Annotated in this window: 100 protein-coding genes and 3 tRNA genes (1 of these 103 cut by a window edge); 21 read left to right on the forward strand and 82 right to left on the reverse strand. The window is 69.6% G+C overall.

Annotation, left to right across the window (positions count from 1 at the left end):
• Positions 1–694, forward strand: the 3' portion of a protein-coding gene (gene serB, locus RUR49_RS21595) for a phosphoserine phosphatase SerB (RefSeq protein ID WP_409148513.1). Its footprint begins 233 nt before the window's first position; only the last 694 of its 927 coding nucleotides appear in the window; its start codon lies off the left edge, out of view; it ends in the stop codon at positions 692–694.
• 323 nt (positions 695–1,017) lie between these two features.
• Here the strand turns inward: serB and RUR49_RS21600 are convergent, their stop codons facing one another.
• Positions 1,018–2,238, reverse strand: coding sequence for an NADP-dependent isocitrate dehydrogenase (locus tag RUR49_RS21600; protein WP_409148514.1), 1,221 nt, complete (start codon positions 2,236–2,238; stop codon positions 1,018–1,020).
• A 206-nt stretch (positions 2,239–2,444) separates the two neighbouring features.
• On the opposite strand from RUR49_RS21600, the gene RUR49_RS21605 reads away from it, so the two are divergent.
• The gene (locus RUR49_RS21605) at positions 2,445–2,678 is read left to right on the forward strand and encodes a hypothetical protein (protein ID WP_409148515.1); all 234 of its coding nucleotides are present in this window, start codon (positions 2,445–2,447) and stop codon (positions 2,676–2,678) included.
• Between the two features lie 39 nt (positions 2,679–2,717).
• Here RUR49_RS21605 and RUR49_RS21610 read toward each other — a convergent pair whose 3' ends face one another.
• The 3 genes from RUR49_RS21610 to RUR49_RS21620 all read right to left on the reverse strand — a co-directional run bounded on the left by RUR49_RS21610 (position 2,718) and on the right by RUR49_RS21620 (position 5,065).
• Positions 2,718–3,611, reverse strand: a complete 894-nt coding sequence (locus RUR49_RS21610; RefSeq protein WP_409148516.1) for a 2-keto-4-pentenoate hydratase — start codon at positions 3,609–3,611, stop codon at positions 2,718–2,720.
• Positions 3,612–3,770: 159 nt separating this feature from the next.
• Positions 3,771–4,313, reverse strand: coding sequence for an OmpA family protein (locus tag RUR49_RS21615; protein ID WP_409148517.1), 543 nt, complete (start codon positions 4,311–4,313; stop codon positions 3,771–3,773).
• A gap of 86 nt (positions 4,314–4,399) precedes the next feature.
• Positions 4,400–5,065, reverse strand: coding sequence for a L,D-transpeptidase (locus RUR49_RS21620; protein ID WP_409148750.1), 666 nt, complete (start codon positions 5,063–5,065; stop codon positions 4,400–4,402).
• 469 nt (positions 5,066–5,534) lie between these two features.
• Between RUR49_RS21620 and RUR49_RS21625 the strand changes: the two genes are divergently transcribed.
• The 3 genes from RUR49_RS21625 to RUR49_RS21635 all read left to right on the forward strand — a co-directional run bounded on the left by RUR49_RS21625 (position 5,535) and on the right by RUR49_RS21635 (position 10,015).
• Positions 5,535–7,724, forward strand: a complete 2,190-nt coding sequence (locus RUR49_RS21625) for an anthranilate synthase (protein ID WP_409148518.1) — start codon at positions 5,535–5,537, stop codon at positions 7,722–7,724.
• Between the two features lie 163 nt (positions 7,725–7,887).
• Positions 7,888–9,252: a DUF6600 domain-containing protein gene (locus RUR49_RS21630; protein ID WP_409148519.1), complete on the forward strand. Its 1,365-nt coding sequence runs from the start codon at positions 7,888–7,890 to the stop codon at positions 9,250–9,252.
• 271 nt (positions 9,253–9,523) lie between these two features.
• Positions 9,524–10,015, forward strand: a complete 492-nt coding sequence (locus tag RUR49_RS21635; protein ID WP_409148520.1) for a pyridoxamine 5'-phosphate oxidase family protein — start codon at positions 9,524–9,526, stop codon at positions 10,013–10,015.
• 99 nt (positions 10,016–10,114) lie between these two features.
• On the opposite strand, the gene RUR49_RS21640 is transcribed toward RUR49_RS21635, so the two are convergent.
• Together RUR49_RS21640 and RUR49_RS21645 are read right to left on the reverse strand one after the other, a co-directional pair.
• The gene (locus RUR49_RS21640; protein ID WP_409148521.1) at positions 10,115–11,008 is read right to left on the reverse strand and encodes a prephenate dehydratase; all 894 of its coding nucleotides are present in this window, start codon (positions 11,006–11,008) and stop codon (positions 10,115–10,117) included.
• 42 nt (positions 11,009–11,050) lie between these two features.
• The gene (locus RUR49_RS21645; protein ID WP_409148522.1) at positions 11,051–11,779 is read right to left on the reverse strand and encodes a 3-deoxy-manno-octulosonate cytidylyltransferase; all 729 of its coding nucleotides are present in this window, start codon (positions 11,777–11,779) and stop codon (positions 11,051–11,053) included.
• Positions 11,780–12,151: 372 nt separating this feature from the next.
• Between RUR49_RS21645 and RUR49_RS21650 the strand changes: the two genes are divergently transcribed.
• The 8 genes from RUR49_RS21650 (at position 12,152) to RUR49_RS21685 (ending at position 21,721) form a co-directional block, all read left to right on the forward strand.
• The gene (locus RUR49_RS21650) at positions 12,152–12,964 is read left to right on the forward strand and encodes a c-type cytochrome (protein ID WP_409148523.1); all 813 of its coding nucleotides are present in this window, start codon (positions 12,152–12,154) and stop codon (positions 12,962–12,964) included.
• A gap of 198 nt (positions 12,965–13,162) precedes the next feature.
• Positions 13,163–15,115: an extracellular solute-binding protein gene (locus RUR49_RS21655; RefSeq protein WP_409148524.1), complete on the forward strand. Its 1,953-nt coding sequence runs from the start codon at positions 13,163–13,165 to the stop codon at positions 15,113–15,115.
• An 8-nt stretch (positions 15,116–15,123) separates the two neighbouring features.
• Positions 15,124–17,061 (forward strand): extracellular solute-binding protein, encoded by a 1,938-nt coding sequence (locus RUR49_RS21660; RefSeq protein WP_409148525.1) that lies wholly within the window; start codon positions 15,124–15,126, stop codon positions 17,059–17,061.
• A 9-nt stretch (positions 17,062–17,070) separates the two neighbouring features.
• Complete coding sequence (locus RUR49_RS21665; RefSeq protein ID WP_409148526.1) at positions 17,071–18,177, forward strand: microcin C ABC transporter permease YejB; 1,107 nt, start codon at positions 17,071–17,073, stop codon at positions 18,175–18,177.
• A 70-nt stretch (positions 18,178–18,247) separates the two neighbouring features.
• Positions 18,248–19,336 (forward strand): ABC transporter permease, encoded by a 1,089-nt coding sequence (locus RUR49_RS21670; protein WP_409148751.1) that lies wholly within the window; start codon positions 18,248–18,250, stop codon positions 19,334–19,336.
• A gap of 56 nt (positions 19,337–19,392) precedes the next feature.
• Entirely contained in the window at positions 19,393–19,626 is a 234-nt protein-coding gene (locus RUR49_RS21675) for a hypothetical protein (protein WP_409148527.1), read from the forward strand.
• A gap of 9 nt (positions 19,627–19,635) precedes the next feature.
• Positions 19,636–20,085 (forward strand): type II toxin-antitoxin system VapC family toxin, encoded by a 450-nt coding sequence (locus RUR49_RS21680; RefSeq protein ID WP_409148528.1) that lies wholly within the window; start codon positions 19,636–19,638, stop codon positions 20,083–20,085.
• A 13-nt stretch (positions 20,086–20,098) separates the two neighbouring features.
• On the forward strand, positions 20,099–21,721 hold the full coding sequence (locus RUR49_RS21685) for an ABC transporter ATP-binding protein (RefSeq protein WP_409148529.1): 1,623 nt from the start codon (positions 20,099–20,101) through the stop codon (positions 21,719–21,721).
• Positions 21,722–21,795: 74 nt separating this feature from the next.
• Here RUR49_RS21685 and lpdA read toward each other — a convergent pair whose 3' ends face one another.
• From lpdA to zapE, 9 genes are all read right to left on the reverse strand, one after another.
• Entirely contained in the window at positions 21,796–23,196 is a 1,401-nt protein-coding gene (gene lpdA / locus RUR49_RS21690; RefSeq protein WP_409148530.1) for a dihydrolipoyl dehydrogenase, read from the reverse strand.
• Positions 23,197–23,404: 208 nt separating this feature from the next.
• Entirely contained in the window at positions 23,405–23,689 is a 285-nt protein-coding gene (locus tag RUR49_RS21695; protein ID WP_409148531.1) for a hypothetical protein, read from the reverse strand.
• 157 nt (positions 23,690–23,846) lie between these two features.
• A complete protein-coding gene (locus tag RUR49_RS21700) occupies positions 23,847–24,182 on the reverse strand; it encodes a hypothetical protein (RefSeq protein WP_409148532.1) in 336 nt (111 codons plus the stop codon).
• 28 nt (positions 24,183–24,210) lie between these two features.
• Positions 24,211–25,482 carry a 2-oxoglutarate dehydrogenase complex dihydrolipoyllysine-residue succinyltransferase gene (gene odhB, locus RUR49_RS21705; protein ID WP_409148533.1) on the reverse strand — a complete coding sequence of 424 codons (1,272 nt, stop codon included), beginning with the start codon at positions 25,480–25,482 and terminating at the stop codon, positions 24,211–24,213.
• A 70-nt stretch (positions 25,483–25,552) separates the two neighbouring features.
• Positions 25,553–28,510: a 2-oxoglutarate dehydrogenase E1 component gene (locus RUR49_RS21710; RefSeq protein WP_409148534.1), complete on the reverse strand. Its 2,958-nt coding sequence runs from the start codon at positions 28,508–28,510 to the stop codon at positions 25,553–25,555.
• 163 nt (positions 28,511–28,673) lie between these two features.
• Positions 28,674–29,558, reverse strand: a complete 885-nt coding sequence (gene sucD / locus RUR49_RS21715) for a succinate--CoA ligase subunit alpha (protein WP_409148535.1) — start codon at positions 29,556–29,558, stop codon at positions 28,674–28,676.
• 60 nt (positions 29,559–29,618) lie between these two features.
• Entirely contained in the window at positions 29,619–30,812 is a 1,194-nt protein-coding gene (gene sucC, locus RUR49_RS21720; protein WP_409148536.1) for an ADP-forming succinate--CoA ligase subunit beta, read from the reverse strand.
• A gap of 43 nt (positions 30,813–30,855) precedes the next feature.
• A complete protein-coding gene (gene mdh, locus RUR49_RS21725; RefSeq protein WP_409148537.1) occupies positions 30,856–31,818 on the reverse strand; it encodes a malate dehydrogenase in 963 nt (320 codons plus the stop codon).
• A 136-nt stretch (positions 31,819–31,954) separates the two neighbouring features.
• The gene (zapE, locus tag RUR49_RS21730; RefSeq protein ID WP_409148538.1) at positions 31,955–33,130 is read right to left on the reverse strand and encodes a cell division protein ZapE; all 1,176 of its coding nucleotides are present in this window, start codon (positions 33,128–33,130) and stop codon (positions 31,955–31,957) included.
• A 228-nt stretch (positions 33,131–33,358) separates the two neighbouring features.
• Here zapE and RUR49_RS21735 point away from each other — a divergent pair, with 228 nt between their 5' ends.
• The gene (locus tag RUR49_RS21735; protein WP_409148539.1) at positions 33,359–34,132 is read left to right on the forward strand and encodes an enoyl-CoA hydratase; all 774 of its coding nucleotides are present in this window, start codon (positions 33,359–33,361) and stop codon (positions 34,130–34,132) included.
• A gap of 57 nt (positions 34,133–34,189) precedes the next feature.
• Here RUR49_RS21735 and RUR49_RS21740 read toward each other — a convergent pair whose 3' ends face one another.
• From RUR49_RS21740 to ffh, 5 genes are all read right to left on the reverse strand, one after another.
• The gene (locus tag RUR49_RS21740) at positions 34,190–35,794 is read right to left on the reverse strand and encodes an FAD-dependent monooxygenase (RefSeq protein WP_409148540.1); all 1,605 of its coding nucleotides are present in this window, start codon (positions 35,792–35,794) and stop codon (positions 34,190–34,192) included.
• 52 nt (positions 35,795–35,846) lie between these two features.
• Positions 35,847–36,506 (reverse strand): tRNA (guanosine(37)-N1)-methyltransferase TrmD, encoded by a 660-nt coding sequence (gene trmD / locus RUR49_RS21745; protein WP_409148752.1) that lies wholly within the window; start codon positions 36,504–36,506, stop codon positions 35,847–35,849.
• A gap of 35 nt (positions 36,507–36,541) precedes the next feature.
• On the reverse strand, positions 36,542–37,168 hold the full coding sequence (gene rimM / locus RUR49_RS21750; protein ID WP_409148541.1) for a ribosome maturation factor RimM: 627 nt from the start codon (positions 37,166–37,168) through the stop codon (positions 36,542–36,544).
• Positions 37,165–37,518 carry a 30S ribosomal protein S16 gene (gene rpsP / locus RUR49_RS21755; RefSeq protein ID WP_409148542.1) on the reverse strand — a complete coding sequence of 118 codons (354 nt, stop codon included), beginning with the start codon at positions 37,516–37,518 and terminating at the stop codon, positions 37,165–37,167. Before rpsP ends, rimM begins: the two co-directional genes overlap by 4 nt.
• A gap of 75 nt (positions 37,519–37,593) precedes the next feature.
• Positions 37,594–39,129 carry a signal recognition particle protein gene (ffh, locus tag RUR49_RS21760; protein WP_409148543.1) on the reverse strand — a complete coding sequence of 512 codons (1,536 nt, stop codon included), beginning with the start codon at positions 39,127–39,129 and terminating at the stop codon, positions 37,594–37,596.
• A 302-nt stretch (positions 39,130–39,431) separates the two neighbouring features.
• Here ffh and RUR49_RS21765 point away from each other — a divergent pair, with 302 nt between their 5' ends.
• Positions 39,432–40,742 (forward strand): class I SAM-dependent methyltransferase, encoded by a 1,311-nt coding sequence (locus tag RUR49_RS21765; protein WP_409148544.1) that lies wholly within the window; start codon positions 39,432–39,434, stop codon positions 40,740–40,742.
• Positions 40,743–40,752: 10 nt separating this feature from the next.
• Here RUR49_RS21765 and RUR49_RS21770 read toward each other — a convergent pair whose 3' ends face one another.
• The 3 genes from RUR49_RS21770 to RUR49_RS21780 form a co-directional block, all read right to left on the reverse strand.
• Positions 40,753–41,172 (reverse strand): nuclear transport factor 2 family protein, encoded by a 420-nt coding sequence (locus RUR49_RS21770; protein ID WP_409148545.1) that lies wholly within the window; start codon positions 41,170–41,172, stop codon positions 40,753–40,755.
• A 116-nt stretch (positions 41,173–41,288) separates the two neighbouring features.
• A complete protein-coding gene (locus RUR49_RS21775; protein ID WP_409148546.1) occupies positions 41,289–42,599 on the reverse strand; it encodes a replication-associated recombination protein A in 1,311 nt (436 codons plus the stop codon).
• Positions 42,600–42,626: 27 nt separating this feature from the next.
• The gene (locus tag RUR49_RS21780; protein ID WP_409148547.1) at positions 42,627–44,105 is read right to left on the reverse strand and encodes a Do family serine endopeptidase; all 1,479 of its coding nucleotides are present in this window, start codon (positions 44,103–44,105) and stop codon (positions 42,627–42,629) included.
• 140 nt (positions 44,106–44,245) lie between these two features.
• On the opposite strand from RUR49_RS21780, the gene RUR49_RS21785 reads away from it, so the two are divergent.
• The gene (locus tag RUR49_RS21785) at positions 44,246–45,334 is read left to right on the forward strand and encodes a TRAP transporter substrate-binding protein (protein ID WP_409148548.1); all 1,089 of its coding nucleotides are present in this window, start codon (positions 44,246–44,248) and stop codon (positions 45,332–45,334) included.
• 22 nt (positions 45,335–45,356) lie between these two features.
• A complete protein-coding gene (locus RUR49_RS21790; protein WP_409148549.1) occupies positions 45,357–46,097 on the forward strand; it encodes a class I SAM-dependent methyltransferase in 741 nt (246 codons plus the stop codon).
• 12 nt (positions 46,098–46,109) lie between these two features.
• Here the strand turns inward: RUR49_RS21790 and RUR49_RS21795 are convergent, their stop codons facing one another.
• The 32 genes from RUR49_RS21795 to rpsL all read right to left on the reverse strand — a co-directional run bounded on the left by RUR49_RS21795 (position 46,110) and on the right by rpsL (position 65,885).
• A complete protein-coding gene (locus RUR49_RS21795; protein WP_409148550.1) occupies positions 46,110–47,243 on the reverse strand; it encodes a hypothetical protein in 1,134 nt (377 codons plus the stop codon).
• A gap of 131 nt (positions 47,244–47,374) precedes the next feature.
• The gene (gene rplQ / locus RUR49_RS21800) at positions 47,375–47,794 is read right to left on the reverse strand and encodes a 50S ribosomal protein L17 (RefSeq protein ID WP_409148551.1); all 420 of its coding nucleotides are present in this window, start codon (positions 47,792–47,794) and stop codon (positions 47,375–47,377) included.
• 58 nt (positions 47,795–47,852) lie between these two features.
• Positions 47,853–48,875 (reverse strand): DNA-directed RNA polymerase subunit alpha, encoded by a 1,023-nt coding sequence (locus tag RUR49_RS21805; protein ID WP_409148552.1) that lies wholly within the window; start codon positions 48,873–48,875, stop codon positions 47,853–47,855.
• Positions 48,876–48,993: 118 nt separating this feature from the next.
• Entirely contained in the window at positions 48,994–49,383 is a 390-nt protein-coding gene (rpsK, locus tag RUR49_RS21810) for a 30S ribosomal protein S11 (RefSeq protein ID WP_409148553.1), read from the reverse strand.
• Positions 49,384–49,488: 105 nt separating this feature from the next.
• Positions 49,489–49,857: a 30S ribosomal protein S13 gene (rpsM, locus tag RUR49_RS21815; protein WP_409148554.1), complete on the reverse strand. Its 369-nt coding sequence runs from the start codon at positions 49,855–49,857 to the stop codon at positions 49,489–49,491.
• A 179-nt stretch (positions 49,858–50,036) separates the two neighbouring features.
• A complete protein-coding gene (locus RUR49_RS21820; protein ID WP_409148555.1) occupies positions 50,037–50,630 on the reverse strand; it encodes an adenylate kinase in 594 nt (197 codons plus the stop codon).
• Positions 50,627–51,961: a preprotein translocase subunit SecY gene (gene secY / locus RUR49_RS21825; RefSeq protein ID WP_409148556.1), complete on the reverse strand. Its 1,335-nt coding sequence runs from the start codon at positions 51,959–51,961 to the stop codon at positions 50,627–50,629. Before secY ends, RUR49_RS21820 begins: the two co-directional genes overlap by 4 nt.
• Before the next feature lie 55 nt (positions 51,962–52,016).
• Positions 52,017–52,493, reverse strand: a complete 477-nt coding sequence (gene rplO, locus RUR49_RS21830) for a 50S ribosomal protein L15 (protein ID WP_409148557.1) — start codon at positions 52,491–52,493, stop codon at positions 52,017–52,019.
• A 31-nt stretch (positions 52,494–52,524) separates the two neighbouring features.
• Complete coding sequence (gene rpmD, locus RUR49_RS21835; protein WP_409148558.1) at positions 52,525–52,713, reverse strand: 50S ribosomal protein L30; 189 nt, start codon at positions 52,711–52,713, stop codon at positions 52,525–52,527.
• A gap of 29 nt (positions 52,714–52,742) precedes the next feature.
• Positions 52,743–53,294 carry a 30S ribosomal protein S5 gene (gene rpsE / locus RUR49_RS21840; protein ID WP_409148559.1) on the reverse strand — a complete coding sequence of 184 codons (552 nt, stop codon included), beginning with the start codon at positions 53,292–53,294 and terminating at the stop codon, positions 52,743–52,745.
• 70 nt (positions 53,295–53,364) lie between these two features.
• A complete protein-coding gene (gene rplR / locus RUR49_RS21845) occupies positions 53,365–53,727 on the reverse strand; it encodes a 50S ribosomal protein L18 (RefSeq protein WP_409148753.1) in 363 nt (120 codons plus the stop codon).
• An 11-nt stretch (positions 53,728–53,738) separates the two neighbouring features.
• Entirely contained in the window at positions 53,739–54,272 is a 534-nt protein-coding gene (gene rplF / locus RUR49_RS21850) for a 50S ribosomal protein L6 (RefSeq protein ID WP_409148560.1), read from the reverse strand.
• A 44-nt stretch (positions 54,273–54,316) separates the two neighbouring features.
• The gene (gene rpsH, locus RUR49_RS21855; protein ID WP_409148561.1) at positions 54,317–54,715 is read right to left on the reverse strand and encodes a 30S ribosomal protein S8; all 399 of its coding nucleotides are present in this window, start codon (positions 54,713–54,715) and stop codon (positions 54,317–54,319) included.
• A 13-nt stretch (positions 54,716–54,728) separates the two neighbouring features.
• Positions 54,729–55,034 (reverse strand): 30S ribosomal protein S14, encoded by a 306-nt coding sequence (rpsN, locus tag RUR49_RS21860; RefSeq protein ID WP_409148562.1) that lies wholly within the window; start codon positions 55,032–55,034, stop codon positions 54,729–54,731.
• Between the two features lie 30 nt (positions 55,035–55,064).
• Positions 55,065–55,622, reverse strand: coding sequence for a 50S ribosomal protein L5 (rplE, locus tag RUR49_RS21865; protein WP_409148563.1), 558 nt, complete (start codon positions 55,620–55,622; stop codon positions 55,065–55,067).
• Positions 55,615–55,932, reverse strand: a complete 318-nt coding sequence (rplX, locus tag RUR49_RS21870; RefSeq protein WP_409148564.1) for a 50S ribosomal protein L24 — start codon at positions 55,930–55,932, stop codon at positions 55,615–55,617. The genes rplE and rplX overlap by 8 nt, the downstream gene beginning before the upstream one ends.
• Positions 55,932–56,300, reverse strand: coding sequence for a 50S ribosomal protein L14 (rplN, locus tag RUR49_RS21875; protein WP_409148565.1), 369 nt, complete (start codon positions 56,298–56,300; stop codon positions 55,932–55,934). Before rplN ends, rplX begins: the two co-directional genes overlap by 1 nt.
• A gap of 41 nt (positions 56,301–56,341) precedes the next feature.
• Positions 56,342–56,602 (reverse strand): 30S ribosomal protein S17, encoded by a 261-nt coding sequence (gene rpsQ, locus RUR49_RS21880; RefSeq protein ID WP_409148566.1) that lies wholly within the window; start codon positions 56,600–56,602, stop codon positions 56,342–56,344.
• Between the two features lie 10 nt (positions 56,603–56,612).
• The gene (gene rpmC / locus RUR49_RS21885; RefSeq protein WP_409148567.1) at positions 56,613–56,813 is read right to left on the reverse strand and encodes a 50S ribosomal protein L29; all 201 of its coding nucleotides are present in this window, start codon (positions 56,811–56,813) and stop codon (positions 56,613–56,615) included.
• Between the two features lie 25 nt (positions 56,814–56,838).
• Positions 56,839–57,252, reverse strand: coding sequence for a 50S ribosomal protein L16 (gene rplP / locus RUR49_RS21890; RefSeq protein ID WP_409148568.1), 414 nt, complete (start codon positions 57,250–57,252; stop codon positions 56,839–56,841).
• A gap of 49 nt (positions 57,253–57,301) precedes the next feature.
• Positions 57,302–58,060, reverse strand: a complete 759-nt coding sequence (gene rpsC, locus RUR49_RS21895) for a 30S ribosomal protein S3 (RefSeq protein WP_409148569.1) — start codon at positions 58,058–58,060, stop codon at positions 57,302–57,304.
• Complete coding sequence (gene rplV, locus RUR49_RS21900) at positions 58,060–58,440, reverse strand: 50S ribosomal protein L22 (protein ID WP_409148570.1); 381 nt, start codon at positions 58,438–58,440, stop codon at positions 58,060–58,062. The genes rpsC and rplV overlap by 1 nt, the downstream gene beginning before the upstream one ends.
• Positions 58,441–58,443: 3 nt before the next feature.
• Complete coding sequence (gene rpsS, locus RUR49_RS21905) at positions 58,444–58,722, reverse strand: 30S ribosomal protein S19 (protein WP_409148571.1); 279 nt, start codon at positions 58,720–58,722, stop codon at positions 58,444–58,446.
• A gap of 10 nt (positions 58,723–58,732) precedes the next feature.
• Complete coding sequence (gene rplB, locus RUR49_RS21910; RefSeq protein ID WP_409148572.1) at positions 58,733–59,566, reverse strand: 50S ribosomal protein L2; 834 nt, start codon at positions 59,564–59,566, stop codon at positions 58,733–58,735.
• Between the two features lie 16 nt (positions 59,567–59,582).
• The gene (locus tag RUR49_RS21915) at positions 59,583–59,876 is read right to left on the reverse strand and encodes a 50S ribosomal protein L23 (protein WP_409148573.1); all 294 of its coding nucleotides are present in this window, start codon (positions 59,874–59,876) and stop codon (positions 59,583–59,585) included.
• A complete protein-coding gene (gene rplD, locus RUR49_RS21920) occupies positions 59,873–60,493 on the reverse strand; it encodes a 50S ribosomal protein L4 (protein ID WP_409148574.1) in 621 nt (206 codons plus the stop codon). Before rplD ends, RUR49_RS21915 begins: the two co-directional genes overlap by 4 nt.
• Positions 60,493–61,236, reverse strand: coding sequence for a 50S ribosomal protein L3 (rplC, locus tag RUR49_RS21925; RefSeq protein WP_409148575.1), 744 nt, complete (start codon positions 61,234–61,236; stop codon positions 60,493–60,495). Before rplC ends, rplD begins: the two co-directional genes overlap by 1 nt.
• 32 nt (positions 61,237–61,268) lie before the next feature.
• Complete coding sequence (rpsJ, locus tag RUR49_RS21930) at positions 61,269–61,577, reverse strand: 30S ribosomal protein S10 (RefSeq protein WP_153482939.1); 309 nt, start codon at positions 61,575–61,577, stop codon at positions 61,269–61,271.
• 94 nt (positions 61,578–61,671) lie between these two features.
• Positions 61,672–62,862, reverse strand: a complete 1,191-nt coding sequence (gene tuf / locus RUR49_RS21935; RefSeq protein WP_409148576.1) for an elongation factor Tu — start codon at positions 62,860–62,862, stop codon at positions 61,672–61,674.
• A gap of 58 nt (positions 62,863–62,920) precedes the next feature.
• Positions 62,921–64,996 carry an elongation factor G gene (gene fusA, locus RUR49_RS21940; protein WP_409148577.1) on the reverse strand — a complete coding sequence of 692 codons (2,076 nt, stop codon included), beginning with the start codon at positions 64,994–64,996 and terminating at the stop codon, positions 62,921–62,923.
• A 32-nt stretch (positions 64,997–65,028) separates the two neighbouring features.
• Positions 65,029–65,499, reverse strand: a complete 471-nt coding sequence (gene rpsG / locus RUR49_RS21945) for a 30S ribosomal protein S7 (RefSeq protein ID WP_409148578.1) — start codon at positions 65,497–65,499, stop codon at positions 65,029–65,031.
• A 14-nt stretch (positions 65,500–65,513) separates the two neighbouring features.
• Entirely contained in the window at positions 65,514–65,885 is a 372-nt protein-coding gene (gene rpsL, locus RUR49_RS21950; protein ID WP_409148579.1) for a 30S ribosomal protein S12, read from the reverse strand.
• A gap of 570 nt (positions 65,886–66,455) precedes the next feature.
• Here rpsL and RUR49_RS21955 point away from each other — a divergent pair.
• On the forward strand, positions 66,456–67,433 hold the full coding sequence (locus tag RUR49_RS21955; protein ID WP_409148580.1) for a hypothetical protein: 978 nt from the start codon (positions 66,456–66,458) through the stop codon (positions 67,431–67,433).
• 166 nt (positions 67,434–67,599) lie between these two features.
• Here the strand turns inward: RUR49_RS21955 and rpoC are convergent, their stop codons facing one another.
• The 14 genes from rpoC to cpdR form a co-directional block, all read right to left on the reverse strand.
• Positions 67,600–71,793, reverse strand: coding sequence for a DNA-directed RNA polymerase subunit beta' (rpoC, locus tag RUR49_RS21960; RefSeq protein WP_409148581.1), 4,194 nt, complete (start codon positions 71,791–71,793; stop codon positions 67,600–67,602).
• Positions 71,794–71,896: 103 nt separating this feature from the next.
• Positions 71,897–76,045 carry a DNA-directed RNA polymerase subunit beta gene (gene rpoB / locus RUR49_RS21965; RefSeq protein ID WP_409148754.1) on the reverse strand — a complete coding sequence of 1,383 codons (4,149 nt, stop codon included), beginning with the start codon at positions 76,043–76,045 and terminating at the stop codon, positions 71,897–71,899.
• A gap of 341 nt (positions 76,046–76,386) precedes the next feature.
• The gene (rplL, locus tag RUR49_RS21970) at positions 76,387–76,764 is read right to left on the reverse strand and encodes a 50S ribosomal protein L7/L12 (protein WP_409148582.1); all 378 of its coding nucleotides are present in this window, start codon (positions 76,762–76,764) and stop codon (positions 76,387–76,389) included.
• Positions 76,765–76,823: 59 nt separating this feature from the next.
• The gene (gene rplJ / locus RUR49_RS21975; protein ID WP_409148583.1) at positions 76,824–77,342 is read right to left on the reverse strand and encodes a 50S ribosomal protein L10; all 519 of its coding nucleotides are present in this window, start codon (positions 77,340–77,342) and stop codon (positions 76,824–76,826) included.
• 419 nt (positions 77,343–77,761) lie between these two features.
• The gene (gene rplA / locus RUR49_RS21980) at positions 77,762–78,466 is read right to left on the reverse strand and encodes a 50S ribosomal protein L1 (protein ID WP_409148584.1); all 705 of its coding nucleotides are present in this window, start codon (positions 78,464–78,466) and stop codon (positions 77,762–77,764) included.
• 5 nt (positions 78,467–78,471) lie between these two features.
• A complete protein-coding gene (rplK, locus tag RUR49_RS21985) occupies positions 78,472–78,903 on the reverse strand; it encodes a 50S ribosomal protein L11 (protein ID WP_409148585.1) in 432 nt (143 codons plus the stop codon).
• A 187-nt stretch (positions 78,904–79,090) separates the two neighbouring features.
• On the reverse strand, positions 79,091–79,621 hold the full coding sequence (nusG, locus tag RUR49_RS21990; protein ID WP_409148586.1) for a transcription termination/antitermination protein NusG: 531 nt from the start codon (positions 79,619–79,621) through the stop codon (positions 79,091–79,093).
• A 29-nt stretch (positions 79,622–79,650) separates the two neighbouring features.
• Positions 79,651–79,848, reverse strand: a complete 198-nt coding sequence (gene secE / locus RUR49_RS21995; RefSeq protein WP_409148587.1) for a preprotein translocase subunit SecE — start codon at positions 79,846–79,848, stop codon at positions 79,651–79,653.
• A 321-nt stretch (positions 79,849–80,169) separates the two neighbouring features.
• Positions 80,170–80,245 (reverse strand) — tRNA-Trp (locus RUR49_RS22000).
• 108 nt (positions 80,246–80,353) lie between these two features.
• Positions 80,354–80,965: a DUF1131 family protein gene (locus RUR49_RS22005; RefSeq protein ID WP_409148588.1), complete on the reverse strand. Its 612-nt coding sequence runs from the start codon at positions 80,963–80,965 to the stop codon at positions 80,354–80,356.
• A 114-nt stretch (positions 80,966–81,079) separates the two neighbouring features.
• The gene (tuf, locus tag RUR49_RS22010; RefSeq protein ID WP_409148576.1) at positions 81,080–82,270 is read right to left on the reverse strand and encodes an elongation factor Tu; all 1,191 of its coding nucleotides are present in this window, start codon (positions 82,268–82,270) and stop codon (positions 81,080–81,082) included.
• 206 nt (positions 82,271–82,476) lie between these two features.
• Positions 82,477–82,550, reverse strand: a tRNA-Gly gene (locus RUR49_RS22015).
• A gap of 36 nt (positions 82,551–82,586) precedes the next feature.
• Positions 82,587–82,671: transfer RNA gene (locus RUR49_RS22020), tRNA-Tyr, on the reverse strand.
• Between the two features lie 203 nt (positions 82,672–82,874).
• Positions 82,875–83,234, reverse strand: a complete 360-nt coding sequence (cpdR, locus tag RUR49_RS22025) for a cell cycle two-component system response regulator CpdR (RefSeq protein WP_409148589.1) — start codon at positions 83,232–83,234, stop codon at positions 82,875–82,877.
• Between the two features lie 288 nt (positions 83,235–83,522).
• Here cpdR and RUR49_RS22030 point away from each other — a divergent pair, with 288 nt between their 5' ends.
• Positions 83,523–84,410, forward strand: coding sequence for an N-formylglutamate amidohydrolase (locus tag RUR49_RS22030; protein ID WP_409148590.1), 888 nt, complete (start codon positions 83,523–83,525; stop codon positions 84,408–84,410).
• A 950-nt stretch (positions 84,411–85,360) separates the two neighbouring features.
• On the opposite strand, the gene RUR49_RS22035 is transcribed toward RUR49_RS22030, so the two are convergent.
• The 4 genes from RUR49_RS22035 to RUR49_RS22050 all read right to left on the reverse strand — a co-directional run bounded on the left by RUR49_RS22035 (position 85,361) and on the right by RUR49_RS22050 (position 90,155).
• Positions 85,361–86,053 carry a hypothetical protein gene (locus RUR49_RS22035; protein WP_409148591.1) on the reverse strand — a complete coding sequence of 231 codons (693 nt, stop codon included), beginning with the start codon at positions 86,051–86,053 and terminating at the stop codon, positions 85,361–85,363.
• 158 nt (positions 86,054–86,211) lie between these two features.
• Positions 86,212–88,416 (reverse strand): 3-hydroxyacyl-CoA dehydrogenase NAD-binding domain-containing protein, encoded by a 2,205-nt coding sequence (locus tag RUR49_RS22040; RefSeq protein WP_409148592.1) that lies wholly within the window; start codon positions 88,414–88,416, stop codon positions 86,212–86,214.
• 10 nt (positions 88,417–88,426) lie between these two features.
• Positions 88,427–89,635: an acetyl-CoA C-acetyltransferase gene (locus RUR49_RS22045; RefSeq protein ID WP_409148755.1), complete on the reverse strand. Its 1,209-nt coding sequence runs from the start codon at positions 89,633–89,635 to the stop codon at positions 88,427–88,429.
• A gap of 88 nt (positions 89,636–89,723) precedes the next feature.
• On the reverse strand, positions 89,724–90,155 hold the full coding sequence (locus RUR49_RS22050) for a MerR family transcriptional regulator (protein WP_409148756.1): 432 nt from the start codon (positions 90,153–90,155) through the stop codon (positions 89,724–89,726).
• Positions 90,156–90,367: 212 nt separating this feature from the next.
• Here RUR49_RS22050 and RUR49_RS22055 point away from each other — a divergent pair, with 212 nt between their 5' ends.
• Positions 90,368–93,328: a hypothetical protein gene (locus tag RUR49_RS22055; protein WP_409148593.1), complete on the forward strand. Its 2,961-nt coding sequence runs from the start codon at positions 90,368–90,370 to the stop codon at positions 93,326–93,328.
• A gap of 3 nt (positions 93,329–93,331) precedes the next feature.
• Here RUR49_RS22055 and RUR49_RS22060 read toward each other — a convergent pair whose 3' ends face one another.
• The 9 genes from RUR49_RS22060 to RUR49_RS22100 form a co-directional block, all read right to left on the reverse strand.
• Positions 93,332–95,122 carry a putative bifunctional diguanylate cyclase/phosphodiesterase gene (locus RUR49_RS22060; RefSeq protein ID WP_409148594.1) on the reverse strand — a complete coding sequence of 597 codons (1,791 nt, stop codon included), beginning with the start codon at positions 95,120–95,122 and terminating at the stop codon, positions 93,332–93,334.
• 78 nt (positions 95,123–95,200) lie between these two features.
• Positions 95,201–97,441: a tetratricopeptide repeat protein gene (locus tag RUR49_RS22065; RefSeq protein WP_409148595.1), complete on the reverse strand. Its 2,241-nt coding sequence runs from the start codon at positions 97,439–97,441 to the stop codon at positions 95,201–95,203.
• Positions 97,432–98,517 carry a glycosyl hydrolase family 8 gene (locus RUR49_RS22070; RefSeq protein WP_409148596.1) on the reverse strand — a complete coding sequence of 362 codons (1,086 nt, stop codon included), beginning with the start codon at positions 98,515–98,517 and terminating at the stop codon, positions 97,432–97,434. The genes RUR49_RS22065 and RUR49_RS22070 overlap by 10 nt, the downstream gene beginning before the upstream one ends.
• Positions 98,514–101,603 carry a cellulose biosynthesis cyclic di-GMP-binding regulatory protein BcsB gene (locus RUR49_RS22075; protein WP_409148597.1) on the reverse strand — a complete coding sequence of 1,030 codons (3,090 nt, stop codon included), beginning with the start codon at positions 101,601–101,603 and terminating at the stop codon, positions 98,514–98,516. Before RUR49_RS22075 ends, RUR49_RS22070 begins: the two co-directional genes overlap by 4 nt.
• Positions 101,600–103,789 (reverse strand): UDP-forming cellulose synthase catalytic subunit, encoded by a 2,190-nt coding sequence (gene bcsA / locus RUR49_RS22080; protein ID WP_409148598.1) that lies wholly within the window; start codon positions 103,787–103,789, stop codon positions 101,600–101,602. The genes RUR49_RS22075 and bcsA overlap by 4 nt, the downstream gene beginning before the upstream one ends.
• A gap of 155 nt (positions 103,790–103,944) precedes the next feature.
• Entirely contained in the window at positions 103,945–105,174 is a 1,230-nt protein-coding gene (gene bcsN, locus RUR49_RS22085; protein ID WP_409148599.1) for a cellulose biosynthesis protein BcsN, read from the reverse strand.
• A 119-nt stretch (positions 105,175–105,293) separates the two neighbouring features.
• Entirely contained in the window at positions 105,294–106,226 is a 933-nt protein-coding gene (locus RUR49_RS22090) for a transglutaminase N-terminal domain-containing protein (RefSeq protein WP_409148600.1), read from the reverse strand.
• Positions 106,227–106,233: 7 nt separating this feature from the next.
• The gene (locus RUR49_RS22095; protein WP_409148601.1) at positions 106,234–108,735 is read right to left on the reverse strand and encodes a circularly permuted type 2 ATP-grasp protein; all 2,502 of its coding nucleotides are present in this window, start codon (positions 108,733–108,735) and stop codon (positions 106,234–106,236) included.
• 28 nt (positions 108,736–108,763) lie between these two features.
• Complete coding sequence (locus tag RUR49_RS22100) at positions 108,764–112,060, reverse strand: DUF2126 domain-containing protein (RefSeq protein ID WP_409148602.1); 3,297 nt, start codon at positions 112,058–112,060, stop codon at positions 108,764–108,766.
• Positions 112,061–112,543: 483 nt separating this feature from the next.
• Here RUR49_RS22100 and xylF point away from each other — a divergent pair, with 483 nt between their 5' ends.
• Positions 112,544–113,587 carry a D-xylose ABC transporter substrate-binding protein gene (gene xylF / locus RUR49_RS22105; protein ID WP_409148603.1) on the forward strand — a complete coding sequence of 348 codons (1,044 nt, stop codon included), beginning with the start codon at positions 112,544–112,546 and terminating at the stop codon, positions 113,585–113,587.
• Positions 113,588–113,643 lie beyond the last annotated feature (56 nt).

Here is a 113,643-nt window from a genome sequence, read left to right on the forward strand (position 1 = left end):
TCCGATCGACGTCTTCGTGCAGCGGGCCGCCGGCCGCCGCAAGCGGCTTCTCGTCGCCGACATGGATTCGACCCTGATCGGCCAGGAGTGCATCGACGAGCTCGCCGCCGAGCTCGGGCTGAAGCCGAAGATCGCGGCGATCACCGAGCGGGCGATGCGCGGCGAGATCGCCTTCGAGCCGGCCTTGCGCGAGCGCGTCGCGCTGCTCGCAGGGCTCGATGCCGGCGTCGTCGAGACGGTCTGGCGCGAGCGCATCCGCGAGATGCCGGGGGCGGCGACGCTCGCGGCGACGATGCGGGCCAACGGCGGCTACGCGGCGATCGTCTCGGGCGGCTTCACGGTCTTCACCGAGCGCGTGGCGGCCGCGCTTGGCTTCGACGAGCACAATGCCAACGAGCTCATCATCGAGGCGGGACGGCTGGCCGGCCGCGTCACCGAGCCGATCCTCGGCCAGGACGCCAAGCGCGAGCGCCTGCACGCGCTCGCCGCCCGCTTTGGCCTGTCTTTGTCGGAGACGCTCGCCGTCGGCGACGGCGCCAACGACCTCGCGATGATCCGCGATGCGGGCCTCGGCGTCGCGTATCGCGCGAAGCCCGCCGTCGCGGCTGAGGCGGATGCCCGCGTCGACCACGGGGATCTGACGGCGCTGTTGTACTTCCAGGGGTATCGGGCGGCGGAGTTCGCGGGGGGCTGAGGCTGCCTCCCCTCCCCCCTCGTGGGGGAGGTGGCGGGCGAAGCCCGCCGGAGGGGGCCGCCGCGCACAAGCGCGGCGGTACGGCGTCAGAGACAATCGCACCGCGCTTCCGCCACCCTCCCCTCGAGGGGGAGGGTCGTCGCGCCGAAGGCGCGGCGGGGTGGGGTGACCGCGGGCGGCAGCCCGCACACGACTTGCGACGCAGCCGAAGTCGCTGACTTTTCTCGCCGCCTCCCGGCGGCGTCACCCCGCCCCGGCGACCGAAGGTCGCCGACCCGCCCCCTCAAGGGGCGGGTGGGTGCCTACCGGCCAACCGCCGCTGCTTACTTCCAGCTCGCCATCTTCGCTTCGAGATTCGAGGCGATCTTCTCGAGGAAGCCGGTGGTCGACAGCCAGCTCTGGGTGTCGCCGACGAGGAGCGCCAGGTCCTTCGTCATGTAGCCGGCCTCGACCGTCTCGATGCAGACCTTCTCCAGCGTCTCGGCGAAGCGCTGCAGGTCGGCGTTGCCGTCGAGCTTGGCGCGGTGCATCAGGCCCCGCGTCCAGGCGAAGATCGAGGCCATCGAGTTGGTCGAGGTCTCCTCGCCACGCTGGTGCTGGCGATAGTGGCGCGTCACCGTGCCGTGCGCGGCCTCGGACTCGACCACCTTGCCGTCCGGCGTCATCAGCACCGAGGTCATCAGGCCGAGCGAGCCGAAGCCCTGGGCGACGATGTCGGACTGCACGTCGCCGTCGTAGTTCTTGCACGCCCAGACATAGCCGCCCGACCACTTCAGCGCCGAGGCGACCATGTCGTCAATCAGCCGGTGCTCGTAGTGGATGCCGTGCTTGACGAACTCGGTCTTGAACTCGGCGTCGTAGATCTCCTGGAAGATGTCCTTGAAGCGGCCGTCATAGACCTTCAGGATGGTGTTCTTCGTCGAGAGGTAGACTGGGTACTTGCGGATCAGGCCGTAGTTGAACGAGGCGCGGGCGAAATCCTTGATGGATTCATCGAGATTGTACATCGCCATAGCGACGCCGGCGCCGGGGAAGGTGTAGACGTCCTTCTCGATCTTGGTGCCGTCGTCACCGACGAAGGAGATCGTCAGCTTGCCCTTGCCGGGCACCTTGAAGTCGGTGGCGCGGTACTGGTCGCCGAAGGCGTGGCGGCCGACGACGATCGGCTGCGTCCAGCCCGGCACCAGGCGCGGCACGTTTTTGCAGATGATCGGCTCGCGGAAGATCACGCCGCCGAGGATGTTGCGGATGGTGCCGTTCGGCGACCGCCACATGTCCTTCAGGCCGAACTCCTTCACGCGGTCCTCGTCCGGCGTGATGGTGGCGCACTTCACGCCGACGCCGACCTTCTTGATCGCCTCGGCCGCGTCGACCGTCACCTTGTCGCTGGTGGCGTCGCGATGCTCGACGCCAAGGTCGAAATACTGGAGGTCGATGTCGAGATAGGGGTGGATCAGCTTGTCCTTGATGAACTGCCAGATGATCCGGGTCATCTCGTCACCGTCGAGCTCGACGACCGGATTCGCCACCTTGATCTTCGCCATGAGGTCCTCGCGTGCGTGCGGAAATTGGGTTCGGCGGAAGGATGCGCCGGGGCCTGGAGGACGGCCGTCACGGCGGTGAAGCGGGGGCGCTATAGCATTCGTCTCGCCCGACGGCCAGAGCGGCTGACTGACAGCCGCGGGAACCATCGCAGGCGCCTCCGGTTGTCGCTGCGAGGCGAGTGGGGCGGCGAAAGGGAGTTTCAGCGATGGCGCGGTGCGACCAGTGCGGCAATGACTATGACAAGGCCTTCCGGATCGAGATCGGCGGTCGACGGCTGACGTTCGATTCCTTCGAGTGCGCGATCGAGATGGCGGCGCCGCGGTGCGAGCACTGCGACTGCCGCATCATCGGTCACGGCGTCGAGGCGGACGGCCGCATGTTCTGCTGCGCCCACTGCGCCTCCCATGCGGGCGCCGAAGGCCTGCGCGACCGGGCCTGAACGGCCGGCCGGATGGCCTCCGGCGCAGCGGCCTCCGGCTCAGTCGAGATTGAACTCGACGCTGGTGGAAGGCTCGCCCTGCAGTCCCTTGTAGGTGACGGTGATGATCTGGCCGGGCTTCGGCGGCGTGAGCGGTGAGAACGAGCCGACCGAGACGAGGTCGCCGGCCTTCAGCGCCTTGCCCTCGGCGGCGAGCTCCTGGGCGACCCAGATGACGGCGTTCAGCGGGTTGCCGAGCACGGCGGAGCCCGGGGCCGTCGACAGCACCGCGCCGTCGCCGTCGGTCATCACGACTTCAGCGTTGGCGAGAGCCGATACGCCTGCGGGCGAGGTATCGATCGGCGCGAGTTCGCCGAGCACGCCGAGACGGGCGCCGACGTTGGAGGCCGCCAGTACCGAGGCAGTGAGTTGCTTCGGATCGGCGAGCATCAGGTCGGCGAGCTCGATGAACGGCCGCACGCCGGCGATGTGCTGGATCGCCTCTTCCGGCGTGCCGGCGGCGTTGATGCCCTCGTCGGCGACGACCAGCACCATGTCGGCCTCGTAGACAGGCTTGATGCCGAAGTTCGGCGAGAGCTGCGCCCCGGCGCCGAGGATCATGTCCTGCAGCAGCACGCCGAGCACCGGCGCCGTGGCGCCGAAGCGCTCCTGCACCGCCTTGTTGGTGAGGCCGGCCTTGTAGCCGACGACGGGGCCGAGGGTCTTGCCGAGATCGGCGACGAGCTTGTTGCGGGCGCAGGCGGCATCCGCCGCATCGAGCCCGGTGCCGAACGCCTCGACCGGCTGCTTGGCGAGATAGGCCTTGGCGAAGGCCGCGACCGTCGCGTCGTCCGGGCACGCGGCCATGGCTGCGCCCGGCAGCGACAGCGCGAGGGCGGCGGCGACGGCGAGCGGGGCGAGCGTCAGGCGGAGAGTCGACGGGCGGAACGGCATTTCAGATCCCCACGAACTCAAGGCGGCGCGTCCGCCGAGCGCAGACTTTAGCGAGCCGGCTGCGGCGTGCCCAGCCGTCGACGCACGCTCCGCGGCCCAGTGCCGACGGCGGACACCGTCGGCCGACCAGGCCTCGAAGCACGTTCGGCTGGCGGATCGTCAGGTCGACAGGTCGTCGTCGTCGAGATTGGTGATGACGCGCCGGTTCTGCGACTTGCACTCGATCTCCGGGCAGTCGCGGACGAGGCGGTCGCGTCCGTAGCCCTTGGCGCGCAGGCGGTCGGCAGCGACGCCGCGCGAGACGAGGAAGGCCTTCACGGCCTCGGCACGGCGCAGCGACAGCGCCATCTGCGCCTCGGGCGTGCCGCTGTCGTCGGCGAAGCCCTGCACGCGCGCCCGCCAGGTCGGGTACTGGTTGAGCCAGACGGCCTGCTTGTCGAGGGTGACGATGGCGGTCTGGTCGATCTCGTCGGAGCCGGCCTTGAAGAAGACCCGGCGGCCGACGTTGACCATGAAGTCCTCCTCGCTGCCCGGCGCCATCGCGAGGCCGGCCATCGCCGGGGCGTCGGTCGCGACCGGCGTGAGGTTCGTGCTGCCGGCGTCGAACGAGCCGCCGGAGCAGCCGGCGACGATGAGCGCGAGGCCCAGCGCCAGGGCACCGCCGAGGTGCCTCGCGGACGCGAGGAAAGTGTTGGTCGACACGCGGCAGCCCCTCCATTTGAGCCGTCGCATGGCGACGGCCCTCAGTCCCCTATGCTCCCCACGGCATCCGAAGCCGGTGGCGCGCCTCAGGTCGCCTTCTCGGCGATGTGCGGCAGCACCAGCACCTTGGTGCCGATCGGCACGCGCTGGTAGAGGTCGATGACGTCCTCGTTGAACATGCGGATGCAGCCGGAGGAGACGTCCGAGCCGATGCTCCACGGCTCGGTGGTGCCGTGCACGCGGTAGCCGAGGTCGGCGCCGTTTCGATAGAGATACAGGGCACGGGGGCCGAGCGGGTTGTCGGCGCCGCCTTCCATGAAGCGCGGCAGGTCCGGCCGGCGCTGCAGCATCTCGGGCGGCGGCGTCCAGGTCGGCCAGATCGCCTTGCGGTCGACCTGCGCCGTGCCGTACCACTTGAAGCCTTCCTTGCCGACACCGACGCCGTAGCGTAGCGCGGTGTTGTTCTCGAAGATCACGTAGAGGAAGTGGTGCCGCGTATCGATGACGACGGTGCCCTGCGGCTCGGTGCTGTAGTACTGCACGATCTGCCGCTTCCACTGCGGCTTGATCACCTGGAACTTGGTCGCCCGGAAGACGACGCCGTTGTCCTCGGTGGTGCCGTTGAACCACTTCGAGGCGTTGCTCTGGGCGAAGGCCGGCGCCAGCCCGGTGGCAAACGCCGCCGTCAGCGCCAGGCCGCCGGCGACGAGTTCGCGCCGCGTCAGTCCGCGGCCTGCCGCCGCCTCATCCATCGACCCGTCGGGTGCCTTATCGCGCTCGAAAGCCATGAACGGTCGTCCTCCTCCGTCGGCCATCCGCCCCGTCCTGGATGCGCCGGACGATCGATCCACCGGTTGTCCCGCGCCCCCGCGGAAGTGCCGACGCGAAGCGGTTCGGCCAAGTCGCAGAGATAGCGGCGAAAACGCGGCGCGGTCAACGCCGCGAGCGCCAGATTGCCACACCCGGCGCTTGTCGGCGAGACGCGGATGCGTTACGAACGCGTCATGTCGACGAACCTGCACAACGGCGCGTGGTGGTGGCCTGCCTTCTGAGGCGGCCCGCGCGCGATGTTTTTCAGGACGCGATGAAGAGGGGCCGCCGGGGTGACCGGGCGGCCTTTTTCGTGTCGACACCGTTCTCCCCCTCAGCCCAAGTCTGGTAGACGGTCGCTCGCGAAGGGCGCCGCCCGGCACGAGCGTGCCGGCACGAAAGGGTCGATCGATGTCCCACACCGGGGAAGTCACCTACGTCACCGACGGCGGCGTCGCGGTGACGCGCAGCCACCGCGAGGTTCCCTACGCCGGCGCCATCGCGCCCTGGGTCGACCGGCTCGATGCCGAGCGCGGCGCCGTGTTCTCCTCGAGCTACGAGTTCCCCGGCCGCTACACCCGCTGGGACTTCGCGCTGGTCAACCCGCCGGTGGCGGTGGAGACGCGCGGCCGGCAGGTGACGGTGACGGCGCTGAACGATCGCGGCCGGGTGCTCGTGCCCGCGATCGAGACGGTGCTGCGCGCCTCGCCGGACGTCGCCGCGGTCTCCGGCGACGCCGGCCTGCTGTCGGTGACGGTGAAGGAGCCGGCCGGGCCGTTCACGGAGGAGGAGCGGTCGCGCCAGCCGTCGGTGTTCTCGGTGGTGCGGGCGATCGTGGCGTTGTTCCGCTCCGACGAGGACCCGCACCTCGGGCTCGCCGGCGCCTTCGGCTACGACCTCGCCTACCAGTTCGAGCCGATGCCCTTGAAGCTCGAGCGGCCCGACGACCAGCGCGACCTCGTGCTGTTCGTGATGGACGAGTTCCTCGTCGTCGACCACTACGGCCGCAAGGCCTCGGTTCATTCCTACGACTTTGCCATCGGCGGCGCCTCGACGAAGGGACTGCCGCGCGACGGCGAGAAGGTCCCGTTCGAGGCGGCCGACCGGGTCGTCGGGCGCGGCGACCATGCGCCGGGCGAGTATGCCAAGACGGTCGAGAAGGCGATCGACTACTTCCGCCGCGGCGACCTCTTCGAGGTGGTGCCGGGGCAGGTGTTCACCGAGCGCTGCCCGGCGCCGCCCTCGGCGGTGAGCCGGCGGCTGTCGGCGATCAACCCGGCGCCCTACGGCTTCTTCATGAACCTCGGGCGCGGCGAGTGGCTGGTCGGCGCCTCGCCGGAGATGTTCGTGCGCGTCACCGGCGGCAAGCGCGTCGAGACCTGCCCGATCTCCGGCACCATCGCCCGCGGCCGCGACGCCATCGAGGACGAGGCGCAGATCCGCAAGCTCTTGAACTCCAAGAAGGACGAGGCGGAGCTGACGATGTGCTCCGACGTCGACCGCAACGACAAGGCGCGCGTCTGCGTGCCCGGCTCGGTGCGCGTGCTCGGCCGCCGGCAGATCGAGATGTACTCGCGCCTCATCCACACCGTCGACCACATCGAGGGGATGCTGCGCGAGGGCATGGACGCGCTCGACGCCTTCCTGTCGCACGCCTGGGCGGTGACGGTGACGGGCGCGCCGAAGCGCTGGGCGATGCGCTTCATCGAGGAGAACGAGCGCACACCACGGGCCTGGTACGGCGGCGCCATCGGCATGGTGCTGTTCAACGGCGACCTCAACACCGGCCTGACGCTGCGCACGGTCCGCATCAAGGACGGTGTCGCCGAGGTGCGGGCCGGGGCGACCGTCTTGTTCGATTCCGATCCGATGGAGGAGGAGCGCGAGACGGAGCTGAAGGCCTCGGCCATGCGCGCCGCGATCCGCGAGGCGGCCAACCCGCCGGTGGCAGCGATGGCGGCTGCGGCAGCGCACGCCGGCGAGCCGGTGCGGGTGCTCCTCGTCGATCACGAGGATTCGTTCGTGCACATGCTCGCCGACTATCTCCGCCAGACCGGCGCGGTGGTGACGACGCTGCGCACGCCGCTCGCCGAGGCGGCCTTCGACACGGTGCGGCCCGATCTCGTGGTGCTGTCCCCCGGCCCCGGCCGGCCGACCGACTTCGACTGCGCCACGACGATCGCCCGGGCGCGGGCGCGCGGCATCCCGATCTTCGGCGTCTGCCTCGGGCTGCAGGCGATCGTCGAGGCGTTCGGCGGACGGCTCGGCCAGCTCGAGCTGCCGATGCACGGCAAGCCGTCCGAGGTGACGGTAAAGGAGCCGGGGCGGCTGTTCGCCGGCATGCCCGACCACTTCGCCGTCGGCCGCTACCACTCGCTCTACGCCGATCTCGCGGTGCTGCCAAAGGAGCTCGTCGTCACCGCCGAGACCGCCGATGGCGTGGCGATGGCGATCGAGCACGTCAGCGAACCGATCGCGGCGGTGCAGTTCCACCCCGAATCGATCATGACGCTGTCGGGCGAGACGGGCATGGCGATCGTGCGCAACGCCATCGGCCGCCTGGTTGCCGACAAGACCGCGCGGCGCGCCGTACCGGGCTGAAAAGTCTAAACAAACCGTGAAGACGACAGCTCGGCGGAGCGCCACCGTTTCGCCGTGCTGATCGTTCACGTCAGGTTCAGCAGGCGAACGTCAAAGTTCGTCCCAACAAGGCGGAGGTGGGCGCAGAAGGCTGCGCGGGCACTCCGGCCGGGAGAACCTAGAAATGACGTCGAACGGTATGAGTGGACGCTGGTCCGACCGGGTGGGCAAGAGCCTCATCGGTAAGGGCATCCTGGCTCTGACCTGCGCCGCGGTGGCGGTGACGGCCCTGCCCGCCTTGAACGCCGGCGGTGGCATCTCGCTGGTTCCGGAGGCGAGCGCCCAGGAAGCCAGGGACATCGATTCCTTCTATGAGGACCTCGCTCCCCATGGCGACTGGGTCGAGCACCCCGACAACGGCTACGTCTTCATTCCGGCCGGAGTCTCCCCCGACTGGCGTCCCTATACCGTCGGGCAATGGATCTGGACCGAGGACTATGGCTGGTACTGGGAATCCGAGGAGCCGTTCGGCTGGGCGACCTTCCACTACGGCCGCTGGGGCTATGACGACGACTATGGCTGGTACTGGGTGCCGGGCGACGAATGGGCGCCGGCCTGGGTAAACTGGCGCGACAGCGAGGACGACAGCGTCACCGGCTGGGCGCCGATCGCGCCGCCGCGGCAGGGCTATGCGGTCGGCTATGTCGGCAACCCGGAGCCGGCGATCGAGCAGTCGTGGGTATTCGTGCCGACGGCGCGGATGGTCTCGCCGCGCGTCTATCAGTACGCCTATCCGGTCCGCGAGACGGTGGTCTACGTCAACCGCACGCCGCGCCGCTGGTACCTGCCGCGCGACCGCTTCTACGTGAACCGGCCGTTCGCCCGCGAGCGGGTGGTGAAGTATGTCGGCGTCGGCAACGTGCCCGTCCGCAAGGTGACGATCGTCACCCGCCGGCCGGCCTGGGGCGTGCGCAACAACGATGCGATCTTCGTCTACCGGCCGCGCTACGACAGTCGCGTCGTCGTTCGCAACCCGCCGCGGGTGGTGAAGAAGGTCGAGGTCGTCAAGAAGGTCAAGGTCGAGAAGACGGTCATCAAGAAGGACGTCAACGTCAAGAAGGAGACGGACGTCAAGAAGGTGAACGTCCGCGAGGAGACCAAGAAGCAGGAGAACCGGGACGTCCGCAAGGAGGAGGCCCGGAAGGAAGAACAGAACAAGCAGCGCCGCGAGGAGCAGGCGAAGCAGGAGCGCTTGGAGCAGAAGGCGCGCCAGGAGCAGAAGCAGCGCCAGGAGACCAAGCAGGAGCAGAAGCAGCGGCAGGACGCCAAGCAGGAGCAGAAGGCCCGGCAGGAGCAGAAAGCCGAAAAGCAGCAGAAGCAGGAGCAGAAGGCGCAGCGCCAGGAGCAGAACCAGAAGCAGCAGCGTCAGGAAGCCAAGGCCGAGAAGCAGCAGCGCCAGGAGCAGAAGGCTCAGAAGCAGGAAAAGCAGCAGCAGAAGGCCGAGAAGCAGAAGGCGAAGTGCGAGAATAATCCGAACAAGTGCAACTAGGTTCGGACGAGGCTCGCTGCGCACTGAGGCATTGACGGATGAATGTGCGGCCGGCGATCATCGCCGGCCGCTTTTGTTTTCGGGGGGAAGAGTCGACGCTTGGGACGCTCACCCCTTCGTCGTCATTCCAGGCCTTGTGCCGGGAATCATCCCCTCGAGAAACGACGTCGCGGGAAGCGCGACAGCCCGCAGATCCGGCGCCCTGCTTCTGCTCCTGGGAACGTCCCGGTGGTTCGCCCGTTGAGGGGCGACACTCTGGAGGACGGCAGCCATGACCACCGACGCGGATCTCGAACGCAAATTCTGGAAGGCGCTTGCCTCCGACATGACGATGATGGTCGGCATCGACGGCGTCGAGGACGGGCACGCCCGGCCGATGACGGCTCAGCTCGACGGCGACGAGGACGGCGGCCCGATCTGGTTCTTCACCTCGAAGGACAACGGGCTCGTGCAGGCGCTGCCCTCGGGAAATCGCGCCATCGCGACGTTCACCTCCAAGGGCCACGACCTCTTCGCCAGCGTGCACGGCAAGCTCGCGATCGAGCAGGACCGGGCGATGGTCGACCGGCTCTGGAACAGCAACGTCGCCGCGTGGTTCGAGGGCGGCAAGGATGACCCGAAGCTCGTCCTGCTGCGGCTCGATGCCGAGACCGCCGAAATCTGGGCCGATGCGTCGAGCCTGGTCGCCGGCATCAAGGCCCTGTTCGGCGCCGATCCCAAGGAAGACTACAAGGACAAGGTCGCCAAGGTCGCCCTGCGCTGACGCGGCGATCGCCACCATGACGCCGCGGACCGCGTCCGCGGCGTTTGCGTGTCCGCCGCCAACGCCGACTGCCTTGGCACTGGGCGGTTGTAGCGCCGCCTACTCGGCGGCGGGGGTCGGCCGCAAGGCGCGGTTCGACTCCGGCTCGCGGATCTTCTCGCGGAAGGGTGCGGCCGGGTAGGTGCCGAGGATCTTCAACTCGGCCGAAAAGAACGCGAGTTCCTCGAGTGCCAGCGCGAGCGACGGGTCGTCCGGATGGCCCTCGACGTCGGCATAGAACTGCGAGGCGAAGAACTGCCCGGCGAGCTGGTAGGACTCGAGCTTCGTCATGTTAACGCCGTTGGTGGCGAAGCCGCCGAGCGCCTTGTAGAGGGCAGCCGGCACGTTGCGCACCCGGAAGACGAACGTCGTCACCTTCAGGCCGCCGTCACGGGTGGTCACCGCCGGTGTGCGCGACAGGATGACGAAGCGCGTCGTGTTGTGCGCCTCGTCCTCGATATCCTCTGCGAGCACGTCGAGACCGTAGATCTCGGCGGCGAGGCGCGACGCGATGGCGGCCTGCGTTGGGTCGCCGATCTCGGCGATCTGGCGGGCGGAGCCGGCCGTGTCGGCTCCGACGACGGGGATGATGCCGAGCTTGCGGATGGTGCGGCGGCACTGGCCGAGGGCCTGTACGTGGCTCTGCACCGTCTTCAGCGAGGCGAGCGTCGCGCCGCGCACGGCCATCAGCTGGTGGCGGATCGGCAGGAAGTGCTCGCCGATGATGTGGACGTCCGCGTCGGGCAAAAGATGGTGGATGTCGGCGACGCGGCCGGCGACCGAGTTCTCGATCGGGATCATCGCGAGGTCGACGGTCCGCTGTTCCAGCGCCGCGAAGCAGTCCTCGAAGGTCGCGCACGGCACCGGCTCGCCGTCGGGATAGATCTCCAGACTGGCGATGTGGGAGTTGGCGCCGGGTTCGCCCTGATAGGCGATGCGCGTGCGCTCGGTCATGGGATGCGTCCTCGTCAGGTCTCGAAAGGTATGGGGCCGGCCTCACCCGAGCTCGGCGCGGGCGCGGGCGAGGTCTTCGGGCGTGTCGACGCCGAAAGGCACGCCGTCGACCAGCCCGATGTCGATGCGCATGCCGGCTTCCAGCGCCCGCAGCTGCTCGAGTTTCTCGCGCTGCTCAAGCGGCGACGGTGGCAGGGCGACGAAGCGGGCGAGCGCCTCCCGGCGATAGGCATAGAGGCCGATGTGGTGGAACAGCGGCCCCTCCCCCCACGGCGCGGTGGCGCGGGTGAAATAAAGGGCACGCAGCCGGCGGGGGCCAATCGGCGTGCCGACCGCCTTCACCACCTGCGACAGCGTCCGCTCCTCCTCCCGCACGATCTCCGAGGCGAGCGTCGCGATCGCAACCTCGGGATCGTCGAGCAGGGCAGCGGCCCCGGTCAGCAGCGCTGGATCGATGGTCGGCAGGTCGCCCTGCAGGTTGACGACGACGTCGTGGCGACGATCGGGGTCGATCGTCTCGAGCGCCTCGAAAATGCGGTCGGAGCCGGACTCGTGGTCGGGGCGGGTGAGTACCGCGGTGCCGCCGGCCGCTTCCACGGCGGCCGCGATGGCGGCATCGTCGCAGGCGACCACCACGGGACCGATGCCGGCGGCGAGGCCGCGCTCGAGCACGTGGACGATCATCGGCTTGCCGGCGATGTCGGCGAGGGGTTTGCCGGGCAGGCGGGTCGACGACATGCGGGCGGGGACGACGACGATCGGGCGGGCCATGGAGGTCTCGGGCTGTATCGGAGAGGTGGGTGGAGCGGAGGCCACGGTGACCGGGAACCGGGGGCCGCGGTCGCGGACCCGAGGATCGCGGGGGCGCCGAGACATGGCGGTCATGGGCGGCGGCGCCGGCTTGGTGTCGAATTGTCTCACGCCGCGGCGGACTTATAGGCATGGACACAGCGGAGTTGAAGCGGCTAGTTTCCGCGCCGTCGGGCTATGCGGCCGCCGGTCGGCGCCGCGACCCGTATGATATGACCGGAACCGCCGGCCACTTCGCCACCGCTCGACGCGGGCGAGGCTGCCGAACGACCCGTGACTGCCGCCGTAGCGGCCGCGCTGCGCGGCTTTGGGCGCCTCCGAGAGTGGGACGCGATGGACTCTTTCGAGCTGAACAAGGTTGTCGGTGCCGTGCTCGGCGCCGGCGTCTTCGCGATGGGCCTGGGCTTCGTCTCGGACCTGCTCTTCACGTCGCACCCGCCGGCGACCCCCGGCTACCTGATCGAGGTAGCCGAGGCGGCCCCGACCGAGGAGGGTGCCGAGGCCCCGGCCGCGACGCCGCTGCCCGTGCTGCTCGCCCAGGCCGACGTCGCCAAGGGTGAGTCCGCCGCCAAGAAGTGCATCGCCTGCCACAGCTTCGAGAAGGGCGGACCGAACAAGGTCGGCCCGGACCTGTGGGGTGTCGTCGACCGCGAGATCGCCCATCACCCGGGCTTCGGCTATTCGGCCGGCATGCAGGCCTTCGCGGAGCAGGAGAAGACCTGGACCTACGCGCACCTCGACGCCTTCCTCGCCAACCCGCGCGCCGTCGTGAACGGCACGGCGATGAGCTTCGCCGGCATCCGCAACGACCAGGAGCGCGCCGACCTCGTCGCCTACCTGCGCACGCTCGCCGACAGCCCGGTGCCGCTGCCGCCGGTCGAGGAGGCCACGGCGACGACGGAGACCGCACCGGCCGCCGAGACCCCGCTTCCGGCAGCGTCCACGGCGACGTCGCCCGACCCCGCTCCGGCCCCGGCCGAGACGCCGGCTCCGGCGGAGTCGCCTGCTCCGGCAGCGCCTGCCGAGGCTCCCGCACCCGCCGAAGCGCCTGCGCCGACCGAGGCTCCGGCACCGGCCGAGGCACCGGCACCGACGGAAGCCCCGGCTCCGACCGAGACGCCCGCCCCCGCCGCACCGGCGCAGTGAGGGGGGCGGCGTCCGCCGGCCGGCGGGCGCACGGCTGAATGACGAGACAGGGGGCGGTGACGCCCCCTTTTTCATGCCCGGACATCCCTCCGGCGGGGCGAAGGCGAATTAAATTTTCTCCACGCGGCGCCTCTGCGGTGTCCCTCCCCGGCCCGCGACCCTAATATCCCGGGATCGATCCACCGACCCGGACGCAGCATGATCCGTTTCCTCGCCGCCTTCGGCCTCTCCGCCCTCCTCGCCCTGCCGGGCCTGTCCGTCGCGTCGGCGCAGGACGCGGCGACAGAGAACGGTGGCGCTCCGGCGGCCGGCGCCGCGCCGGCCTCTCCCCAGCCGGCAGCTCAGGCCGAGCCAGCCTGGCGGACGGGCACGGCGCTGATCGGCGAGCCGAAATACACGGACGGCTTCACCCACTTCGACTACGTCAACCCGCAGGCGCCCAAGGGCGGGCTGGCGCGATTTTCCGCCGACGGCACGTTCGACACCCTGAACTTCGTGGTGCCCAAGGGCACGCTGGCGGCCGGCGCCAGCAATCTCCTCTACGACACGCTGATGACCTCGTCCTATGACGAGGCGTCGTCGATGTACGGCCTCGTCGCCGAGGCGATGCGCTATCCGGACGACTTCTCGTCGGTGACGTTCCGGCTGCGGCCAGAGGCGAAATTCCACGACGGCGCGCCGATCACGCCGGAGGACGTCGTCTGGTCGTTTGAGGTGCTGACGAAGAACAATCCGCAGCAGCAGTACTACTACCGGCACGTGACGAAGGCCGAGGTGACAGGCCCCAGCGAGGTGACCTTCACCTTCGACGAGACCGGCAACCGCGAGCTGCCGCACATCGTCGGCCAGCTGACCGTGCTGCCGAAGCACTGGTGGGAGGGCACGGACGCGCAGGGCAACACCCGCGACGTGACCCGCAGCACGCTCGAATGGCCGCTCGGCTCCGGCCCCTACCGGATCAAGCGGGTGGTGCCGGGCCGGACCATCGCCTACGAGCGCGTGCCCGACTACTGGGCGAAGGACCTGCCGGTGAACGTCGGCCAGAACAACTTCGACGAGCTGCGCTGGGAGTATTTCCGCGACGACACCGCCGAGCTCGAGGCCTTCAAGGGGGACCAGTTCGACTGGCGCGTCGAGACCTCGGCGAAGAACTGGGCGACGGCCTATGACTTCCCGGCCGTCCGTGATGGGCGGGTGAAGCTCGAGAGTTTCCCGGACGAGGGTTCGGGCGTGATGGTGGGGTTCATCCCGAACCAGCGGCGCGAGATGTTCGCCGACCCGCGGGTGCGCCGGGCGCTCGACCTCGCCCTCGACTTCTCGGAGATGAATCGCGTCCTGTTCTTCGGGCAGTATTTCCGCGTCGACAGCTACTTCTACGGTACCGACCTCGCCTCGAAGGGCCTGCCGGAGGGGCCTGAGCGCGCCATCCTGGAGGAGATCGCCGCCAGCCTCACGCTGGAGGACCGCGCCCGCTCCATGCCCGAGGCGATCTTCACGACGGCCTACACCTCGCCGAACTCCGAGACGCCGCAGGGGGTTCGCGACAACCTACGTGAGGCGCTGCGCCTGCTGCAGGAGGCAGGCTGGAAGCTGCAGGGCCGCCAGCTCGTCGATGCCCAGGGCAAGCCCTTCCGCTTCGAGTTCCTGCTGAACGGGCCGACCTTCGAGCGGGTGGCGCTCCTCTACAAGCAGTCGCTCGCGAAGATCGGCATCGAGATGTCCGTCCGCACGGTCGACACGTCGCAATACATCGAGCGGATACGCAACCGCGACTTCGACATGATCTACGGCGGCTGGGGCCAGTCGCTGTCGCCCGGCAACGAGCAGTGGGCCTATTTCGGGGCTGACGCCGCCGACCACGCCGCCTCGCAGAACTATGGCGGCATCAAGAACCCGGCGGTCGAGAAGGCGATCCAGCGCGTCGTCTTCGCCAAGGACCGCGACGACCTCATCGCGGCGACGAAGGCGCTCGACCGCATCCTGCTGTGGAATCACTACATCGTTCCCGGCTGGACGCTTCCCTTCACCCGCGTCGCCGTCTGGGACCGCTTCGGCCACGCCGAGCCGCTGCCGATGCTGACGCCCGGCTTCCCGACCACCTGGTGGTGGGACGAGGCCAAGGCCGCCAAGGTCGGGCGGGCGCCGCAGTGACGAGCCCGATGGACGCCGGGAGGGGAGCGGCGCCGGGCAGGACGGCGCGGCGGGGCGAGACCCGCCGGACGGTGCTGACGATCGCAGCCGGCGCCGCACTGGCGGCCGGCTTCGGCGGACGTGCCGTGGCGCAGGAGGGCGGTGGAGCGGCTGCCGTCGCACCGAAGATGCCGGCCGGCGAGCAGCACGGCATCTCCGTGTTCGGCGACCTCAAGTACGGCCCGGACTTCGCCAACTTCGAGTGGGTGAACCCGGCGGCGCCGAAGGGCGGGCGCATCGTCTTCACCGCGCCGAACTGGGCCTACAACCAGAACCCGCAGACCTTCAACACCTTCAACACCTTCATCCTGAAGGGCGACGCGCCGCCGCGAGTCGAGACGATCTTCGACAGCCTGATGGTGCGCGCGCTCGACGAGCCGGATGCTCTCTACGGCCTCGTTGCCCGCTCCGTGGAGCGCTCCGAGGACGGCAACACCTTCACGTTCCGGCTGCGGCCGGAGGCGCGCTTCAATGACGGCTCACCGCTGACGGCCGAGGACGTGGCGTTCTCCCTGACGATCCTCAAGGAGAAGGGCCACCCGATCATCGCCCAGACGATCCGGGAGATGACCGCGGCGGAGGCGACGGCTCCGGATACCGTCGTGGTGCGCTTCTCCGGCCAGCAGTCACGCCAGCTCGTCATGGTGATCGCGACGCTGCCGATCTTCTCGAAGGCGTACTATGCGACCCGCGAGTTCGACGCCTCGACGCTCGAGCCGCCGCTCGGGTCCGGGCCCTACCGCATCGGCCGCTTCGAGCCGGGCCGCTACATCGAGTACGACCGGGTCGCCGACTGGTGGGCCGCCGACTTGTCGACCGCCCGCGGCCGCTTCAACTTCGACGTCGTGCGCCTGGAGTTCTACCGCGACCGCCAGGTGGCGTTCGAGGCCCTGAAGAAGGGCGAGGTGACATATCGGGAGGAGTTCACCTCGCGCACGTGGGCGACCGAATACAACTTTCCGGCCGTCACCGATGGCCGCGTGCGCCTGGAGACCTTTCCCGACGACAGCGCATCCGGCGCCCAGGGCTTCTTCATGAACCTGCGCCGCGAGAAGTTCGCCGACCCGCGGACGCGGGCGGCGATCGGCCTCTGCTTCGACTTCGAATGGTCGAACAAGGCACTGTTCTACGGCCTCTATCTCCGCACCGAATCGTTCTTCCAGAACTCGGCGATGATGGCGACCGGCCTTCCCTCGCCCGAGGAACTGGCCCTGCTAGAGCCATTCCGGGGCCAGATTTCGGATGCGGTGTTCGGCGAGGCGTGGCGGGCGCCGGTGAGTGACGGCAGCGGTCAGGATCGCCGGCTGCTGCGTCAGGCGAGCGACCTCCTGCAGGAGGCCGGCTGGCGGCGGGAAGGCAGCCGGCTGGTGGACGCCGCCGGCCGCCCGTTCACCATCGAGTATCTCGAGAACGACAACTCTTCGAGCCGCATCATCCAGCCGTTCTTCCGCAACCTGCAGCGGGTCGGCATCGAGGCGACGGAGCGCATCGTCGATCCCGCCCAGTACCAGGCCCGCACGGACGGCTTCGACTTCGACATGACCGGACTGCGCTTCTCCCTGCCAGAAACGCCGGGCGAGGAGCTGCGGCAGTTTTTCACCTCCGAGAGCGCCCGCACCAACGGCAGCCGCAACATGGCCGGCATCGCCAACCCGGCCGTCGACGCCCTGGTCGAGCTCATCATCGCGGCACCGACGCGACAGGACATGACGGTGGCCGCCCGCGCCCTCGACCGTGTATTGCGCGTGGAACTGCCGTGGGTGCCGAACTGGTACAAGGCCTCCCACAACGTCGCCTTCTGGGACCTGTTCGGCAGCCCGGCGACGAAGCCGCGCTACGGCTTCCCGGTCGAGACGACGTGGTGGTGGGATACCGGGCGGGCCGAGAAGCTGGGCCGGACGGGCTGAGGTCACACGATGGGCGCCTACGTCCTCCGCCGCATCCTCCTGATGATCCCGACGCTGATCGGGATCATGGCAGTGAGCTTCGTCATCATCCAGTTCGCCCCCGGCGGACCGGTGGAGCGGGTGATCGCCCAGATCACCGGCACCGACACGTCGGCGACGGCGCGCATCAGCGGCGGCGGCGGCGACTTCGCCGGCTCCGGCGTGCAGGGCCAGGGGACGGGTGGCTCGACCTCCACCTATCGCGGCGCGCAGGGGCTGGACCCGGAGTTCATCAAGCAGCTCGAGCAGCAGTTCGGCTTCGACAAGCCGCCGCTGGAACGATTCCTGAAGATGATCGGCGACTACGCCACCTTCAATTTCGGCGACAGCTACTTCCGCGACATCTCGGTCCTCGAGCTGATCCTCGAGAAGCTGCCGGTGTCGATCTCGATCGGGCTGTGGATGATGGTGCTGTCCTACGGCATCTCGATCCCGCTCGGGGTGGCGAAGGCGGTGCGCGACGGCTCGCGCTTCGACATCTGGACCTCGGCGGTGGTGATCATCGGCTACGCCATCCCGAGCTTCCTGTTCGCGGTGCTGCTCATCGTGCTGTTCGCCGGCGGCTCGTTCTGGAACATCTTCCCGCTGCGCGGGCTCGTCTCCGACGATTTCGCCACCCTGCCGTGGCACCAGCAGATCCTCGACTACCTCTGGCACATGGTGCTGCCGATCACCGCGATGACGCTCGGCGCCTTCGCCACCACGACGCTTCTGACGAAGAACTCGTTCCTCGAGGAGGTCCGCAAGCAGTACGTGATGACGGCACGCATGAAGGGCCTGACCGAGAACCGCGTCCTCTACGGCCACATTTTCCGCAACGCCATGCTGATCGTCATCGCCGGCTTCCCGGGCGCCTTCATCGGGGCGTTCTTCGGCGGGTCGCTGCTCATCGAAACGATCTTCTCGCTCGACGGGCTGGGGCTGCTCGGCTTCGAATCGGTGATCAACCGCGACTACGCGGTGGTGTTCGCGACCCTCTACATCTTCTCGCTGATGGGCCTCGTCGTCGGTCTGATCTCCGACCTCACCTACATGTGGGTCGATCCGCGCATCGACTTCGAGAGCCGTGAGGTCTGACGTGGACGCGCGCGCCGACGCTCTCCCGCCCACCGTCGCGACGGCAAACCCGCCGCGGTCGCGGTGGACGCTGTCGCCGCTGAACCAGCGGCGGTGGCAGAACTTCCGCCGCCACCGGCGCGGCTGGTGGTCGCTGTGGATATTCCTCGCGCTGTTCGGCGTGACGCTCGTCTCCGAGTTCATCGCCAACGACCGGCCGATCGTCGCCTCCTACAAGGGCGAGATCCTGTTTCCGGTGCTGGTCGATTATCCGGAGGAGAAGTTCGGCGGCTTCCTCGCCACGACCAACTACCGCGACCCGTTCATCCAGGACGAGATCCGCGCCAACGGCTGGATGGTCTGGCCGCCGGTCCGCTACTCCTACATGACGGTGAACTACGAGATCCCCGTCCCGGCGCCGGCGCCACCCTCCTGGCAGTTGAGCAAGGAAGAGCGCTGCTCGCGCATGCCGCTTGGCGTCGACGACCCGTCCTGCACGGCGTGGAACTGGAACTGGCTCGGCACCGACGACCAAGGCCGCGACGTGCTCGCCCGGCTGCTCTACGGCTTCCGCATCTCGGTCATCTTCGGGCTGATCCTCACCGTCTTCTCCTCGGTGATCGGCGTCGCCGCAGGCGCGGTGCAGGGCTATTTCGGCGGCTGGATCGACCTCCTCGCCCAGCGCCTGCTCGAGATCTGGACGTCGATCCCCTCGCTCTACCTGCTGCTGATCCTGTCGTCGGTGCTGGCGCCGAGCTTCTGGCTCCTGCTCGGCATCCTGCTCCTGTTCTCGTGGGTGGCGCTCGTCGGCGTGGTGCGGGCGGAGTTCCTGCGCGCCCGCAACTACGAGTACGTCACGGCGGCGCGCGCGCTCGGCGTCGGCAACGGCACGATCATGCTGCGCCACATGCTGCCGAACGCCATGGTGGCCTCGCTCACCTTCATGCCGTTCATCCTCAACGGCTCGATCACGACGCTGACGTCGCTCGACTTCCTCGGCTTCGGCCTGCCGCCCGGGTCACCCTCGCTCGGTGAGCTGCTCGCCCAGGGCAAGAACAACCTGCAGGCGCCCTGGCTGGGCATCTGCGGCTTCTTCGTCATCTCGCTGATGCTGTCGCTCCTGATCTTCATCGGCGAGGCGGTGCGCGACGCGTTCGACCCACGGAAGACGTTTTCGTGAGCCGGACTTGCTGGCGTGATAGACTTCTCGGGATTCCGTCAGGGAGCCATGCCAGCATGAACAGGATCGTCGTCAGGCAAGTGCCAGCAGGCGAACTGCCCGTCGACCTGCGCGGTGGCATCGACCCGTCGCACCGTGTCGAGGTGACGGTACGCGAACTGGCGCCCCATGAGACGGAGAACCGGGTCACCGGCCACTTCTCGCGCTTCTTTGGTCAGCGGCGGGCGAACTTTACCGACGTCGACGGAATCCTTGCCCACGTCCGCGCCGTTCGCGACGGCGAAGGGTGAGGATCGTCGGTGCCGAGGCTTTACCTAGACACCAACGTCTTCATCGCCGCGTTCGAGGGTGTCGACGGGCGCAGCGACGCGGCCCGCGGGCTTCTCGGCATGCTGGACGCACTGCCGTCGCTGCACGGGGTGACGAGCCTCCTGACGCTCGCGGAACTCCTCGTGCGGCCACTGCGAGACCGGGATCAAGAACTCGCGGAACTCTATCGGACGATCCTCACCGGCACTGACCGGTTCACCGTCACCAATGTCACCCGCGACGTGCTCGAGGCTGCAGCGGATCTGCGAGCGCAGTACGGCCTCCTGAAGCTGCCCGACGCCATCCACGTCGCAACAGCAAAGCTCACCGCCTGCGAAGGGGTGGTTTCAGCGGACGCTCGCCTCCGTCTGCCGCCCGGCATGGCGCTGATCGATCTCGACGCTGCGGCCATCGCCAACGCGACCCGCTCTCCGACATGACGTGCCAATTGCCATGACCCCTCCCCTCCTCTCCGTCCGCGATCTCTCCGTTGCATTCCACCAGGGTGGCACCTCGACGCTGGCGGTCGACCACGTCTCCTTCGAGGTCGGGCGGGGCGAGACGCTGGCGATCGTCGGCGAATCCGGGTCCGGCAAGTCGGTGACGGCATTGTCGATCGTCCGCCTGCTGCCCTATCCGGCCGCCAGCCATCCCTCCGGCGAGATCATCTTCGACGGCAAGGACATGCTGAAGGCCGACGAGCGGACGCTGCGGGGGGTGCGCGGCAACGACATCACCATGGTGTTCCAGGAGCCGATGAGTTCGCTCAACCCGCTGCACACCATCGAGCGGCAGATCGGCGAGATTCTCTCGGTGCATCGCGGCCTCGGCGGCGCGGCGGCGCGGGCGCGGACCATCGAGCTTCTCGAACAGGTCGGCATTCCCGACCCGGCGAGCCGCCTCGGCGCCTATCCGCACCAGCTCTCCGGCGGCCAGCGCCAGCGCGTGATGATCGCCATGGCGCTCGCCAATGAGCCGGAGCTGCTCATCGCAGACGAGCCGACGACGGCGCTCGACGTCACCGTGCAGGCGCAAATCCTGGCGCTCCTGAAGGAGCTGCAGACGCGCCTCGGCATGGCGATCCTGTTCATCACCCACGACCTCGGCATCGTCCGGCGCATCGCCGACCGCGTCTGCGTGATGACGAAGGGCAAGATCGTCGAGCACGGGCCGGTCGAAGAGGTGTTCACGCGGCCGCAGCACGCCTATACGCGCCAGTTGCTCGCGGCCGAGCCGAAGGGCGACCCGCCGAAGTCGGACCGGTCGGCGCCCGTCGTCGTCGAAGCGACGGACCTGAAGGTGTGGTTCCCGATCAAGCGCGGGCTGCTGCGCCGGACCGTCGGCTACATCAAGGCGGTGGACGGCGTCGACGTTCAGGTGCGGCGCGGCCAGACGCTGGGGGTGGTGGGCGAATCGGGATCCGGCAAGACGACGCTCGGCTTTGCACTCCTGCGCCTGATCCACTCCGAGGGCCGCATCGTCGTGCTCGGCGAGGAGGTGCAGGGCCGGTCGTGGAAGGCGATGCAGCCGCTCAGGCGCAACCTCCAGATAGTCTTCCAGGACCCCTATGGCTCGCTCAGCCCGCGCATGTCGGTCGGCGACATCATCACCGAAGGGCTGAAGGTGCACGAGCCGGGCACGAGCTTCGAGGAGCGCGATCGCCGCGCCGCCGAGGCGCTGGTCGACGTCGGGCTCGACCCAGCGGCGCGGCATCGCTATCCGCACGAGTTCTCCGGCGGGCAGCGCCAGCGCATCGCGGTGGCGCGCGCCCTCGTGCTGGCGCCGGCCTTCATCATGCTGGACGAGCCGACCTCGGCCCTCGACATGAGCGTGCAGGCGCAGATGGTCGACCTGCTCCGCGAGCTGCAGGCGAAGCGCAACCTCGCCTACCTGTTCATCTCCCACGACCTCAAGGTGGTGAAGGCGCTCGCCAACGACGTCATCGTCATGCGCAACGGCAAGGTCGTCGAGGCGGGGCCGGCGGAGGAGATATTCAGCGCACCGAAGTCCGACTACACGCGCGCGCTGATGGCGGCGGCCTTCGACCTGCGCAGCACGGCGGTCCCGGCCGCCTGAGGAGGGGCGGCCGGGAAGGTCCGTACGGGCCGTCGGAAAAGAACAGGGAAGGCCGGGCCGGCGCCCCGGCTGCGTCACATGTGGATGGCGCGACCGTCCACGGCCATCGCCGCTTCCTTCACCGCCTCCGACAGCGTCGGGTGGGCGTGGGTGGAGCGGGCGATGTCTTCGGCGCTGGCGCCGAACTCCATGGCGATCACCGCCTCGTGGATCATCTCGCCGGCGCTCGGGCCGATGATGTGGACGCCGAGCACACGGTCTGTCTTCGCATCGGCCAGCACCTTCACGAAGCCGTCGGTGGTGCGGTTCACCTTGGCGCGGCCGTTCGCCAGGAACGGGAACTTGCCGACCTTGTAGGCGACGCCGGCCTCCTTCAGCTCCTCCTCGGTCTTACCCACCGCGGCGACCTCCGGGTAGGTGTAGACCACGCCCGGAATGACGTCGTAGTTCACGTGGCCGGCCTGGCCGGCGAGGATCTCGGCGACCGCGACCCCCTCGTCCTCGGCCTTGTGGGCGAGCATCGGGCCGGCGACGACGTCGCCGATCGCGTAGATGCCGGGCACGTTGGTGGCGAAGTGCTGGTCGATGACGACGCGGCCCCGGCCATCGAGCGCGACGCCCGCCTCGGCGAGGCCGAGGCCCTCGGTGTAGGGGCGGCGGCCGATGGCGACGAGCACGACGTCGGCCTCGATCACCTGGCTCTCGCCGCCCGCGGCCGGCTCGACCGTGACCTTCACGCCGTCGCCCGTCGTCTCGACGCCGGCGACCTTGCTGGACAGCCGGAACGTCATCCCCTGCTTGGCGAGGATGCGCTGGAACTGCTTGGCGACCTCGAGGTCCATGCCGGGCAGGATGCGGTCGAGATATTCGACGACCGTCACCTTCGAGCCGAGGCGGCGCCAGACCGAACCGAGCTCGAGGCCGATGACGCCGGCGCCGACGACGACGAGATGCTTCGGCACGGTCTCGAGGTCGAGCGCGCCGGTGGAGGAGACGATACGCTTCTCGTCGATGGTGACGCCTGGCAGCGGCGTGACGTCGGAGCCGGTGGCGATGATGATCGCCTTCGCCTCGAGCGTGACGACCTTGCCGTCGTTGCCCTTCACCGCGACCTTGCCGGCGGCGAGGATGGTGCCGACGCCGAATACGACGTCGACCTTGTTCTTCTTCAGCAGGAACTCGACGCCCTTGACGTTGCCGTCGACGCCCTCGTCCTTGAAGTCGAGCATGCGCGAGAGGTCGAGCTTCGGCTCGACACCGATGCCCATGCCGGCGAAGCCGTGGCCGGCCTCCTCGAAGAGCTCGCTCGCGTGCAACAGCGCCTTCGAGGGGATGCAGCCGACGTTGAGGCAGGTGCCACCGTGGGTGGCACGCTTCTCGACGACGGCGACCTTCAGCCCGAGTTGGGCCGCCCTGATCGCGCAGACATAGCCACCCGGACCGGTTCCGATGACGACGAGGTCGTAGGTGGCCATGGTGCTTCCTCGCAGGGCTGGCTGGGCGGACGACGGGGCGAGAGGCCCCGCGCCGTCGGCAGCGCCACCCGCGCGAACGGAGGCGCCGGAGGGTTCAGCGACGGCGAGCGACGCATAACCCAAGCCGGCGCCGCCCGGAAGCCGAACCGGCCATATCGCTGCACTTTTCAGTCGGCGCCCTCGGGCGCCGCGACGCGCGACCCGCCGATCAGGCGGCGGCGTCGAAGCCGCAGCGAACCTCGGCGCGCACCCTGAGCGAGGCGGAGCCGAGCTCGATACGGTCACCGTCGCAATCCGTCCAGACGATGGACTGGGCGTCCGGCGCGACGGCGACGCGGGAGAACGTCTTGGGGTTGGTCAGTGAGGCGTAGACACCGCCACGCCCGATCAGCCCCTGCAGGTCAACCTGGCCGACGAAACCGTCGGCCCACGACACTTCGAGAACGCCGTGGCGCACGACCTTGAGCGCCGCGATCTCCTGAGAACCACTCATCTTCGGTACCAGCCCGTATTGCGTTGAAGGCCCGGCATCAGCCCGAGGGCGATGTCGGAAATGAGGCGTCGGCGCCATCGTTCGGCGCTTTCGATCAATCAATCGTAAACGCCGATCGCACGCCGTGCCTGTGATGTGGATCACTGTGGACAGAGCATCAAGCCGGCGGCTGGCGCGGGGCTTGCGCACGCTTCAGCCAGTCGCCGACGAGGATGGCGACGCCGACACCGAGACCGCCGCCGCCGACCTGACGAAGGTAGACGGACATTTCCGCCTGGACCTTCCAGCCGCCGAGGAAATCCGGCGCGATGAACATGAGACGGCCGCCCTCGAGGATGCGGTCCCAGTTCTCCATCCACAGCGACAGCGCGATGACGATGGCGCCGAGCACGAGCGCCACCGTGGCGGCGATCAGACGCGCCTTTCGGTTGCGCGGGCGCCCGGCGGTTGCCGGGCGCGACGACTGCGGGCCGAGGCGCGGGACGAAGGCCAAGGTGCGACCTCCCTCTCGGGCGCAGTCCTCAGAGGTCGAGGACGAGGCGCTGCGGGTCCTCGATCGCTTCCTTGACGCGGACGAGGAAGGTGACCGCTTCCTTGCCGTCGACGATGCGGTGGTCGTAGGAGAGCGCCAGGTACATCATCGGACGGATGACGATCTGGCCGCCCTTCACCACCGGGCGCTCGTCGATGCGGTGCATGCCGAGGATGCCGGACTGCGGCGCGTTCAGGATCGGCGTCGACATCAGCGAGCCGTAGACGCCGCCGTTCGAGATCGTGAAGGTGCCGCCCTGCATGTCCTCGATGCCGAGCTGGCCATCTCGCGCCTTCTTGCCCAGCGCGTTGATCGCCTTCTCGACACCGGCGATCGAGAGCTGGTCCGCATTGCGCACCACCGGCACGACGAGGCCCTTGTCGGTGCCGACGGCCACGCCGACGTGATAGTAGTTCTTGTAGATGATGTCGGTGCCGTCGATCTCGGCATTGACGTTCGGGATCTCGCGCAGCGCCTGGATGCAGGCCTTCACGAAGAAGCCCATGAAGCCGAGCCGGACGCCGTGCTTCTTCTCGAAGACGTCCTTGTAGTCCTTGCGCAGCTGCATGACCGCCGACATGTCGACGTCGTTGAACGTCGTCAGCATGGCGGCCGAGCTCTGCGCCTCCTTGAGGCGCCGCGCGATGGTCTGGCGCAGCTTGGACATGCGGACACGCTCTTCGCGACCGGCGTCGTCGCCGGTCGTGGGCGCGCGGGCGGCCGTCGGGGCAGGCGCCGCAGCGGGCTTGTTGACGGTCTCCAGGGCGGCGAGGACGTCGCCCTTGGTGAGCCGGCCACCGCGCCCGCTCGCCTCGATCGAGGCGGGGTCGAGACGGTTCTCGGTGACGAGCTTCTGCACCGAGGGGGCGAGCGGCGCGTCGGCCGGCGCTGGCTTGCCGGCAGGCTTGGCGGCCTCCGCCTTCGGCGCAACCTCCTCTGGGCCGGCACCGATCGCGGCCGTCTTGTCGGACTTCTTCTCGGGCGAGCCGGTCGCCGTCGCGGCCGCGGTGGCTGAACCGGCACCGGCGGCGTCGATCATGCCGAGCAGGGCGCCGACGCCGACGGTCTCGCCGTCGCGCACCAGCACGTCGGCGAGCACGCCGGAGGCGGGCGCCGGCACCTCGATCGTCACCTTGTCGGTCTCGAGCTCGACCAACGGCTCGTCGGCGGTGACGCTCTCGCCGGGCTTCTTGAACCACTGGGCGATGGTCGCTTCGCTGACCGATTCACCAAGCGTCGGGACGCGGATTTCCGTGGCCATCGCTTCGCCTTCATCCATTCTTGTCTGAGCGCGGACGACCCGTCCGCGCCTCTGGAAGTTCTTGCCGGGCTCAGCCGCCGAGCGCCTCGTCGAGGAACGCCTGCAGCTGGGCGACGTGCTTCGACATCAGGCCCGTGGCGGTCGCGGCGGAGGCCGGACGACCGACATATTTCGGCCGGTCGACCTTCAGCTTCGCCTGCGGCAGCACCCACTCGAGATAGGGCTGGACGAACGCCCACGACCCCATGTTCTTCGGCTCTTCCTGGCACCAGGCGACGTCGGCGTTCGGGAACCGCGCGAGCTCGCCGGCGAGCGCCTTGGTCGGGAACGGGTAGAGCTGCTCGACCCGCAGCAGGTAGACGTCGTCGACGCCGCGCTTCTCGCGCTCCTCGAGGAGGTCGTAATAGACCTTGCCTGAGCACAGCACGACCCGACGGATCTTGTCGTCGGCGACGAGCCGCGTCGTCGTCAGGTGCGGCGCGAACTGGGCGTCGTCCCACAGGATGCGGTGGAAGGTCGAGCCGGCCGCCATCTCGTCGAGCCGCGAGACGCAGCGCTTGTGGCGCAGCAGCGACTTCGGCGTCATCAGGATCAGCGGCTTGCGGAACTCGCGCGTCAGCTGCCGGCGCAGCACGTGGAAGTAGTTCGCCGGCGTCGAGCAGTTCGCGACCTGCATGTTGTCCTCGGCGCACATCTGCAGGAAGCGCTCGAGGCGCGCCGACGAGTGCTCCGGACCCTGTCCCTCATAGCCGTGCGGCAGAAGGCAGACGAGGCCGGACATGCGCAGCCACTTGCGTTCGCCGGACGAGATGAACTGGTCGAAGACCACCTGGGCGCCGTTGGCGAAGTCGCCGAACTGGGCTTCCCAGAGCGTCAGGCAGTTCGGCTCCGACAGCGAGTAGCCGTACTCGAAGCCGAGCACCGCCTCCTCCGAGAGCATCGAGTTGATGACCTCGTAGCGGCCCTGGTTCGGCGCGAGGTTGTTGAGCGGGATGTAGCGCTCCTCGGTGTTCTGATCGAACAGCACCGAGTGACGCTGCGAGAAGGTGCCACGCTCGACGTCCTGGCCGGAGAGGCGGACCGGGTGGCCCTCGACGAGCAGCGAGCCGAAGGCGAGCGCCTCCGCCATCGCCCAGTCGATGCCCTCGCCCGTCTCCACCATCTTGGCGCGGCCGTCGAGGAAGCGGCGGATCGTCCGATGCACCTCGAGACCCGGCGGCACGGCAACGAGCTTCTCGCCGATCTCGCGCAGCTGCTCGACCGGCATGCCGGTCTGGCCACGGCGCGGATCCTCCTCGCTGTCGGCCTGGCGCAGGCCGGTCCAGCGGCCGTCGAGCCAGTCGGCCTTGTTCGGCTTGTAGTGCTGGCCCGCCTCGAACTCCTCCTCGAGGCGCTGACGCCAGGCAGCGCGCATGCCGTCGAGCTCGCCAGCCTTGAGCAGCCCCTCGCCCTCGAGCTTCTTCGAGTAGATCTCGAGCGTCGACGGCTGGCCGCGGATCTTCTTGTACATCAGCGGCTGGGTGAACGCCGGCTCGTCGCCCTCGTTGTGGCCGTAGCGGCGGTAGCACAGCATGTCGACGACGACGGGCTTGTGGAACGCCTGGCGGAACTCGGTGGCGATCTTGGCGCAGTAGACGACGGCTTCCGGATCATCGCCGTTCACGTGGAAGATCGGCGCCTCGATCATCTTGGCGACGTCGGAGGGATAGGGCGACGAGCGCGAGTAGCGCGGGTTCGTCGTGAAGCCGATCTGGTTGTTGATGATGAAGTGGATCGAGCCGCCGGTGCGGTGACCCTTCAGGCCCGACAGGCCGAGGCACTCGGCCACGACGCCCTGCCCCGCGAAGGCGGCGTCGCCGTGCAGCAGCAGCGGCAGCACCTGGGTGCGGTCGACGTCGCCGAGCTGGTCCTGCTTGGCGCGCGCCTTGCCGAGCACGACGGGATCGACGATCTCGAGGTGCGACGGGTTCGCGGTCAGCGACAAGTGCACCTTGTTGCTGTCGAACTCGCGGTCCGACGAGGCGCCGAGGTGGTATTTGACGTCGCCGGAGCCCTCGACCTCGTCGGGAGCGTAGGAGCCGCCCTTGAACTCGTGGAAGATCGCCCGGTGCGGCTTGCCCATCACCTGAGCGAGCACGTTGAGGCGGCCACGGTGGGCCATGCCGAAGACGATGTCGCGCACACCGAGGTGGCCGCCGCGCTTGATGATCTGCTCGAGCGCGGGGATCAGCGATTCACCGCCGTCGAGACCGAAGCGCTTGGTGCCGGTGTACTTGACGTCGATGAACTTCTCGAAGCCCTCGGCCTCGACGAGCTTGTTGAGGATCGCCTTCTTGCCCTCGGGGGTGAAGGAGACGAACTTGTCCGGGCCCTCGATGCGCTCCTGGATCCAGGCCTTCTCGGCCGGATCGGAGATGTGCATGAACTCGACGCCGATGGTGGCGCAGTAGGTGCGGCGCAGGATCGCCAGCATCTCCCGGATCGTCGCGAACTCGAGCCCGAGGACGTTGTCGAGGAAGATCTTGCGATCCCAGTCGGCTTCCGTGAAGCCGTAGGACGAGGGGTGCAGCTCCTCGTGGTCGCGCGGCGGCGCGAGGCCGAGCGGATCGAGGCTCGCATAGAGGTGGCCGCGCATCCGGTAGGCGCGGATCATCATGATGGCGCGGACGGAATCGCGGGTCGAGCGCAGCACGTCGGCGTCGCTGAGCGCCACGCCGGCCGACTGCGCCTTCGCCTTCACCTTCTTCTCGACGGCGACGGCGATCGGCTCCCAGTTGCCGTCGAAGGCGGCGACGAGTTCACCGTTCATCGGCACCGGCCAGTCGGGACGGGCCCATTCGGCGGCGGAGGCGGGGCGCGCGGGAGCGGACTGATCGTCCTTCAGCGCGGCGAAGAACTCGCGCCACTCCGCGTCGACGGAAGCGGGGTCCTTTCGGAAGCGCTCGTAGAGATCCTCGATATAGGCGGCGTTGCCGCCATAGAGGAAGGAAGTCGCCTGCAAGGCGGCGTTCACGTCCTGTCGCGCCATCGTTGTCCGTCCGAACCGGGTTCGCCGGCTCCCTTTCTTGTCGCGAGGCCTTCAGCGGGCCCCGCCGTCCTCCAGCGGTCGGACCTGCCCCATCGGTCCGTTCGAATAATGCGGTGCGTCTCCCGTCGCACCGTTGTCGTCTTCCGTCACGTCGCCGTCGTCGTCAGCCCTTCAGGACTTCGACCAGCGTCTTGCCGAGCCGCGCCGGCGACGGGGAAACGGTGATGCCCGCTGCCTCCATCGCGGCGATCTTCGCCTCGGCGCCGCCAGAACCACCCGAGATGATGGCACCAGCATGACCCATGCGGCGGCCGGGAGGGGCGGTGCGGCCGGCAATGAAGCCGACCATCGGCTTCTTGCGGCCGCGCTTGGCCTCGTCGGCGATGAACTGGGCAGCGCGCTCCTCGGCGTCGCCGCCGATCTCGCCGATCATAACGATCGACTTGGTCTTCTCGTCGGCGAGGAACATCTCAAGCACGTCGATGAACTCGGTGCCCTTCACCGGGTCGCCGCCGATGCCGACGGCCGTCGTCTGGCCGAGGCCCTCGCGGGTCGTCTGGAACACCGCCTCGTAGGTGAGCGTGCCGGAGCGCGAGACGATGCCGACCGAGCCCGGGTTGAAGATCGAGCCCGGCATGATGCCGATCTTGCACTCGCCCGCCGTCATCACGCCCGGGCAGTTCGGGCCGATGAGGCGCGACTTCGAGCCGTCCAGCGCCCGCTTGACGCGCACCATGTCGAGCACCGGGATGCCCTCGGTGATGCAGACGATCAGCGGCACGCCGGCGTCGATCGCCTCGCAGATGGCGTCGGCGGCACCGGGCGGCGGCACGTAGATGACGCTCGCGTCGGCGCCGGTCGCCGCCACCGCCTCACCGACGGTGTCGAAGACCGGCAGGCCGAGATGGGAGGAACCGCCTTTGCCGGGGCTGACGCCGCCGACCATCTTCGTTCCGTAGGCGACCGCCTGCTCGGAGTGGAAGGTTCCGGTCTTGCCGGTGAAGCCCTGGCAGATGACCTTGGTGTTCGCGTCGATGAGGATGGACATTCGGGGCTCGCTAGCTTCGTGCGACGGCAGTGCGGAGCGGCAATCGGGCGGACGCGGGGCTCAGCCCCGCACCGCCTTGACGATCTGCGCGGCGGCATCGTCGAGGTCGTCGGCGGCGATGACGTTGAGGCCGGACTGCGACAGGATCTGCTTGCCGAGCTCGACGTTGGTGCCTTCGAGGCGAACCACCAGCGGCACCTTGAGGCCGACCTCCTTCACGGCGGCGATGACGCCCTCCGCGATGATGTCGCAGCGCATGATGCCGCCGAAGATGTTGACGAGGATGCCCTTCACCGCCGGATCGGCGGTGATGATCTTGAAGGCGGCCGTCACCTTCTCCTTGCTGGCGCCACCGCCGACGTCGAGGAAGTTCGCCGGCTCCTCGCCGTAGAGCTTGATGATGTCCATCGTCGCCATGGCGAGGCCGGCGCCGTTGACCATGCAGCCGATGGTGCCGTCGAGGGCGATGTAGGAGAGGTCGTACTTCGACGCCTCGATCTCCTTCTCGTCCTCCTCGGTGACGTCGCGCAGCTCCATCACCTCGGGGTGCCGGTAGAGCGCGTTCGAATCGAACGACACCTTGGCGTCGAGGCACTTCAGCTCGCCGCCCTTGGTGACGATCAGCGGATTGATCTCGAGCATCGCCATGTCCTTCTCGGTGAAGGCGGCATAGAGCTTGGAGACCAGATCCCCCGCCTGCTTGGCGAGCGGGCCGGTGAGCTTCAGGGCCTTGGCGACGGTGCGGCCGTGGTGGGGCATGACGCCGGTCGCCGGATCGACGGAGAAGGTGATGATCTTCTCGGGCGTGTCGTGAGCGACCGTCTCGATGTCCATGCCGCCCTCGGTGGAGACGACGAAGGCGACGCGGCCGGTGGCGCGGTCGACCAGCATCGACAGGTAGAATTCCTTGTCGATGTCGGAGCCGTCCTCGACGTAGAGGCGGTTGACCTGCTTGCCGGCCGGGCCGGTCTGGATGGTGACGAGCGTCGCGCCGAGCATCTCCGTGGCGAAGGCCTTCACCTCGTCGATCGACTTCGCCAGGCGAACGCCACCCTTCTCACCGGCGGAGGCCTCCTTGAACTTGCCCTTGCCGCGGCCGCCGGCGTGGATCTGCGACTTCACCACCCACAGCGGGCCGCCGAGAGCCTTCGCCGCCGCCTCCGCCTCGCCGGCGGAGAAGATCGGGACGCCCTTCGACACGGGGCAGCCGTAGTCCTTGAGGATGGCCTTGGCCTGGTACTCGTGGATGTTCATCGGGCAGCCCCGCTCGTTTCAGGTTCGCGGACGGGAGGGGCGCTCAGGCGAGCGCCGGCTGGATCTGCGCGCAGGCGTCGCAGAGCGTCTTCACCGAGGCGACCGACTTCTCGAACATCGCCTTCTCGGTGGCATCGAGCTTCACTTCCATGATGCGCTCGACGCCGCCGGCTCCGATCACCACGGGGACGCCGACATACATGTCGGAGACGCCATACTCGCCGGCGAGGAAGGCGGCGCACGGCAGGACGCGCTTCTTGTCCTTGAGGTAGCTCTCGGCCATGGCGATGCCGGACGCCGCCGGGGCGTAGAAGGCCGAGCCGGTCTTCAGCAGGTTGACGATCTCGCCGCCGCCCTTGCGGGTGCGCTCGACGATGGCGTCGACCTTCTCCTGGGTGGTCCAGCCCATCGCAACGAGGTCGGGCAGCGGCACGCCGGCGACCGTCGAGTAGCGGACGGAGGGGACCATGTCGTCGCCGTGGCCGCCGAGCACGAAGGCGGTAACGTCCTGGACGGAGACGCCGAATTCCTCGGAGAGGAAATAGCGGAAGCGGGCCGAGTCCAGCACGCCGGCCATGCCGACGACCTTGTTGGACGGCAGCCCGGAAAACTTCTGCAGCGCCCACACCATCGCGTCGAGCGGGTTGGTGATGCAGATGACGAAGGCGTCGGGGGCGTACTGCTTCAGCCCGTTGCCGACGGCTTCCATGACCTTGAGGTTGATGCCGAGCAGGTCGTCGCGGCTCATGCCCGGCTTGCGCGGCACGCCGGCGGTGACGATGACGACGTCGGAGCCGGCGATCGCCTCGTAGCTCGAGGCACCGGCGAGCTTCGCATCGAAGCCCTCGACCGGCGAGGCCTCGGCGATGTCGAGCGCCTTGCCCTGCGGAACGCCGTCGACGATGTCGAACAGCACGACGTCGCCGAGCTCCTTCAGGCCGGCCAAGAGGGCGAGCGTGCCGCCGATCTGACCTGCGCCGATCAGTGCGATCTTGTTCCGCGCCATCCGGTTTCCCTTTACGTAAAGTGTAGCGTTAGACCTCGCTTGGTCCCGTCGCTACTACTCCCTTTGGGCAAGGTGTTCAAGTTGTCGCGGCCCCGGAACGGCGCTTTCTGCGGTTGCCGCGCACGTCAAGTCAGCCTCAAGTCAGCGGCGGCGCCTCGACGCTCGAGAGATAGGAGGCCGACCGCATCTCGTAGAGGCGCGAGGCGGTGCGCTGGAACTCGAACGCCTCGGTGCCCTGATCGGCCAGATAGAGCCCGACCGGATCGGCCGCCGCGGTGACGATCAGGCGGACTCGCATGTCGTAAAGGGCATCGATCAGCGTGATGAAGCGCTTCGCCTCGTTGCGGTTGGACGCGTCGAGGATCGGCACGCCGGTGAGCACGAGCGTGTGGAACCGCTGCGCCAGGGCGATGTAGTCGTGCGGGCCGAGCGGCTGGCGGCAGAGGTCGTCGAAGGAGGCGCGGGCCACGCCGCCACTTGCCTCTGGGATAGTCACCGCCCGCCCGTCCACCGACAGCGTCGTTGGCGGCGCCGCGTCGGCACCGGTGAGAGCGCGGAACAGCCGCTTCTCGCCGGCCGTCGCGGGCGGCCCGAGCGGCGTGAAGTAGACGGGCAGGCCGGCGAGCTTGTCGAGCCGGTAGTCCTCCTGGGCGTCGAGACGGACGACGTCGACGCGGGTCTTGAGCAATTCGACGAAGCCAAGGAAGTGGCCACGGTTGATGCCGTCGCGATAGAGGTCGTCGGGCGCGACGTTTGAGGTGGCGACGAGGACGACGCCGAGTTCGAACAGGCGGGTGAACAGGCGGCCGAGCAGCATGGCGTCGGCGATGTCGGTGACGGAGAACTCGTCGAAGCAGAGGAGCCGCGCCTTGGCGGCGAGCGCCTCCGCCACCGGCGGGATCGGGTCGTCGCCGCGCAGCCGCCCGTCGGCGATGGCACGCCGCGTCTCGCCGATGCGCACGTGCACGTCCTGCATGAAGACGTGGAAATGCGCCCGCCGCTTGCGCGGCTCGGCGACGGTGGCGAAGAACATGTCCATCAGCATCGTCTTGCCGCGGCCGACGTCGCCATAGACGTAGAGGCCGCGGACGGGCTCCGGTTCGCTGCGCCCGGCGCCGAACAGCCAGCCGAGACGACGCTTCGGCGCCGGCGGCGGCGTCTCGGCGAGGCGTGCGGCGAGGTCGTCGAGGCGGCGCACGACGTCGCGCTGCGCTTCGTCCGGCACGATCTCGCCCGCCGCGACACGCCGGGCGTAGAGCGCGCTAACGCTTTCGGCCGACGCGGCGGCCTCGCCTTCTGGGCGCTCGGTCATGGGAAAGGTCGTGTCCGGTCGGCGTGGCGGAAGCCGCCCGGCGGGCGGCGTGCGCCGCCTCGTCTAGGAGAGAGCGCCCCCGCAGGCAAGCCACCGGCGCCCCCGCGGGACCGCGGCGGCAAGCCGCCGGCGCCCCCACGCACCCCCCGAGGCCGACCGGATTGCCTGTCCCGGCCGCGTCGGCTACCCCTGCCAGCACCCGAGGCGATCCGGAAAGGCTGAACAGGCATGTCCTACGACTGCATCATCGTGGAGACCCGCGGGCGCGTCGGTCTGATCACCCTGCATCGGCCGGCGGCGCTCAATGCCCTCTCCTCCCCGCTGATAGCGGAAGTGCTGCGGGCCCTCGCTGGCTTCGACGCCGATGACGGCATCGGCGCCATCGTGCTGACCGGCTCCGAAAAGGCCTTCGCCGCCGGCGCCGACATCAAGGAGATGGCCGACCTCGATTACATCTCCGCCTACAGGGGCAACTTCATCGCCCCCTGGGACCAGGTGGCGGAGACGCGCAAGCCGCTGATCGCGGCGGTCGCCGGCTATGCCCTCGGCGGCGGCTGCGAGCTCGCGATGATGTGCGACTTCATCATCGCCGCCGACAACGCCAAGTTCGGCCAGCCGGAGATCAAGCTCGGCGTGATGCCCGGCGCCGGCGGCACGCAGCGCCTGACGCGCTTCGTCGGCAAGTCGAAGGCGATGGAGATGTGCCTGACCGGCCGCACGATGGACGCCGCCGAGGCGGAGCGGTCGGGCCTCGTCTCGCGAGTCGTGCCGCTCGCGAGCCTGCTCGACGACGCCATCGCAACCGCCGCGAAGATCGCCGACCTGTCGATGCCGATCGTCATGATGGCGAAGGAGAGCGTCAACCGCGCCTACGAGACGACGCTCTCCGAAGGCCTGCGCTTCGAGCGGCGGCTGTTCCACTCGATGTTCTCGACGGAAGACCAGAAGGAAGGCATGGCCGCCTTCACCGAGAAGCGCACGCCGCAGTTCAAGAACCGCTGAGGGACGGCGGTCGACGGACACCCGCGCCTCGTCTGGCGCGGGCAGGCGCTTCCCGGCTCAAGTCGGCGTGAGCACTCCCGACAGGTAGGCCGTCACCGCCTCGACCGACCACGGCCGGCCCTGCCAGCCGATGTAGCCGTCCGGCCGCACCAGCACGGCCGTGCCGGGCGTCGGTGCGTAGGCGGCCGCGAACTGCTCGGCCGCGTCGCGGTAGACCGCCACGCCGGGGATGTCACGCACCGTGACGGCGGGTCCGGCGATCGCAACGCACCGCACCTCGCCGCCGAACGCCGTCCGCAACTGCGCGGCGCCTTCCTGCAGCGCGGCCGCGTCGGCGTCGTCGGCGAGCCAGGCCAGAAGCACGAACTCGGGCCCGCGCAAGACGTCGGCGAGGCGCACCGGGAAGCCGACGTGGGTGCGCTCGAGACCCTCGGCCGGCGGCGCGCGATCGCCCGCCCGCGGCGCAATTTCGGGAACAGCCTCCACGAGCGTCTCGGCGGCGAGCGGGCCATCGCGGTAGCTGACGAGAAGTTGCGTGTCGGCCAGACGATGCGGCTTCTCCCCGCCGGGCCGGCCGAGGTTGGTGCTGGCGGCCACCGTGCGGGCGATGACGTCCGCCCCGACCGGCCGGCGCTCGGCCTCGTAGGTGTCGAGCAGCGTGGCCGGGGCACGGCCGCGCACCACGCGGGCGAGCTTCCAGGCGAGGTTGAAGGCGTCCTGGATGCCGGTGTTCATGCCCTGGCCGCCGGTCGGCGGATGAACGTGGGCAGCGTCGCCAGCAAGGAAGACACGGCCGTCTCGGTAGCGGGCCGCGAGCCGCATCGAGATGCGGAAGAACGACGACCACGAGAGGTCCGACAGCGCCACCGGCGTCGGCACGACCCGGTCGGCGACCGCCTGCAGTTCGTCGAGCGACGGCCCCGGCCGATCGGTCTGCAGGCCGTGGCCGCTCGCCGGCGGCCCGCCCATCTCGACCGAGGCGAGCGAGGAGACGCGGTAACGGCCGGGCTCGGGCAGCGGGATGGCGATGAACATGTCCGGCGCGTCGTTCTCGCGCAGCTTCATCGCCCGGAGTGCCATGCCGCGGGGCAGGTCGGCGTCGAGCGTCACCTCGCCGAGCATGAAGCCCATCTCGAAGGCCTCGCCCTCGAAGGCGATGCCGAGCGCATGCCGCACGGCGCTGTGGGCGCCGTCGCAGCCGACGACAGTGGCGAAGCGGGCGGCCTCCTGCCGGCCGCCGGGATGATCGAGGACGACTGCGACGGCGTTCTCGTCCTGTGTCAGCGTGGCGAGCGCGGTCCCCCGCTCCACCGTGACGCCGAAGCTCGCCAGGTGCTCGGTGAGAATGCGCTCCGTCTCGCTCTGGCGGATCCCGAGCTCGCCATAGGGCAGGTCAGAGAGGTCGATGGCGATGTCGCGGGGCGGATGGCCGTCGACCATCAGCCGCAGCCCCTCGAGCCACAGCCCGGCGTCGATGAAGCGGCGGGCAATGCCCATGGCGTCGAACACCTCGAGGGTGCGCGGGGTGACGCCGATCGCCCGGCACCAGGGCAGCGGCGCGGCGAGCTTGTCGACGATGCGGGGGCGCACGCCGTGGCGCGCGAGCTCCGCCGCCATCGTCAGCCCGACCGGGCCGGCACCCACCACCAGAACCTCGGTCATGACGCCCCTCCCCCGCTTTTTGTCGTTCCGGCGGCGGACGCTCGCCGCCGGCTCAGTCCTCGCCTTTGAGCTTCCGCCACAGGTCGGGCCGCCGCGCCTGCGTCAGCGCCTCCGCCTGCTCGCGCCGCCAGCGGGCGATGCGAGCATGATCGCCCGACACCAGCACATCGGGAACGGCGCGGCCTTCCCACACCGCCGGCCGCGTGTAGTGCGGATATTCGAGCAAGCCGTGGGAGAAGCTCTCGTCCTCGCCGGACGCCTCCTTGCCCATCACGCCGGGCAGCAGGCGCACGGCCGCGTCGAGGACCACCATCGCGGCGAGCTCGCCGCCCGACAGCACATAGTCGCCGATCGACACCTCCTCGAGGCCGCGGCCGTCGATGACGCGCTGGTCGACCCCCTCGAAGCGGCCACAGACGACGAGCGCGCCAGGGCCAGCCGCAAGGGCGCGGACGCGCGCCTGGTCGAGCGGCGCGCCGCGCGGGCTCATCAGCAGGCGCGGGCGCAGATCATCGGCCGGCGCGGCGGCGTCGATCGCCGCGGCCAACACGTCCGCTTTCAGCACCATGCCGAGGCCGCCGCCGGAGGGAGTGTCGTCGACGGTGCGGTGGCGGTCGGTGGCGACCGCGCGGATGTCGCGCACGTCGAGCGACCACAGGCCCCGCTCGAGCGCCCGGCCGGCGAGGCTCGCGCCGAGCGGGCCGGGAAACATCTCCGGATAGAGCGTCAGGACGGTGGCGGCGAAGCTCACGGCCGGGCCGCCGGCGCGGCGTCGTCCTCGCCGGCGGGATCATCCTCCGGATCGTCACCCGGCTCCCCGTCCGGCCCCTGGCCCGGTGGCGGCGCCTCGTCGTCGAGGAGGCCGGCCGGCGGATCGACGACGACGCGGCCGCCGGCGATGTCGACGACCGGCACCGCGGCGCGCGTGAACGGCAAGAGCAGCGTCGGCCCGCGCGGCGGGGCGATCTCCAGGAGTTCGCCGGCGCCATAGTCGGGCACGGCGACGACGGTGCCGAGCGGCGTACCGTCGGTCGTCTCCACCGCTAGGCCGATGAGGTCGGCCTGGTAGAAGGTATCGTCGTCCTCGGGCGGCGGCAGCCGGTCACGGTCGACATAGAGATCAATGCCGGTCAGCGCCTCGGCCGCGTTGCGGTCGGCGACGCCGTCGAGGCGGCCGACGAGGCGGCCGCCCACCATCTTCAGGGACCGGATGCGGAAGCTGCGGCCGTCGGAGGTCGCGAGCGCGCCGTAGCCGATCAGCGCCTGCGGGTCGTCCCCGAAGGCGTTGACGCGGATCTCGCCCCGCACCCCATGCGCCGCACCGAGGCGCGCGACGAGCAGGCGGCGCCCCGCCGTGGCGCCGGCTCCGCTCATTCGGCGGTGGCGGACTCGGCGGCCTTGGCGCGGGCCTCGGCGCGCTCCTTGGCCTTGGCGCCCGGCTCGGCCTTCTTCGGGTTGTTGCGGGCTTCGCGCTTGGCGAGGCCGGCGGCGTCGAGGAAGCGCAGCACGCGGTCGGTCGGCTGGGCACCCTGGGAGAGCCAATGCTCGATGCGCTCGTTGACGAGCGTCACGCGCTTCGGGTCGTCCTTGCCGAGCAGCGGGTCGAAAGTGCCGACGCGCTCGATGAAGCGGCCGTCGCGCGGGCTGCGGGCATCGGCGATGACGATGCGGTAGTAGGGACGCTTCTTGGCGCCGCCGCGGGCGAGCCGGATCTTCAAGGACATCGTGTTCTCCTGGTCGTCAGTTCGTGTGGTTTGTCGGTTCGTCGGGACTGCAGAAAACGTGAGAGCGCGGGCCGGCTACTTCTTGCGGCCGATGCCGGGGAAGCCGCCGAGGCCGGGCATCTTCGCCCCGCCCATGCCGGGCAGGCCGGGAATGCCGCCGGGGAGGCCCTTCATCAGGCCGGGCGGCAGGCCGCCGGGCATGCCACCGGGAAGCCCGCCGGGCAGCTGGCCGGACTTCGCCAGCTTCTCGAGCTCGGCCGGGTCGATCTTGGGTGCGCCGCCGCCCATCAGGCCGCCGAACAGGCCGCCCTTCCGCTTGCCCATGGCCTTCATCATGTCGGCCATCTGGCGGTGCATCTTGAGGAGCTTGTTGACGTCCTCGACGCGGGTGCCGGACCCGGTGGCGATGCGGCGCTTGCGGCTCGCCTTCAGGAGGTCGGGCTTGCGGCGCTCGGCCGGGGTCATCGACGAGACGATGGCGATCTGCCGGCCGATCATCTTGTCGTCGAAGCCGGCGGCGGCGAGCTGGCCCTTCATCTTGCCGACACCCGGCATCATGCCGAGCAGGCCCGACATGCCGCCCATGTTCTTCATCTGGCGCAGCTGCTCGGCGAGATCGTCGAGGTCGAACTCGCCCTTCTGCATGCGGGCGGCGGCCTTGGCCGCCTTCTCCGCGTCGATCGTCTCGGCCGCCTTCTCGACGAGGGCGACGATGTCGCCCATGCCGAGGATGCGGCCGGCGACGCGCTGCGGGTCGAAGTCCTCGAGCGCATCGGACTTCTCGCCGACGCCGAGGAGCTTGATCGGCTTGCCGGTGACGGCGCGCATCGACAGCGCCGCGCCGCCGCGGCCGTCGCCGTCGACGCGGGTGAGCACGATGCCGGTGACGCCGACGCGCTCGTCGAAGGTGCGGGCGACGGTGACGGCGTCCTGGCCGGTGAGGCTGTCGGCGACGAGCAGGATCTCGTGCGGGCGGGCGATCCGCTTGATCTCCGCCATCTCGTGCATCAGCGGCTCGTCGACGTGGAGCCGGCCGGCGGTGTCGAGGATGACGACGTCGTAGCCGCCGAGGCGGGCGGCGTTCATCGCCCGCTCGGCGATCTGGGTCGGCGTCTGGCCGGCGACGATCGGCAGCGTGGCGACGCCGTTCTGCTCGCCGAGCACGCGCAGCTGCTCCTGCGCGGCCGGACGGCGCACGTCGAGCGAGGCCATCAGCACCTTGCGCTTGTCGCGCGTCTGCAGGCGCCGGGCGATCTTGGCGGTGGTCGTCGTCTTGCCGGAGCCCTGCAGGCCGACCATCATGATCGGCACCGGGGCGGCGGCGTGCAGGTCGATCGGCGCGGCCTCGCTGCCGAGCATCTCGACGAGCTGGTCGTGGACGATCTTGACGACCATCTGGCCGGGGGTGACGGACTTCACCACCTCCTGGCCGATGGCACGCGCACGCACCTTGTCGACGAACGAGCGCACGACATCGAGCGCCACGTCCGCCTCGATCAGCGCACGGCGCACCTCGCGCAGAGCGAGATCGACATCGGCCTCCGACAGCGCGCCGCGCCGCGTCAGCTTGTCGAATATGCCGCCGAGGCGGTCGGACAGGCTCTCGAACATGCCGTCTCCGTGGGTCGGACGGGGGACCGTCCGCTCGCGAGGTCGGGCCGGACCGCCAACGCAAAACGCACCCGCGGGCGAAAATCGCTGGCGGGTGGGGACCTCCGGGATCAAGTCCCGGTCGGTGTCTCGGCGTCGGCAGAAGCCGGATGCGCGGTTTCTCTAGGCTTCAATCGCGGCGGGGTCAAGGCTGACGGTGTCCGGCGGCAGGTTCCCTCTGGCGCGACCACCCGCTCAAAGGTTGTCATGGCGTCCCGAAAAGGGTTCATGTGCGGCATTCGCGCCTCGCACAGGGAAGCCGCATGACCGTCACCGCCGCCGAGCGCCGGCTCGATCGCGCCCGCGAGGCCCTCAAGCACCTGCACGAGGCGCTGGCGCTCGATTTCGCGGTCGAGCTCTGGGACGGCTCGCGCGTGCCGGCCGACGCGCCCGCCGACGGCCTGCGCATCACGATCGCCGACGAGGCGGCGATGCCGGCCCTGATCCGCCGGCCGTCGCTCGCCACGCTCATCGACCTCTATGTGCGCGGCGCCGTCGACATCCGCGGCGGCACGCTGTTCGAGTTCGCCGAGCGGCGGCCGAAGCTGCGCGGCTCCGACATCCGCCGGCGCGTGGACAAGCCGCTGCTCATCCGCACGCTGCTGCCGTTCGCGTTCTCCTCGGCAGTGTCGTCGCGCCCGGCCTTCGACGACGAGCTCGACGCCGGCGCCGCGGCTACCCGCGGCCGCGGCAGCGCACAGGCCGACATCGAGTTCCACTACGACGTCTCAAACCGCTTCTACGAGCTCTTCCTCGACCCGGAGATGGTCTACAGCTGCGGCTACTTCACCGACTGGGGCAACGACATCGCCACGGCGCAGCGCGACAAGCTCGACATGATCTGTCGCAAGCTGCGCCTGAAGCCCGGCGACCGCTTCCTCGACGTCGGTTGCGGCTGGGGCGCGCTCGTCTGCCACGCCGCCACCTACTATGGCGTCACCGCCCACGGCGTGACGCTGTCGCCCGAGCAGCTCTCGCGCGCCAAGGAGCGCATCGCCGAGCGCGGCATCGAGGGGCGGGTGACGGTGGAACTCAAGGACTTCCGGGCGCTCGAGGGCCGCTTCGATAAGATCGCCTCGATCGGCATGTTCGAGCACGTCGGGCTCGGCAACCACGAGGCCTATTTCCAGGCGATCCGCCGGCTGCTGAACGACCGCGGGCTCTATCTGCACCACGCCATCACCCGCCGCGGCCGCGTCTCCGACCGCGCCTTCCGCCGCAAGCGGCCGGAATATGCGGCGATGACCCGCTACATCTTCCCCGGCGCCGAGCTCGACCACATCGGCATGACGGCGAAGAACCTCGAATCGCACGGCTTCGAGGTGCACGATGTCGAGGCCTGGCGCGAGCACTACGCCCGCACCACGGAACTGTGGGCCCGCCGGCTGATGGCGGAGCGCGAGGCGGCGATCGCCGAGGTGGGAGAGCGGCGCTTCCGGATGTGGGTGCTCTATCTCTCCGGCGTGTCGCTCGCCTTCGAGCGCGGCACCCTGCAGATCTTCCAGACGCTCTCGTCCAAGCGCGGCCGCGGCCCGTCCGGACTGCCGCCGACGCGGGCCGACCTCTACCGCTGAGGGAGACCCCTCAGTCGCGTGTGGCGGCGTCGACGCTGGCGGTGTCGTAGTACTCGAAGAAGCTGACGATGCGACCGTCGCGGATGCGTACGACGTCGGCCTTGTCGGTCTCCACGACCCGGCCGGTTCGGCGATGGCGGAAGCCGCAGCGCCCGAGAGCGACGACGCGGTCGCCCTGGGCGACGTAGTCGTCGATGACGTAGTGAAGCATCTCCCAGTCGCGGCCGAGCCCCTCGAAATAGCGCTCGACGTCGCCCTTCGTCTTGCCCGAACGGGTGAAATCCATGCCGACGCCACCATCGGCGAGCGAGCGCCAGTCGACGTCGTCGGCGATGATGTCGAGGAACGCGCCGAAGCTCGCCCCCTTGGTTTCGTTCCAGGACTCGTAGAGCGGACGCAGCAGCGCGACGTTCTCTTCCTCCGGCGTCATCATGACCTCCCCCGTCGCCGAAGGCAGGGTCGCCGGCGACCGGTCGAAACTATACCGGAATCCGGACGAACTCGCTCACGAGTGCGTGGATATCCCCAGGCCGGCTCGGGTTTTCGTCAGTCGCGCCGGCGGGTGGCGCGCAGTTCTGCCCAGCGCGCCAGGCGGTCACCGAGGATCTTCTCGAAGCCGCGCGGCGTCGGGCGATAGAACTGCTGGCGGCCGAGCGCCTCGGGGAAATAGTCCTGGCCGGAGAAGGCGTCCGGCTCGTCGTGGTCGTATCGGTAGCCGGAGCCGTAGCCCTCGGACTTCATCAGCTTCGTCGGGGCGTTGAGGATGTGCTTCGGCGGCACGAGCGAGCCGCCCTCCTTCGCCGTGCGCATCGCCGCCTTGTAGGCGACGTAGGCGGCGTTCGATTTCGGCGCGGTGGCGATGTAGATCGCTGCCTGGGCGAGCGCCAGCTCACCCTCGGGCGAGCCGAGGAAGTGGTAGGCGTCCTTGGCGGCGTTGCAGATCACGAGGGCCTGCGGGTCGGCAAGGCCGATGTCCTCGACCGCCATGCGCACCAGCCGGCGGGCGACGAACAGCGGGTCCTCGCCGGCATCGAGCATGCGGCAGAGATAGTAGAGCGCCGCGTCGGGGTCGGAGCCGCGCACCGCCTTGTGCAGGGCGGAGATGACGTTGTAGTGGCCATCGTCCGACTTGTCGTAGATCGGCGCGCGGCGCTGCAGGATCTCCTGCAGGCGAACGGCGTCGAAGACCTCGCCCTCGCCGGCGGCGCGCCAGACCTCCTCGGCGAGCGTCAGTGACGCCCGGCCGTCGCCGTCGGCCATGCGCACGAGCACCGCTCGGGCCTCGGCGTCGAGCGGCAGCGGACGACCTTCGACCTCCTCGGCGCGGGCCAGAAGCTGCGCCACCGCCGCCTCGTCGAGCGGGCGGAAGACCAGCACCTGCGCCCGCGACAGGAGCGCGGCGTTGAGCTCGAAGGACGGGTTCTCGGTAGTGGCGCCGATCAACGTGACGGTGCCGTCCTCCATGACGGGCAGGAAGCTATCCTGCTGCGCCTTGTTGAAGCGGTGGATCTCGTCGACGAACAGCAGCGTGCCCTTGCCGATGCGGCGACGGCCGCGGGCGCCGTCGAACAGCTTCTTCAGTTCGGCGACCCCGGTGTGGATGGCGGAGACCTGCTCGAAGTGCAGGTCCGTCTCGTGGCTCAGCAGCCGGGCGACAGTCGTCTTGCCGGTGCCGGGCGGGCCCCAGAAGACCAGGCTGCCGACGCGGCCGGAGCGCAGCATGCGGGCGAGCGTGCCGTCGGGGCCGACGAGGTGATCCTGGCCGACGACTTCCGAAAGCCGCGTCGGCCGGAGCCGGTCGGCGAGCGGCCGCGGCGCATCGCTCTCGAAGCCGGCCGCGGCGAAAAGGTCGCTCATTCCGTCATCCGTTCCAGAGTGGGGGCGTCAGCCCCGGAGCGCCAACCGCAACAACTCGCCGCCACGCTCGACGACGAGACGCCACGTGCCCGGGCGCTCGCGCATCATCTGCTCCAGCGTGCGCGTCGTGTCGACCCGCTCGCCATTCACCTCGACCACGACGTCCCCCGGCGCGAACCCGATCGAGGCGGCCGGCGAGCCGGGCGTCACCGCCGCGACGACGACGCCGGTCTTGCCCGACGGCAGCTTCAGCTCCTCACCGACGGCCGGCGACAGGTTCATGACCGTCGCCCCCGACAGCGGCGCGTAGCCGGCGATCGTGCGCTCGTCCCGCGGCACGGTCTCGGGCGGCGGGCCGAGGCGGACGGTGACGGTGCGCTCGCGACCGTCGCGGACGATGGTGAGCGGCGTGGCGCCATCCGTGCCGCGCGTGGTGAAGCGGTAGCCGAACGCATCCGGATCGTCGACCGCGACGCCGTCGACGGCGACGACGACGTCCCCCGCCCGCAGCCCCGCCTCCGCCGCCGGCCCGTCCGGATGGACGGTGGTGACGATCGCGCCCCGCGGCCGGTCGAGCCCGAGGCCCTCGGCGATCTCGGCGGAGACGGCCTGCAGCGTCGCGCCGAACCACGGCCGGCGCACCACCGAGCCGGTCCGGGCGGCATCGACGACGAGGCGCACCATGTTCGAGGGCACCGCGAAGCCGATGCCGTTGGAGCCGCCGCCGCGGGAGAAGATCGCCGTGTTGATGCCGACGAGGCGCCCGGCCATGTCGACGAGGGCGCCGCCGGAGTTGCCTGGATTGATGGCAGCGTCGGTCTGGATGAAGAACTGGTAGTCGGTGATGCCGACCTGGGTGCGGGCCACCGCCGAGACGATGCCTTGCGTCACCGTCTGGCCCACCCCGAAGGGATTACCGACGGCGAGCACGATGTCGCCGACCTCCAGCGCGTCCGATTCGCCGAAGGGCACGACCGGCAGGTCGGTCGGCGCACCGCGGATCCTCAGCACAGCGAGGTCCGAGCCCTCATCCTTCAGCACCACGTCGGCATCGAACTCGCGCCGGTCGGTCAGGGCGACGCGGACCTCGTCGGCATTCTCGATGACGTGATGGTTGGTGACGACGAGACCACCCTCGACGATCACGCCGGAACCGAGGGAGGACTGCAGGCGCTGGCGCGGGCCTCCGCCACCGGGGTCGCCGAAGAACCGGCGGAAGAAGGGGTCCTCGAAGAAGGGCGACAGCGAGCGCGTCGCGACGACGCGCGAGGCATAGACGTTGACGACCGCCGGCACGACGCGGCGCACCACGGGGGCGAACGACAGCGTGATCTCGGCCTGGTCGGTCGGGACCTGTCGGACGGTGTCCGCGCCGGCAGCGGACGGTGTGAGAACCAGCAGCACCGCGAGCACGGCAGCCAGAGTCGGAAGGCCGGCTGCCACCGGTGTTGAGGCCCCACCTTTTGCCTGCCGCCGCTCCCGCTCCGTCTTCGCCAAAAGGGTCATGCCACTCCGTCCCGACTGCGTCGCCCGGCGTTCCATGCTAGGCCTTCGTGGCGCCCGCAAGGAACACGGGCCAATAAATCGTGGCTCGGCAGCCGGGGGGCAAGCCAGAGCCGGAACGGTCTTCGGGGGAGGACGAACGGGTGCGTCGCAGGACCTTTCTCACCGGCGTCGCGGGCACGGCGGCCGCCACCGGCCTTGCCGCCCCGGCCCTGGCGCAGACGACACCGACGGTGCGCTGGCGCCTGACCTCGAGTTTCCCGCGTTCGCTCGACACCATCTACGGCGCCGCCGAGGTGTTCTCGAAGGGCCTCGCCGCAGCGACCGACGGCGGCTTCCAGGTGCAGGTGTTCGCGCCGGGCGAGATCGTGCCCGGCCTCGCGGCCCTCGACGCGGTGAGCGTCGGCACGGTGGAGTGCGCCCACACGAGCTCGTTCCTCTATGTCGGCAAGAACGAGGCCTTCGCCTTCGGCACCGCGATCCCCTTCGGACTGAACGCCCGCCAGCAGAACGCCTGGATGCTGGAGGGCGGCGGCCTCGACCTGACGAACGCCTTCTACGGCAAGTACAACGTCCGCGGCATCCCGATGGGCAATACCGGCGCGCAGATGGGCGGCTGGTACCGCAAGGAGATCAACACGCCGGCCGACCTGAAGGGCCTGAAGATCCGCATCGCCGGTCTCGGCGGCACGATCCTCGCGCGGCTCGGCGCTGTGCCGCAGCAGCTCGCCGGCGGCGACATCTACCCGGCGCTGGAGCGCGGCTCACTCGACGCGGTCGAGTGGAGCGGGCCCTACGACGACGAGAAGCTCGGCTTCTACAAGGTGGCGAAGTACTACTACTACCCCTCCTGGTGGGAGGGCGGGCCGATGATCCACCTGTTCGTCAACCTCGACGCCTGGAACGCCCTGCCGAAGCCCTACCAGGCGGCGCTGGAGCTCGCGGCGGCCAACGCCAACATCACCATGCTCGCCCGCTACGACGCCCAGAACCCCGATGCCCTGCGGCGCCTGGTGGCCGCGGGGGCGCAGTTGCGCGGCTTCTCCCGTGAGATCCTGGACGCCTGCTACGACGAGGCCTTCGCGCTCTATGGCGAGATCGCCGCCCGCAATGCGGACTTCAAGGCGATCTACGAGCCGTGGATGGCCTTCCGGGCGAAGGAGACGCTCTGGTTCCAGTTCGCCGAACTCGGCTTCGACGCCTATGTGATGACGCGCGCCAACGAACGCTGACGAGCCCCTGACGAGGCGAGCCTTGGTCAACATCCTGCACCACCATCCGAAGGGGGAGGTCGTCGACGCGCCCGCCCTCGAGCAGTTCCAGAAGGATTGGGCCCTCTACCGGACGCTCGTCGAGAACGATGCGCTCTTCCACCGGGCGGTGGCGGACCACCTGCACGACGCCCTCGCGACGGCCTTCGACCGCCCCTTCAGCCTCGTCGACCTCGCCTGCGGCGACGCGTTCGTCGTCCGCGGCGCGCTCGAGGGCACCAGGGTCGCCCACTATCACGGGGTCGACCTGTCGATGCCCGCCCTCGAGCTCGCGAGCCGCACCCTCGAGGGGGCACCGTTCGAGGTCGTCCTCGACCACGCCGACTTCGTCGAGGCGGTGACGGCGCGGGACGCCCACGCCGACGCCTTCTGGTTCGGCCTCTCGCTCCACCATCTCGACACGAACGGCAAGCGGGCGCTGATGACGGCGATCCGCCAGGCCATCGCCCCGGACGGGGTCTTCCTCGTCTACGAGCCGACGATGCAGGCGGGGGAGGACCGGGCGGCCTATCTCGCCCGCTTCGACACCGTGAACCGGCCGCTCTGGCGCGCCATCCTCAGCGAGGAACAGTGGCGGGCGATCGACGCCCACGTGCACGCCTGCGACCTGCCGGAGACGGCGGACGGGTGGATGCGGCTTGGCCGAGAGGCCGGCTTCTCGCACGCCTGCGAGATCTACGCCGCCCCGACCGACCTCTACCGGATGTTCCGCTTCGACCCGTGAGCCCCTCGAGGGTCACTGTCCGAGCTTCGTCGCCGGCCGCAGGCCGATGAAGCCGTCGTCGAGGTCGAACATCACGTCGTAGGTGTAGAACATCAGGATGCCGGGGTTGATGCGCAGGTCGTCGGCGCTCGCGGGGATAAAGCCGAGGATACCGCGCGCCGGCGTGTTGCCGCTGCGGTAGGCGAGGAGCGACGTGCCGGCATAGCGGAGGTCGAAGGCCGTGCCGTTGCGCGCCTCGTTGCTGTCGGCCTTGACGAAGGTGTCGCGCGGCACGCTCGAGCCGTAGGCCCAGGTGCCGTCGCCGCCACCGGTGTCGAAGACGGTCGGGATGACGCCGCTCCAGTGCTTGCCGCCGCGCTCGAGCCGGACCACGGTGTTGGCGACCTGCGCCTTCAGGTAGCCCGGCGGGCCGTCGGCCGTGCCGATGCCCGGGAGACGCTCGCCGGTCGGCGCCATCGGCAGCCGCAACCGGAAACTCGCGATCATCTCCTCGGTGAGCCCGATGGTCAGCCGTCCCACCTTGGCGTCGCGCCCGCCCGACTGGACGACGAAGCCGCGCTTCAACCCCTTCTTCAGCGGGAACTGCGTCATCACCGTCCCGAAGCTCGCGTCGCCGTGCAGGGCGGCGCCGAAGTTGCCGTAGGTGCTGTCGACGGAAAGCGGCGGCCGCCCGGCCTCGACATTCCTCGCCCACAGACGGAACGAGCGGCGGGGCGACTGGTCGTCGACGTTGGTGATGCGGCCGATCGAGGCGGCTGCGGCGGTGGCGACGACGCGGCCGCCACGGGTGCCGACGCTCACCGCCGTCGTCACCGGGTCGTAGTGATAGACGGTCCCGGAGGCGAACTCGATCTTGTCCTCGCCTCTCTCGTCGATGAGCTTGCCGTACCCGGGCCACCATCGGCCATAGGTCGAGAACATCGCCGGCGAGCCGGTGTCGAAGAGGAAGGGAACGAGCGGGCCGCCCCCGACCGAGGCGTAGATCAGGAGGCCCCGATAACCTGCGGCGCTGAAGTGGTAGAGCGGTACTTCCTGGGGCTCGGCCGCACCCGGCCGGACCGCCGCGACCGCGGCGAGGACCGTCACCGCCACGACGGCCGCCGCCGACCGCAGCACTTCGAAGACCCCCGCCGTCCAGACCCTCATTCCCCGCTCCCATGCCGAGATGGCGCGCGCGAAGAATCGCCCACGTCGGCACAAAAAGAAACGGGCGGCCTCTCGGCCACCCGTCGCATCAGGTCCCGCAGGCGCCGCGGTGCGGCGCCGCCAGACGAGGATCAGGCTGCTTCGGCCTCGGCCGCTTCGGTGCGGGCCTTGTCGGCCGCGCCCTTGGCCGAGACGTCGCGATCGACGAGCTCGATCACCGCCACCGCCGCGCCGTCGCCGTAGCGGAAGCCCGCCTTCAGGACGCGGGTGTAGCCGCCATTGCGCGACTTGTAGCGCGGGCCGATGGTGGCGAAGAGCTTGCGCACCGCCTCCTCGTTGCGCATCTGCGAGATCGCCTGGCGGCGAGCATGCAGGTCGCCGCGCTTGCCGAGCGTGATCAGCTTCTCGACGATCGGACGAAGGTCCTTCGCCTTCGGCAACGTCGTGACGATCTGCTCGTGCTCGATCAGAGACGAAGCGAGGTTGGCGAACATCGCCTTCCGGTGGGCCGAGTCACGTCCGAGCTTGCGGCCGCTGTTGGCGTGGCGCATCGCCCTCTCCTTGCATTCGAAACAGAATTCACGCGGTGCCGACGGCGTCCGCCCGGTCTCAGTAGTGGTGGTCCTCGTAACGCTTGGCCAGCTCCTCGATGTTCTCGGGCGGCCAGTTCGTCACTTCCATGCCGAGGTGCAGGCCCATCTGCGCCAGCACCTCCTTGATCTCGTTCAGCGACTTGCGTCCGAAGTTCGGGGTGCGGAGCATCTCCGCCTCGGTCTTCTGGATGAGGTCACCGATGTAGACGATGTTGTCGTTCTTCAGGCAGTTCGCCGACCGCACCGACAGCTCGAGCTCGTCCACCTTCTTGAGCAGCGCCGGGTTGAAGGCGAGCTCGGGGACGTCGTCGCGGTGCTCCTCGCGCCGCGGCTCCTCGAAGTTCACGAACACCGAGAGCTGGTCCTGCAGGATGCGCGCGGCGTAGGCGACCGAATCCTCGGGCGTCACGGAGCCGTCGGTCTCGACCGTCAGCGTCAGCTTGTCATAGTCGAGAACCTGGCCCTCGCGGGTGTTCTCGACCTTGTAGGAGACCTTCTTCACCGGCGAGTAGAGGCTGTCGACCGGGATCAGTCCGATCGGCGCGTCCTCGGGCCGGTTGCGGTCGGCCGGCACGTAGCCCTTGCCGGTGTCGACCGTGAACTCCATGCGGATCTCGGCGCCCTCGTCCAGCGTGCAGAGCACGAGGCCGGGGTTGAGAATCTCGATGTCGCCGACCGTCTGGATCTCGCCGGCGGTGACGATGCCGGGGCCGTGCTTGCGCAGCACCATCCGCTTCGGGCCGTCGCCCTGCATGCGGATCGAGACTTCCTTGATGTTGAGGATGATGTCCGTCACGTCCTCGCGGACGCCGGCGATCGAGGAGAACTCGTGCAGCACGCCGTCGATCTGCACCGCCGTGACGGCGGCGCCCTGCAGCGACGACAGCAGAACCCGACGCAGGGCGTTGCCGAGCGTCAGGCCGAAGCCACGCTCCAGCGGCTCCGCGACGACGGTCGCGAGGCGCTTCGGATCGTCCCCCGGTCGAACGTCGAGCTTCGTCGGACGGATCAGCTCCTGCCAGTTCTTCTGGATGGTCACGGTCGCACCCTTTCCATTCTTCGTCCGGGGGGCCGCGGTCGGCCCGCCCGGCGGATCCGCCGCGCATGACCGCGCGGATCCGGTATCGCGGAGGCCGGGCCCTCGACGGGCCCGTGCCTCAGACGCGGCGACGCTTGCGCGGCCGGCAGCCGTTGTGCGGGATCGGCGTCACGTCGCGGATCGAGGTCACCATGAAGCCCGCCGCCTGCAGCGCACGCAGCGCCGACTCGCGACCGGAGCCAGGACCGCTCACCTCGACCTCGAGAGTGCGCATGCCGTGCTCCATCGCCTTGCGGGCGGCGTCCTCGCCAGCCATCTGCGCCGCATAGGGCGTCGACTTGCGCGAGCCCTTGAAGCCCATCGCGCCGGCAGAGGACCACGAAATCGCGTTGCCCTGCGCGTCGGTGATGGTGATCATGGTGTTGTTGAACGACGCGTTGACGTGCGCGATGCCGGAGGCGATGTTCTTGCGCTCGCGGCGTTTGACGCGGGTGGCTTCCTTGGCCATGGGCTCTGTGTCTTCCTGCAGCGGCCCGCACCGGCGTCCCGGTCGGGCGAGGTCGTTTCGGGGCGCGGGCTCCGGGCGGCATCAGCGCCGGCCGGAGGCGCGGCGTTACTTCTTCTTGCCGGCGATCGGCTTCGCCGGACCCTTGCGGGTCCGCGCATTCGTGTGGGTGCGCTGGCCGCGCACCGGCAGACCGCGGCGATGGCGCAGGCCGCGATAGCAGCCGAGGTCCATGAGCCGCTTGATGTTCATCGCCACTTCACGCCGCAGGTCGCCCTCGACGATATAGTCGCGGTCGATCGCCTCGCGGATCTGCAGCACCTCGGCGTCGCTGAGCTCGTTGACGCGGCGCGGCGCATCGATGCCGACCTTGTCCAGAATCTCCTGCGCCTTGGTGGCGCCGATTCCATGGATATACTGCAGCGCGATGAGGACGCGCTTGTTCGTCGGGATGTTGACGCCTGCGATGCGGGCCACGCTCGTCTCTCCTCGTCACCGGCCACCGGCCGATCGTCTTCCTTCAGCCCAAGGGGTCCAAACAACGCAAGGACCGGCCCCGGTCACCTCTCGGTACCGGCACCGATCATCCGTCTCTCGCGAATGGGTGCCGGTTATTAACGGTCAGACGGCGCGCCGTCAACCGGCGGCTGATGCCGTCAGACCTTTGACGCCTGGCGGATCGCCGCCTCGATCGCCGTCTCCACGCTGTCGATCGGCGCCATGCCGTCGACGGTGTGCAGCATCCCTCTTGCGCGATAGTACGGCGACAGTGCCGCCGTCATCGCGCGAAACTCCTGCAGACGCCTCCGGAACACGTCCGGATTGTCGTCCTTGCGCACCGGCTTGCCGGCGGCCTTGGCTTCGTCGGCGCGCTTGACGATGCGCCCGACGAGGGCCTCCTCGTCCACCTGGAACTCGATGACGGCGTCGAGCTGCATGCGCTTGTCGTCGAGCATGCGGTCGAGCGCCTCGGCCTGCGCGATCGTGCGCGGGAAGCCGTCGAGAACGAAACCGTTGTGGGCGTCCGGCTCTTCGATGCGGTCGGCGACGATGCCGACGACGATCTCGTCGGAGACGAGCTGGCCGGCGTCCATCACCGCCTTCGCCTTCAGTCCGATCTCGGTCCCGGCGTCGACGGCGGCGCGCAGCATGTCTCCCGTCGAGAGCTGCACGATCCCGTGCTTGCGCACCAAACGCTCGGCCTGCGTGCCTTTTCCCGCACCCGGCGGACCGAGCAGAATGAGCCTCATCGCCGCTTACCCCCCAGCTTGGCCTTCTTCACGAGGCCCTCGTACTGATGCGCGAGCAGGTGACCCTGGACCTGCGCCACCGTGTCCATCGTCACCGAGACGACGATCAGCAGCGAGGTGCCGCCGAAGTAGAACGGCACGCCGGTCCACGAGATCAGCACTTCCGGCAGCAGGCAGACGATCACGAGGTAGACGGCGCCGGCGACGGTGATGCGGGTCAGCACGTAGTCGATATATTCCGCCGTCCGCTCACCCGGCCGGATGCCGGGGATGAAGCCGCCGTGCTTCTTGAGATTGTCGGCGGTGTCGGTCGGATTGAAGACGATCGCCGTATAGAAGAAGGCGAAGAACACGATCAGGGCGGCGTAGAGCCCCATGTAGAGCGGCTGACCGTGACCGAGAATGGTCGTCATCGTCGTCAGCCACTCCGGCCCGCCGCCGGTCGCCGAGAAGCTCGACAGCGTCGCCGGGATGAGGAGAAGCGACGAGGCGAAGATCGGCGGGATGACGCCCGAGGTGTTGAGCTTCAGCGGCAGGTGCGAGGATTCGCCCTGGAAGACGCGGTTTCCGACCTGTCGCTTCGGGTACTGGATCAGAAGCCGCCGCTGCGCCCGCTCGACGAAGACGATGAAGGCGATCACCACCACCGAGAGGATGATGATGCCGAGGATCAGGATCGTCGACAGCGCGCCCTGGCGTCCGAGTTCGAGCGTGCCGGCCACCGCCATCGGCAGCTCGGCGACGATACCGGCGAAGATGATCAGCGAGATGCCGTTGCCGATGCCGCGAGCGGTGATCTGTTCGCCCAGCCACATCAGGAACATCGTGCCGCCGACCAGCGTGATGACGGTCACGAAGCGGAAGAACGCGCTCGGATCGTTGACGACGCCCGTCGCCGACTCGAGGCCGATGGAGATGCCATAGGCCTGGAACAGCGCCAGCACGACCGTCAGGTAGCGCGTGTACTGGTTGATCGTCTTGCGGCCCTGCTCGCCTTCCTTCTTCAGCTGCTCGAGCGAAGGAACGACGGAAGTGAGGAGCTGCACGATGATCGAGGCGGAGATGTACGGCATGATGCCGAGGGCGAAGATCGCCATCCGCCCGACGGCGCCGCCGGCAAACATGTTGAACAGCCCGAGCAGACCGGACTGAACGCTGCCGAACGCCTGGGCGAGCGCCTCGGGGTTGATGCCCGGCAGCGGGATGTAGGTGCCGAGCCGGTAGACGAGAAGCGCGCCGAGCGTGAACCAGATGCGCTTCTTCAGGTCCGTCGCCTTGGCGAAGGCGCCGAAGTTGAGGTTCGCTGCGAGTTGTTCCGCCGCCGATGCCATCGTTCACTCCGGTCCCGTCCGCCGTGCTCCCCGCTATATGGGGAGCCTGCGTCGGTTACGCCGCCTCGACCGCGGCGCCCTTGACGGTCACCGAGCCACCGGCCTTCTCCACAGCGGCGATCGCCGCACGGGAGGCACCCTCGACCTCGAACGTCGCCTTCACCGTCAGCTCGCCGTCGGCGAGAAGACGGACGCCGTCGCGCAGCCGCTTCAGGACACCGGCCGCCTTCAGGGCAGCCGCGTCGATCGGAGCGGCGGCGTCGAGCTTGCCGGCGTCGATCGCCTGCTGCACACGCGCCAGGCTGACGATGTTGAAGTCCTTGCGGAAGATATTGGTGAAGCCGCGCTTCGGAAGGCGACGATGCAGCGGCATCTGGCCGCCCTCGAAGCCCTTGATCGACACGCCGGTGCGCGACTTCTGGCCCTTCACGCCGCGGCCCGCGGTCTTGCCCTTGCCGGACCCGATGCCGCGGCCGACGCGCATGCGATCCTTGACCGCGCCGGGATTGTCCCGGATCTCGTTGAGTTTCATCACATGCTCCAGTCGGTCAGGCTTCGCCAGGTCAAGCTTCGTCGACCACACGGACGAGGTGGGCGACCTTGGCGATCATGCCGCGCACCTGCGGCGTGTCTTCCAGCGTACGACGCCGATGGCGCTTGTTGAGGCCGAGCCCGATCAGCGTCGCGCGCTGGTCGGAGGGCCGACGGATCGGGCTGCCGGTCTGCTCGACCGTGATCGTCTTGTCGGTCATCGTCTCTTCCTCGATCCCTCGGCCGAAGCTCACGCCTCGGCAGCGGCGTCGGCGTCGACGTCGCGGCGGCGCGCCTGCAGGGCCGACACCTTGATGCCGCGACGGGCCGCGACGGTGCGCGGGCTGTCTTCCTGCTTCAGTGCGTCGAACGTCGCCCGCACCATGTTGTAGGGGTTGGACGAGCCGAACGACTTGGCGACGACGTCCTGGACGCCGAGCGTCTCGAAGACGGCGCGCATCGGGCCGCCGGCGATGATGCCGGTACCCGCCGGGGCCGCCCGCACGATGACGCGGCCGGCGCCGTGGCGGCCGTGCACATCGTGGTGCAGCGTCCGGCCCTCGCGCAGCGGCACGCGGACCAGGCTGCGCTTGGCCGCCTCGGTCGCCTTGCGGATCGCCTCGGGAACCTCACGGGCCTTGCCGTGGCCGAAGCCGACGCGGCCCTTCTGGTCGCCGACGACGACGAGCGCGGCGAAGCCGAACCGGCGTCCGCCCTTAACGACCTTCGCCACGCGGTTGATGTGGACGAGCTTGTCCACGAACTCGCTGTCGCGCTCTTCCCGCTCGCGCACGTTCTTCACGTCTTGTCTCCTCGCTCCGTCGCCCGCCGCGCCGGCTTACGCCCGCGCCGGACCGCCGCCGGATGTTCGATCAGAAATCGAGACCCGCCTCGCGGGCCGCATCGGCGAGCGCCTTGACGCGCCCGTGGTAGATGTACGGGCCGCGGTCGAAAACCACCTGCGACACGCCGGCGGCCTTCGCGCGTTCCGCGATCAGCTTGCCGATCGCTGCAGCGGCGCCGGTGTCGGCACCGGTCTTCAGCTCCTCGCGCATCGACTTCTCGAGGCTCGAGGCGGCTGCGATCGTGCGACCGGCCGCATCGTCGATCAGCTGCGCGTAGATGTGCTTCGAGGACCGATGCACGCTGAGGCGAGGCCGGCTTCCGGCAACCGCCTTCAGAGACCGCCGGACGCGAGCGCGGCGGCGTTCCATCGTGGAGAGCTTGTTGGCCATCGCACCCACCGTCACTTCTTCTTGCCTTCTTTGCGGACGATGAACTCGCCCGCATAGCGAACGCCCTTGCCCTTGTAGGGCTCCGGCGGGCGGAACTCGCGGATCTCGGCCGCCACCTGACCGACCTTCTGCCGGTCGATGCCGGACACGAGGATCTCGGTCGGCTTCGGGCAGACGATGTTGATCCCCTCGGGGATCGGATACAGCACGTCGTGGCTGAAGCCGAGCGCCAGGTTCAGGGCCTTGCCCTGCACCGCCGCCTTGTATCCGACGCCGGTGATCTCGAGCTTGCGCTCGAAACCCTTGGAGACGCCGGTCGCGAGGTTCGCGACCATCGTCCGCGACATGCCCCACATCGAGCGAGCCTGCTTGCTCTCGTCGCGCGGCGAAACTGCGACGCCGTCCGCCGAATTCTCGACAGCGACGAGATCGTGGGCGACGAAGGAAAGCTCACCCTTCGGGCCCTTCATCGACACCTTCTGGCCGTCGACGGTCGCGGTGACCCCACCGGGGACCGCGACGGGCTTCTTGCCGATCCGCGACATCTCTCAAACCCTACCGTTCGCTGGGAGCCGATCCGTCCGCCGCGTCAGAAGACGCGGCAGAGGATCTCCCCGCCGACATTGTTTTCACGCGCCTCGTGGTCGCTCATCACGCCCTTCGGCGTCGACAGGATCGACACACCGAGACCGTTGGCGACGCGCGGAAGCGCCTTCACCGAAGCGTAGACGCGCCGGCCGGGCTTCGACACCCGCTCGATCTCGCGGATCACCGGCTCGCCGTCGAAGTACTTCAGCTCGATCTCGAATTCCGGCTGCACGCCGGTCACCTCGACCGTGGTGTAGCCGCGGATGTAGCCTTCAGACTGCAGCACGTCCAGGACGTGCTGGCGCAGCGAGGAGGCCGGCGTCGAAACCTTGGTCTTGCGCCGCATCTGCGCATTGCGGATGCGGGTCAACATATCGCCGAGCGGATCGGTCAATGCCATCGCGCAGCCCTCCTCACCAGCTCGACTTCACAAGACCGGGGATCGCCCCGGCGCTGCCGAGCTCGCGAAGTGCGATGCGCGACATTCTCAGCTTCCGGTAGACGCCACGCGGGCGGCCGGTCACTTCACAGCGGTTGCGCACGCGGGTCGGCGCGGAGTTACGCGGCATCTCGGCGAGCTTGAGCCGCGCCTGGAACCGTTCCTCCATCGACAGCGACTGGTCCTTCGCCGCCGCCTTCAGACGGGCGCGCTTCGGGGCGAACTGCTTGGCCAGCTTCGCGCGCCGATTGTTCTTCTCGATCGAGCTCTTCTTCGCCATCTTACGTCTCTCCGCGGCCGGCCGGGCCGGTCACTGCCGGAACGGGAAGTTGAACGCCTTGAGGAGCGCTCGCGCCTCGTCGTCCGACTTCGCCGTCGTGCAGACGATCACGTCCATGCCCCAGATCTGATCAACCTTGTCGTAGTTGATCTCTGGGAAAATGATGTGCTCCTTGATGCCCATGGCGAAGTTGCCACGGCCATCGAAGCTCTTGGGGTTGAGGCCCCGGAAGTCCCGCACGCGGGGCAGCGCGATCGTCACCAGGCGGTCGACGAAGTCGTACATGCGCGTCTTGCGCAGCGTGACCTTCGCGCCGATCGGCATGTTCTCGCGCAGCTTGAAGGTCGAGATCGCCAGCCGGGCCCGCGTGATCACCGGCTTCTGGCCGGCGATCATGGCGAGGTCGGCCGCCGCGACGGTCGCCTTCTTGGAGTCACCGGTCGACTCGCCGACGCCCATGTTGAGCACGACCTTGTCGATCCGAGGGACTTCCATCGGATTCTTGTACCCGAACTCCTTGACGAGCTGCGGGCGCACCACCTCGTCGTAGTGCTTCTGGAGCCGGGGCTCGTATGCCGCCTCAGCCATCGATCTGGTCTCCCGAACGCTTGGCGACGCGCACCTTGCGGCCGTCCTCGAGGACCTTGAAGCCGACGCGAGTCGGCTTGCCGTCCTTGGGGTCGGCGAGCGCCAGGTTGGAAAGGTGGATCGCCGCCTCTTTGGAGACGATGCCGCCTTCGTCGCGCGCGGTCTGCTTCTGATGCTTGCGGACGAGGTTGACGCCGCGCACCAGGGCGCGGTTCTCGGTCGGCCGGACTTCGATCACCTCGCCCGAGCGGCCCTTGTCGCGGCCGGTCGTGACGATGACGCGATCGCCCTTCTTGATCTTCGCGGCCATCACAGCACCTCGGGCGCGAGCGAAATGATCTTCATGTGGTTCTTGGCGCGGAGCTCGCGCGGCACCGGCCCGAAGATGCGGGTGCCGATCGGCTCCTTCTGGTTGTTGATCAGCACCGCCGCATTGCGGTCGAAGCGGATCACGCTGCCGTCGACGCGACGGATGTCCTTGGCGGTCCGGACGACCACCGCCTTCATCACGTCACCCTTCTTCACGCGGCCGCGCGGCGCCGCCTCCTTGATCGACACGACGATGACGTCGCCGACCGAGGCATACTTGCGCTTCGAACCGCCGAGCACCTTGATGCACATGACGCGACGGGCACCGGAGTTATCCGCCACGTCGAGGTTCGACTGCATCTGAATCATGGCCGCCTCGTCTTTCTCGTCTTACGCGCCGTCGCTACGGCTCAGCTCGCCGCCGCTTCGCCAGCCGGCGTCAACGCGCCGACGACGATCCAACGCTTCGTCTTGGAGATCGGCTTGCTCTCTTCGATGAGCACGGTGTCGCCGATCTTGTATGTGTTCGCATCGTCGTGCGCCTGGTACTTTTTCGACCGGCGCACGGTCTTCTTCAGCAGCGGGTGGGTAAAGCGCCGCTCGACCTTCACGACAACAGTCTTGTCGGTCTTGTCGCTGACGACGATGCCCTGCAGGACACGCTTTGGCATCTCCGCCTCCTCAGGCGCTCTTGGGCGCGGTTTTGGCGCGCAACACGGTCTGTATGCGGGCGATGTCGCGGCGGACCTGCCGCACCCGCGCGGTGTTCTCGAGCTGGCCGGTGGCCTTCTGGAAGCGCAGGTTGAACTGCTCCTTCTTGAGCCGCCCGAGGTCCTCGGTCAGCTCGTCGGGCGTCTTCGCGCGCACGTCGCTCGCCTTCATCTCCGTCACTCCGCTGCGCCGCCGCTCACTCGGCGATCCGCTGAACGAACCGCGTCTTGACCGACAGCTTGGCCGCGGCCAGCCGGAACGCCTCGCGGGCGATCTCCTCGCTGACGCCGTCGACCTCGAACATGATCCGGCCCGGCTTCACCCGCGCCGCCCAATACTCCGGGGCACCCTTGCCCTTGCCCATGCGCACTTCGGTCGGCTTCTTCGACACCGGCACGTCCGGGAACACTCGGATCCACACCCGACCCTGGCGCTTCATCTGGCGCGTGATCGCGCGGCGGGCCGCCTCGATCTGGCGGGCCGTGACGCGGTCGGGCTCCAGGGCCTTCAGGCCGAAGGCGCCGAAGTTGAGGTCGGTACCGCCCTTGGCGACGCCATGGATGCGGCCCTTGAACTGCTTTCGGAACTTGGTGCGCTTCGGTTGCAGCATGGCTCTTCTCTAATCTGTCTGGTCTGCGCTCCGGGCCGGGGCCCAGAGCTCAGCCGTGATCCTGGCGGCGACGATCGCGGTGGTCGCGATCACGATCGCGGTCACGCTCGCGGCCACCGTGGCCGTGCGAACCGGCCTCGTTGCCCTCGCTCGCCCGCCGCTCGGACGCCATCGGATCGTGCTCGAGGATCTCGCCCTTGAAGATCCACACCTTGACGCCGCAGGTGCCGTAGGCGGTCTTCGCCGTGGCAACCCCGTAGTCGACGTCGGCACGCAGCGTGTGCAGCGGAACGCGGCCCTCGCGGTACCACTCCATGCGGGCGATCTCGGCGCCGCCGAGACGACCGGAGCAGTTGATGCGGATACCCTCCGCACCGAGCCGCATGGCCGACTGCACGGCCCGCTTCATCGCCCGCCGGAACGCCACGCGGCGCTCGAGCTGCTGGGCGATCGAGGCGGCGACCAGCGTCGCGTCGATCTCGGGCTTGCGCACCTCGACGATGTTGAGGTGGACCTCGGAGTCCGTCATCGCGGCAACCTTCTTGCGAAGCTTGTCGATGTCGGCGCCCTTCTTGCCGATCACCACGCCCGGACGGGCGGTGTGGATCGTCACGCGGCACTTCTTGTGCGGACGCTCGATGACGATCTTGGAGACCGCCGCCTGCTTCAGGTCGTCCATCAGCTTCTCGCGGATCTTCAGATCCTCGTGGAGCAGACGGCCGTACTCGCCGCGATCGGCGAACCAGCGCGAATCCCAGGTCCGGTTGATGCCGAGCCGCAGGCCGATCGGATTGACTTTCTGACCCATCAGGCGGCCTCCTCGACTTCGCGGACCACGATCGTGAGGTTCGCGAAAGGCTTCTCGATGCGGCTCGAGCGGCCACGGCCGCGCGCCGCGAAGCGCTTCATCACCAGCGCCTTGCCGACGAAGGCCTCGGCGACGACCAGGCTGTCGACGTCGAGGTCGTGGTTGTTCTCGGCGTTGGCGACGGCCGATTCCAGCGTCTTCTTGACGTCGCGGGCGATCCGCTTCTTCGAGAAGGTGAGGTCGGCAAGCGCCGCCGGCACCGTCTTCCCGCGGATCAGCTGGGCGACGAGATTGAGCTTCTGCGGCGACACCCGCAGCATCTTGGCGATCGCCTTCGCCTCGTTGTCCTTGAGGGCCCGTGCGGCCTTGGACTTGCCCATCGGTTACTTCCTCTTGGACTTCTTGTCGGCCGCGTGACCGTAGAAGGTCCGCGTCGGGGCGAACTCGCCAAACCGGTGACCGACCATGTCCTCGGACACCTGCACCGGAATGTGCTTCTGGCCGTTGTAGACGCCGAACGTCAGACCGACGAACTGCGGCAGGATGGTCGACCGGCGGCTCCAGATCTTGACGACCTCGGAGCGCGCGGACCCGCGCGCCTTCTCGGCCTTCTTGAGCATATAGCCGTCGACGAACGGACCTTTCCAGACGGAACGAGCCACGGTTCAGCCCTCACTTCTTCCTGGCGTGCCGGCTACGGACGATGAACTTGTCCGTCGACTTGTTGCGGCGCGTCTTCTTGCCCTTGGTGGGCTTGCCCCATGGCGTCACCGGATGGCGTCCACCCGAGGTCCGGCCTTCACCACCGCCGTGCGGATGGTCGACCGGGTTCATCGTGACGCCGCGGTTGTGCGGCTTGCGGCCGAGCCAGCGCGAACGGCCGGCCTTGCCGAGATTGATGTTGGCGTGGTCGGGGTTCGACACCGCGCCCACCGTGGCGAAGCAGGTGCCGAGCACCCGGCGCTGCTCGCCGGAGTTCAGGCGCAGGATCGCATAGCCCTGGTCGCGGCCGACGATCTGCGCGTAGGTGCCGGCCGAACGCGCGATCTGACCGCCCTTGCCGGGCTTCATCTCGACGTTGTGGACGATCGTGCCGACCGGCATCGCCGACAGCGGCATGGCGTTGCCCGGCTTCACGTCGGCCTGGGCACCAGCGATGACGCTGTCACCCACCGCCAGGCGCTGCGGCGCCAGGATGTAGGCGAGCTCGCCGTCCTCGTACTTCAGGAGGGCGATGAAGGCGGTCCGGTTCGGATCGTACTCGATTCGGTCGACCGTCGCCGTCATCTCGCGCTTGCGGCGCTTGAAGTCGACCAGACGGTAGGTCCGCTTGTGACCGCCGCCACGGAAGCGGACGGTGATGCGACCGGCGTTGTTGCGGCCGCCGGAGGCCGAGAGGCCCTCGGTCAGCGACTTGACCGGCTTGCCCTTGTAGAGCTCGGAGCGATCGACGAGGACCAGCTGTCGCTGGCCGGCCGTCGTCGGCTTGTAGGATTTCAGAGCCATGGTCTGCGCTCCACGCTCACAGGCCGGTCGTGACGTCGATCGTCTGGCCTTCGGCCAGCGTCACGACGGCGCGCTTGACGTCCGACTGGCGCCCGAGGGAGCCGCGGAAGCGCTTCAGTTTGCCCTTGCGGACGAGGGTGTTGACCGCCGTCACCTTGACGCCGAACAACGACTCGACGGCCGCCTTGATCTCCGGCTTCGAGGCCTTCGGCGCCACCTTGAAGACGACCTTGTTCTGCTCGCTGAGCACGGTCGACTTCTCGGTGATGATCGGGGCGACGATCACGTCGTAGTGCTTGAGGTTGGTCATTTGAACCGCTCCTCGAGGCGCTCGACGGCCTCGCGGGTGAGCACCAGGGTGTCACGCCGCAGGATGTCGTAGACGTTGATGCCCTGGACCGGCAGCACGTCGAGATTGGGGATGTTGCGGGCGGCGAGCTGGAAGTTCACGTCCACCTCGTTGCCGGCGATGATCAGCACCCGGTCGAGACCCATCGCGGCGAGCCGCTCGCGCAGCGCCTTGGTCTTCGGCTCGGTCGCGGTCGCCTCGTCGACGACGATCAGCGTGGAGGCCTTCGCCTTGGCCGAAAGCGCATGCTTCAGGCCGAGGGCGCGCACCTTCTTCGGCAGATCGTGGGCATGGCTGCGCACGACCGGGCCGAAGGCCTTGCCGCCACCGCGGAACTGCGGCGCCGACTGATCACCGTGACGGGCGCGACCGGTGCCCTTCTGCTTGTACATCTTGCGGCCGGTGCGGTTCACCTCGGACCGAATCTTCGCCTTGTGGGTGCCCGCCTGCCGCTTCGACAGCTGCCAGCGCACGATGCGCTGCAGGATGTCGGCGCGCGGCTCCAGCCCGAAGATCTCGTCGGAGACCGTGATCGAGCCCGCCGAGGCGCCGTCCAGCGTCTTGACCTCGAGTTCCATCACTCGCTCTCCTTCTCCGCCGGAGCGGCCGGGGCTTCGGCAGCATCCGGCGCAGCACCGGTCTCGCCGGCCAGGCGGAACTTGCCCGGCGACGGCACGTCCTTCGGAAGCGCCCGCTTCACCGCGTCGCGCACCAGGATCCGCCCACCCTTGGCGCCGGGAACGGCACCCTCGATGAGGATCAGGCCGCGCTCGGCGTCGGTACGGACGACCTTGAGGTTCTGCGTCGTGACGCGAACCTGGCCCATGTGGCCGGCCATCTTCTTGCCCTTGAACACCTTGCCGGGGTCCTGGCGCTGGCCGGTCGAGCCGTGGGCGCGGTGGGTCACCGAGTTGCCGTGGCTGGCGCGACCGCCACCGAAGTTGTGGCGCTTCATGACGCCGGCGAAGCCCTTGCCGATCGAGGTGCCGGTCACGTCGACGAACTGGCCGTCGACGAAGTGATCGGCCGTCAGCTCGGCGCCGACCGCGATGACGTTCTCCGGGCTCACCCGGAACTCGACGATCTCGCGCTTCGGCTCGACGCTCGCCACTGCGAAGTGACCGCGCATCGCCTTGGCGACGTTCTTCGTCTTCGCCCGCCCGGAACCGAGCTGCAGCGCCACATAGCCGTCCTTCTCCGCCGTCCGGTGGGCGACCACCTGGCAGTTCTCGACGCGCAGAACCGTCACCGGCACATGTTCCCCCGCCTCATTGTAGACGCGGGTCATGCCGACCTTCTGGGCGATCATTCCTGAACGCATGGGTCAGGCCTCTCCAAACCGTGCCGCACTACTCAGAGCTTGATTTCGACGTCGACACCGGCCGCAAGGTCGAGCTTCATCAAAGCGTCGACGGTCTGCGGCGTGGGGTCGATGATGTCGAGCAGGCGCTTGTGCGTGCGAATCTCGAACTGTTCCCGGCTCTTCTTGTCGATGTGCGGCGAGCGGTTGACCGTGAACTTCTCGATGCGGGTCGGCAGCGGGACCGGGCCGCGCACCTGCGCACCCGTCCGTTTTGCCGTGTTCACGATCTCGCGCGTCGAAGCGTCGAGCACGCGATGGTCGAACGCCTTGAGGCGGATCCGGATATTCTGGCCGTTCATGGATGCGCCCTCGGTTCAGCGCTCGTCTTGATCGGGACCGGTGCACGGCGTCGGGCGTATCGCCCGTCGCCGTGCTCCTGCGTCGCGGGTCTTGTTACTCGATGATCTGGGCGACGACGCCCGCGCCTACCGTCCGGCCGCCCTCTCGGATGGCGAAGCGAAGCTTCTCCTCCATCGCGATCGGAACGATCAGCGTCACCGTCAACTCGACGTTGTCGCCCGGCATCACCATCTCGGTGCCTTCCGGCAGCGTGCACACACCCGTCACGTCCGTCGTGCGGAAGTAGAACTGCGGCCGGTAGTTCGTGAAGAACGGCGTGTGGCGACCGCCCTCCTCCTTCGTCAGGATGTAGGCTTCCGCCTTGAACTTCGTGTGCGGGTTCACCGAGCCCGGCTTGCAGAGAACCTGCCCGCGCTCGACGTCCTCGCGCTTCGTGCCGCGCAGGAGCGCGCCGATGTTGTCGCCCGCCTGGCCCTGGTCGAGCAGCTTGCGGAACATCTCGACGCCCGTGACGATCGTCTTCTGGGTGGCGCGGATGCCGATGATCTCGACCTCCTCGCCCACCTTGACGATGCCGCGCTCGACGCGGCCCGTCACCACCGTGCCGCGACCCGAGATCGAGAACACGTCCTCGATCGGCATCAGGAACGGCTGGTCGATCGGACGCTCCGGCTGCGGGATGTAGGCGTCGACCTGCGTCATCAGCTCGAGGATCGCATCCTCGCCGAGCACCGGGTCGCCGTCGTTCAGCGCAACCACCGCCGAGCCCTTGACGATCGGGATGTCGTCGCCCGGGAAGTCGTAGGAGGACAGCAGCTCGCGCACCTCGAGCTCGACGAGCTCGAGCAGCTCGGGATCGTCGACGAGGTCGCACTTGTTGAGGAACACGACGATCGCCGGCACGCCGACCTGGCGGGCGAGCAGGATGTGCTCGCGCGTCTGCGGCATCGGGCCGTCGGCGGCCGACACCACCAGGATCGCGCCGTCCATCTGCGCCGCGCCCGTGATCATGTTCTTCACATAATCGGCGTGGCCCGGGCAGTCGACGTGGGCGTAGTGGCGGTTCTTCGTCTCGTACTCGACGTGCGCCGTCGAGATCGTGATGCCGCGCGCCTTCTCCTCCGGCGCCGCGTCGATCTGGTCGTACGCCTTGAACGTCGCGCCGCCCGTCTTCGCCAGCACCTTCGTGATCGCCGCCGTCAGCGACGTCTTGCCGTGATCGACATGGCCGATCGTCCCGATGTTGCAGTGCGGCTTCGTCCGCGCAAACTTCTCTTTCGCCATCGGCGTAACTCCGTCGGTCTCAAGGTGTTGACAGTGTCGACTGGCTCGTCGGCGTGTCTCAGGCGAACTTCGCCTGGACTTCCTGAGCAACCGCCTGCGGCACCTGCTCGTAGTGGTCGAACTGCATCGAGTAGCTGGCACGTCCCTGGCTCATCGAGCGCAGCGTGTTGACGTAGCCGAACATGTTGGCGAGCGGCACCATCGCGGTGACGATCTGGGCGTTGCCGCGCGTATCGGTGCCGGAGATCTGGCCACGCCGCGAGTTCAGGTCGCCGATCACCGAGCCGAGATAGTCCTCGGGCGAGGTGACCTCGACCTTCATGATCGGCTCGAGCAGCACCGGGCCGGCCTTCTGCAGGCCTTCACGGAAGCCGGCGCGAGACGCGATCTCGAAGGCAAGCGCCGACGAGTCCACTTCGTGGTAGGCGCCGTCCGTCAGGTCGACCTTGACGTCGACGACCGGGAAGCCGGCGACGACGCCCGAGGTCAGCACCGAGTTGAGGCCCTTCTCGACGCCGGGGATGTACTCCTTCGGCACCGAGCCGCCGATGACCTTCGAGTCGAACTCGAAGCCCTTGCCGACTTCGTTCGGGGCGATCGTGAACTTCACCCGGGCGAACTGGCCGGTACCACCGGTCTGCTTCTTGTGGGTGTAGTCGATGTCGACCGAGCGGGTGATCGTCTCGCGGTAGGCGACCTGCGGGGCGCCGACGTTGACTTCGACCTTGTAGGTCCGCTTCAGGATGTCGACCTTGATGTCGAGATGAAGCTCGCCCATCCCCTTCAGGATGGTCTGGCCGCTCTCCTGGTCCGTCGAGACGCGGAAGGACGGATCCTCGGCCGCGAGCTTCGACAGCGCCACCGCCATCTTTTCCTGGTCGGCCTTCGCCTTCGGCTCGACCGCGATCTCGATGACGGGGTCCGGGAACTCCATCTTCTCGAGGATCACCGGGTGGGCCGGGTCGCACAGCGTGTCGCCGGTGCGGGTCTCCTTGAGGCCGGCCAGGGCGATGATGTCGCCGGCGTTGGCCTCCTTGATGTCCTCGCGAGAGTTCGCGTGCATCAGGAGCATGCGGCCGACGCGCTCGCGACGATCGCGCGGCGAGTTCAGCACGCCCGTACCGCTCTCCACCTTGCCGGAATAGATCCGGCAGAAGGTGAGCGAACCGACGAAGGGATCGTCCATGATCTTGAAGGCGAGCATGGCGAGCGGCTCGTTGTCGGTCGAGTGACGAACCGTCTCCTCGCCGGTCTTGCCGTCGATGCCCTTGATCGGCGGTACTTCGAGCGGGCTCGGCAGGTAGTCGACGACCGCGTCGAGCAGCGTCTGGACGCCCTTGTTCTTGAAGGCCGAGCCGCAGAGCACCGGATAGAAGGCGCCGGTGATGACGGCCTTGCGGATCAGGCGCTTCAGCGTCGCCTCGTCCGGCTCCTGGCCGTCGAAGAACGCCGTCATCGCCTCGTCGTCGAGCTCGACGGCCGCCTCGATCAGGGCAGCACGGTACTCGTTCGCCTTCTCGACGAGGTCGTCGGGGATCGCGACGGTGTCGTACTTCGCGCCCTTGTCCTCGTCATGCCAGACGTAGGCCTGCATCTTCACGAGGTCGACGCAGCCCTTGAAGTCGGACTCGGCGCCGATCGGCAGCTGGATCGCCACCGGCTTGGCACCGAGGCGGACCTTGATGTCATTGAGGCAGTTGTAGAAATCGGCGCCGGTCTTGTCCATCTTGTTACAGAAGACGATCCGCGGAACCTTGTACTTGTCACCCTGGCGCCAGACCGTCTCGGTCTGGGGCTCGACGCCCTGGTTGGAGTCCAGCACGCACACGGCGCCGTCGAGGACGCGCAGCGAACGCTCGACCTCGATCGTGAAATCGACGTGGCCGGGGGTGTCGATGATGTTCAGGCGCTTGCCGTTCCACTGCGTGGTGGTCGCGGCAGACGTGATCGTGATGCCCCGCTCCTGCTCCTGCTCCATCCAGTCCATCGTCGCGGCGCCGTCATGGACTTCGCCGATCTTATGGGACTTGCCGGAGTAGTAGAGGATGCGCTCGGTCGTCGTCGTCTTCCCGGCATCAATGTGGGCCATGATGCCGAAGTTACGATAGTCTTCGAGGTTGTGCGTGCGGGGCATTGTACGGTCCTCGACCTCGGCTCGCGCTCAGTTCACCAGCGATAGTGCGAGAACGCGCGGTTGGCCTCGGCCATCCGGTGTGTGTCCTCGCGCTTTTTCACGGCGGTACCGCGGTTGTTGAACGCATCGAGCAGCTCGCCGGAGAGGCGCTCGACCATGGTCTTCTCGTTGCGGGCACGGGCGGCAGTGATCAGCCACCGGATCGCCAGAGCCTGGCGACGCTCGGTGCGCACTTCGACCGGCACCTGGTAGGTGGCGCCACCGACGCGGCGGGAACGCACCTCGATCTGCGGCATCACACGGTCGAGAGCCGTGTGGAACACCTCGAGCGGATCCTGGCGCGACCGCGTCCGGATCGTATCGAAGGCACCGTAGACGATCGTTTCGGCGGCGGACTTCTTGCCGTCGCGCATGATGCTGTTCATGAACTTGGAGACGATCTGATCACCGAACTTCGGGTCCGGCAGGATCTCACGCTTCTCGGCGCTGTGACGACGCGACATCGCTCAGGCTCCCATCACTTCGGACGCTTGGCGCCGTACTTGGAACGACGCTGCTTACGGTCCTTGACGCCCTGCGTGTCGAGCACGCCGCGCACCACGTGGTAACGCACGCCCGGAAGGTCCTTCACGCGGCCGCCTCGGATCATCACGACCGAGTGCTCCTGAAGGTTATGCCCCTCACCCGGGATGTAACCGATCACTTCGTACTGGTTCGTCAGCCGAACCTTGGCGACCTTGCGGAGAGCCGAGTTCGGCTTCTTCGGGGTCGTCGTATAGACTCGCGTGCAGACGCCGCGCTTCTGCGGGCAGGCCTCCATGGCCGGCACCTTGTTGCGCTTCGGCGGGTCTTTCCGCGGCTTGCGGATCAACTGGTTGATCGTCGGCATGCTGTCCCGTTCCGTAACTTCGAGCTTCCGCCCGCCGTCGGTTGACGCCACTGCCTTCCACGCACGAACGCGAAGGCGCCGGTCCGCGATCTGACGATCGCGGGCGGCGCCCCAAGCCAGAGGATCGCGCCGGGGCGCGATCATGGCGACGTTGCGGCTGCCTTTCGGCAGCTGCGGAGAAGCCGATGTCGTCTACTTGAACCCGGCAGCGTTTAAGCCGATCAGTCGCAGCGCGAGGCGCCAGCGACGCGAACGGGGCTTACCGCCTGCCGCGAAAGTTGGCGGAACCTATTCTTTCGGTTCCCGCCCGTCAATAGCGGAATCGCGGCCTTCTCCGGGCGTTTTTCGGGCATCCCGATCGGAGCCGAAGGGCCGCCCCAACGCATGCTTTCTGTCGCACCGAGCGCATTTGACGACCGATCGTTTCGCGGCTTCCACGTTATCGGCCGAACCTTCGTCCTGGAAGCGTGTTCCCTGCCATTCCGCCACAGGAACGGCGCGATTCCCGCGCATCCGGCGACGCCCGCGGCGGGCTCATGCTCGCGCGGAATGGACCGCGGGGGCCCCGTCATGCGCCGTGCCGTGCCGACGATTCTCGCAGCCAGCGCACTTTTCTTCTCCGTCCTCAGCGGTGCCGGTCCCGGTCGCCTGCCGATCGAGTTCACCGGCGTGGCGGCGGCTGGCGAGCTGCCGGTGCTGCGGCGGCCCCCCGAGGGCGAGGGCGCCCCCTCCCCTGTCATGGATCGGCCACCGCCGTCGAGCGCCCAGGCCTGCCGGACGCCCGCCGAGATCATCGCGGCCACCGGCGACCGCGACGTCCGCCGGCTGGCGGACCGGCTGGCCGATCCCGAACTTTGCCTCGGCATCGTGTCGGTCGAGGGCACGGTGGCACGGTGGTCGCTGTTGGTGATCTCCCACCGCAGCCGCAGCGGGCCCCGCTGGGTGCTGCCGCACGACAACGAGAACGCGGCCTTCGATGCCGGCGTTGTGGCCGTGCTGCGCTACGGGGGCGTGCTGGTGGCGGTCGAATCGGGCGAGAACCGGATGTGGCGCGGCATCGACCCCAATCGCGTCTTCGGCAGCGGCGCCTGCGGGCGCGGCCGCGCCGATCCGGCCTATACGTCTGCGGTCCTCGCCGGTCTCGACCGGCGCTTTCCCATTGTCGGTCTGCATTCCAACGAGCGGCGTGGCGGCACCATCTCGATGGCCCGGCCCTATCCGGGCGCCGAGGCCTTCCGCGCCGCCGCCGGCGCGACGGTCGGGCCCGGGGCGCCCCGGCGCGACGACGACACGATGGTGATCCTCGCCGGCCGCGCCCCGGCGACCGAGGCGGCAGCGCGCGGCGCCATCGCCTGGTTCACCGAACGGGGTGTCAACGTCCTCTACGAGACGGTGCGGCCGGGGCGCAGCGACTGCTCGCTGTCGAACCACGCCGTCCTGGCCGGGCTGCCGCGCACTTTCACCGTCGAGGTCGGCCACGGCGACACCGCCTCGGCCCGGGCCCTCGTTGATCTCGTCATGCAGTCCGTGGGGATCGCGCCACGCTGACCGGCATCGGCGGCCGGCGTCCGCTCGCCCATCACAGCTCCGAACGACGACGGGCCGCCCTGCTGCCAGGACGGCCCGTTCTGTCTTGTCGTGTGGCCGCGCCACCGCGAGCGGCGACGCCGGCCGGTCGAGGCCACCGCCGTGACGGCGGAGGCCTCGCCGCAGGTCAGGCGGCCGCCGGACCGGAGATGCCGGCGAGCGGCACGTCGACGGTCGCCGCCTTGCGGCGCTCGTCGAGGATGAGTTCGTCGCGGCTCGTCGCGATCTCGCGGATGCGGTTCACCATCGCGCCCGTTCCCGCCGGGATCAGGCGGCCGACGATGACGTTCTCCTTGAGGCCCTCGAGGTTGTCGACCTTGCCGTTGACGGCCGCCTCGGTGAGGACGCGGGTCGTCTCCTGGAAGGACGCAGCCGAGATGAACGAGCGGGTCTGCAGGCTGGCCTTGGTGATGCCGAGCAGCACCGGCACGCCCGACGCCGGCTTCTTGCCGTCGGCGATGGCCTTCTCGTTCAGCTCGTCGAGCTCGATGCGATCCATCTGCTCGCCGTTGATCACGTCCGTCTCGCCGGCGTCGGTGATCTCCACCTTCTGCAGCATCTGACGGACGATCACCTCGATGTGCTTGTCGTTGATCGCCACGCCCTGCAGCCGGTAGACCTCCTGGATCTCGTTGACGAGGTAGGCGGCGAGCGCCTCCACGCCGCGGATCGCCAGGATGTCGTGCGGCGCCGGGTTGCCGTCGAGGATGTAGTCGCCCTTCTCGATCGCATCGCCGTCCTGGAGGTGGACGTGCTTGCCCTTCGGGATCAGGTACTCGATCGGGTCGAGCGCCTCGTCGTGCGGCTCGATGATGATGCGGCGCTTGTTCTTGTAGTCCTTGCCGAAGCGCACCGTGCCGTCGATCTCGGCGATGATGGCATGGTCCTTCGGACGCCGCGCCTCGAACAGCTCCGCCACCCGCGGCAGACCGCCGGTGATGTCGCGCGTCTTGGCACTCTCGAGCGGGATACGCGCGAGCACGTCGCCGGCCTTCACCTCTTCGCCCGGCTCCACCGACAGGATGGCGTCGACGGAGAGCAGGGAGCGGGCGTCGCCGCCGCGGGCGAGCTTCGCCACCTTGCCGTCGGCACCCTTGACGATGACGGCCGGCTTGAGGTCCGAGCCGCGCGTCGAGGTCCGCCAGTCGAGGATGATGCGCTTGGTGATACCGGTCGCCTCGTCGGTCGTCTCGGTGACCGAGGCGCCTTCCACCAGATCCTCGAAGGCGACGATGCCGTCGACCTCGGTGAGCACCGGACGGGTGTAGGGATCCCACTCCGCCATGCGCTGGCCGCGCTTCACCTGATCGCCGTCGTCGACGTGCAGGCGCGCGCCGTAGGTGATGCGGTGGACGGCGCGCTCGGTGCCGTCCTTGTCGATCACCACGATCGCGATGTTGCGACCCATCGCGATGAGCCGGCCCTGGGAATCGCGCACCACGTTGCGGTTGCGCAGCTTCACCGTGCCTTCGAAGCTCGACTCGATGAAGGACGAGTCGACCACCTGCGCCGTGCCGCCGATGTGGAACGTGCGCATGGTGAGCTGCGTGCCCGGCTCGCCGATCGACTGCGCCGCGATGACGCCGACCGCCTCGCCCATGTTGACGGGCGTGCCGCGGGCGAGATCGCGCCCGTAGCAGGCCGCGCAGCAGCCGTTCTTCGTCTCGCAGGTCAGCACCGAGCGGATGCGGACGGCCTGGATGCCGGCCTTCTCGACGCGCTCGACCTCCTTCTCCTCGATCAGCTTGCCGCGCGGCAGGATGATCTCGCCCGTCGCCGGATCGGGAACATCCTCGCACGCGGTGCGGCCGAGGATGCGCATGCCGAGCGAGGCCACCATCTGGCCGGCGTCGACGATTGCCGTCATCTTGATGCCGGCGTCGGTGCCGCAGTCGTACTCGGTGATGATCGAGTCCTGCGCGACGTCGACGAGACGACGCGTCAGGTAGCCCGAGTTCGCCGTCTTCAGCGCGGTGTCGGCCAGTCCCTTGCGGGCGCCGTGGGTGGAGTTGAAGTACTCCATCACCGACAGGCCTTCCTTGAAGTTGGCGATGATCGGCGTCTCGATGATCGAGCCATCCGGTCGCGCCATCAGGCCGCGCATGCCCGCGAGCTGCTTCATCTGCGCCGGCGAGCCACGGGCGCCGGAGTGGCTCATCATGTAGATCGAGTTGATCTTCTTCTGACGGCCGGTCTCCGCGTCCATCTGCACGGACGAGATGCGCTTCATCATCTCGTCGGCGACGCGATCGGTGCACTTCGCCCAGGCGTCGACGACCTTGTTGTACTTCTCGCCCTGGGTGATCAGGCCGTCGGAGTACTGCTGCTCGTATTCCTTGGCGAGCTGGCGCGTGTCCTCGACCAGCTTCTCCTTCGTCTCGGGGATGACCATGTCATCCTTGCCGAAGGAGATGCCCGCCTTGAACGCGTTGGTGAAGCCCAGCGTCATGATGCGGTCGCAGAAGATCACGGTCTCCTTCTGGCCGCAGCCACGGTAGACCATGTCGATCATGTTGGAGATCTGCTTCTTCGTCATCAGCTGGTTGCAGACGTCGAAGCTGACCGCCTTGTGCTTCGGCAGAAGCTCACCGATGAGCATGCGGCCGGGGGTCGTCTCATAGATCTTGGTGAACGGCTTTCCGTCCGGGCCGACGCCGGTGTAGCGGCCGCGGATCTTCGAGTGCAGCGTCACCGCCTTCGACTCGAGGGCGTGATGCAGCTCGCCGATGGACGAGAACGCCATGCCCTGGCCGGGCTCGTTCTCGGCCATGATCGACAGGTAGTAGAGGCCGAGCACGATGTCCTGCGACGGCACGATGATCGGCGAGCCGTTCGCCGGGTGCAGGATGTTGTTGGTCGACATCATCAGCACGCGCGCTTCGAGCTGAGCCTCGAGGCTCAGCGGAACGTGCACGGCCATCTGGTCACCGTCGAAGTCGGCGTTGAAGGCCGAGCAGACGAGCGGGTGCAGCTGGATCGCCTTGCCCTCGATGAGGACCGGCTCGAACGCCTGGATGCCGAGGCGATGCAGCGTCGGCGCGCGGTTCAGGAGGATCGGGTGCTCGCGGATTACCTCGTCGAGGATGTCCCAGACCTCCGACTTCTCCTTCTCGACGAGCTTCTTCGCCTGCTTCACCGTCGAGGAGTAGCCCTTGGCGTCCAGCCGCGAATAGATGAACGGCTTGAACAGCTCGAGCGCCATCTTCTTCGGCAGGCCGCACTGGTGCAGCTTCAGCTCCGGGCCGACGACGATCACCGAGCGGCCGGAATAGTCGACGCGCTTGCCGAGCAGGTTCTGGCGGAACCGGCCCTGCTTGCCCTTCAGCATGTCGGAGAGCGACTTCAGCGGGCGCTTGTTGGCACCCGTGATGACGCGACCGCGGCGGCCGTTGTCGAACAGCGCGTCGACGGCCTCCTGGAGCATCCGCTTCTCGTTGCGGATGATGATGTCCGGCGCGCGCAGCTCGATCAGCCGCTTCAGGCGGTTGTTGCGGTTGATGACGCGGCGGTAGAGGTCGTTCAGGTCGGACGTGGCGAAGCGGCCGCCGTCCAGCGGCACCAGCGGACGCAGATCCGGCGGCATCACCGGGATGACGTTGAGGATCATCCACTCCGGCTTGTTGCCGGATTCCATGAACGCCTCGATGAGCTTCAGCCGCTTGGCGAGCTTCTTCGGCTTCAGCTCGGAGGTCGACTCGGCGATCTCGACGCGCAGGTCGGCCGCGAGCTTCTCGAGATCGAGCGCCTTCATCAGCTCGCGGATAGCCTCGGCGCCGATGGCGGCGGTGAAGCCGTCCTCGCCGTACTTGTCCTGCGCCTCGATGAAGTCCTCTTCCGAGAGCAGCTGGTGCATCTTGAGCGGCGTCAGGCCGGGCTCGAGCACAACGTAGTTCTCGAAATAGAGGATCCGCTCGAGATCCTTCAGCGTCATGTCGAGCAGCATGCCGATGCGGCTCGGCAGCGACTTCAGGAACCAGATGTGGGCGACGGGGGCGGCGAGCTCGATGTGGCCCATGCGCTCGCGGCGCACGCGCGACAGCGTCACCTCGACGCCGCACTTCTCGCAGATAACGCCCTTGTACTTCATGCGCTTGTACTTGCCGCACAAGCACTCGTAGTCCTTGATCGGCCCGAAGATCCGGGCGCAGAACAGGCCGTCCCGCTCCGGCTTGAAGGTCCGGTAGTTGATGGTCTCCGGCTTCTTGATCTCGCCGTAGGACCAGGACAGGATCTTCTCAGGGCTGGCGATCGAGATCCGAATGAGATCGAACGTCTGGGCCGGCACCTGCGTGTTGAACAGGTTCATGACCTCTTGGTTCATCGGTTCTCTCCTTCACGCCGGCAGCCGCGAATGACGCGACCCCGTCGTCCTAGAATCATGAATCGGCGAGCGTAGGGCGGCCTTGCGGCCGCAGCGCGGCGGATCACTCCGCCGCGTCTGCCGGTCGCTCGAGCTCGTTGGCCGCCGTCTTCGGCTTCGAGTCGGTGAGTTCGACATTGAGGCCGAGCGACCGCATTTCCTTCACGAGCACGTTGAAGGACTCCGGGATACCCGCCTCGAACGTGTCGTCGCCGCGCACGATCGCCTCGTAGACCTTGGTGCGGCCGGCCACGTCGTCCGACTTCACCGTCAGCATCTCCTGCAGCGTGTAGGCGGCGCCGTAGGCTTCGAGCGCCCACACCTCCATCTCACCGAACCGCTGTCCGCCGAACTGCGCCTTGCCGCCGAGCGGCTGCTGGGTGACCAGCGAGTACGGGCCGATCGAACGGGCGTGGATCTTGTCGTCCACCAGATGGTGCAGCTTCAGCATGTAGATATAGCCGACAGTCACCTTCCGGTCGAACTCCTCGCCGGAGCGCCCGTCATAGAGCGTCACCTGTCCGGAGCGGTCGAGGCCGGCCTGCTCGAGCATGACGACGATGTCGGGCTCGTGCGCGCCGTCGAAGACCGGGGTCGCGATCGGCACGCCCTTGCGCAGCTGCTCGCCGAGCCGCAGCACGGAGGCGTCGTCGTACTGGGCGACCGGCTCGCGGCCGTCGTCGAAGATGTCGACGAGCGCGGTGCGCAGCGGCTGGACGTCGTTCGACTTCTTGTAGGCGTCGATGATCTCGCCGATCTTCCGCCCCATGCCCGCGCAGGCCCAGCCGAGGTGGGTCTCGAGGATCTGGCCGACGTTCATGCGGCTCGGCACGCCGAGCGGGTTCAGCACGATGTCGACGTGCGTGCCGTCGGCGAGGAACGGCATGTCCTCCACCGGCACGATCTTCGAGACGACGCCCTTGTTGCCGTGCCGGCCGGCCATCTTGTCGCCCGGCTGGATCTTGCGCTTCACGGCGACGAAGACCTTGACCATCTTCATCACGCCGGGAGGCAGCTCGTCGCCGCGCTGCAGCTTGTCGACCTTGTCGATGAAGCGGCCCTCGAGGCGCTTGCGGCTCTCGTCGTACTGGCCGCGCAGACCCTCGATCTGCGTCATCTGCTGATCGTCGGCGACCGCGAACTGCCACCACTGGGAGCGCGGGGTGTCGGCGAGCACGGCCCGCGTCACCTCGGTGTCCTTCTTGAAGCCCTTCGGGCCGGCGATCGCGACCTTGCCGTCGAGCATCTCGGCGAGACGGCCGAAGACGTTGCGGTCGAGGATCGCCTGCTCGTCGTCGCGGTCCTTGGCGAGACGCTCGATCTCCTCGCGCTCGATCGCCATGGCGCGCTCGTCTTTCTCGACGCCGTGGCGGTTGAACACGCGCACCTCGACGACCGTGCCCTGCACGCCCGGGGGCACGCGCAGCGAGGTGTCGCGGACGTCGGAGGCCTTCTCGCCGAAGATGGCGCGGAGGAGCTTCTCCTCCGGCGTCATCGGGCTCTCACCCTTCGGCGTGATCTTGCCGACGAGGATGTCGGAGGCCTTCACCTCCGCGCCGATGTAGACGATACCGGCTTCGTCGAGGTTCTTCAGCGCCTCTTCCGACACGTTCGGAATGTCGCGCGTGATCTCCTCCGGCCCGAGCTTGGTGTCGCGGGCCATCACCTCGAACTCCTCGATGTGGATCGAGGTGAACACGTCGTCGGAGACGATGCGCTCGGAGAGGAGGATGGAGTCCTCGAAGTTGTAGCCGTTCCACGGCATGAACGCGACGAGCACGTTGCGGCCGAGGGCCAGGTCACCGAGGTCCGTCGACGGGCCGTCGGCGATGATGTCGCCCTTGTTGACCATGTCGCCCACACGCACCAGCGGACGCTGGTTGATGCAGGTGTTCTGGTTCGAACGCTGGAACTTCATCAGCCGGTAGATGTCGACGCCCGAGCGCGAGGTCTCGAGGTCCTCGGTGGCACGCACGACGATACGAGTGGCGTCGACCTGGTCGATGACGCCCGCCCGCCGCGCGGCGATCGCCGCGCCGGAATCGCGCGCCACGATCGGCTCCATGCCGGTGCCGACGAACGGCGCCTCGGCCCGCACCAGCGGCACCGCCTGGCGCTGCATGTTCGAGCCCATCAGCGCGCGGTTGGCGTCGTCGTTCTCGAGGAACGGAATGAGCGCCGCGGCGACCGAGACGAGCTGCTTCGGCGACACGTCCATGTAGTCGACGCGGTCCGGCGTCACCATCATCACGTCGCCGGCGTGGCGGCAGATGAGAAGATCGTCGGTGAGGCGGCCGGAGGCGTCGATGTTGATGTTCGCCTGCGCGACGTAGTGCTTCGACTCCTCCATCGCCGACAGGTAGACGACCTCCGGCGTGACGTGGTTGTCGCGCACCTTGCGATAGGGCGCCTCGATGAAGCCGTACTTGTTGACGCGCGCGAACGTCGCCAGCGAGTTGATCAGGCCGATGTTCGGCCCTTCCGGCGTCTCGATCGGGCAGATGCGGCCATAGTGCGTCGGGTGCACGTCGCGCACCTCGAAGCCGGCGCGCTCGCGGGTCAGACCGCCCGGGCCGAGCGCCGACAGGCGGCGCTTATGCGTCACCTCGGAGAGCGGGTTGGTCTGGTCCATGAACTGCGACAGCTGCGAGGAGCCGAAGAACTCGCGCACGGCGGCAGCCGCCGGCTTCGCGTTGATCAGGTCCTGCGGCATCACGGTGTCGATCTCGACGGAGCTCATGCGCTCCTTGATCGCCCGCTCCATGCGCAGGAGGCCGACGCGGTACTGGTTCTCCATCAGCTCGCCGACCGAGCGCACGCGCCGGTTGCCGAGGTTGTCGATGTCGTCGATCTCGCCGCGGCCGTCGCGCAGGTCGACGAGCGTGCGGATCACCGCGATGACGTCCTCGCGGCGCAGCACGCGGATCGTGTCCGGGCACTGCAGGTCGAGGCGCATGTTCATCTTCACCCGGCCGACGGCCGAGAGGTCGTAGCGCTCCGGATCGAAGAACAGCGACTGGAACATCGCCTCCGCCGTCTCGATGGTCGGCGGCTCGCCCGGGCGCATCACCCGGTAGATGTCGTACAGCGCCTCTTCGCGGCTGGCGTTCTTGTCGACCGCCAGCGTGTTGCGAACGTAGGCGCCGGTGTTGATGTGGTCGATGTCGAGGATCGGGATCTCCTCGAAGCCGGCGCCGACGAGCGTGGCGAGCAGCTTCTCGGTGATCTCGTCGCCGGCCTCGACGAAGATCTCGCCGGTGGCCGGGTTGACGAGGTCCTCGCCGACATACTGGCCGACCAGGTCGAGGTCGGTCAGCTTCAGGAACTTCAGGCCCTTGTCGGCGAGCTGGCGCGCCGTGCGGGCGGTCATCTTCTTGCCGGCCTCGAGCACGGTCTCGCCGGTGTCGGCGTCGACGAGGTCGATCGTCGCCTTCATGCCGCGCATGCGGTTGGCGTCGAAGGGCATGCGCCAGCCGTCGCCGTCCCGGGTGTACGGGATCTTGTTGTAGAAGGTGTCGAGGATCTCCTCGCCGTCGAGGCCGAGGGCCATCATCAGCGACGTCACCGGGATCTTGCGGCGACGGTCGATGCGGGCGTGCACGATGTCCTTGGCGTCGAACTCGATGTCGAGCCAGGAGCCGCGATAGGGAATGATCCGGCCGGCGAACAGCAGCTTGCCGGAGGAGTGCGTCTTGCCCTTGTCGTGGTCGAAGAACACGCCCGGCGAGCGGTGCATCTGCGAGACGATGACGCGCTCGGTGCCGTTGACGATAAAGGTGCCGTTGTCCGTCATGAGCGGCATGTCGCCCATGTAGACGTCCTGCTCCTTGATGTCCTTGACGGACTTGGCGCCGGTGTCGTCGTCCACGTCGAACACGATCAGCCGCAGCGTCACCTTGAGGGGCGCCGCGAACGTCATGCCGCGCTGGCGGCACTCGTCGACATCGTACTTCGGCGCCTCGAACTCGTAGCGCACGAACTCGAGCAGGGCCGTGCCGGCGAAGTCGGAGATCGGGAACACCGACTTGAAGACCGATTGCAGGCCGTCGTCGGGGCGCCCGTCCTTCGGCTCGTCGACCAGCAGGAACTGGTCGTAGGACGCCTTCTGGACCTCGATGAGGTTCGGCATGTCCGCCACTTCGCGGATCGAGCCGAAATACTTGCGGATCCGCTTGCGACCGTTGAACGTCTGCGCCTTCTGAGCCTGCGCCATTCGTCGCTCCTCGCTTCGCGGGCGGCCGCCGCCGGCGCCGGTGGGGCGCTGGGGGGCGCGCACCGTGCCGCCGACCTGTCTGTGGCCCCGCACCGCGGTGCCGCCGCTGCGGCGGCGGGGCCTACTCGCCGGATTGTCCACCATGCCGCCCATCAGCGGGGCGGCAGGGAAGACCATCCAGGCACCTTCACCGGGCCTCGGGCCCGGAGATCGTCACCGGGCGTGTCGCCCGGTCCGACCGGCCGGCGGACCCAAGGTCCGCGCGGCGGTCGTCGCATCCGGTCCGCCGGCCGAGGCCGGCGGTCCGGGGTGGGGGCGCGCCGGAGCGCACCCCCGCCGGATCACTTCACGGTGACCTTGGCGCCGGCGTCCTCGAGCTTCTTCTTCAGCTCTTCGGCCTCGGACTTCGAGACGCCTTCCTTCACCGCCTTCGGAGCCGCCTCGACGAGGTCCTTGGCTTCCTTCAGGCCAAGGCCCGTGATCGCACGGACTTCCTTGATGACGTTGATCTTCTTGTCGCCGGCATCGGCGAGGATCACGTCGAACTCGGTCTGCTCCTCGGCGACCGGAGCGGCTTCGCCACCACCGGCGACAGCCGCGACCGCGACCGGAGCCGCGGCGGAGACGCCCCACTTCTCTTCCAGCATCTTGGAGAGCTCGGCGGCCTCCAGGACGGTGAGGTTCGACAGCTCGTCCACGAGCTTGCTGAGATCGGCCATTGTCTTGTCTTCCTGTATCGGTTCGTACCGTTGATCGGATCGGTGTCGGGAGACCGGCCTTATGCCGCCTCGTCCTTCTTGGCGTAGGCGGCGAGCACGCGCGCCACCTGTCCGCCGGGTGCCTGCAGCACGCCGGCGATCCGCGTCGCCGGCGTCTTGATCATGCCGACCAGGCGAGCACGGAGCTCGTCCAGCGACGGCATGGTCGCAAGCGCCTTGACGCCGTTCGCATCGAGCGTCGTCCGTCCGAGCGCCCCGCCGAGAATCACGAGCTTGTCGTTCGTCTTGGCGAAGTCGACGGCCACCTTGGGGGCCGCGACCGGGTCGTTCGAATAGGCGATCACCGTCGGACCCGTGAACAGGTCGGCGATGTGCGCGATGTCGGTGCCTTGAAGGGCGATCTTGGCAAGGCGGTTCTTCGCCACCTTCATGGACCCACCAGCCGCCTTCATCCGACCCCGAAGGGTCGACATCTGGGCGACCGTGAGGCCCTGATAGTGGGCCACGACCACCACGCCGGTGTTCTCGAACACCCCGTGGAGCGCCGTGACGAGCTCTCGCTTCTCCGCTCTTTCCACTTGCCTCACTCCGAATGGCGGCCGCCATTGCGGCCGCCGCTTGCCTTGCCGGACGGCCTGCGGAAGATCCCACAGGTCGGACGGCGCTCGGGAAGCCTGTCCCCTCGCGGGCGCCGAAGCGCCGCAAGGCAAAACGGTCTCGAACCTGGACTTGCGACCGGTACCGGGGCACCGTCCGCGCAGAACACGGTTCCGACCCGTCTCGTGCAGGCCCGTATGGCTTAGACCCGCGCTCGGAGGACCGGGCACGGGCACCTGCAGTCTCGGACAGGGGCGGGCCGGTCGGGTGCTTGCGCCTCCGGCGGCCCTAACCCGCCACGGACGGATCCGCGGCGGGAATTCCTCATATAGGGCGCCGGACCGGCGCCGCCTCGTCGCGGGCGGACCCGCGACCTCAGATCACAGGACGGTGGCGCCGGTCAGGCGCCGGTGCCGGTGATGCTCGCCGGATCGACGCGCACGCCCGGGCCCATCGTCGAGGACACCGCCACCTTCTGCAGGTAGGTGCCCTTGGCGCCGGCCGGCTTCGCCTTCACGACGGCATCGGTCAGCGCCTTGATGTTGTCTGCGAGCGCTTCCGCGCCGAACGAGGCCTTGCCGATGCCGGCGTGGATGATGCCGGCCTTCTCGACGCGGAACTCGACGGCGCCGCCCTTGGCGTCGTTGACGGCGGTCTTCACGTCCATCGTCACCGTGCCGACCTTCGGGTTCGGCATCAGGCCGCGCGGACCGAGGATCTTACCGAGACGGCCGACGAGCGGCATCATGTCGGGCGTGGCGATGCAGCGGTCGAACTCGATCGTGCCGCCCTGCACCTTCTCGACCAGATCCTCCGCACCGACGATGTCGGCACCGGCGGCCAGAGCCTCGGCAGCCTTGTCGCCACGGGCGAAGACGGCGACGCGCTGCGTCCGGCCGGTGCCGTTCGGCAGCACGCAGACGCCGCGGACCATCTGGTCGGCGTGACGCGGATCGACGCCGAGGTTGAGAGCCACCTCGACGGTCTCGTCGAACTTCGCGGTCGCCCGCTCCTTGACGAGCTTCAGCGCCTCGGCGAGCGGATAGAGCTTGTCGCGGTCGATACCCTCGCGAGAGGCGCGGACGCGCTTGGCGATATTGGCCATCCCCGTCACTCCACCACCTCGAGGCCCATCGAACGGGCCGAGCCTTCGATCATGCGCATCGCCGCGTCGACGTCGGACGCGTTGAGGTCCTTCATCTTCGCCTGGGCGATGGTGCGCACCTGCTCCTTCGACACCTGGCCGGCGAAGCTGCCCTTGCCGGGGGTCTTCGAGCCGGAGGTGATCTTCGCGGCCTGCTTCAGGAAGTGGCTGACCGGCGCCGTCTTGATCTCGAACGTGAACGACTTGTCCGAGAAATAGGTGATCACCACCGGGCAGGGCTGGCCCTTCTCGAGGTCCTGCGTGCGAGCGTTGAACTCCTTGCAGAACATCATGATGTTGAGGCCGCGCTGGCCGAGCGCCGGGCCGATCGGCGGAGACGGGGTCGCCGACCCGGCCTTCACCTGCAGCTTGATGTAGCCATCGATCTTCTTCGCCATCAAAAACTCCCGTTATGGTCGCCCGCGCATCGGGGCGACGGGGTCGGGCGGTACGGCCTCAGGGCGACGGCGATTGACGCCCCTGGCCTCCCGCCCCTCTTGAACCGACGATCGTCACCGTGGCTCGCGCCGCCGCCGACCGTCGGGCGGGCCGGACGCAAGGTCCGGCACCCGTCTCGCGATCCGGTCAGACCTTCTCGACCTGGCCGTACTCGAGTTCCACCGGCGTCGGGCGGCCGAAGATCGACACGTCGACCTTGACGCGGGCCCGCTCCTCGTCGACCTCGGACACGACACCGCTGAACGAGGCGAACGGACCGTCGGAGACGCGAACCTGCTCGCCGATCTCGAAGGTGATCGAGGGCTTCGGTCGCTCCACGCCCTCCTGCACCTGGTGCAGGATGCGGCCGGCTTCCGCCTCGGTGATCGGCACCGGGCGGTTGTCCGAGCCGAGGAAGCCGGTGACCTTCGGGGTGTTCTTGATCAGGTGGTAGGCCTGATCGGTCATCTCCATCTTCACCAGCACGTAGCCTGGGAAGAACTTGCGCTCGGAATCGACCTTCCGGCCGCGGCGCACCTCCACCACCTTCTCCTTCGGGACGAGGATCTCCTCGAACAAATCCTGCAGCCCGGCCTGACCGGCCTTCTCGCGGATCGATTCGGCGACCTTGTTCTCGAAGTTCGAGTAGGCGTGGACGATGTACCAGCGCTTCGCCATCGGCGTCTGTCTTCCCTCGCGAAGTCCGGTCAGCGGCCGAAGCCGAACAAGAAGGCGATCGCCCGGCTCATCGCCTGGTCCGCCAAGAAAAAGAAGATGCAGGCGAGGAACACCATGATGAACACCATGATGGTCGTGATCGCGGTCTCGCGGCGCGTCGGCCACGTGACCTTGCCGACCTCCGTGCGGACTTGCTGGAGGAACGCGACCGGATTGGTTTTCGCCATCTCGACGAGCCTGCTCGAATGTGCGTCCGACGCCGGCCGTCGGGCCGACCTGCGGGCGAGTGCGGCATGAATGCGCGGATTCGCCCACGACTAAGCGGGCGCGCGACGAGTGGGCCGCACGCCCGACCGGAGCGCTCTACATATTCGCGACGGGCGGCGAGTGCAAGCGCTTATGTGGCTCAGTCGTTCAATCGACGGAACGGGACCGCCCGTCACCGGTCCGGTGGCCGTTGAGCGGCACCCGGTCGACCCGCCGATCCGCTGGCGACCGGGCCGCGCCACCGCAGGCGCCGAGCCGAATCATGTCACCGTGCGCGCGCTTGGCAGGGGCGGAGGGACTCGAACCCACGGCCTGCGGTTTTGGAGACCGCCGCTCTACCAACTGAGCTACACCCCTAATGCGGCGCGCGGGGGACTGCTTACTCCAGATCGCGGCGGTGGGCCAGAGGGTTTGGTGAGCCTTCGACGCCCAAAAAGAACGGCGCGCCAGCGCGGCCCGCGACGCCTACTCGCCGGTGCGCGGCGCCGCCCACATCAGCGCCCGCGCCTTCCAGCCCGCCAGCACGGACGCGGGCGGTAGCGTGCCGTCCGGCCCGTCCCAGCGACCGGCGAACACCACCGCGAGATTCGAATCGGGGCCCTCGAAACAGATCGCCGCGCCCGAGAACTCCTCGGCGCCGGCGACGCAGCGCGCCTCGACCTCCGCCTCCGGCACGACGTCCGGGAAGGCATCGCCGACGCGGTGGCCGAAGCTGTTGGGGATCGCCTTGCGCAGGATGGTGATCCGGTAGAGCGGCTGGCCCTCGCCGGCGTAGATCGCCTCGGCGACGCGCACGCCCTTGCGGTTGACGAGGGCGACGCCCGGCATCGCCATGCCTTCCGAGCCCGCCTCGAATGCCTGCGCCTCGAAGCGCTCCGAAACCGCCGCGGCCTTGGCGAGGTCGAGTGTCGTTCCGGCGGAGAGGGCCCCGAGGCCCTTCTCCGTCAGCACGACGTCGTCGGCCGAGCGTGCCGGGCCCGCTGCCAAACCGGCCGCGACGACTGCTGCCCCGAGGGCGAGCCGTGGGCGAGACCATCTCGACAGGCGCCCGCCTGTCGCCCGGATGCCGTCGGTCATGCGCCGTCTCCCCATTTTCGGTGCGGCGCCTTGTCGGCGCTCTGTAAGGGCCGAAACGCGAAGCACGGCGTCGGACGCATTGCCCGTCGCCGTGCCCCTGCGTCGCGGGTCTTGTTACTCGATGATCTGGGCGACGACGCCCGCGCCTACCGTCCGGCCGCCCTCTCGGATGGCGAAGCGAAGCTTCTCCTCCATCGCGATCGGAACGATCAGCGTCACCGTCAACTCGACGTTGTCGCCCGGCATCACCATCTCGGTGCCTTCCGGCAGCGTGCACACACCCGTCACGTCCGTCGTGCGGAAGTAGAACTGCGGCCGGTAGTTCGTGAAGAACGGCGTGTGGCGACCGCCCTCCTCCTTCGTCAGGATGTAGGCTTCCGCCTTGAACTTCGTGTGCGGGTTCACCGAGCCCGGCTTGCACAGGACCTGCCCGCGCTCGACGTCCTCGCGCTTCGTGCCGCGCAGGAGCGCGCCGATGTTGTCGCCCGCCTGGCCCTGGTCGAGCAGCTTGCGGAACATCTCGACGCCCGTGACGATCGTCTTCTGGGTGGCGCGGATGCCGATGATCTCGACCTCCTCGCCCACCTTGACGATGCCGCGCTCGACGCGACCCGTCACCACCGTGCCGCGACCCGAGATCGAGAACACGTCCTCGATCGGCATCAGGAACGGCTGGTCGATCGGACGCTCCGGCTGCGGGATGTAGGCGTCGACCTGCGTCATCAGCTCGAGGATCGCATCCTCGCCGAGCACCGGGTCGCCGTCGTTCAGCGCAACCACCGCCGAGCCCTTGACGATCGGGATGTCGTCGCCCGGGAAGTCGTAGGAGGACAGCAGCTCGCGCACCTCGAGCTCGACGAGCTCGAGCAGCTCGGGATCGTCGACGAGGTCGCACTTGTTGAGGAACACGACGATCGCCGGCACGCCGACCTGGCGGGCGAGCAGGATGTGCTCGCGCGTCTGCGGCATCGGGCCGTCGGCGGCCGACACCACCAGGATCGCGCCGTCCATCTGCGCCGCGCCCGTGATCATGTTCTTCACATAATCGGCGTGGCCCGGGCAGTCGACGTGGGCGTAGTGGCGGTTCTTCGTCTCGTACTCGACGTGCGCCGTCGAGATCGTGATGCCGCGCGCCTTCTCCTCCGGCGCCGCGTCGATCTGGTCGTACGCCTTGAACGTCGCGCCGCCCGTCTTCGCCAGCACCTTCGTGATCGCCGCCGTCAGCGACGTCTTGCCGTGATCGACATGGCCGATCGTCCCGATGTTGCAGTGCGGCTTCGTCCGCGCAAACTTCTCTTTCGCCATGACCCGTGTCCCGCCGATTGTGTGGCAGCCGATAGGATGGCAGCCGACGAGGTATGGAGAGCCGCGGCCGCGCGCGGCAGGTAACCGTCGCCGGGCCGAAATGCAAGGCGGGCGAATCGTCCGGATGGTGTTGCGATCGCTGTCGAACGCTTTCCCTCGGGGCCTGGCAGGGCGGCGGTCGTTCGCCGCTATGGACCGGGAGCGCCTGGAGCGGGTGAGGGGAATCGAACCCCCGTCATCAGCTTGGAAGGCTGTTGCTCTACCATTGAGCTACACCCGCCCGCGCAGGGCTCGGTCTGTTCCGTCGGACGCGGCGTGGTGGAGGGGGTTGGATTCGAACCAACGTAGGCTGAGCCAACGGATTTACAGTCCGTCCCCTTTAACCACTCGGGCACCCCTCCGGCGCCGCGCGACGTCCCGCCTCCAGAGGGCGGACCGCACGTTCGAGGCGGCCGTAAAGGGCGCGGCCGCCGTCGCGGCGCGTGTTATGGCGGGGCGGTTCCGGGCTGTCAACGAGAGAGCGGATTTTCACGACGGGAGAGGATCTCAGCCGGCGAGCCGGCGCTCGCGTTGGCTCAGGCTGCGAGCGGGCGCTCGCGGCGGCTCAGGCGGCGAGCAGGCGCTCGACCTCGCGCACGAGCTCGCGCAGGTGGAAGGGCTTCGACAGCACCTTGGCATCCTTCGGGGCGCGCGAGTCGGAGTTGAGCGCCACCGCCGCGAAGCCGGTGATGAACATCACCTTGAGGTCCGGGTCGAGCCGGGTGGCGCGGCGGGCGAGCTCGATGCCGTCCATCTCCGGCATGACGATGTCGGTGAGGAGCAGCGTGAACGGCTCCTCGCGCAGCCGCTCGTAGGCCGACAGGCCGTTGTCGAAGGAGACGACCTCATGGCCCGCCTTCTCGAGTGCCTTGGCGAGGAAGCGACGCATGTCACCGTCGTCTTCCGCCAGGATGATGCGCGACATCACGATTGCGACAAGCCCCGAGATACTGCCCCAGCTCCCGGACGCCTCACCTTCCACGAAGATCGGCATCCGCTGCGTGGGAACCGTTGTGGCGGGATGCGGGTAAAGATCGGGTGAAAGCACGGCAGCGCCGCATCGTCGTGGACAGCGGGGCGTCGGCTACGGCAACATGTTCGGGGGCGCGCGGCGGCGGCGCCGGGCGAGCCTCTACGGGAGAAACCGGATGCGGCGCGGCGGCTGTTCATCGACCATGCACCATGTCGCCAGATGCCCGCGGGCGCGTCCGTGATGCGCGTCGTGGACGGCTTCGTGCACCATCCGCCCTTCGAGGTGCTGCACCCGCCGCTGCAGCGGGTGCCCTTCGTCTTCAACTCCCCCCATTCCGGCAGCGCCTACCCGCGCGCCTTCCTGGCCGCGACCCGGCTCGACGCCGAGGCGATCCGCCGCTCGGAGGATTCCTTCGTCGACGAGCTCTTCGCCGAGGTGGTGGCCGACGGTGCGCCGCTGATGCGGGCGCACTTCCCGCGCGCCTATCTCGACGTCAACCGCGAGCCCTACGAGCTCGACCCGAAGATGTTCGCCGGCCGCCTGCCGGCCTTCGTCAACGCCCGCTCGGTCCGCGTCGCCGGCGGCCTCGGCACGATCGCCCGCGTCGTCGCGGACGGCGAGGAGATCTATGCCGGGCCGCTCGCCGTCGAGGAGGGGCTCGCCCGCATCGAGGCGATCTACAAGCCCTATCACGCGGCGCTCCGCCGGCTCGTCACGGCCACCCAGGCCCGCCACGGCGTCGCCGTCCTCGTCGACTGCCACTCGATGCCGTCGGCGACGCGCGGCCAGGACCAGCGCCCGCGGCCCGACGTCATCGTCGGCGACCGCTACGGCACGAGTTGCAGTGCCGAGCTCAGCGACAGCGCGGTGGCGATCCTCACCGACCTCGGCTTCACGGTCGGCCGCAACCGGCCCTATGCGGGCGGCTTCATCACGGAGAGCTACGGGCGACCGGCGCTGGGCGTCCACGCCATCCAGATCGAGGTTAACCGCGGCCTCTACATGGACGAGGCGCGCTTCGAGCGCTCGGCGGATTTCCTCGAGACGGCCCGCCTGCTCGGCCGCTTCGCCCGGCGGCTGATCGCCGACTTCGCCGACGGTGCCGCCCCGCGCGTCGCCGCGGAATAGGCGGGTCCGGCGCGCTTGGCGGGGCGTGGCGCGGGCAAAAAAAAGGCCGATCGCGAGGCGACCGGCCTAAGTCTAGGGAGGAAACGCCCAAGGAGGGCATCGAGGCGGCAAGGCCGCGTCGACACGCGATAGGTAGGCGGCGCGGCGCCCCCGGTCAATCTGCGGATTCCGCATTGCACCCATGCACGAAACGTCACCATGGGGACGGCTGGGACCGGTGCGACAGCGGCCGCACCCCACCGCAGAGCCGCGCAATCCCTGGCCCCGGCACACATGCACAAAAAAAGGCCGCTCGCGGACGAGCGGCCTAAGTCTAGGGAGGAAACGCCCAAGGAGGGCACGGCGGGCAAAGCCACGCCGCACTGCACAAATTAGTGGTGCGGCGCACAAATGTCAAGAACCCGGCAATCGATTGCGGTGAGTGCCGCATTGCTGCGGCGATCCGGTCGCGGATGCTGCGTCGGGTGCATCCCCGCGGCGCTTCCGGACCTGCGACGAAGGCCGCCCGCCCCCAAGAAAAAGGGCCGCTCGCGAGGCGGGCGGCCCAAGTCTAGGGAGGAAACGCCCAAGGAGGGCATGCGCGGCGAACGCAGGGCGTCCGGCCGCGCTCGAAAACACTGCCAGCGAGACGGCGACCGGTCAAGCGACATGACGCGATCTACGCACCCGACGCTGATGTAATCACATCAAATGCGGCCGATGGCGTGGTGCACGGCCTGGCGGCAGCGACCCTATCTTCCTGCAATCGAACGATTTTCGGGGCAGTCTCGGCGAGGAACGCACCTGCCGGGAGCAACCGCATGGCTGCCATGCACGGCGTTCATGGCGCGCCGAGCCAAACGGCGCCTGGCCGAACGGCTGTCGCGGGCCGGAAATGACGAAGGGCGGCACACCGTGCCGCCCTTGCCGATCGCTCACCGCGTGGCCGCGCCAGGCGGCCTGCCATCCGCTCAGTAGACGCCTTTGCAGATCGGCTGGTTGTAATAGTAGCTGTAGTGGCACTTCACCGGGGGCGCCGGATAGACGTAGGTCGGCTGCGCCGCCGCCGCGCCGATCGCCACGCCCGCTGCGGCACCGATCGCCGCACCGGCAGCGACACCGCCCCAGCCCCAGCCGCCACCGTGATGTCCCCAGCCGCCGCCGTGCCAGCCGCCGCCATGCCACCCGCCACCGTGGGCGACCCAGGGGTCGATAAACAGCGCGGTCGGACCCGCCGTCTCCGGCAGCGTCCCTTCCAGCACGCTGATCGTGTAGGCGAGCGAGGTGTCGGAGACCGCCTGCACGTCCTCGATCTCGATCACGACCGGCATGCCGTTGTCGGTGATGAACGACACCGCGGCGTTCGGCGGATCGGCCTTGAAGCCGTCCTTCTCCGCGCCCCACAGCTTGACGAAGTGGTCCTGGTTGATGTGGCCGACGATGCGCTGCGGCCGGTCGGAGAAGAAGGTCGTGGCCGGCGCGACGCCGTCGAGCGTCATCGTCTTGCCGTCGAACTTCATGCTCGCGGCCTGCTGCACGAACAGAAGCTGGATCGGCGGCCCGCCCGGCGGGGGGGCGTTCGCCGGCGGCGCGGCATCCTGCGCGAGCGCCGCGGCGCCGGAGGCGAGCAGTCCGCCGGCCGTCAGCAGAGCAACGAACTTCATGTGGTTTCTCCCGGTGAATTCGGTGTCCGTCGCGAGCATTCGCATCGGCGTCGCGACGGTTGACCCCGTGGCGCAGGTTCCGCGCCCCGCCGGCAGACTACGTCCTCGCCCGGGAAACGCAAAGCGCGCGCACCCTCCGTGCAAGCCTCGCGCAAGCTTCACGCGGCCGGAAAGCGATCCCGCAGCCTGCCGCCCGCCGCCGCGAGTTCGGCGAGCAGGGGCGGCGGGCGGAAGCGCTCGCCATGGCGCTCGGCGAGCTCGCCGCAGATCGCCGTGAACCGCGCTGCGCCGAGCCCATCGACATAGCTCGCCGTGCCGCCGGTGAAGGCCGGGAAGCCGAAGCCGAGGACGGAGCCGACGTCGGCCTCGCGGGCCTCAGTGACGACGCCCTCGCCGAGGGCCCGGACCGTCTCCAGCGCCTGCACCACCAGGAAGCGCCGCTTCAGCCCCTCGACGCGAATGCTCTCCGCCGGCCGCGCCCGGCCGACGATCTCGGCGAGGCCCGGCCACAGCGCCTTGGTGCCGCCGGCCGGGTAGTCGTAGAAGCCCGCCCCGCCCTTGCGCCCGAGCCGGCCGCGCCCGGGGACGAGCGCCGACAGCACGCGGGCCACGGGATCGTCGCCGGGCGCCTCGCCCGCCAGCGCCGCCTCGGTCACTCGCCAGGCGACGTCGAGCCCGACCTCGTCGGCGAGCGCCAGTGGTCCGGTCGGCATACCAGCGAGACGGCCGGCCGTCTCGACCATCGCCGGCGGCACGCCTTCCGTCAGCATGCGGATGCCCTCGCCGACATAGGCGGCGACGACGCGGGAGGCGTAGAAGCCGCGCCCGTCGGCGACGACGATCGGCGTCTTGCCGAGGCGCCCCGCCACTTCGAGGGCGAGCGCCAGCGCCGCCTCGCCCGTCCGGTCCCCGCGGATCACCTCGACGAGCCGCATGCGGTCGACGGGCGAGAAGAAGTGCAGGCCGAGAAAGCGGTCGGGCCGCGGAACGGCTTCGACCAGTTCGGCGAGCGGCAGGGCGGAGGTGTTGGTGGCGACAACGGCGTCGTCCGCGACCACCTCCGCGATCGCCGCGAGCGCGGCCCGCTTCGTCGCCGCATCCTCGAACACGGCCTCGATCACGAGCCCGGCGCCGGCGAGCGCCGCAGTCCCCTCCCCCGCCGTCAGGCGCCGCATCGCCGCCTCGGCGGCCGTTCCCTCCAGGCGACGGGACCGGACGCGCTCGGCGAGACCCGCCAACGCCGCCTCGCGGCCGCGCGCCGCCGTCGCGGCGTCGCGGTCGACCAGCACCACCTCGAAGCCCGCGAGCGCCAGCGCGGCGGCGATCGCCGAGCCCATGAAACCCGCCCCGACGACACCGACCACGTTCGGCAGCCGCTGCGGCAGCCCGGCCGGTCGGCGCGGATGGCGGTCGAGAGCGCGCCGGCCCGTGAACAGCGTGCGGATCATCGCCGCCGCCTCCGGCCCGGCGAGCACCTCGGCGAACAGCCGCGATTCGACCGTCAGCGCCCGGTCCATCGGCAGCTGCAGCCCCTCGAAGGCGGCCCGCAGCAGCAGCCGCACCGCGGGATAATTGTCCGACGTCTCCTGGCGATAGCGGGCGATCGCCGCCGGCCAGAAGCGGTAGCCGGCAGGCGTGTAGGGCCCACCCCCCGGCGGCCGGAAGCCGGTGCGGTCCCAGGGCTTCACCGTCTCGACGCCGGCTGCGATCATCGCCCGCGCCTCGTCGACCAATCGCTCGCGCGGAACAACACGGTCGATCAGCCCGAGCGCCACAGCCTCCGCCATGGCGTGCTCGCGCCCGCCGGTGAGGAGCTTCAGCGCCCGCTCCGGATCGAGCAGGCGCATGACGCGCTGCGTCCCCCCGGCACCGGGAAACAGCCCGACCTTCACCTCCGGCAGGCCGATGCGGGTGGCGCCGTCGTCGGCGGCGACGCGGGCATGGGCGGCGAGCGCGAGCTCCAGCCCACCGCCCAGGCAACGGCCGGCGATGGCGACGACCCAGGGCTTTCCGCACGTCTCGATGCGCCGGTAGAGCACCGACAGCCGCCGCGAGCGCGCGAGCAGCGCCGTCGCCGCGGCAACGGGATTGGCGGGGGCAGCGGCGCGATAGTCGGCGATCATCCGCTCGATCAGCGCGAGGTCGGCACCGCCGGAAAACTCGGGCTTTGCCGACAGGACGACCACGCCGGTGATGGCGGTGTCTTCGACCACCCGCGCCAGCATCCTCTCGAGCTCGTCGATCGTCCTCTCGCCGATGACGTTCATCGAGCGGCCGGGGGTGTCCCAGGTGAGGACCGCGACACCGTCGTCGCCGGCTTCGAAGCGGAACTCGGTCAGATCCAGCGGGGGGAGCGTCTGCATCGCGCGCTCCTCAGACCCGCTCGATCAGCGTCGCCGTGCCCATCCCGGCGCCGATGCACATGGCGACGAGCCCGCAGGCGAGGTCGCGCCGCTCGAGTTCGTCGAGGAGCGTGCCGATGAGCATCGCACCGGTGGCGCCGAGCGGGTGGCCCATGGCGATTGCCCCGCCGTTGACGTTCACCTCCGCCGGGTCGAGGTCGAAGGCCTGCACCGTGCGCAGCACCACCGCCGAGAATGCCTCGTTGATCTCGACGAGGTCGACGTCGGCGAGCGAGGCGCGGGCGCGCTTCAGGAGCTTGTCGGTGGCGTCCACCGGTCCGGTCAGCATCAGCGCCGGGTCTGAGCCGGTGGAGACGAAGGCACGGATGCGCGCGCGTGGCGTCAGCCCCGCCGCCTCCCCCGCCTCCGCCGAGCCGATCAGCACCGCGCTGGCGCCATCGACGATGCCCGACGAATTGCCGGCGTGGTGGACGTGGCGCACCGCCTCGATCTCCGGATGGGCGGCGATCGCCGCCGCATCGAATCCCATCTGCTCGCCGAGCGTCCGGAAGGACGGCTCCAGCGCTGCCAGCGCCTGCATGTCCGTGCCCGGCCGCATGTGCTCGTCGCGCGCGAGCAGCGGGATGCCGAGGCCGTCGCAGACCGGCACCACCGAGCGGGCGAAGCGCCCTTCGGCCCACGCCTGTGCGGCCCGTCGCTGGCTCTCGACGGCATAGGCGTCGACGTCGTCGCGCGAGAAGCCATACTTCGTCGCGATGAGGTCGGCGGCGACGCCCTGCGGCATGAAGTGGGACGGCAGCGCCACCCGCGGGTCGACCGGCCAGGCGCCGCCGGAGGCGCCGATGCCGACGCGGCTCATCGATTCGACGCCGCCGGCGACCACGAGTTCGTGCTGGCCGCTCATCACGGCCGCCGCCGCCATGTTCACCGCCTCGAGGCCGGAGGCGCAGAAGCGGTTGATCTGCACGCCGGCGACGCGGCGGTCCCAGCCGGCGGCGAACACCGCGGCGCGGGCGACGTCACCGCCCGCCTCGCCCACCGGGTCGACGCAGCCGAGCACGACATCGTCGACCAGCGCCGTGTCGAGGTCGTTGCGGTCGCGCAGTGCCGCCAGCACGGTCGCCGCCAGCCGCACGGTCGAGACCTCGTGCAGGGCACCGTCGGGCTTGCCGCGGCCGCGCGGCGTGCGCACGTGGTCGTAGACGAAGGCGTCCGGCATCTCCACGCGACCTTCCCGTTGCTGCCGGGGATCATCACCGTGAATGGGGCCGTTCTACGGGCCGTCGCCCGGAAGGCCCGCCGGGTGCTCAGCTGCCGCCGGCGCCCTCGCGCTCGCGCAGCATGCCCGAGACCACGGAGACCGTGCGTTTCAGGTCGTCGAGGGCCTGCTCGATGTCGCGCTTCTGGTGCTCCAGCACGGCGATTTGCTCGTTGAAGCGCTCGATGGCGACGCGCATCTGCGACACCTGGCCGTGGCGGAAGTCGTAGAGGTCGAGCATTTCGCGGATCTGCGACAGCGAGAAGCCGACGCGCTTGCCCATCAGGACGAGCTTCAGGCGCCCCCGATCGCGCCGCGTGTAGATGCGCGTCGCGCCGTCGCGGCGCGGATTGACGAGGCCCTTGTCCTCGTAGAAGCGCAGCGTCCTGAGCGTCACGTCGAACTCTCGCGCGAGCTCGCCGATGGTGTAGGTGGCCGGCACGGCGACGCGGCCGTCGGGCTCGTCGCGGCCGTCCACCATCCCGATTTCGAGCTCGTCCATGCCGCGGCCTCTCCGCCTCTCCCCGGCCGAGAGCTACCTGCACGTGACGTAAGGGTCAATGCGCGCTGCAGCATCCCGCGCGCGTGACGACGCCGTCCGTTAACCCGCCAGTAACCATGAGGGCCGATCAATGGGGGCGGATCGCTCGGGCGGCGAGCATCCGACGCCAGGCGCGCATCTCGAGGGGCGGCATGACCTACGACGACGACAGCGAGTGGCGCCGCGACGATCGCCCCTCCTGGCGGCGCGAGGCGGTCCGTCAGGCGGAGCCGGTCCGTGCCGCTGCCCGTCGCGCCATCGCCGCCTACGCGCCCGAGGCGCCCCGCGCCGACAGCTTCCGGGAGGATTCGTTCCGCGCCGAGGCATCCCGTCCACAGGCCGCCCGGGCTGCCACCGCGCGCGCCTACGCCCCCCGCCCGGCGGTGGCCCCGCCGCTGGAGGAGCCGAAGCCGGTCAGCGACATCGCCTCGATGGTCGACCGCATCATCACCCAGCTCGACGCCGTGGAGCGCACCCGCCGTCCGGACGCCGAACCCGCTGAGCGTACGCCCGAGCGACGTGCCGACCGTCCGGCGCCGCGCCGGCCCTCGGAGGATGCGCCGCCCCCGTCCACCCGCCGCCCGTTCACCGAGGCGCTGCGCCAGAGCCAGCGCGAGAAGGCCCGCGCCGAGGCCCGTGCAGAGGACCACGCCGGGACCCACCTGGATCATCCGGCCGACCATCCGCCGGTGCGCAGCCATGCGCGCGCCGACGTGCGCCCGGCGATGCGTCCACCGGAGCGCCCGAGCCCGCCGCCCGCCGACGAGATCGACCGCCACTTCCGCTCTCTCGCCGAGCGCGTCGACGCGCTCCGCCAGCGCACCGACGACCGCATCGCCGCCGTGCGCGACGACGTCGCCCGTCTCTCCGAGGCCGTTCTCGCCCGGCCGGTGGCGAGTCTCGCGCCCGAGGACCGCGCCGCCCTCGACGCCCTGTCGATCCGGCTCGACCGCGCCGACAGCCTCGGCTCGGTGACGCTCGACCGTCTCGACGCCATGCAAGACCATCTCGCGGCCTTGCAGGAGGCCGTCGCGGCCCGGCCGGCCGCGAGCCTCGACGCCCGCGACCGCGCTGCGCTGGACGAGCTCGTCGTCCGCGTCGAGCGCGCGAGCCGCGCCGGCCCGCTCGCGCTCGACCGGCTCGACGCCGTGCAGACCGACCTGACGGCGCTCGGCCGCGCCGTCGTCGACCTCGACCTCGACCGCCGCCTCTACGCCATCGAGGCCGGCCAGGACGCGGTGCTGGACCGGCTCGGCGCCGTCGCCGACACGCGGGCGGATCCCGGCATCGACGCCCTGCGGCGCCGCATCGACTGGATCGCCGAGCGCCTGGAGACGGCGCCGGTCCCCGACGCCGTCGCCGCCCTCGATACACGGCTGGCGCGGCTCGCTGGCGACGTGCGCCGCATCGCCGAGGCACCGGCCCGCACCGGCGGGGAGAGCCTCGCCCGCGACGTCGCCGCGATGCGCGCGGAGCTCGGCGAGCTCTCCCGCGGCGGCATCGTCGCCCAGTTCGACGAACTCGGCTCGGCGCTCGCCCGGCTCGCCGGCGAGGTCAAGACCGCCGCCCGTTCCGCCGGCGCCGAGACGATGCCGGTCGTCGCCGACCTCGTCCGGCGGATCGAGAAGCTCGACCGCCGCCTCGACGGCCTCGGCGCCGGCGACCGCGAAGACCGCCTGCACGGCATCGAGCGCGCCGTCGCCGCCCTCGACCGGCGTCTCGCCGACGCGCGCGCACCGGCGCCGCGTGACCCACGGCCGGAGCCGACGGGCGCCAACGAGACACGGGCGCAGGGCGACGCTGGTCCGGTGTCCCGCCGCCCCTCCGCACCGCCCACCGTCGCGCGCCCCCTCCCCGAGCCGGCCCCGGAAGCCGTCGCCGCCCCCGTCACCGAGGCCGCGCCGCCGACGCGGACGAGCCGCCTCATCGCGGCGGCCCGGCGTGCCGTCGACCATCCGCTGCTGCGGCGGGACCAGACGGCCGAGACCGCGCCGACCATCGTCGGTCCCGTCCCGTCCGACGGCACCGAGCCCGTCGCCGCCACACGGCCGTCGCCGCCCGCGACCGAGCCCGACGTGCCGTCGACCAGCGTCCTCGCCTTCGGCCGGCGGCGTCCTGCCGTGTCGGAACCCGACTTCCTCGCGCCCGAGACGACGTCGCCCTTCCCCGAGACCGAGGCGGACAACGCCGCCGCCGGGCTCGGCACACGCCGCATGCTGCTCCTCGCCGCCGCCGTGGTCGGGCTCGTCGGCGGCGCCTACGGCTTCGCCTCCGAGCCGCTGCGCGCGCTCATCCTGACGCTCTCCGGCAGCGAGACGACGAGCACCGTCGCCGACGGCGTGCCGACCCTGCTCGATCCGCGCACCACCGGTTCGATCGCCCGCGCCCCCGACGCGACGGCGGCCGGCGCCGCCTTCACCGCCGCCCCGGCGACCGTTCCCGGCGCCGCCACGCTGCCCACCACGCTCGGCTCGCCGGGGCTGCGCGAGGCGGCCGCCGGCGGCGACCCGCGCGCCGCCCTCGAGGTGGCGGTGGCGCTCCTCGACGGCGTCGGCGTCACCCGCGACCCGGCCGCGGCAGTGCCGTGGCTGACGGCGGCGGCCAATGCCGGCCTCGCCCCGGCGGAGTTCCGGCTCGGCACGCTCTACGAGCGGGGCATCGGCGTGACGCGCAGCCGCGACACCGCCAAGGCCTGGTACGACCGCGCCGCCGGCCGCGGCCACGTCAAGGCGATGCACAACCTCGCCGTCCTGCTCTCGGAAGCCGGCGAGGGGCGCGACCTCGGCCGCGCCGTCTCCTGGTTCGAGAAGGCCGCCCGGCACGGGCTGGTCGACAGCCAGTTCAATCTCGCGGTGCTTTATGTCCGCGGCCTCGGCGTCGCCGCCGACCCCGCCGCCGCCTACCGCTGGTTCGCGCTCGCCGCCCGCCAGGGCGACCAGGAGGCGGCGGTGCGGCGCGACGAGGTCGGCAAGGAGCTCTCGCCCGCCGATCGCGGCGCCGCCGATCTCGCCATCGCCAGCTGGACGCCGGTGCCGGCCGACACGCTCGCCAACGACGGCCCGCCGCTGCCGCAGCAGTGGACGGGTGTCGCGGCCGCCGCCACGCGCAGCTGAGCCTCAGTCGCCCAGCCGTCGCCGCCGCTCGTCCTCGAGCATCTTCGCCGTCTCCGCCTTGGGCGACGGCAGGCCGAACAGGTAGCCCTGGCCCTCGGTGCAGCCGAGCGAAAGCAGCGCCCGGCGCTCCTCCTCGCGCTCGATCCCCTCGGCGATGACGCGCTTGCCGAGATCCTTGCCGAGCGCGATCAGCGCCCGCACGATCGCCTCGTCCTCGGGCTGCGTGTCGATGCGCTCGATGAACGAGCGGTCGATCTTGATCAGGCTCACCGCCAGCCGGCGCAGGTGCACGAGCGAGCCGAAGCCGGTGCCGAAGTCGTCGAGCGCCACCTTCACCCCGAGTGCGTCGAGCTTGGCGATGGTGTCGCGGATCTCGCGCCCCTCGAACTGCAGGAAGACGGTCTCCGTCACTTCCACCTGGAAGCGGTCGAAGGGGATCGCCTTGCGCTGAAGGACCTCGGCCACCTGCTCGTGGTAGGCCCCGCGCATCAGCTCGATGGCGGTGACGTTGACGGCGACGCTGCCGAACGGCAACCCGGCGTCGAGCCAGTCGCGGATGTCGTCGGTCACCTTCTCGAGCACCCGCGTGGCGATCGCCGAGCCGAGGAAGCCGTCCGAGAGGGCCGAGCCGAACTCCGCCGGAAAGACGAGGCCGCTCGAGCCGGTTCGCCAGCGCACGAGCGCCTCGAGGCCGATCACCGCCCCCGTCTCGAGGTTCACCTTCGGCTGGTAGTAGGGGAAGATCTCGTCGCGCGCGAGCGCCCCGCGGATCGCCTCGTGGATGCGGAAGCGCGAGTCGGCGCCCTGGCGCATGTCGTCGTCGTAGACGAGGCCGATGCGCCGCCCGGTGGTCTTGGCCCGCGCCAGTGCCGCCTGGGCGCTGTCCAGCATGTCGCCGACGCCGCGGGCGTGGTCGGGGAACAGCGCCCCGCCGACGCTCGCCCTGACCGCGACCTCGCTGCCGCGGATCGGCACCGGCTGCTCCACCGCCTTCAGCACCTTGCGCGACAGTGCCACCAGCGCGGCCGGGTCCTCGGCGTCGCGGACGAGGACGGCGAACTCGTCGCCGCCGGTTCGCGCCACCTCGTCCCCCGGGCCGACCGCCCTGCGCAGCCGTCCGGCGACGACGTGCAGCAGCACGTCGCCGGTCTCGTGGCCGAGCGAGGTGTTGATCTCCTTGAAGTAGTCGAGATCGAGGATCAGCAGTCCGACCTTGGTGCCGTTGAAGCGGGCGAGTTCGAGGGCGCGCTCGAGTGATTCCTCGAACAGCCGCCGGTTCGGCAGGCGCGTGAGGAAATCGTGGTTGGCGAGCCGCCAGGTGCGGTCCTCGAACTGGCGCCGCTCCGTGACGTCCTGGGCGATGCCGACGAGGCGGCGGAGGCCGTCGCCACGCTCCGGCGCCTCCACCACCAGCCGCAGCAGGCGCAACTGCCCGAGACCGTTGATCAGCGGAGCGTCGAGATCGAACGGCTTGCCGGCTTCCAGCGCCTCCGCGACGGCGGCCTTCAGCCTCGCCCCACCCTCCTCGGAGAAGGCTGCGAGCAGCACGTCGAGCGAGGCCGGCGACTGTTCCGACCACTCGAGCAGCCGGAACATCTCCTCCGACCACTCGAGCGGCCGGCCATCGGCCTCGTAGACGAAGCTGCCGATGTGGGCGATCGATTCGACCTGGGCGATCAGGCGGCCGTGATAGTCGTCGTCGGCCACGCTCCCGCCCGCACTCTCTCCACCCGGCACGTCCCCGCCTTTCGCCGCCACGGCGATGCCGCGTCCCTCGTCGTCGCGTGCGGCCACGGTCCGCTCTTTCCTGCCCCGCATCGGCCGCCTTGTCGGCGACTCGTGCCGGCCGCCCGGCGGGCGGCCCGTATTCGGTCAGAACTTGCGCTTGGTCAGACGCTCGTTCAAGACTTCGATCGCCGCCAGCGCCTCGAGCTGCACGCCGCTCGCCTTCACCGCATCGAAGATCTGCCGCGCCTCCTCGAACTGTCCGAGGTTGTAGTGGGCGTAGCCGCGCAGCATCATCAGGTCGTAGGTGAGCGGCCGCATCTGGGCGAGCGACGTCATCGCCAGCACGACCTCCGTCCAGCGCCCGTCGCGGGAGGCGGCGAGCGCCCGCTGGATGAGGATTTCCGCCCCGAGCTCGTGCTTGCGCGTCAGGTTGAGCGGCGTGCGCGACGACGACACCGCCGCCTGGTCGGTGAGGCCGAGCCGCAGGTAGGCGAGCGAGCGTCCGTAGGCCGCCTGCTGCGCCGTCTCGCTCGTCGGCGGTGCGGTCAGCGCGCGGTCGAAGGCGGCGGCCGCCTCGTTCGGCCGGTCGAGCTCCATCAGACACCAGCCGCGCGCGAGCGCGTTCGCCGGCGTGAGCGTGCCGGTGCGCATGCCGGCGTCCGTGCGGGCGACGCAGGCGGCGTACTGCCCGGCGCCCGATGCGGCGGCGACCGCCGCACTGGCCGCCCCGGCGCCCGCGGCCGGCGCCGCCGTTGCGGGGCCGGTCTCGACGAGGATCAGGTCCATCGCACTGGTCGAGGCGGGCGCCGCCGTGGTCGTGCCGACGGTCGCACGCGGGGAAAGGGTCGTTGCCGCCGTCACGGCCGTCGTCGTCGGAACGGTTCGCGCGGCGGCGCTGGCGGCCGGTGCCGTCAGGCCCGCCTGCTGCTGCTGCCGCAGAGCGGCTGTCCCGCCGCCGAGCACCATCTGCGGCAGGCGGGGGTAGCGCGCCCCCCAGATCTCCAGCGCCTGGCGCAGGCCAACGCGGTCGTTCAGCCGCTGCAAGGCGAGCATCAGCCCGAAGGCGGCCACCTCGGACGGCTCCCAGGCGAGCGAAGTCTGGAACCAGGCGACGGCGGTGGGCGCCTGGCCGGTATTGTAGGCGTACCAGCCGAGCGCCTGGGCGCCGAGCGGCGAGCGCTCCTCCGTCACCACCGGGGCGAAGCGGTCGACGACCGTCTGGTCGACCTGAGCCGTCTCCGAGGTGAGCAGGGCGGTCGCCAGCGTGATGTAGGTGACGAGATTGTCGATGCCGGCGTTGCGCCATTCATAGGCGATCGGCTCCGCCTCGGCGTCGCGGCCGACGGCGCGCATCGACAGCACGTAGCCCTCCGCCGCCTTGACGCTGCCGCCGCGCTGCAAGGCGAGGTCAAACCAGCGGATCGCGGTGGCGGGATCGCCGTGGCGGTAGGCGTAGAAGCCGAGCAGGATGGCGTCGTCCGGGCTCGTGCCGGACTGCGCCGCCCGGTCGAGCACGGCGAGGTCCTCGGCCGGCACGGTCAGGGCCGGGTCGTCGTTGGCGGCGCCGACGCTGCGGCGGATGAGGTTGAGGCGGATCTGCGCGAACTCGTCGCCACCGCCCTCCTGCTGACGGGCATAGCGGAACAGCGACGTCACCATGTCGACCGGCAAGAGCGCGCTCGCCTTGTCCATGGTGGCGAGCCGCTCCTTCTCGCCGGTGCAGTTCTCCAGGATGTAGACGTAGACGTCGCGGGCGCGGTCCATCCGGTCGCTGCCGGCGAACGCCTCGGCGACGCGCCACAGGACGTCGATGTTGGCGCAGGTGAGCACCGACGGATCGTCGGTGGCGATCGCCAGCACGGCGTTCCACTGCTTCGAATCGGAGGCGTTGACGAGCCGGATGCGGGCTTCCGCCTGCTTGAGCCGGGCGAGCAGGTCGGCCGGCGGCACCCACGTCGGCTCGGCGAGCTGCCGGCGCGAGATTTCGGCGCGCAGCTCGCCATAGCGGCCGGCGGTGTAGAGGTCCCAGAGCGGCTGCACGTCGCTCGGGCCGGGCGCCTTCGGATCGAACAGGTCGGTCGGCGGCTCCCAGCTCGGATAGAGCGTCTTCAGGCGACGAATCTCGGCCTCGAGGCGATCGAGATCGCCCTCGCGCGCGAAATAGCGCAGCGCCTCCTCGTCGACGATGGGAACCCCGGGGGCGGCGGTGTCCTGGCCGCCGGCGGGCGCGCCGCCATTCTGCGGTGCGGCGGGGCCGGCGTCGAGGGTGGCGCGCGGGACGACGCCGCCGCCGGGCGGCGACGCGGGGTCGCTCGTCTGGCCGACGGCTGCGACGACGGCGACGAGAACGAGCAGGAGGGCGGCTGTGGCGAACCTTACAAACATCGCGAGTACCGTCGGGCTACGACGGTCATCGCGAGAAGGTGCAGCGTCGAGGCATAGTAGGACGTCGGCTGAAACCGCCTGAGATCATCCGGGATCGCCCGGCCGTCGAGCGCACACGCCAGAATCGCGGTCTGCATCCGATATCCCGGCTCCCCGAGTGTCTCGATGACCCTGCCCGTCTCGACATCGACGATCGCCGGCCGGTCGTCGCCGTCGCGCGTCCAGGCGCGGAGGAAGGGCTCGAGTAGCTGTCTCTCCGTCTGACCCGCCCACAATAGGTAAAGGGGTATCCTTAAGGAGTTGTAACCAAAGTAGGGCGGGAAGCCCTCGGCCGGCTGCGGTGGCCGGCCGGCCGGCGCGGAAATCCAGTCGGTCGGCAGCTCCGAGGTGCCGAAGCGCGCCTGCACGACGAGCTGCAGGCCGGTCTGGTAGAGGCCGTCCCAGTCGTAGCCGGGGGCGAGGCCTCGCATCACCGGCAGCGCCTCGAAGATCCAGTAGGAAAGGTTCAGCACCGGCCCGTCGGGGCGCTCGCCGGCGGCAAAGCCCGTGGCACCCGGCAGCATGATCGGCCGCGCCCCGTCGTTGCGGATCGCCACGGTGCCGATCGCCCGGGCGATACGGCGCGCCGCGTCGAGATAGACCGGCATGCCCCAGCGCTCGCCGGCCATGGCGAGCGCCCAGGCGATCAGGATGTCGCCGTCGGTGGCGTTGTTGATGTCGGTGATGTGCGGCTTGGCGCGCGGGTCCCACTTCCAGGCGGCGAGGCCGTCGTCACGGATCAAAAGCTCGGTGAGGGTGAACGTCCAGATCTGCTCGAAGGCGGCGCGGTCGTTGGCGTAATAGGCGAGCAGCAGCCCGTAGCCCTGGCCCTCGCTGTGGCTGATGTCGCCGTTGGCGGTGTCGACGATGCGGCCGCTCGGGTCGAGGAAGCGCGTCTTGTAGGCGTGCCAGACGTCCGCCGGCAGCACGAAGTCGACCACCGGCGAGGACTGCGCCCGCACCGGGCCGGCCGCGACAGCGGCAAAGAGGAGGGTCGCGCAGAGGACAATGCCGCCGAGGACGCGCGTGAGGGTCATGCGTTGTTCTCCCGCCCGATCTGACGGATCAGCACCCAGGAGACGATCCCCAGGCTGCCGCTGGAGAGCATCAGCGCGAGCGCGTACTCCAGCACGTTGATCGAGAACCAGTTGGCCGCGATGAGGCGCGCGTTCTGGAAGGAGAACGGCACCGTCTGGACATGGTAGCGCTCGCCGGGAAAGAAGTCCTGCACGAGGCCGGTGGTCTCCTGATAGGCGGCCACCGAGCCGTCCATCGTGAACCAGGTCTGCGGGGCGGTGATGCCCTCCACGCCGGAGGCGAGCAGCGGCCCGGACGGCGCGGTCACCACCGTCCAGGTGGAGGTGGCGGCGCCCGGTCCGCGCGCCTGCGCGACCACCACCGTGGTGCGCGGTGCCAGCCGGACGGTGCGGTTCTCCGCCTCGGCGAGATGCAGCATGTCGAGGGTGAGGCCGAAGCTCTCGCGCAGCCAGTCGGTGAACTGCTGCACCACGTCACTGACGCCGGTGCCGCCGACGCCCGTGCGCCAGCGCTCGTAGACCTCGCTGCCGGCGCCGCCGGTGTCCTGCGGCAGCGGCGCCGTCCGGTCGGCACTCGGCGCCACCGGGGTTTCGGGCTCGATGCCGAGCCGCAGGGCCCGCAGCCGGGCGAGGACGGACTCGTATTCGTCCGGTGTCGCCGCCGCCGCCGCCGTGCCCGAGGCAGTGGCCGGCGTCGCCCACGCCCCGCGCACCACGTTGGTCAGGCCCGCGGCATCGAGGATCTGCGGATCGAGGTCGGGCGCGGCGCCGACGATCACCGCCGACTGCCCCTCGAGCTCGACGGCGTTGGAGAGGAAGCGGTTCGGCAGCGGCACGCCCGTCGAAACCGACAGGCGCGCCATCAGCGTCGCCGCGGCGCCGATCGACGACGGCCCCTCGCCGGCGAGATAGACGGGGATCGGCGGACCGCCGCCGGCATCGCCGCCGTCGCGGTAGGGAAAGGCGCCGGCGGCGAAGGCGGCGAGATTGGGCAGCTCGCCGAAACGGGCGAACGGCGCCACGCGGAAGATGCTCGAGGAGAACATCACGAAGCGCTCGCGGCCCGGCATCGTCGCCCCCGGCAGGCAGCGATCGTCCGCCTCGGTGGAGAGGTTGGCCTCGATGTGCACCCGGTTCGGGCCGGGCCGGAAGTTGCGCAGCGGGATCTTCACGAGGCGCTGGTCGAACAGGCCGCCGTCCTGCGAGGTGATGTTGACCGTCACCGCCAGCGCCTGGTTGACGTAGACGTCGATGGTGCTGCCCGCCCGCACCTCGGGCGTGAAGGCGGCGTCGAGCAGGAGGTTCGCCTCGCCATAGGCGGCGGCGTAGAAGTCGTCCGGCAGGCCGACGTCGAAATGGGTCTGGAAGCGGCGGCCGGAGAACTCCGTCGTCTGCAGGCCGAGTTCGGCAAGCGACATCGCCTCACCGCCACGGAACACCGGCACGTCGGGTGAGCGCCAGGGGAAGCGGCGATCCGGCCGTTCGACCGCGCTGCGCTCCGCCTGCACCGACAGCCTGGCGAGGGCACGGTCAACGTCCTCCGGGGTCGGTCCGGAGACGACGAGCGTCGGCACCTGCGTGCGCGGATCCGGCATCAGCGCCACCACCGGACGCGCCGCCGCCTCGCCGGCGGCGATCTCGGTCACCTGGCGCACCGCCGCCGCCGTGCCGACCACCAGCGTGAGATGGCCGGGACGCCGCTCGAGCCGTGTGCCGGCGTCGACGATCTTCGCCACCGGATGGTCGAACCGTCCGAACACCGAGGCCGCCGACACCGCCGCGGCGATCCGCGACAGCCGCTCCGGGCCGGTGGGGCCGACCGGCACGACGTTGATGCGGGTCGCGCCGGAATCGTCGACGCCGATCGCCGCGAGGTCGCCGAGGCCGTTCACCGGCACCGGTCCGCCCTGGAAGATGAAGCCGGTCAGCGACGGCACCAGCAGCGTCCAGAGCTCGTAGGTCGCCCTGAGCGAGCAATCGACGCGGTGGCGCTGCGTCGCCTCGATGCGGATCGTGTTGGGGCCGGGCTTCAGGAGCCCCTGCGGCAGCGGCGTCTCCTGCCGCCCGGCGCGGCCGGGGCTGTTGATCTGCATGTCGGTGACGGCGCGCCCGTTGATGACGACGCGCAGGCGCGAGGCCTCCGGCATCACCAGCACGGAGTTGACGATGCCGATCGAGAACACCGCCGGCCGGGCCGCTTCCGCCGCTGACAGGTAGGCGGTGATGATGGTGAAATCGATCTCGCCGGTGAGGCGCAGATCGGGGCGCGGGAGCACCGGGCGATCGACCCCCTGCGCCGCCGTCTGCGCCGGCTCGATCGGCGCTTCGTCGCGGTCCGGCACGAAGTTCGGCGAGAACGGGCTGCCGCTCGTCGGGGGTTGGCCCGTCGCGGCGGGCTGCGGCTGGCCGAGCTGCATCTGGAACGGCGTGGCACCGTCGGTCGAGTTCGGGTCGGGCGGCGCCACCGAGAACGCCGAGGACGGCGCCGGTCGCGACGGCGCCTCCGCCGGCCGGGAACCGGCGGCCGGGGCGGGGCTCGCGCTGAACGACCGTCCCGGCGTCGCCGGCGCCGTCTGCGACGGGTCGATGCGGAACGGCGCGGCGCCGCCGCCTGCACCCGCATCGCCACCGCCGACGCTGAACGGGCTGCCGCCGGAGGGCGGCGGCGCACCGCCCGCCGACGGTGGTGCGGCCGTGAACGGCGACGCGGCGGGGGCGCCGGTGGCGGGCATGTCGAACCGCGGCTCATCGCCGGGACCACCGGCGGAGAACGGCGAGCCCGCGCCACCGGCCGCCGTGCCGCCCGTCGGCGAGCCGGGGCCGCCACCGCCCGTGGCTGCGCCGCCATTGTCCGGTGGCGCGGCGGTGAAGAACGGCACGCCACCCTCCGGCGCCGTCGCCGCGGGCGCACCGGTCGGAGCGGCGGACGGTGGCGGCGTGGCGGGGGCGGGATCGGTGACCGCGCCGCGCAGCGGTGCGTCGGTCGCACCGCCGCCGCCCATGTCGAAGGGCGCCTGCGCCGCGCCTGGCAGCGCGAGCAGCGAGAACGCCAGCGCGGCGAGGAGGACGTTCCGCGCGACCGTCATGCCGGCTTCCGCTGCGCCGCCGGGGCGGCACGCGCCGCCTCCCGCCGCCGTCGCATCAGGAAGCCGATGCCGCGCACCGTCTGGTAGAGCGCCCACCAGAGATAGATCAGCGTGCCGGCGAGCACGCCGATGCCCTTTCGCCGACCGCCCTGGAAGCGCATCCACTGGGCGGAATCGGAATAGACGAGGTCGGCGATCAGCCGGTAGTGCACGGGCGAGGACAGCGTCGGCTGGCAGCCGAGGTGGATGCCCTCCTCGTCGCGGGCGATCGAGCGGATGATCAGCGGCAGTTCGTCGGTCGGCAGCGGTGTCTTGGTCTCGAAGCGCAGCACGATCATCTCGCCCGAGCGCAGTTCCTCCGCCGGCTCGCCGACCGGGCGCACCTTGACGCCGCCCATCGAGCCGTCCTCGATCATCGCCGGCACGACGACGTCGCCGATGATGATCTCGCCGCGGCGGTCGAGCCGCACGCGCGGCGCCCGCCGGAGGTTGCGCCGTTCCGAAACGACGCCGAGCGCCGCCCCCGCCATGATCAGGTTGAAGACGTTCCAGCCGCCCACCACCAGCGTGATGTCGGCGGTGTAGGGCTGCGCGTAGATGCGCCAGATCGTCATGCCCAGCCCGGCGAGCAAGAGCAGGAACGTCACGTAGAACGGCCAGCCGAGCTCGGAGATCTGCGCCTCGTCGAGGGTTTCGCCCTTGGCCGTCACCTTGAAGGTCGGCTTGCGCGGGTTCATCAGAACCGACACGATCGCCCGGAACAGGTAGATCGACTGGATGTATTCGTAAAGCTCAGAGATCCACGGCCATCGGTACTTGCCGTAGAGATAATTCTGGATCATCAGGTTGACGACCATGTAGGTCGACGTATAGGCGGCGAACTCCGTTCCGGATGCCTGGAAGATCTGCAGGCCGAAGAACAGATAGAGCAGCGGCGAAAACAGGAAGGTGAGCCGCGCGAACGGGAAGAACCAGAACAGCGGGCTCGACATGTAGCAGATGCGCTGCGGCATGGTGAGGCCGCGGCGGAACGCCGGGTTCTTCAGGAGCATGATCTGGATCATGCCCTGCGCCCAGCGCGAGCGCTGGCCGATGAAGGTGGCGAAGGTCTCCGGCTGCAGGCCGGCGATCAGCGGCTTCGAGACGTAGACGCTGTTCCAGCCGCGGGCGTGCAGTTCGAGCGCCGTCTCGCAGTCCTCGGTGATGCTCTGGCCGGAGAAGCCGTTCGTCACCTGCAGCGCACGGCGGCTGATGAGCGCCGCGGAGCCGCAGAAGAAGGCGGCGTTCCACTTGTCGAGGCCACGCTGCACGACGCCGTAGAACTGCTCGTTCTCGGACGGCATGCGCTCGAACGTCTCGAGGTTGTGCTCGAGCGGATCCGGGTTGATGAAGAAGTGCGGCGTCTGGACGAGGAACAGCTTCGGGTCGGCGACGAAGTAGCCGACCGTCTCCTTGAGGAAGTCCTTCGTCGGGGCGTGGTCGGCGTCGAACACCGCGACGAGGTCGCCGAAGGTGTGGCCGAGGGCGACGTTGAGGTTGCCGGCCTTGGCGTGCTCGTTGCGGGCGCGAGTGAGGTAGTGGCAGTCGAGGCCGGCGCAGAGCGCCTGCAACTCGGCGCGGCGGCGCTGCGCGGCGACGGCGGCGGAGGGGTCGGTGGCGTTGCACTTCTGGTCGGTGCCGCCGTCGTCGAGCAGGTAGACCCTGAGCTTTTCAGGCGGATAGTCGATCGCCTTGGCGGCCGCGAGCGTCACCGCGAGGATCGACTTGTCCTCGTTGTAGGTCGGCACGAAGACGTCGACGGTCGGCAGGTCCTTCGGCGGAAAGCGCGGCGCGGCCGGCCGGTCGAGCGGGTCGGCGACCGTGAACAGGCTGAGGCCCAGCATGGCGACGCTGTACATCTCGGCCAGATAGAGGATCAGGCCGGGAATGAAGTTCTCGGGCTGGTTGATCGGCGGCAGCGTGCTCGTCGTGCGCCAGTAGACGTAGCGGAGCACGATGGCGGTGCCCATCGCCAGGAACACCTGCCGCCACGGACCGGCCGGACGGGCGATCTTGATGATGGTCAGCACGACCACGACGATGCAGCCGGCGATCAGGTGGGCCTGGATGTTGATCGGCTGCGTGATCAGGAAGGCGACCATGGTCGCACCGATGCACCACAGCACCGTCGCCAGCGTCTTGCCCATCCCGACCCGCCTCAGCTACCGACGTCGCCCCTGCGGCGACGTCGCCCGCCGGCTTGACCCCCGCGATTCCCCCAGATTGGATCGAACAACCCTAAGGACGGGATAACGGCGACACAAGCGAGCCACGGCTGTCGCGGTGCGCCGGCAGGCCACCGTCACTGCGGCGGTGGCGGCACGATCGCCGGCGCCGCGCCCGACGGCCCGGCGGTCGCCGGCGCCCCCGGCGCGACGACGCGCACGTCCGGAGCCCCCGCCGGCGGCTGCGGCCGCGTCACCGTCATCGACTGCGACGGCGTGGTGGCCGAGGAGATCGGTGGCGGCACGGTGGCGGCGCCGGTGCCGCCGGGCAGCGTCGTCGGAATGGTGGTGGGCCGCGGCAGCGCAGTGCCGGCCGCAGAGGGAGGCGGCGCGGGGATCCCGCCCGACCCGCCGGCGGTCGCCGCCGGCGCCGGAATGCCGGACGACGACGGCGCGGCGGCGGGTGGCAGCGCGCTCGGCGTGCCGAGCGGCTGGTCGAGGCTCTGCGGCGCCGGGGTGCGCGCGGCCGGCGCCGTCAGGTAGGGCGACACCTCCGGCTCGACCGGTGCGGGCCGCCGCACCGCCGTGGTAGCCGCCGGAGCGGCCGGCAGCACCCTGAGTTCGCGCGGCTCGCGCGAGCGCGGCGCGTAGTAGGGGTTCTCGCCCTCCGGCACCGGCAGGCTCGGCGCACCGAGACCACCGAGATCAGCCGGCGGCGACGGCGCCGGTCCGTAGGGGTTCCAGCCGGCGGGCAGGAAGTAGCCGCTGATGACGAGCCCGTACATGAAGCGCAGCAGGTCCTCCTCGCTCGCCGCGGCGCGGCAGAGGCGGACGCGCAGGCTGATCGAGCCGCGCGACTTCGGCTCGCCGAACTTGTTGCGCGGCGGCTCGATCTGCTGCCAGGCGTAGAGGCAGGTGCCGCCGCCGCGCGGATGGCCGACGCCGTAGCCGAACGGGCCGTAGCCGTTCTGCACGAAGTAGGGCGAGCGCGTCATCCGCACGCCCGGGAACTTCTCGATCATCTCGTTCGACACGCGGACGGGATCGAGCGGGCGCCAGCGCAGCGTGTCGCCCTGTGCGGCGCCGGGGCCGACCGGGCCGAAGAAGGTCACCTCGATGGCGTTCTCGCCGGAGACCGTGCTGTCGTTGGCGAGCACGACCGTCTGCGTCAGGGCGTTGGCGTAGCGGCGCTCCAGCACCGTGACGACGGCGAGGCTGCCCGGCGGCGGCAGCACGAGGGCCGCCGTCGGGGGCACTTCCTGCAGGAGCGTCGCCGTCTTCGGGTCCTGGCCGGCGCCGAAATAGGGCGGTGGCAGGTTGCAACCCGACAGCAGCGAGGCTCCGATCAGGGCCAACACCAATCGCACGTGGGCCTCGTGACGCTCGCCGGCGCAGCACCGGACCGCCGATCCCGCGGCCGGCGGTCCGCCGTCCGCCCCGGCGGTCGCGGCGAATCAATCCGCCGTGCGCGATTCTAACCCGAGCCTCAAGGGGATAGCGACGCGCCCGCGGGCTTTTCGGCGAGAGCCCCCCCCTCGCGCGGAACGACCGGCACGACGTCGACCCCGACCTTCAGGCGCTGGCCGCCGGAGCCGACGATGACGCCGGCCACCGGGGCGACGTCGGCATAGTCACGGCCGACGGCGAGCGTCAGGTGATCCTCGCCGGTCAGCATGTCGTTGGTGGGGTCGAAATCGACCCAGCCGATCGCCTCGCCGCACCAGACGCTGACCCAGGCGTGAGTGGCGTCGGAGCCCTCCAGCCGCGGCCGCCCTGGCGGCGGCGTCGTGCGCAGATAGCCGCTGACGTAGGCGGCCGGGATGCCGAGACCGCGCAGGCCGGCGATCATCACGTGGGCGAAGTCCTGGCAGACGCCGCGGCGCATCTCGAAGGCCATCAGCGGCAGCGTCTTCACGTCGGTGGCGCCCGGCTCGTAGACGAAGTCGGCGTGGATGCGGCTCATCAGCTCGCTCGCCGCCGCCAGGATCGGCCGTTCGTCGGGGCAGCTCTCCGCCGCATAGTCGCGGATCGCCGAGGGCAGCGAGACGATGCGGCTCGCATAGAGCTGGTGAACGGGCGAGCGGGGCCCGAAGTCGTCGCTGGCGAAGGCCGCCCGGCGCACCGCGTCCACCGTCGGCGTCTGCGAGGGTTCCGGCAGCGACCGCGCCTTGATCTCGATGCGCGCCCGCACGGTCAGGACGAGCTTCTGATGCGGCACGTCGAGCACTACCATCGATACCGCATTGTCGAAGAAGTCGCGCCCCTCCTCCCACTCCGACGGCGGCGGATCGATGGTGAGGGCGGCTGCCAGCACGCGCTGCCCCGGCCGGTCGACGGGCATCATCCGCGCCAGATGACGCCCGACCGGCACCGGCGTGGCGTAGGTGTAGGCGGTCTCGTGGCGAACGTCGTAGATCACGGCGCGCCTACCCGAGCTCTTCGGCGGCGACGGCCTCGGGCCGGCCGCGGTGGCTGAAGAAGCGGGTGGCGATCTCGTCCGACAGCGCCAGTAGCGCCCGCTCGCCCGCCCGCACGTCGTCGACGCCGAAGGTGGCCGGATCGGCGGTGCGAAGGTCCGTCGCGAGCCGCGCCGCGATCCGCTGCGGCGGCGTCAGCGGTCCGCCACCGGTGCCGCCCGGCAGGTGCTCCAGATGCTCCTCGATCTCTCCGATCTGGAAGGCGAGGGAGCGCGGGTTGGCCGGGTCGAGCAGCACGAGGTCGGTCACCGGCGTGCGCGCGAGACCTGCGAGGTAGCGGGAGCGGTAGGTGATCTGCGAATCGGCGAGCTCGAGCAGCACGTCGAGATCGCCGAAGGTCGCCGCTTCCTCGCCGAACACGCTGGCGAAGCGCGCGGTGGCCACCCCTCGCTCGATGCGCCGTCCGAGATCCAGGAAGCGCCAGCCGGTGTGGCGGTTCATGTTCTCCTGCGAGAGGCCGGCGAAGGCCGAGAGCGTGCGCAGGGCGCTGTTGGCGAGTTCGAAGAGATCGGCGCCCGTCGGCTGGGCGGGGAGGGTCTGGTCGAGCCGCTGCAGGTCGCCCAGCACCCGCCAGGCGTCCGGCGCGAGGCGCTCGCGGATCGAGGAGGCGGTTCCGCGCGCCGCACTGGCGAGCGAGGGGATGGCACCGCCGAGATCGTCGCGGGTCATGGCGGCGAAGGCGGTGACGATCAGCCCGACCGGGCGCGGCTTGGCGGGCGCGGCATTCCAGGTGACGAGGAGGTCGGCGAGGCGGCGGATCGGCGGCGCCGAGGCGGCGTCGACGGCGTCGAGCCGGCCAACGAGTGCCCGCACCACCCGGAGCGTCGCCTCGGCGCGCTCGAGATAGCGGCCGAGCCAGAAGACGTTGTCGGCGACCCGGCTCGGCAGCACGCCGGTCGAGCGCCGCACGGCGCTGCGGTCGGCGGTGGGCAGCAGCGTCACTGCCTCGACCGGCCCGTCGGACAGCACCCAGACGTCGGCCGAGGAGCCGCCGTCCTGCATCGTCACGGCGCGGGCGTCGGCGCGGTTGGAGATGCGGCAGAAGCCGCCGGGCATCACCTCGTAGCCGTTCTCGGTGCGGGTGACGAAGACGCGCAGCACGAACGGCCGCGGCTCCAGCTTGCCGTCGCGCCAGACCGGCATCGTCGACAGCCGGACGACCTCCTGGCCGACGACGTCGGCACCGCGCCGCCGGATCGCCGCGGTGACGCGCGCCAGCGTCGGCGCGTCGAGGGCACTGCCGAGGGTCATGCCGCGGTCGAGCACCTCCGGCAGCGACGCCTCGAAGGCGGGTCCGACGGCCATCGTCGCGAGCCGCTCCAGCACCTCGTCGCGCTCGGCCGGCTGGCCGCACCACCACGTCGCGATGTTGGGGATCTCGAGGTCGGAGCCGGTGAGGCTCTGCGCCAGACCGGGCAGGAAGCCGAGCAGCGCCCGCGCCTCGACCAAGCCGGAGCCGAGCGCGTTGGCGATCACCACCGAGCCGTGCCGCACCGCATCGACGAGGCCGGGGACGCCGAGGCGCGATTGCGGGTTGAGCTCGAGCGGATCGGCATAGTCGGCATCGAGGCGGCGCCACAGCACGTCGGCGCGCTTCAGGCCGGCGACGGTGCGGATGTAGACGGCGTCGTCGCGCACGACGAGGTCGCCGCCCTCCACCAGCAGGAAGCCGAGATAGCGGGCGAGATAGGCGTGCTCGAAATAAGTCTCGCTGAGGGTACCGGGGGTGAGCAGGCCGATGCGCGGGTCGTCGCGGCGCACGAGGCCGGCGAGGCCGGAGCGGAAGGCCTGGAAGAAGCCGGCGAGGCGCTCCACCTCGAGATCGCGGAAGAGCTCGGGCAGGGCGCGGGAAATCGCCACCCGGTTCTCGAGCGCATAGCCGGCGCCCGAAGGGGCCTGGGTGCGGTCGCCGAGCACCCACCAGCGCCCGTCCGGGCCACGCCCGAGATCGACGGCATACTGGCGCAGCCACGCCCCGCCCGGCGGTGCGACACCGGCGAGCGGGCGCAGGAACTCGCGGCTGCCGGCGATCAGGGCCGCCGGCAAGGACCCGTCGGCGACCAGCGTGGCGGGCCCGTAGGCGTCGGCGAGCACGGCTTCGAGAAGGGCGGCGCGCTGCTTCAGGCCCCGCGCCAGCGCCTTCCATTCGTCGGCGGCGACGACGAGAGGCAGCGGCGCCAGCGGCCACGGGCGCTCGCCGCCGCCGTCCTCGTCATAGACCCGGTAGAACACGCCGGAGTCGCGCAATGAGCGGTCGGCGACGGCGAAGCGGCGGACGAGCTCTTCGCGCGGCAGCTCGCCCAGGCCGGCGATAAGGCGCTGCCAGTGCGGCCGGACGCGGCCGTCGGCCTCCACCATCTCGTCGTAGATGCCCGGCAGCGGGCGATAGCCGGCGACGAGGCTCTCGCCCGCCTTCGGCTTCGTCTTGCGTGCCGCATCCCCCGCCCGCATCCGTGTTCCTTCGCCGTCGCGGCGCCGCTCACACCCAGGCGGGGCGCCTGAGGTCGAGCGTCGCCGGGAACTCGCCCGACCGCTCCTCCACCGGCACCGCCACCGATCCCGGAGCGTGCCCGTGGTTCTCGAAGCGGGCAAGCCGGCGAGCCTCCGCCTCGTAGGAATTGACGGGAAAAGTCTCGTAGTTGCGGCCGCCCGGGTGGGCGACGTGGTAGACGCAGCCGCCGAGCGAGCGGCCGTTCCAGCCATCGATGATCTCGAAGGTCAGCGGCGCCTGCACCGGCAGCGTCGGATGGAAGCCCGACGGCGGCTGCCAGGCCTTGAAGCGCACGCCGCCGACGAAGACGTCGATCCGGTCGGTCGACAGCATCGGCACGCGCCGGCCGTTGCAGGCGATGACGTGCCGGCCAGGCACCAGCCCGGTCGCCTTCACCTGCAGCCGCTCGACGGAACTGTCGACGTAGCGCACCGTGCCGCCGATCGCGCCCTCCTCGCCGAGCACGTGCCACGGCTCCAGCGCCTGGCGGATCTCGATCTCGACGCCGCCGTGCTCGACGCGCCCGAAGAACGGGAAGCGGAACTCGCGCTGCGCCTCGAACCACACCGGATCGACCGGATAGCCCGCGCGGCGGAGATCGCCGAGGACGTCGAGGAAGTCGGCCCAGACGAAGTGGGGCAGCATGAAGCGGTCGTGCAGCGTCGTGCCCCAGCGCACCAGCGAGCCGCGCTGCGGCTCGCGCCAGAACCAGGCGATCAGCGCCCGCACGAGCAGCTGCTGCGCGAGGCTCATGCGCGCGTCCGGCGGCATCTCGAAGGAGCGGAACTCGACGAGGCCGAGGCGGCCGGTGGCGCTGTCCGGCGAGAACAGCTTGTCGATGCAGATCTCGGAGCGGTGGGTATTGCCGGCGACGTCGACGAGGATGTTGCGGAACAGCCGGTCGACGAGCCACGGCGGCGGGGCCACGCCCTCGCCCGGCACCGGCACGTTCGCCATGGCGATCTCAAGCTCGTAGAGGGCGTCGTGCCGCCCCTCGTCCATCCGCGGCGCCTGGCTCGTCGGGCCGATGAACAGGCCGGAGAACAGGTAGGATAGCGAGGGGTGGCGCTGCCAGTAGGTGACGAGGCTCTTCAAGAGGTCCGGGCGGCGCAGGAACGGGCTGTCGGAGGGCGTCGCGCCGCCGATGACGACGTGGTTGCCGCCGCCGGTGCCGGTGTGACGGCCGTCGACCATGAACTTCTCGGTGCCGAGGCGGGTGTGGCGGGCGTCCGAATAGAGGCCGGTGGTGATGTCGACCGCCTCCCGCCAGCTCTTCGCCGGGTGGACGTTGACCTCGATGACGCCGGGATCGGGGGCGACGCGGATGACGTCGACGCGCGGGTCGGGCGGCGGCGGGTAGCCCTCGATCTGCAAAGCGAGGCCGAGTTCGCGGGCCGTCTCCTCGACGATGACGAGGAGCTCGAGATAGTCCTCGAACCAGGCGACGGGCGGCATGAACACGCAGAGCTTGCCGTCGCGCACCTCCGTCGTCATCGCCGTGCGGACGGCGGAGCCGAAGGTCAGGCGCTGCTGCACGTCCGGGCGCTGCCCGTCGACGCTGGTGCGCTCATAGGCCTGGGCGAGTTCGTCGGGGTCCGGCAGGCCCTGGCGCTCGGCGAAGGGGTCGGCCTGATAGACGTGCGGATACTGCGCCGGCGGCACCCACGGCAGGGCGGCGAGCGGCAGGCGGAAGCCGGCGGGCGAATCGCCGGGCACCAGGAAGATGCGGCCGCGGCGGAGCGCCCAGCGCTCGCTCACCCAGCCGGCGCCGGCTTCCGCGTTCCAGCGCTGCACCGGCAGGACGAAGCTCGACGGCTTCGTCAGGCCGCGCTCGAAGACGCGCATGATGCGCGCCCGCTCCTCGGCGCTCTCGAGCTTCGGATTGGAGACGTCGACGTTCTCCGGCAGCTCGCCTTCCTTGAGGAGCCAGTGGCCGGGGTCCTCATAGGCGGGTTGGGCGTAGTCCGGGCCGAAGCCGAGCCGCTCGGCGACGCCCGACAGCAGCCGCTGGGCGTCCTCGCCGGTCGCCACCGCCGATGTCTCGCGGGCGATCAGCGCCTCGTCGCGCCAGATCGGCCGGCCGTCCTTGCGCCAGTAGAGCGAGAACGTCCAGCGCGGCAGCGTCTCGCCGGGATACCACTTGCCCTGGCCGTAATGCAGCATGCCGCCGGGCGCGAAACGGTCGCGCAGGCGGCGGATCAGTTCGTCGGCGAGCGCGCGCTTCGTCGGCCCGACGGCCGCCGTGTTCCATTCTGCCGCCTCGTAGTCGTCGATCGACACGAAGGTGGGCTCGCCGCCCATCGTCAGGCGCACGTCCTGGGCCTTGAGGTCGGCGTCGACCTTTTCGCCGAGCGCATCGAGTGCCGCCCACGAGGCGTCGGAGAACGGCAGGGTGACGCGCGGTGCCTCGTGCAGCCGCGCGACCGTCATCTCGAAGCCGAACGTCACCTCCGCCGGCTCAACCAGGCCGATCAGCGGTGCGGCCGAGCGGTAGTGCGGCGTCGCGGCCAACGGCAGGTGGCCCTCGCCGGCGAACAGGCCGGAGGTCGGGTCGAGGCCGATCCAGCCGGCCCCGGGGATGTAGACCTCGCACCAGGCGTGCAGGTCGGTGAAGTCGTGGTCGGTGCCCGAGGGGCCGTCGAGGGCGGCGACGTCGGGCTTCAGCTGGATGAGGTAGCCGGAGACGAAGCGGGCGGCGAGGCCGAGGCGCCGCAGGATCTGCACGAGCAGCCAGCCGCTGTCGCGGCAGGAGCCCGACTTCAGCGTCAGCGTCTCCTCGGGCGTCTGCACACCGGGCTCCAGGCGGACGATGTAGCGGACGTCGTCCTTCAGAAGCTGGTTCAGCTCGACCAGCGCGTCGACGGTCGGGCGCGGCTGGCGCGACACCGACGCCACCAGGGCGTCGAGCAGCGGCGTCGACGGTTCGGTGACGAGATAGGGCGCGAGCTCGACCGCGAGGTCGTCGGGATAGGCGAAGGGAAACTTCTCCGCGTAGTCCTCGATGAAGAAGTCGAAGGGGTTGTAGACGGCGAGCTCGGCGTGAAGGTCGACCTCGATCGCGAATTCCGTCGTGCGCTCCGGAAAGACGAAGCGCGCCAGCCAGTTGCCGAACGGGTCCTGCTGCCAGTTGACGAAGTGCTCGGCCGGCGTGACCTTCAGCGAATAGGCGGTCACCGGCGTCCGGCAGTGCGGCGCCGGGCGCAATCGGACGGTCTGCGGACCCAGCATCACCGGCCGGTCGTAGGAATAGCGCGTCACATGATGGAGGGCGGCAATGATCGCCATCTGTCGCAACCTGGGAGTTTCGGCCGGTCCGGTCGGGAGGTGCCGAAGCGAGCCCTGACGCCGACGTTAACGACGGGCCGGGTGCTTGGGAAGCCTTTCCCACCGCAGTGCGGCAATGGCCGCGCCGGACGACGGAACCGGGCTGGCGATGATCGGCGCACATCAAACCGGCAGCGGCGAGGCCAGTGGTCGTTCCGTGCGCAGTATTACAGTCATTCCAGAGAGTTAAATTCGAGGCGGACCCGCCCTCGCCGCCTCGCCTTTCGCGCGCCGCGTGCGCTGCGCCATCGAATTGAGTTGCGTACATCGGGAAAGTGCGGAATCGATCCCATGGTCGGACCTGCCCGCAATCGCCGTTTGAACGGTGGGGCGTCCGGCCCGGCGAGCGGCCGGCGGCGCGCGGGGGGCGCTGCGCCGGGGCTTTGGCACGCCGGAACGGTTTACCGATCCACCGCCGGCCGGTGGACGAGGGAGGGAATGGAAATGCAGTTCATGAAGGCCCTGCTCGCGGGCACGGTTCTCGCGGTCGCCGTCGGCGGCGCCGCACTGGCCCAGGACAAGCCGGTCGTCGGCGTCAGCTGGTCGAACTTCCAGGAAGAGCGCTGGAAGACCGACGAGGCGGCGATCAAGGCGGCGTTGGAAGCCGCCGGCGCGTCCTACATCTCGGCCGACGCGCAGTCGTCCGCCGCCAAGCAGCTGACCGACGTCGAGAGCCTGATCTCGCAGGGCGCCACGGCGCTGATCATCCTCGCCCAGGATTCCGACGCCATCGCCCCGGCGATCGCCAAGGCCGAGGCCGAGGGCATCCCGGTCGTCGGCTACGACCGCCTGATCGAGATCCCGTCCGCCTACTACATCACGTTCGACAACAAGGAAGTCGGGCGGATGCAGGCGCGCGAGGTGTTCAAGGTCGCGCCCGAGGGCAACTACGTCTTCATCAAGGGCTCGTCGGCCGATCCGAACGCCGACTTCCTGTTCTCCGGCCAGATGGAGGTCCTGAAGGACGCCATCGACAGCGGCAAGGTGAAGAACGTCGGCGAGGCCTATACCGACGCCTGGCTGCCCGCCAACGCCCAGAAGAACATGGAGCAGTTCCTCACCGCCAACAACAACGACGTCGACGCGGTGGTCGCCTCCAATGACGGCACCGCTGGCGGCGCCATCGCGGCGCTCTCGGGCCAGGGCCTCGCTGGCACGGTGCCGGTCTCCGGCCAGGACGGCGACTTCGCGGCGCTGAACCGCGTCGCCCTCGGCACCCAGACGGTGTCGGTGTGGAAGGACGCCCGCGAGCTCGGCAAGAAGGCCGCCGAGATCGCCGTCGAGCTCTCCAAGGGCACGGCGCTCGACCAGGTGCCGGGCACCGTCGCCTTCAACGGCGGCCCGAAGGGCGTCGCCATGAACGCGACCTTCCTCGCCCCGGTGCCGATCACCAAGGACAACCTCGGCACGGTCATCGAGGCCGGCTGGGTGCCGAAGGAGACCGTCTGCCAGGGCGTGCCGGCCGGCTCCGTCGCCGCCTGCAACTGAGCGTGACCGCAAGCGGAGGGGGCGCCCAGCGCCCCCTCCGTCCGTTTGCGCGCGGC

The sequence above is a fragment of the Pseudoxanthobacter sp. M-2 genome (genome assembly GCF_046156265.1).
In the GTDB taxonomy this organism is placed as follows: domain Bacteria; phylum Pseudomonadota; class Alphaproteobacteria; order Rhizobiales; family Segnochrobactraceae; genus CAMDHY01.

What these genes read in the sequence shown, in the direction of transcription:
- RUR49_RS21600 (WP_409148514.1), bottom strand. Translation starts at nt 2,238, where the DNA reads ATGGCGAAGATCAAGGTGGCGAATCCGGTCGTCGAGCTCGACGGTGAC.
- RUR49_RS21605 (WP_409148515.1), top strand. Translation starts at nt 2,445, where the DNA reads ATGGCGCGGTGCGACCAGTGCGGCAATGACTATGACAAGGCCTTCCGG.
- RUR49_RS21610 (WP_409148516.1), bottom strand. Translation starts at nt 3,611, where the DNA reads ATGCCGTTCCGCCCGTCGACTCTCCGCCTGACGCTCGCCCCGCTCGCC.
- RUR49_RS21620 (WP_409148750.1), bottom strand. Translation starts at nt 5,065, where the DNA reads ATGGATGAGGCGGCGGCAGGCCGCGGACTGACGCGGCGCGAACTCGTC.
- RUR49_RS21625 (WP_409148518.1), top strand. Translation starts at nt 5,535, where the DNA reads ATGTCCCACACCGGGGAAGTCACCTACGTCACCGACGGCGGCGTCGCG.
- RUR49_RS21630 (WP_409148519.1), top strand. Translation starts at nt 7,888, where the DNA reads ATGACGTCGAACGGTATGAGTGGACGCTGGTCCGACCGGGTGGGCAAG.
- RUR49_RS21635 (WP_409148520.1), top strand. Translation starts at nt 9,524, where the DNA reads ATGACCACCGACGCGGATCTCGAACGCAAATTCTGGAAGGCGCTTGCC.
- RUR49_RS21640 (WP_409148521.1), bottom strand. Translation starts at nt 11,008, where the DNA reads ATGACCGAGCGCACGCGCATCGCCTATCAGGGCGAACCCGGCGCCAAC.
- RUR49_RS21645 (WP_409148522.1), bottom strand. Translation starts at nt 11,779, where the DNA reads ATGGCCCGCCCGATCGTCGTCGTCCCCGCCCGCATGTCGTCGACCCGC.
- RUR49_RS21650 (WP_409148523.1), top strand. Translation starts at nt 12,152, where the DNA reads ATGGACTCTTTCGAGCTGAACAAGGTTGTCGGTGCCGTGCTCGGCGCC.
- RUR49_RS21655 (WP_409148524.1), top strand. Translation starts at nt 13,163, where the DNA reads ATGATCCGTTTCCTCGCCGCCTTCGGCCTCTCCGCCCTCCTCGCCCTG.
- RUR49_RS21660 (WP_409148525.1), top strand. Translation starts at nt 15,124, where the DNA reads ATGGACGCCGGGAGGGGAGCGGCGCCGGGCAGGACGGCGCGGCGGGGC.
- RUR49_RS21665 (WP_409148526.1), top strand. Translation starts at nt 17,071, where the DNA reads ATGGGCGCCTACGTCCTCCGCCGCATCCTCCTGATGATCCCGACGCTG.
- RUR49_RS21675 (WP_409148527.1), top strand. Translation starts at nt 19,393, where the DNA reads ATGAACAGGATCGTCGTCAGGCAAGTGCCAGCAGGCGAACTGCCCGTC.
- RUR49_RS21685 (WP_409148529.1), top strand. Translation starts at nt 20,099, where the DNA reads ATGACCCCTCCCCTCCTCTCCGTCCGCGATCTCTCCGTTGCATTCCAC.
- lpdA (WP_409148530.1), bottom strand. Translation starts at nt 23,196, where the DNA reads ATGGCCACCTACGACCTCGTCGTCATCGGAACCGGTCCGGGTGGCTAT.
- RUR49_RS21695 (WP_409148531.1), bottom strand. Translation starts at nt 23,689, where the DNA reads ATGAGTGGTTCTCAGGAGATCGCGGCGCTCAAGGTCGTGCGCCACGGC.
- odhB (WP_409148533.1), bottom strand. Translation starts at nt 25,482, where the DNA reads ATGGCCACGGAAATCCGCGTCCCGACGCTTGGTGAATCGGTCAGCGAA.
- RUR49_RS21710 (WP_409148534.1), bottom strand. Translation starts at nt 28,510, where the DNA reads ATGGCGCGACAGGACGTGAACGCCGCCTTGCAGGCGACTTCCTTCCTC.
- sucD (WP_409148535.1), bottom strand. Translation starts at nt 29,558, where the DNA reads ATGTCCATCCTCATCGACGCGAACACCAAGGTCATCTGCCAGGGCTTC.
- sucC (WP_409148536.1), bottom strand. Translation starts at nt 30,812, where the DNA reads ATGAACATCCACGAGTACCAGGCCAAGGCCATCCTCAAGGACTACGGC.
- mdh (WP_409148537.1), bottom strand. Translation starts at nt 31,818, where the DNA reads ATGGCGCGGAACAAGATCGCACTGATCGGCGCAGGTCAGATCGGCGGC.
- zapE (WP_409148538.1), bottom strand. Translation starts at nt 33,130, where the DNA reads ATGACCGAGCGCCCAGAAGGCGAGGCCGCCGCGTCGGCCGAAAGCGTT.
- RUR49_RS21735 (WP_409148539.1), top strand. Translation starts at nt 33,359, where the DNA reads ATGTCCTACGACTGCATCATCGTGGAGACCCGCGGGCGCGTCGGTCTG.
- RUR49_RS21740 (WP_409148540.1), bottom strand. Translation starts at nt 35,794, where the DNA reads ATGACCGAGGTTCTGGTGGTGGGTGCCGGCCCGGTCGGGCTGACGATG.
- trmD (WP_409148752.1), bottom strand. Translation starts at nt 36,506, where the DNA reads ATGTTTCCCGGCCCGCTCGGCGCGAGCCTCGCCGGCCGGGCGCTCGAG.
- rimM (WP_409148541.1), bottom strand. Translation starts at nt 37,168, where the DNA reads ATGAGCGGAGCCGGCGCCACGGCGGGGCGCCGCCTGCTCGTCGCGCGC.
- rpsP (WP_409148542.1), bottom strand. Translation starts at nt 37,518, where the DNA reads ATGTCCTTGAAGATCCGGCTCGCCCGCGGCGGCGCCAAGAAGCGTCCC.
- ffh (WP_409148543.1), bottom strand. Translation starts at nt 39,129, where the DNA reads ATGTTCGAGAGCCTGTCCGACCGCCTCGGCGGCATATTCGACAAGCTG.
- RUR49_RS21765 (WP_409148544.1), top strand. Translation starts at nt 39,432, where the DNA reads ATGACCGTCACCGCCGCCGAGCGCCGGCTCGATCGCGCCCGCGAGGCC.
- RUR49_RS21770 (WP_409148545.1), bottom strand. Translation starts at nt 41,172, where the DNA reads ATGACGCCGGAGGAAGAGAACGTCGCGCTGCTGCGTCCGCTCTACGAG.
- RUR49_RS21775 (WP_409148546.1), bottom strand. Translation starts at nt 42,599, where the DNA reads ATGAGCGACCTTTTCGCCGCGGCCGGCTTCGAGAGCGATGCGCCGCGG.
- RUR49_RS21780 (WP_409148547.1), bottom strand. Translation starts at nt 44,105, where the DNA reads ATGACCCTTTTGGCGAAGACGGAGCGGGAGCGGCGGCAGGCAAAAGGT.
- RUR49_RS21795 (WP_409148550.1), bottom strand. Translation starts at nt 47,243, where the DNA reads ATGAGGGTCTGGACGGCGGGGGTCTTCGAAGTGCTGCGGTCGGCGGCG.
- rplQ (WP_409148551.1), bottom strand. Translation starts at nt 47,794, where the DNA reads ATGCGCCACGCCAACAGCGGCCGCAAGCTCGGACGTGACTCGGCCCAC.
- rpsK (WP_409148553.1), bottom strand. Translation starts at nt 49,383, where the DNA reads ATGGCCAAGGAAGCCACCCGCGTCAAACGCCGCGAGCGCAAGAACATC.
- RUR49_RS21820 (WP_409148555.1), bottom strand. Translation starts at nt 50,630, where the DNA reads ATGAGGCTCATTCTGCTCGGTCCGCCGGGTGCGGGAAAAGGCACGCAG.
- secY (WP_409148556.1), bottom strand. Translation starts at nt 51,961, where the DNA reads ATGGCATCGGCGGCGGAACAACTCGCAGCGAACCTCAACTTCGGCGCC.
- rplO (WP_409148557.1), bottom strand. Translation starts at nt 52,493, where the DNA reads ATGAAACTCAACGAGATCCGGGACAATCCCGGCGCGGTCAAGGATCGC.
- rpmD (WP_409148558.1), bottom strand. Translation starts at nt 52,713, where the DNA reads ATGACCGACAAGACGATCACGGTCGAGCAGACCGGCAGCCCGATCCGT.
- rplR (WP_409148753.1), bottom strand. Translation starts at nt 53,727, where the DNA reads ATGGCCAACAAGCTCTCCACGATGGAACGCCGCCGCGCTCGCGTCCGG.
- rplF (WP_409148560.1), bottom strand. Translation starts at nt 54,272, where the DNA reads ATGTCGCGGATCGGCAAGAAGCCCGTCGCGGTCCCCGGTGGGGTCACC.
- rpsH (WP_409148561.1), bottom strand. Translation starts at nt 54,715, where the DNA reads ATGGCATTGACCGATCCGCTCGGCGATATGTTGACCCGCATCCGCAAT.
- rpsN (WP_409148562.1), bottom strand. Translation starts at nt 55,034, where the DNA reads ATGGCGAAGAAGAGCTCGATCGAGAAGAACAATCGGCGCGCGAAGCTG.
- rplE (WP_409148563.1), bottom strand. Translation starts at nt 55,622, where the DNA reads ATGGCTGAGGCGGCATACGAGCCCCGGCTCCAGAAGCACTACGACGAG.
- rplX (WP_409148564.1), bottom strand. Translation starts at nt 55,932, where the DNA reads ATGGCCGCGAAGATCAAGAAGGGCGATCGCGTCATCGTCACGACCGGC.
- rplN (WP_409148565.1), bottom strand. Translation starts at nt 56,300, where the DNA reads ATGATTCAGATGCAGTCGAACCTCGACGTGGCGGATAACTCCGGTGCC.
- rpsQ (WP_409148566.1), bottom strand. Translation starts at nt 56,602, where the DNA reads ATGCCAAAGCGTGTCCTGCAGGGCATCGTCGTCAGCGACAAGACCGAC.
- rpmC (WP_409148567.1), bottom strand. Translation starts at nt 56,813, where the DNA reads ATGAAGGCGAGCGACGTGCGCGCGAAGACGCCCGACGAGCTGACCGAG.
- rplP (WP_409148568.1), bottom strand. Translation starts at nt 57,252, where the DNA reads ATGCTGCAACCGAAGCGCACCAAGTTCCGAAAGCAGTTCAAGGGCCGC.
- rpsC (WP_409148569.1), bottom strand. Translation starts at nt 58,060, where the DNA reads ATGGGTCAGAAAGTCAATCCGATCGGCCTGCGGCTCGGCATCAACCGG.
- rplV (WP_409148570.1), bottom strand. Translation starts at nt 58,440, where the DNA reads ATGGGCAAGTCCAAGGCCGCACGGGCCCTCAAGGACAACGAGGCGAAG.
- rplB (WP_409148572.1), bottom strand. Translation starts at nt 59,566, where the DNA reads ATGGCTCTGAAATCCTACAAGCCGACGACGGCCGGCCAGCGACAGCTG.
- RUR49_RS21915 (WP_409148573.1), bottom strand. Translation starts at nt 59,876, where the DNA reads ATGACCAACCTCAAGCACTACGACGTGATCGTCGCCCCGATCATCACC.
- rplD (WP_409148574.1), bottom strand. Translation starts at nt 60,493, where the DNA reads ATGGAACTCGAGGTCAAGACGCTGGACGGCGCCTCGGCGGGCTCGATC.
- rplC (WP_409148575.1), bottom strand. Translation starts at nt 61,236, where the DNA reads ATGCGTTCAGGAATGATCGCCCAGAAGGTCGGCATGACCCGCGTCTAC.
- rpsJ (WP_153482939.1), bottom strand. Translation starts at nt 61,577, where the DNA reads ATGAACGGCCAGAATATCCGGATCCGCCTCAAGGCGTTCGACCATCGC.
- tuf (WP_409148576.1), bottom strand. Translation starts at nt 62,862, where the DNA reads ATGGCGAAAGAGAAGTTTGCGCGGACGAAGCCGCACTGCAACATCGGG.
- fusA (WP_409148577.1), bottom strand. Translation starts at nt 64,996, where the DNA reads ATGCCCCGCACGCACAACCTCGAAGACTATCGTAACTTCGGCATCATG.
- rpsG (WP_409148578.1), bottom strand. Translation starts at nt 65,499, where the DNA reads ATGTCGCGTCGTCACAGCGCCGAGAAGCGTGAGATCCTGCCGGACCCG.
- rpsL (WP_409148579.1), bottom strand. Translation starts at nt 65,885, where the DNA reads ATGCCGACGATCAACCAGTTGATCCGCAAGCCGCGGAAAGACCCGCCG.
- RUR49_RS21955 (WP_409148580.1), top strand. Translation starts at nt 66,456, where the DNA reads ATGCGCCGTGCCGTGCCGACGATTCTCGCAGCCAGCGCACTTTTCTTC.
- rpoC (WP_409148581.1), bottom strand. Translation starts at nt 71,793, where the DNA reads ATGAACCAAGAGGTCATGAACCTGTTCAACACGCAGGTGCCGGCCCAG.
- rpoB (WP_409148754.1), bottom strand. Translation starts at nt 76,045, where the DNA reads ATGGCGCAGGCTCAGAAGGCGCAGACGTTCAACGGTCGCAAGCGGATC.
- rplL (WP_409148582.1), bottom strand. Translation starts at nt 76,764, where the DNA reads ATGGCCGATCTCAGCAAGCTCGTGGACGAGCTGTCGAACCTCACCGTC.
- rplA (WP_409148584.1), bottom strand. Translation starts at nt 78,466, where the DNA reads ATGGCCAATATCGCCAAGCGCGTCCGCGCCTCTCGCGAGGGTATCGAC.
- rplK (WP_409148585.1), bottom strand. Translation starts at nt 78,903, where the DNA reads ATGGCGAAGAAGATCGATGGCTACATCAAGCTGCAGGTGAAGGCCGGG.
- nusG (WP_409148586.1), bottom strand. Translation starts at nt 79,621, where the DNA reads ATGGCGAAGCGCTGGTACATCGTCCACGCCTACTCGAACTTCGAGAAC.
- secE (WP_409148587.1), bottom strand. Translation starts at nt 79,848, where the DNA reads ATGGCGAAAACCAATCCGGTCGCGTTCCTCCAGCAAGTCCGCACGGAG.
- RUR49_RS22005 (WP_409148588.1), bottom strand. Translation starts at nt 80,965, where the DNA reads ATGACCGACGGCATCCGGGCGACAGGCGGGCGCCTGTCGAGATGGTCT.
- tuf (WP_409148576.1), bottom strand. Translation starts at nt 82,270, where the DNA reads ATGGCGAAAGAGAAGTTTGCGCGGACGAAGCCGCACTGCAACATCGGG.
- cpdR (WP_409148589.1), bottom strand. Translation starts at nt 83,234, where the DNA reads ATGTCGCGCATCATCCTGGCGGAAGACGACGGTGACATGCGTCGCTTC.
- RUR49_RS22030 (WP_409148590.1), top strand. Translation starts at nt 83,523, where the DNA reads ATGCGCGTCGTGGACGGCTTCGTGCACCATCCGCCCTTCGAGGTGCTG.
- RUR49_RS22035 (WP_409148591.1), bottom strand. Translation starts at nt 86,053, where the DNA reads ATGAAGTTCGTTGCTCTGCTGACGGCCGGCGGACTGCTCGCCTCCGGC.
- RUR49_RS22040 (WP_409148592.1), bottom strand. Translation starts at nt 88,416, where the DNA reads ATGCAGACGCTCCCCCCGCTGGATCTGACCGAGTTCCGCTTCGAAGCC.
- RUR49_RS22045 (WP_409148755.1), bottom strand. Translation starts at nt 89,635, where the DNA reads ATGCCGGACGCCTTCGTCTACGACCACGTGCGCACGCCGCGCGGCCGC.
- RUR49_RS22050 (WP_409148756.1), bottom strand. Translation starts at nt 90,155, where the DNA reads ATGGTGGACGGCCGCGACGAGCCCGACGGCCGCGTCGCCGTGCCGGCC.
- RUR49_RS22055 (WP_409148593.1), top strand. Translation starts at nt 90,368, where the DNA reads ATGACCTACGACGACGACAGCGAGTGGCGCCGCGACGATCGCCCCTCC.
- RUR49_RS22065 (WP_409148595.1), bottom strand. Translation starts at nt 97,441, where the DNA reads ATGTTTGTAAGGTTCGCCACAGCCGCCCTCCTGCTCGTTCTCGTCGCC.
- RUR49_RS22070 (WP_409148596.1), bottom strand. Translation starts at nt 98,517, where the DNA reads ATGACCCTCACGCGCGTCCTCGGCGGCATTGTCCTCTGCGCGACCCTC.
- RUR49_RS22075 (WP_409148597.1), bottom strand. Translation starts at nt 101,603, where the DNA reads ATGACGGTCGCGCGGAACGTCCTCCTCGCCGCGCTGGCGTTCTCGCTG.
- bcsA (WP_409148598.1), bottom strand. Translation starts at nt 103,789, where the DNA reads ATGGGCAAGACGCTGGCGACGGTGCTGTGGTGCATCGGTGCGACCATG.
- RUR49_RS22095 (WP_409148601.1), bottom strand. Translation starts at nt 108,735, where the DNA reads ATGCGGGCGGGGGATGCGGCACGCAAGACGAAGCCGAAGGCGGGCGAG.
- RUR49_RS22100 (WP_409148602.1), bottom strand. Translation starts at nt 112,060, where the DNA reads ATGGCGATCATTGCCGCCCTCCATCATGTGACGCGCTATTCCTACGAC.
- xylF (WP_409148603.1), top strand. Translation starts at nt 112,544, where the DNA reads ATGCAGTTCATGAAGGCCCTGCTCGCGGGCACGGTTCTCGCGGTCGCC.